Consider the following 105,202-nt stretch of genomic DNA (forward strand, 5'->3'; position numbering starts at 1 on the left):
GCCCACGAACTCCTTCATGTTGGTGAAGCCCATGACCTTGTTGTAGAAGCCGACCCACTCGTTCATCCGGCCGAGCTCGACGTTGCCGACGCAGTGGTCGACGGCCTGGAAGGTGCGGCGGGAGGGCGGTTCGACGATCGGGTCGGCGCTCGTGTAGCCCGGGAGGTAGGGGCCGTCGTAGCCGGACCGGTCGACGAGGGTGTGGCGGGTGTCGCCGTAGGTGGCGATCGCGGCGAGGACGACCGTGCCGTGCTCGTCCTTCAGCTCGTAGGGCTCGGCGATCGAGCGCGCGCCGTGCTCGACGGCGTAGGCGTGGGCGGCGCGGGCGTCCGGGACCTCGATGGCGAGGTCGACGACGCCGTCGCCGTGCTCGGCCACGTGCCGTTCGAGGAAGTGACCCCAGGGGGTGGCGGCCTTGATGACGGAGGTCAGGACGAAGCGGGCGGAGCCGTTGGTGAGCACGTACGAGGCGGTCTCGCGGCTGCCCGTCTCCGGTCCGGAGTAGGCGACCAGCGTCATGCCGAAGGCGGTGGAGTAGAAGTGCGCCGCCTGCTTGGCGTTGCCCACGGCGAAGACGACCGCGTCCATTCCCTTGACCGGGAAGGGGTCGGCCTGCCGGGCGGTGTCGGGGGTGTGGTGCGTGGTCTGCGTCATAGCCGAAGGGTCGCGCCGGTCGGCAAGGTGCGCAATAGTTCGCTCCGTAGCTGGACAGGATGACCAGCCCTACGGCGGCCTCGGCGGACTTTGTGTACAGGATGACCATCTCGGAGGCGAACGGTATGGCGATCGACCATCTGGACGGGCGGATCATCGTGCTGCTGGCCCGTGAGCCGCGGCTGGGGGTGCTGGAGATGTCCCGGCGGCTGGGGGTGGCCCGCGGGACCGCGCAGGCACGGCTCGACCGGCTTCAGTCGAACGGAGTCATCCGGGGCTTCGGACCGCAGGTCGATCCGGCGGCGCTCGGCTACCCGGTCACCGCGTTCGCCACGCTGGAGATCCGGCAGGGCCAAGGGGCCGACGTGCGGGCGCACTTGGCGTCCGTGCCGGAGGTCCTGGAACTGCACACCACGACCGGCAGCGGGGACATGCTGTGCCGGCTGGTGGCGCGCTCCAACGCCGATCTCCAGCGGGTCATCGACCGGGTCGTCGGCTTTGATGGCATTGTCCGGGCCTCCACCGCGATCGTGATGGAGAACCCCGTCCCGCTGCGGATCATCCCGCTGGTGGAACAGGCCGCGGACGACCGGGAAGGGCCGGGCAGACCTGTGGGGTGAGCACCTTGAGCTTCTGGGAGTACCTGGACAGCCGGCACCGGCAGCTGCTCACCGACGCCTGGCAGCACGCGAGCGTCGTCTTCCAGTGCATGGTCGTCGCGACCCTGGCCGGGGTGGCGATCGGGGTCTTCACGTACCGCAGCGGCTGGGCGGGCGACCTGGCCACCACCTCCACCGCCACCGTCCTGACCGTCCCCTCGCTCGCGATGATCGGACTGCTGATCCCGGTGGCCGGGCTCGGCGTGCCGCCGACGGTGATCGCGCTGACGCTGTACGGGCTGCTGCCGATCGTGCGGAACTGCGTCGTCGGGCTGCGCAGCGTGGACCCCTCCCTGGTGGACGCGGCGAACGGCATCGGCATGTCCCGGCTGACGCGACTGGTCCGGGTGGAGCTGCCGCTGGCCTGGCCACCGATCCTGACGGGCATCCGGGTCTCCACACAGATGCTGATGGGCATCGCCGCGATCGCCGCGTACGCCTCCGGGCCAGGTCTCGGCAACGAGATCTTCCGCGGGATCGCCTCGCTGGGCAGCAGGAACGCCCTCAACCAGGTGCTGGCCGGCACGCTCGGGATCATCGTGCTGGCCCTGCTGTTCGACGCCGCGTACGTCGTCGTCGGACGCCTGACGATTCCCGGGGGGATCCGTGTCTGAGTCGCACGGCGCGTCGATCGAGCTGGAGAACCTCACCAAGCGGTATCCGGGCAACGCCGAGCCGTCCGTCGACGACGTCACCATGGAGATCAGGGCGGGCGAGACGGTCGTCCTCGTCGGGCCCTCGGGGTGCGGGAAGTCGACCACCCTGAAGATGATCAACCGGCTGATCGAGCCGAGCGGCGGGCGGATCCGCATCGGCGGCGAGGACGTCACCGGCATCGACCCGGTGAGGCTGCGCCGCAAGATCGGCTACGCGATCCAGTCGTCCGGTCTCTTCCCGCACATGACGGTCGCGCAGAACATCGCGCTCGTGCCCAGGATGACCGGCTGGCCGAAGGCGCGGATCCGGGACCGGGTGGCGGAGATGCTCGACCTGGTCGGGCTCGACCCCGGCGAGTTCCGTCACCGCTACCCGCGCCAGCTGTCCGGCGGCCAGCAGCAACGGGTCGGCGTGGCACGGGCGTTGGCGGCCGATCCGCCGGTGCTGCTGATGGACGAGCCGTTCGGGGCCGTCGACCCGGTCACCCGCGTCCACCTCCAGGACGAGCTGCTCCGGCTCCAGCGCGAGCTGCACAGGACGATCGTGTTCGTCACCCACGACTTCGACGAGGCGATCAAGCTCGGCGACCGGATCGCGGTGCTGCGCGAGTGCTCCCGCATCGCCCAGTTCGACACCCCGGAGACCATCCTCACCAGCCCGGCGGACGACTTCGTGTCCGGGTTCGTGGGGGCGGGGGCGGCTCTGAAGAGGCTCGACCTCAGCCGGGTGCGGGACGTGGAGATCGCCGGCTGTCCGACGGTGACCGTCGACGACCCGCTGCGGACGGTCGTGGACCGGCTGCGCTCCCGAGGGTCCCGCCCGGGCCGTCCGGCCACCGGAGGAGGCGCCGACGAGCTCCTGCTGCTGGACCGGAGCGGCCGGCCCTCCAGGTGGCTGCGCCGCGAGGACCTGACGCGGGCCAGGGGCTCCCTGACGCGGGCCGGCGTCCCGGTCGGCGGCACGGTGTCCCACGACGCCACCCTGCGCGACGCGCTGGAGGCGGTGCTCACGGACGCCGCCGGGCGGGCCGTGGTCACGGGCCGGCGGGGCGAGTACGCCGGGGTCGTCGACATGGCGACGCTGCTGGACTCCGTGCGCGGACTGCTGGAGGCCGACCGGCTGGAGGCGCTGGAGGCACTGGAGCCGCCGCACGAACCGGAGGAGGCCCGGACCGCGCCGACGCACGCGGAGCAGAAGGGCCCGGCCGGGCAGGCGACGGCGTGAGCGCGTCCGAACTCGACGGCCTGCCGGCAGATCCGCCGGGCGGTCTGTCGGGCGATCTGCCGAGTGATCTGTCAGGCGGTCCGCCGCACGCGCCGGCGTGGGAGACGGCACGGACCGCGACCGAGGGCTCGGCGGTCGGGAGCTCCGCGGTCGGGAGCTCCGCGGTCGAGAGCTCCGCGGTCGGGGGTTCCGCGGTCGGGGGTTCGGCTTCTCCTCGGCGGCGCCTCACCTGGCAGAGGCTGACCCTTCTGCCCGCCTTCCTGGTCGCGCTGCTGCTGGCGACCTGGCTGTGGTTCGAGCAGGCGGACCTGGACGCGATCACCCGGAACGCGCTCTCCGGCGGCCAGGTGTCCGAGGCGCTGTGGCAGCACATCCAGCTGACGGTGATCTCCACGTTCTTCGTGCTGATCATCGCGATCCCGCTGGGCGTCCTGCTCACGCGGCGCAGGTTCCGCGGGGCGACCCCGGTCGCGCTGGCCCTCGCCAACGCGGGGCAGGCGACCCCGGCGATCGGTCTGCTGGCGCTGCTGGTGATCTGGCTGGGCATCGGCCGCCGGGCGGCTCTGATCGGCATGGTCGCCTACGCCGTGCTGCCCGTGCTCTCCAACACGGTCGCGGGGCTGAAGGCCAACGATCCGACGCTGCTGGAGGCGGCCCGCGGGATCGGCATGTCCCCGTCCGGTGTGCTGTCCCGGGTGGAGCTGCCGCTGGCGGTGCCGCTCATCCTGGCCGGCGTCCGCACGGCGCTGGTGCTGAACGTCGGCACGGCGACCCTGGCGACCTTCGGCGGGGGCGGCGGCCTGGGCGTGCTGATCACGGCCGGCATCACCAACCAGCGCATGCCGGTGCTGGTGCTGGGCTCGGTCCTCACCGTCGCCCTGGCGCTGCTGGTCGACTGGCTGGCCTCGCTCGCCGAGGTGCTGCTACGGCCGCGAGGACTGGAGACGGAAGCATGAGACAGGCGCGGTTCCTCGCCGGGGCGCTGCTGCTGACGGCCGGCTGCGGCCTGACCAGCGGCTCCCCCATGGTGGACGACGTCTCGCCCGGCTCGATCGGCAGGGGCGAGCCGCTCGAGGGGGCCCGGCTGACGGTGACGTCCAAGTCGTTCACCGAGAACCTGATCCTCGGCGCGATGATCGGCATCGCCTTCCGGGCGGCCGGCGCGGACGTGCTGGACCGCACCGGCATCCAGGGCTCCATCGGCAGCCGTGAGGCGGTCCGCACGGGGGACGCCGACGCCATGTACGAGTACACGGGCACGGCCTGGATCACGTACCTGGGCAACAGCCGGCCCATCGCCGACCCGCGGCAGCAGTGGCAGGCGGTGCGCGACGCCGACGCGGGGAACGGGCTGACCTGGCTGTCTCCGTCCCGGCTCGACAACACCTACGCGCTGGCGACGAACCAGGCGAACTCCCGCAGACGCCGCACGAGAACGCTGTCGGAGGCGGCCGCGCTGTCCCGGTCCGACCCGGGCGCCGTGACACTGTGCGTGGAGGGCGAGTTCGCCAACCGGGCGGACGGACTGCCGGGCATGGCGAAGGCGTACGGGATGGACGTGCCGGCGTCCCGGGTCACCCAGATGGACACCGGGATCATCTACACCCAGGCGGCGAAGGGGAGTTGCTCCTACGGCGAGGTGTACACCACGGACGGCCGCATCACGTCGATGAACCTGGTGGTGATGGAGGACGACAAGGGCTTCTTCCCCCACTACAACGCCGCCCCCGTGGTCAACTCCGAGGCGCTGCGGAAGTGGCCGGCGATCGCGGGCCTGCTGGACCCGATCACGAAGAAGCTGGACAACACGGTGGCGCGGGAGCTGAACGCCGAGGTGGACGTCGACGGTCAGGACCCGCACCAGGTGGCACTGGAGTGGATGAAGGACCAGGGGTTCGTGACGTGACCGTCGGCGCCGTTCAGCAGCCGGGGACCGAGCCCTTGCCGTGCTCCAGCGCGACCAGCGCCTTGACCGCGCCCTGAAGCGTGGTGACGGGGACCAGCCGCAGCCCCGCGGGCAGCTCGGACTTCGCGTCGGCGCACTCGTCCTTCGGCACGAGGAACACGGTCGCGCCGTCCCGGCGGGCGGCCTGCGTCTTCAGCGCGACGCCGCCGACCGCGCCGACCTTGCCGTCCGCGTCGATCGTGCCGGTCCCGGCGATCGTGCGGCCGCCCGTGAGGTCGCCGCCGCTGCCGTCGCCGTCCAGCTTGTCGACGATGCCGAGCGAGAACAGCAGGCCGGCGCTGGGCCCGCCCACGTCGGACAGCTTCAGCGTGACCTTGACGCCGTCGCGGCCGAGGTCCAGGTACTTCAGCGCGGCCTCGGTCGCCGCGTCCTGGGACTGCCGCATCTGCTCGGTGTTGTGCTGCTCGATCTCCTTGGTGCTCTGCCCGCTGGGGTACACGGAGTCACGCGGCATGATCGCCTGGTCGGTGCGGAACCAGCCGTCGATCACGTCGGAGAGCCGGACGTCGGTGTCGGGGTTGGTCGCCTCGATCGTCGTCATCCGCAGCTGCCCGCTGGTGCGTCTGGTGGGCGCGCCGGAGATCGTGATCACCTGGCTCCCCTTGTTCTCACCGAGGACGTTCGCCGTCATACCCGGCTGCGCCACCGAGAACGGCAGCGGCGCGAAGGCGGCCGTGGCGAGCAGCGCCGCGACGGGCAGCGCGCAGACGGCGAGGGCCTGGGGGCGTGTGAGGCGTGAGAGCACGGAGTCAATCTAACGCGGCGGCGCCGCGCGCCCGTGGCCGCCCGCCGGTCAGCGCAGGGCCTCGGCCACTTCCCTGGCCGCGTCCACGACCCGGGGACCCACCCGCTCGGGCACCGCGTCGGCCAGCATCACCACGCCCACACTGCCCTCGACCCCGGTCACGCCCAGCAGCGGAGCGGCCGCCCCGCTCGCGCCGGCCTCCAGCTCCCCGTGCGTCAGCGTGTAGCCGGGCTCGTCCGCGGGACGCGCCGCCCGCTGCCGTGCGGCGAGGATCGCGCGGCCGGCCGCCCCCCGGTCCAGCGGATGCCGGAACCCGGCCCGGTAGGCCACGTGGTAGTCCGTCCAGGACGGTTCGACGACGGCGACGGCGAGCGCCTCCGACCCGTCCACCAGCGTCAGATGCGCGGTCGCCCCTATGTCCTCGGCCAGCGAGCGCAGCGCGGGCAGCGCGGCCTCCCGCACCAGCGGATGCACCTGACGGCCGAGCCGCAGCACACCGAGGCCGACCCGGGCCCGGCCGCCCAGGTCGCGTCGGACCAGGGCGTGCTGCTCCAGAGTGGCGAGCAACCGGTACACCACGGTCCGGTTGACGCCGAGTTTGTTGGAAAGCTCGGTGACGGTCAGCCCGTGGTCGGTATCGGCCAGCAGCTTGAGTACCTTCAGCCCTCGATCGAGCGTCTGGGAGGTCTCCGCGGTCACGACGCCCACTCCTTAAGTGGTGAGGTCGGCGGTCTCCGTCGCGGCGGATGCGTCACCGAGTCCCGTCAGTGACGCGCCACAGAGGCCGCCGATCGGCAGACGGGTCCGGCGTGTCCGGGTCCGGTCGCTTCACGGCTGCGCTCCGCGGCGGCGCTGCCACGGGGCGTGTGCGTAGCGGGACAGTAGCGAAGCAGGTTCGCTGAGCGGAAGGCTCCGTCCAGAATCCGGTCAGTGACCGGTGTGCCCTTCCCGTATTTATCCGGATACGTACGGTGCACGGCTCCCGGCGCGAGCCCTGCCCTGGGGGCGGACCGAGCCCGCTCCGGGAAGACCGCGGGAGGCTCCGGGAGATCCGGGAGACGCCGGGAAGCGGGGTCTCACCGCATCCGGGTCGCCCACTCCTGCACCTTGGCGATGCGCTGCCGCAGCTGTCCCGCCGTCGCCTCCGCGCTGGGCGGTCCGCCGCACACACGGCGCAGTTCGGTGTGGATCACACCGTGCGGCTTGCCGCTCTGGTGGACGTACGCGCCGACCATCGTGTTGAGCTGCTTGCGCAGCTCCATCATCTCCTTGTGAGAGACGACCGGTCGCCGCTCGGCGGGCAGTTCGAGCAGGTCAGCCTCACTGTCGGGCTTCTTCCTGCTGTGCGCGATCTGCTTGGCCTGACGCTTCTGCAGCAGCAGCTGCACCTGGTCGGGTTCGAGCAGCCCCGGAATGCCCAGGTAGTCCTGCTCCTCCGCGCTCCCCGGGTGGGCCTGCATGCCGAACTCGGCCCCGTTGTACATCACCCGGTCGAAGACGGCCTCGGACTCCAGCGCCTCGAACGCGAACTGCTCCTGCTCGCCGGTGTCCTCGTCCTGCTCCTTGTTCGCCTCGTCCATCTCCTTCTCGGACTCGGCGTACGGGTCCTCCTCGCCCTCCTTCTTCGGCTTGTCGAGGGCGTGGTCGCGCTCGACCTCCATCTCGTTGGCGAAGGTGAGCAGGTCGGGCACGGTGGGGAGGAAGACGGAGGCGGTCTCGCCGCGCCTGCGGGACCGCACGAAGCGGCCGACGGCCTGGGCGAAGAAGAGCGGGGTGGAGATGGTGGTGGCGTACACCCCGACCGCGAGGCGTGGCACGTCGACGCCCTCGGACACCATTCGCACCGCCACCATCCACCGGTCGGTGCCACCGCTGAACTCGTCGATGCGGCGGGACGCGCCGGTGTCGTCGGACAGGACGACGGTGGCCTTCGAGCCGGTGATCTCCCGGATGAGCTTGGCGTAGGCGCGGGCGGAGTCCTGGTCGGAGGCGATGACGAGCGCGCCGGCGTCCGGGATGGCCTTCCTGACCTCGGTGAGCCGCTGGTCGGCGGCGCGCAGCACGCTGGGCATCCACTCGCCGCGCGGGTCGAGGGCCGTGCGCCAGGCCTGGCTGATCGCGTCCTTCGTCATCGGCTCGCCGAGGCGGGCGGCGATCTCGTCCCCGGCCTTCGTCCGCCAGCGCATGTTGCCGCTGTAGGAGAGGAAGATGACGGGCCGCACGACATGGTCGGCGAGCGCGGACCCGTACCCGTACGTGTAGTCCGCGGCGGACCGCCGGATCCCGTCGTTGCCCTCCTCGTACGTCACGAAGGGGATGGGGTTGGTGTCGGAGCGGAACGGCGTGCCGGTGAGCGCGAGGCGGCGGGTCGCGGGTTCGAAGGCCTCGAGACAGGCCTCGCCCCAGGACTTCGAGTCTCCGGCGTGGTGGATCTCGTCGAGGATGACGAGGGTCTTGCGCTGCTCGCTCCGGTTGCGGTGCAGCATCGGCCGTACGCCGACGCCCGCATATGTCACGGCGACGCCGTGGTAGTCCTTGCTGAGCGGCCCGGCGCTGTACTCGGGGTCCAGCCGGATGCCTATCCGCGCGGCCGCCTCCGCCCACTGCTTCTTCAGGTGCTCGGTCGGCGCGACCACGGTCACCTGCTGCACGACGTGGTGGTGCAGCAGCCAGGAGGCGAGGGTCAGCGCGAAGGTCGTCTTGCCGGCGCCGGGGGTGGCGACGGCGAGGAAGTCGCGCGGCTGCTCCTGGAGGTACTTCTCCATCGCTCCCTGCTGCCAGGCGCGCAGCTTGCCGGCGGTGCCCCAGGGGGCGCGGCCGGGAAAGGCGGGCGACAGGTGGTGGGAGGAGGAGCTGGTGGCGGCGGTGATGGTCACGGTCTCCGGGTTCGGGGTCGAATCAAGAGGGTCCGCGCGAAGCGCGTCGGAAGGGCGCAAGCGGATGTTCGGGCGGACAGTCGGACGGGCGGGCAGTCGGACGGGGCGGACAGTCGGACGGGCGCGGAGGTGTTCGGGCCGGCGGCGTCCCGGTGGACGAACGGCTCGGCTGCGGATGACAACCGGGCCACCCTACCGGCGGCCCGGCGGTGCCGACGCGCGAACGACGCGCGGTCGCCCGTGGTTGGGATCCAGGTCACAACGCCCGCAGCGGCCGGGCGACCGCGGGGACCGCGGACTCCGCGTCCGGCGTCACGCCGATGACCAGGCCGTACGCCGCGCCCTGGGCGCAGTCGGCGAGGCCGACGGGGGCGGCGGGCGGCGAGCGGCGAGCGGCGAGCGGCGAGCGGCGAGCGGCGAGCGGCGAGAGAACCGTGGCCGCCGCCGCGGGCCGCGCGGCCGCTCGCCGCCGTCGACGAGGGGTGGTCAAGGCGACGACGAACGCCCCGGCCTGCGGCCGGTGCTTCAGGAGGTCGGTTCTCCGGGGCCGGTGCGTACGCGCGGGCTCGGGGTGGCCGCGGTCATACAGCGGTGGCGTGCCGCGGGTCCCGGGAGTGCAGGCGGGTGGTCACCCAGGCTCCGACGAGCGCCACCGCGGCCATCGGCAGGAAGACGGCCGCGAAGGCGGCCGGATGCGAGCCGCCGTCGGCCGCGGCCACGGCCGCCGGCGCGTGCGCGACGCTCCCGCCGCCGAGCGCGGCGAAGGCGGCGCCGCCCATGGCCAGCAGCAGCACGTTGGACAGTCCGTCCGAGATCTGCAGGGCGGCGGAGTTGGCGCCCGCCTCCCGCGGGGCCGACAGCTTCAGCAGCAGCACGCTGGTGGAGGAGATGACGAGCCCCATCCCGAAGCACCCGAAGCCCCAGGCGACGGCCACCGTCCAGGCGGGCACGGCGGGCAGCAGCACGCTGGGCGCGGCGGCGATGGCGGCGGCCGCCAGCACCATCCCCAGCGCCATCAGCCGCTCGCGATACGGCTCCGCCCAGGGCCGCGACTGCAGCCACGACCCCAACGCCCAGGTGCCGCCGCCGGCGGCGAGCGAGAACCCGGCCAGGGTCGGGCTCAGCCCCCGCTGCGTCACCAGCATCAGGGGCACGAAGGACTCGGCGGCGATGAAGGACCCGGCGGCCACGCCGCGCAGCAGCACGACGGAGGGCAGACCGCGGGCCGCCCGCCAGGTTCCGCGCGGCAGCAGCCCGCGCACGGCGGGCACGAGCAGCGCGAGCCCCGCGGCGGCGGGCACGGCGGAGACCGGCCGCAGATCCTGGGCGGCGTACTGCAGGAGCCCCGCACCGAGGGAGATGGCGAGGGCGAGCCGGATCCGCCGCCGGTCGAAGGGCGGCACGGCCGTCCCCTCCACGGGTCCGCCCGCCCGCCGGCGAATCTGGGGCAGTGCCAGCGCGAGCGGTCCGACGACGAGGACGGGTATCCCCAGGAACACCCAACGCCACCCCAGCTGCTCGGTCACCGCGCCGGCGGCCAGGGGCCCGACCACGGACGGCACGACCCAGCAGGCGGCGAACGCGGCCATGATCGCGGGCCGCAGCCGCTCCGGATAGGCCCGTCCGACGACGACGTACAGCGCGACGATCACCAGACCGCCGCCGAGTCCCTGCACGGCCCGGCCGAGGATGAACACCCACATGACCTGGGCGCTTCCCGACAGCAGCAGCCCCGCCGCGAAGGCCCCGATCCCGCCCCCCAGCGCCCCGAGCGGCCCCCGCCGGTCCGACAGCTGTCCGGCGAACACCATCCCGAACAGGCTCGTCGTGAAGTACGCGGAGAACGCGAACGCGTACACCGACACCCCGTCGAGGTCCCGCGCCGCGACCGGCATCGCGGTCCCGACGGCGGTCGCCTCGAAGGCGATGAGCAGCACCACGGAGACGATCCCGACGGTGAGGGCCCGGTGGGCCCGCCCGAGGACGGTCCCGTCTTCGTCGTGCCTCGCGGCGTGGGACAGGACTTCGTCTGCGACATCGGCGTCGCGGGGTTCGAGGGCGGCCATGGTCGCCAGCGTAAGGGGCAGGACCGACATCTGCCCCTGTCGGGGGACGGGTCCGCATACGGGACCTTGGTCCTACGACCACGTGCCCCCCGCCCGTTCCATGAACGGCGTATGGCAGTCCCGTTGCGGCCCCGGCGCAGCTCTTGAGCCCCTTCCCACCCGGCCCGTACGGTCGGCGTGCCAAGTTCGGACGGGGCGCTCTACGAGAACCCCTCCCGACCCGGCCGTGTGCCCGAGTGGCTCAGGGACTCGCCTGCAACGCGAGTTACGCGGGTTCGATTCCCGCCACGGCCTCCAGTCGCCCGGCCGGGCGGCACGCAAGGCAGCCCCCGGGGGGTCGTCCCTGCGTGCGTGCGCGGGCCGGGTGAGTGGTCGTCAGCCCGTTTAGCAGAGGCCGTCGGTCGTCGGCCGGAAGCCGGGTCACGGGACCGGCCACGGGACCGGACGGGCCCCTGTCGCGGTGACGGGCGTCCGGTGACGCGCGTGTCCCGTCGGTGGTGGGCGGTCCCGGCCGCCGGCCGGGCCGGTGCCGGGTCAGGAGTACAGCTCTGCGCCCGTCCCGTCGTCGAACACCCGGGGGCAGTCGGTCGGTTCGGCCGCGGCCAGGGTGCGGCACATCGAGTCGGCGAGCCGGCCGTAGGCCTCGGTCAGCGCGTGCACCGCTTCCAGGCCGCTCTCGCGGCGGATCAGCCAGAAGGTGAAGGCCAGGGTCGCGATGTCGGCGTTGAGCGGACGCAGGCCGCCGTCCGGTTCACTCCAGACCAACACCGCGCCCGTGGCGCCGTCCAGGACGAGGCCGGTGTCCGCCGACAGGCTGCCCAGCCGGATCAGCCGGTCGGCGCCGGCCGGGAACCACTGCCCGGTCAGGGCGCCGCCACGACCCTCCGCGCGGTACTCGGCGAGGGTCTGCAGGGGCATGTCCGTCTCCAGCGAGAACCGGACCGCCGACTCCGGCAGGCCCCGCTCGCGCAGGAAACGGCGGGTCGGGACGTGCGTGAGCGCCCGGGGGAAGTCGACGGCGTCGAAACGGACGACCTCGCCGGAGCCGAACTCCTCGTCCAGGAGACGGGCCGGGAGGTCCAGAGCGAGGCCGGACGCCGTGCAGGGGCCGGCCGCCAGAGCGAGCGGGCGGATCACCGCGGCCAGCTTCCGGAAGAGGCCGGACTCACCGGAACCGTCGCGCCCGCGGGATCCGTCGCTCGCGCCCTGCGCGCGCTCCGTGCCGGTCGCGCCCGCCTCGAACACCGCCAGCAGTCGCCGCGTCGCCTCGGCCACCGCCTTCGGGCCGAGCCGGCCGGCGTAGGAGGCGAACTGGCCGCGCAGGGCCGCCAGTTCGTCCACCGCCGTCGCGAAGCGGACCAGTTTCTCGAGGGAGGGCGCGAGCGGGCGGGCGTTCGTCAGGTCGGGGTGGTCGTGCAGGAAGTACGTCGTCGGGATCTCGCCCCTCGCCCCGTCGAGTCTCGCCCCGTCACCCCTGGCCCAGTCGGGCAGGACGGTCGAACGGCCCTCGGAGTGAACCGTGGTGTCGGCGACCGTGCGCAGGCCCTGGGCTCGAAGGCCCTGGACGCGCAGGCCCTGGGTGCGCAGACGGTCCGTGTGCGGCGCTCCGAACGTCAACCGGCCGCCGTCTCCCGGCAGTCCGGGCAGTCCGAGCGGCAGGCCAGGCAGGCCGGGCGGCAGGCCGGGCGGCAGGCCAGGCAGGCCGGGCGGCAGGCCTGGACCGGTCGGCCGGTGGTGCGTCGATCCATGCGTGGCGTACGGGTTCAGCTCGTCCTCGGTGAAGGTGATCGTCGGTCTGGTCGTCATGGCGGTGGTGGTCCTGGTCGTGCCCATCGGTCCCCCGTGCGGAAAGTTGCGTGCGCCGTCCCACTGCTCCGCAGCCTATGCGGACCCACTGACAACGGCTGTGACCAGCGACAGGCCGCCCCGGCCCGCCCGACACCGGTCCGCACTGACAGACGTCCGAGCAGGCCCCTGAGTTCCCCAGGTTCGTTCACGGCCCGTTCGCCGCTGGGTGAACGCACCACGGGGCGGAGTCCCGGGCCAAGTCCCGGGCGGGCTCTCAGGCGGGCGCTCGGCGGAGTCTCGACCGGGGAACCGGGGCTCTCGGCCGGGCTCTCGGCCGGGCTCTCAGGTGAAGTAGACGCCGCCCAGCACCACGGCCACCGCCGCCACCACGAACAGCAGGATCCAGGCCAGCAGCTTGCCCACGCCCGGCGGGGGCTCGTAGCGCTGTCCGGGGTCCGGCTCCGGCTCGCTCATCGGTCCGTCACCACCGCCGCCTGGGGCCTTATGGGCAGCCGGTTCACCGGGCGGCCCGTCGCGGCGCGCACGGCGGAGGCGATCGCCGCGGGCGAGGTGACCACCGGGACCGCGCTGGCCGCCTTCGCCCCGAACGGCGCGACCACGTCCCGCTCCTCGACCAGCTTCACGATCTGGATGTCGGGGGCGTCCAGGGCCGTGGGCAGCGCGTAGCCGGTGAGGTCGGGGTGGCGGATCAGGCCGCGCGGGGTGCGCAGGTTCTCCGTGAGCGCGATGCCCACGCCCTGAGTCACGCCCGCCTCGATGCGCGCGGTGAGCTGTGCCGGGTTCAGGATCCGGCCGACGTCCTGGGCGACCGCCAGTTCGACGACCCGCACCGAGCCCAGCTCGATGTCGACGTCGACGACCGCGCGGATCGCGCAGAAGGCGAGACCGACGAAGGCGTCGCCCTGGCCGGCCGCGTCCAGGGGCTCGGTGGGGTGCGGGCGGCACTGCGCCGTCGCCCACAGCTCCTTGCCCCGCATCTCCTCCGTGACGGTCGTCGACAGGACGCCGTCGTAGGAGGTGATCTTGCCGTCGGTGATCTGCAGCAGTTCCGTCGACATGCCGAACTTGTGCGCCAGGGGCTGGAGCAGCTGGGTGCGGACCATCTTCGCCGCGCGTTCCACCGCGCCGCCGGAGACCCAGGTGTGGCGGCCCCGGCAGCCGGGGCCCGCAGGCGGCTGGTCGGTGTCCACGGGCGCGACGTGCACCTCGTCGACGCCGAGCGTCTCCTGGACGATCTGGCGGGCCAGCGTCGTGAAGCCCTGACCGGTCTCCACCGCCGCGCACAGGACCGTGGCGACGCCGTCCTGCACCTTCACGGTCGCCGTGGAGACCTCGTCCGCGCCCTCCGCGCCCAGCATGTGCACCATGCCGAGGCCGTAGCCGACGCCCCGGCGGACCGCGCCCGGTTCGCCCGCGCCCTCGGGGCCGCCGGGCAGCAGCCAGTCCTCCTCGGGCATGTCCTTGGGGAGCGCCGGGAGGGGGAACTCCTGGACGGCCTGGAGGAGTTCGGCGACGGGGGCCGGGCAGGTCACCGTCTGCCCGGTCGGCAGGACGTCACCGGTCGCCAGGACGTTGCGCAGCCGCAGCTCCGCCGGGTCGACGCCGAGCCTCTTGGCCAGCTTGTCCATCTGCGCCTCGTAGGCGGCGCAGACCTGCATCGCGCCCTCGCCGCGCACATGGCCCGACGGCGGGTTGTTCGTGCGCACCGCCCAGCCCTCGATGAAGGCGTTCGGGACGACGTAGGGGCCGCAGGCGAAGGAGACGGCGGCGGCCAGGGCCTCGGCGGAGGTGTCGGCGTAGGCGCCCGCGTCGAGCAGGATCTGCGCCTCGACCTTCACCAGCCGCCCCTCGGCGTCGGCGTGGTGGCGGTAGCGCAGCAGGGTGGGGTGCCGGTGGGCGTGGCCGAGGAAGGACTCCTCGCGCGTGGCGGTGAGTTTCACCGGGCAGCCGGTCTTCAGCGCGAGCAGGCCGAGGGAGAGCTGGAAGCCCTGGTCCTCGCGGTCGGCGGTGGCGCCGGGCACGCCGGTGACCACGATCTTCACCCGTTCGGGGTCGAGGCCGTAGCAGGCGGCGGCCGTGTCCCGGTCGGTGTGCGGGTCGGTGGAGGCCAGGTAGAGCTCCACGCCGCCGTCGGGACGGGGCACGGCGAGGCCGGCCTCGGCGCCGATCGGGGCGGGGTCGGCGCGGCCGATGCGGTACTGGCCCTCGACGACGACCTCGCCGATCGCGGACGGGTCGCCGTGGTGCAGCGGGATGTGCCGGATCAGGTTGCCGTCGGGGTGCAGGGCCTCGGCCTCGAAGGCCAGCTCGGGGTCGATGACCGGGTCGAGCACCTCGTACTCGACGATGACGGCCGCGGCGGCCATCCGCGCGGTGTCCGGGTGGTCGGCGGCGACGGCGGCGATGGGCTCGCCGTGGTGGCGCACGACGTCGGAGGCGAACACCGGCCGGTCGGCCGTGCCGCGGCCGTGCAGGGCGCGGCCGGGGACGTCCTCGTGGGTGACGACGGCGCGTACGCCGGGCATCTCCCGCGCGTGGGACGTGTCGACGGACAGGATGCGCGCGTGCGGGTGCGGGGAGCGCAGCACGGCCGCCCACAGCAGGCCCTCGGCCCACAGGTCGGCCGCGTACGGGAAGGTGCCCTCGGTCTTCGCGCGCGCGTCGGCGGGCTGCAGGGAGGCGCCGATGCCGTGCGGGAGCGGCTCGGGGGGCGGAGCGGCCTCCACGGGGCTCGTAGCGATGACTGCTTCGTTGCTCACGCCTGGCCTCCGTCCTGACCCTGTCCGTACGCCGGGTCGTGCGGGTGGGGCTGCGCCGGGTTCTCGAAGGCCGACACATGGACGCCGCCCCCGCCCGGGCCCGCCTGATGGGGGATACGGGCCTCGTCGCCGTCCGTCTCGGCGTCCGCGGCGGCGTGCGCCTCGCGTTCGGCCACGACGTCCTGGACGGCCCGCAGGACGCCCTGGTATCCCGAGCAGCGGCACAGGTTGCCGCACAGCGCCTGCCGGGCTTCCAGTTCGGTGGGCGCCGGGTTGCCCTCCAGCAGGTCGTGGACGGTCATCGCCATGCCGGGCACGCAGAAGCCGCACTGCACGGCCCCGCAGCGGGCGAGCGCCCGCTGCACGTCGGAGGGCTGTCCGTCGACGGCGAGGCCCTCGACGGTGCGGATCTCGCTGCCGGCGGTGGTGACGGCCGGGACGAGGCAGGAGGCGACGAGCCGGCCGTCCACCTGGACGTTGCAGGCCCCGCACTCGCCCTGCGAGCAGCCGTCCTTGGCGCCGGCGAGGCCGAGGCGCTCGCGCAGGACGTAGAGCAGGGACTCGCCGATCCAGGCGTCGGCGACGGGCCGGTCGGAGCCGTTGACGCGCAGCACGTAGGCGGCGAGGGGGTGTTCCTCGTGGAAGGGCGGCGGGGCGTCGTCGGGGGCCTCGGCATCGTCGGCGTCCGCCGGGGTCCGGTGCGGGTCCGGCTCGGCGGCCGCGTCGGGCTCCGGGGCGGACCCGGGGGCGTCCGGGCCGTCGGCGGCGGCCGGGGCGTCCTCGGGGGTGTCCGACGGGGCGGCGGCGTCCGGGTGCGCGGCGGCGGGCTCCGGGGCCGGCTCGGCGGGGCCGTGGAGGGCCCGCCGGGCATGGTCGGGGCCCTCGGCGGGCTCGGTGCTCTCCTCGGTCCCGGCGGGCTGTCGAGCGGCCTCCGCGGGGCCGTCCGGGGCCACCGTGTACGCGTCGGGGGAGATCTCCGGCGCGTATGTCCCGGAAGCGTGCGGCCCGGGGTGCTCCGGGTGCTCGGGGGCGGCGCGGCGGCGGTCGTGTTCCGCTGCGCCGGGGTCGTGCGGCGGCGCGTGCCCGGCGCTGCCGTGCGGGGGCGTGTGCTCCGGGGTGTGGCCGAACGGGGGCTGGTCCGCGACCGGCCGGCCGGTCTGGTCGGTGTGCGGCCCCCAGGGCCCCTCCGCCGGGTCGGGCGCGCCCGTCGCCCAGGGTGCGGCGGCGCCGCCGGGCAGGGTGGCGGGGGGCGTGCCGCCGCCCCACTGCTCGACCAGGGACGACGTGGTGAACTCGCCGGATTCGTCGGGCAGGTCGCCGCCGGCGACGGGGATCGACCACTGGCCGGTCACGTCGTGGCCGGTCACGTCGTGGCCGGGGGCGTGTGCGGACGGCGGTGCGCCGGGGGGCGCCGAGGCGTCGTCGAAAGCCCACTGGCCGGTCGCGCCGGGGTGGTACGTGAACCGGTCGTCGCCGACCGTCTGCGGGGTGCCCTGCGGGGCGGGCCAGTCATTGGCGCCGGCCGGGGCGGCCCAGGTCGCGGAGGCGTCCTCCGGGGGCGCGACCGCTATCTGCGGCGGCACGTACCCGTGGCCCGGCGCGGCGAGCGGGCTGTCCCCGCGCGCGGCGAGGAAGGCGTCGATGCCGCCCTCGGGGAGTTTGACGAAGGCGGTCGCGCCGTCGTCGTAGTCCCCCTGGGGCAGCGGGTCCCAGCGGCTGCCGCCCTGCGGCGCGCCCTGGTCCTGCCCGTTGTCCTGTCCGTGTCCGGGTCCGTGCTGGTCGTCGGTCACGACAGCGCCCTCCCCAGTGCTCGTCGGGCCAGCGCGGCGACGGTGCGCCGCAAGTGCAGTACGGCGGGCGGAAGTTCGGGGACGGACCCGTCCACGCCCGGCGTCGCGTCGGGGATGCAGGCCGCGGCCACGTACTCCCCGAAGGCGGTCAGGGCCTCCGGGACGACGGCGCGGCCGTTGTCCCAGTCGATCAGCCGGGCGACCCACTGCTCGGCCTCCAGCGGCCGCAGCGGCATCGGCGCTATGGCGCCGACGGCGCACCTGACGCCGCGCCGGGCGGGGTCGAGGACCAGCGCCACGGAGGCCACCGCACGGCCCGGACCGGTGCGTCCGGTGGCCTTGAGGAAGACCTGCGGGGCGTGCAGCAGCGGCACGCGCACGAACCCGATGAGTTCGCCGCCGCGCAGCATGTCCATGCCGGCCAGCAGGTGCGACACCGGGATGTCCCGGCGGGCTCCGCCCGGGCCCGCGATGACGAGGGTCGCTTCCAGCGCGGCCAGCACCGGCAGCGCGTCGCCCGTGGGGGCGGCCGAGGCGATGTTGCCGCCCAGGGTGCCCGCGTTGCGGATCTGCGGCGGTCCCGCGGCGCGCGCCGCGGCGGCGAGCGCCGGGATGAGGGCGGCGAAGTCGGGGCGGCCCATGCGCGCGTGGGTCAGTCCGGCGCCGAGCAGGGCGTGGCCGTCCTGGTACTGCCAGCCGCGGATCTCGCTGATCCGGCCGAGACCGACCAGACCGGTGGGCCTGAGCTGCCCGGAGTTGACGGCTGCCATCAGGTCGGTGCCGCCCGCCACGGGCACGGCGGCGGGCATGGCGGCCAGCGCGGCCACGGCCTCGTCCAGGGTCGTGGGCAGCGTGACGGCCTGCGCCGCCTGCGGTGCGTGCGTGCTCAAAACCTGCTGCCCCTTCCCGCTGCCCCACCTGGTCCCACCTGTGTTGCCGTACGGTACGTGCTGACAGGGCGGACGTGGCAACTCTGGCACATCTTCGCCCCACCGGTACGCGGGGGTCGGCCAGGAGCCATTCGCCCACGTCACCCGGGAGATGGTCCGCTTTCGCACGTCGTTACCGGTATGCGCGAACTGCCACTCTTCGGGGATCCCGCCGGGTTTGTCCTCCGCGCACGCTCGGGGCTGACGGCATCACCGGTTCGGGGGCGGACCCTCGATCGGACGCCCGAGGACGCCGGGCCGCCGCTGCCACGGCCGGGGCCCGGACGGCGGACGGTAGCCGACGCCCAGGGCGTCGAGCCGCCCGTAGTGGGCCTGCATCCGCCGCTCGAAGCCGGCGAAGTCCCGCTCGGCCGGCGCGGGCAGGGCGCTCCAGGCGACCTCGGCGAAGGCGGCGAGGCGGGGGAACGCCTGGTAGTCCACGCGCGCCTGGTCCTCCGTCGTCTCGGTCCACAGGTTGGCCTGGGCGCCGAGCACGTGCCGCGCCTCCTCGGGCGTCAGTTCCGGCGGAACGGGCTCGAACCGGTAGACGTCCTCCAGGGTGCGGACGTAGCCGATCGGCACGGGCTCGTCCGGGCCGTCGTGCTGCCTGTGGTCGAGATACACCTGCTGCTCGGGGCACATGACGACGTCGTGCCCGGCCCGCGCGGCGGCGATCCCGCCGGCGTATCCCCGCCAGGACGACACCGCCGCACCCGGCGCCAGGCCGCCCTCCAGGATCTCGTCCCAGCCGATGAGCCGGCGCCCGCGCGCGGAGAGCCATGTGTCGAAGTGGCCGAGGAACCAGGACTGCAGCCCGTCCTCGCCGTCGAGCCCGAGTTCCCTGATGCGCGCCTGCGCGGCCGGCGAGGCCCGCCACTCGTCCTTGAGGCATTCGTCGCCCCCCACATGGACGAACTCCGACGGAAACAGCTCCAGGACCTCCTCGAACACCCCCTCGTAGAAGCGCAGGGTGCTCTCGGCGGGGGCGAGCACATGAGGACTGATCCCCCAGGTGTCCCACACGGCGGGGGCGGCGCCCGCCTTCCCGGAGGCGGGGACGACGTCGGTGTTGCCGAGTTCCGGATATGCGGCGATGGCGGCCTGCGAGTGGCCGGGCACGTCGATTTCCGGGACGACGGCGATATGCCGCTCGGCGGCGTACGCGACGATCTCCCGGATGTCGTCCTGGGTGTAGAAGCCGCCGTGCGGCTTCTCGTCCCACAAGGGCGACGCACGATGGCCGAATTTCGTGCGCGCCCGCCAGGACCCGGTCCCGGTCAGCCGGGGATGTCTTCTGATCTCCAGACGCCAGCCCTGATCGTCGGTCAGATGGAAGTGGAAGACGTTGAGTTTGTGCGCGGCCATCAGGTCCAGCCAGCGCAGGACGCCTTCCTTGGGCATGAAGTGCCGGGCCACGTCGAGCAGGAGACCGCGCCAGCCGAAGCGGGGGGCGTCCTCGACGGTGACCTCCGGCAGTTCCCACTGCCGGCCGGGTCGCAGCGGAGCCCGGCGGAAGGCGTCGGGGCCGAGCAGTTGCCGCACCGTCTGCGCTCCCCAGAAGACGCCGGCCGCGCTGCCGCCCGCGATCACCTGGTCGTCACCGCCGAGGTGCAGCCGGTAGCCCTCCGGGGGCAGCGCGGGGTCGACGGCCAGCAGGATGCGCCCCCCGCCGTCGCCGTGCCCGGCGAGGGAGAGGCCGGTCGCCGCGCCGACCGTCGCCCGCAGCCAGCGCGCGACGCCCTCGGTGCCGGGCCCCGCCTCCAGCCGGGTCCGCTCGTCAAGACGGCCCCGGCCGCGGTGGCCGCGGACGAGGCGCCGGGGCGCCGGAACGAGATCCGTCATCAGTCCCTGACCGCTCCGTCCGGTGCGCGGACCGGACTCTTCGCTGTGCGCGTACGAGGAAACCAGAACCGGAATGGCCGTGACCGTGCGGCCCGTCTCCGCGGAAAGCGCGTACGCCTCGTTCCACGGCCCTCCGCAGGGCTCCGGAAGGGTCCCCGCGGGCATCCCGAACCGCTTTCCGAGCCCTTTTCGGCGCGCATGCCGAAAGGGCGGCGAGAAGGCGCCGCAAGCCCCCTGGAACAGGATCGGCGCGGCGGCCCGGAAGGGGGGCGGGAGGGCGAACCGGAATGCGTCGCCGCGGGCGCCGGGGAAATCACGGGCGACGACCCGCGCGGCGCACCACACGCGACGACGGGCACGCCGAGGCCCCCCGGACGCGCCGGAGCGCGCCCCGAGGGCCTCGGGGAAGTGAGCGGGCTACTTCTTGTCGCCGCCCTTGCCCTTGTCGTCGCCGCCGCCCGCCATGGACTCGAAGATCTCCTTGCACATGGGGCACACGGGGTACTTCTTCGGGTCGCGGCCGGGCACCCAGACCTTGCCGCACAGCGCCACGACGGGCGTCCCGTCGAGGGCGCTCGCCATGATCTTGTCCTTCTGGACGTAGTGGGCGAAGCGCTCGTGGTCCCCGTCGCCGTGCGACACCTGCGGCGTCGGCTCCACGAGGGTCCCCGTCCCCGTGCCTCGCTGGGGCTGGGTCTCAGGCTCAAGAGTGCTCATGGCGCCAAGCGTACTGAAGCCGGGCGGGGATGCTCACGCGCATCAGTTGAGCGAGGCGTCGTCCGGATAGGTGGCCACCATCGCCAGTTCACTGCGCTGCCGGCGCAGCACCTCGCGCCAGAGCCTCTCGGGCGCCGGCGAGGAGACGTCGCCGGGCTCGGACTCCACGACGTACCACGCGCCCTCGACCAGCTCGTCCTCCAGCTGGCCGGGGCCCCAGCCGGCGTATCCGGCGAAGATCCGCAGGGAGCCGAGGGCCGAGGCGAGGAGTTCCGGCGGGGCCTCCAGGTCGACCAGGCCGATCGCGCCGTGCACCCGGCGCCAGCCGAGCGGGGCCCCGTCCCCGGCCGCGCCGCCGGGGATGACGGCGACCCCGAGGGCCGAGTCCAGGGACACCGGGCCGCCCTGGAAGACGACGCCCGGCTCGCCGGCCAGGTCCGCCCAGGCCTCCAGGATGTCGCTCACCCCCACCGGGGTGGGCCGGTTGAGGACGACGCCGAGGGAGCCCTCCTCGTCGTGGTCGAGAAGGAGCACCACCGCGCGGTCGAAGTTCGGGTCCGCCAGGGCGGGCGTCGCCACGAGCAGCCGTCCTGTGAGCGAGGACACCTCGGTCATGCCAGACATGATCCCGCATCTTCCCTGAAGTGGGGAACGGGTGCGGGGCACGGAGGTGAGGGCAGGTCGGGCGCGTGGGTGCGGTGCGGGCGCACGGGGCCGAGACGGGCAGCCGACGATGACCGTGCGTGTCCGCGGGGAAACGGTTCGTGTTGTGACACAGCCATGACGCCGCTGGGCGGTCCTCGGGCTTACGGCGGAGGGGGCGACGGCGATTACTCTGTCTGCTCTGGCCCTGCCCCGACCCCCCAACGGCCCCTGCCCAATCCACCATCCATGGAACGCGAGACACATGACCGTCAACGGCTCTGACGACGTACTGGTTGTCCACGGCGGAACCCCGCTCGAGGGCGAGATCCGAGTCCGCGGTGCGAAGAACCTCGTACCCAAGGCCATGGTCGCCGCCCTGCTGGGCAGTGAGCCGAGCCGGCTGCGCAACGTGCCGGACATCCGTGACGTGCGCGTCGTACGCGGCCTGCTGCAACTGCACGGGGTGACGGTCCGTCCGGGCGAGGAGCCGGGTGAGCTGGTGCTCGACCCGACCTACGTCGAGAGCGCCAACGTCGCCGACATCGACGCCCACGCGGGTTCCAGCCGGATTCCGATCCTGTTCTGCGGCCCGCTCCTGCACCGCCTCGGCCACGCGTTCATCCCGGGCCTCGGCGGCTGCGACATCGGCGGCCGGCCGATCGACTTCCACTTCGACGTGCTGCGGCAGTTCGGCGCGAAGATCGAGAAGCGGGAGGACGGCCAGTACCTGGAGGCCCCGCAGCGGCTGCGCGGCACGAAGATCGTGCTGCCGTACCCGTCGGTCGGCGCGACCGAGCAGGTGCTGCTGACGGCCGTCCTGGCGGAGGGCGTCACCGAGCTCGCGAACGCGGCCGTGGAGCCGGAGATCGAGGACCTCATCTGCGTGCTGCAGAAGATGGGCGCCATCATCGCGATGGACACCGACCGCACGATCCGCGTCACCGGCGTCGACAAGCTCGGCGGCTACAACCACGCGGCCCTGTCGGACCGTCTGGAGGCCGCCTCCTGGGCGTCCGCGGCGCTGGCGACCGAGGGCGACATATACGTCCGCGGCGCCCAGCAGCGCTCGATGATGACGTTCCTGAACACCTACCGCAAGGTGGGCGGCGCCTTCGAGATCGACGACGAGGGCATCCGCTTCTGGCACCCCGGCGGCAACCTGAAGTCCATCGCGCTGGAGACGGACGTCCACCCCGGTTTCCAGACCGACTGGCAGCAGCCGCTGGTCGTGGCCCTGACGCAGGCCACGGGCCTGTCGATCGTCCACGAGACGGTCTACGAGTCCCGGCTGGGCTTCACCTCCGCGCTCAACCAGATGGGCGCCCACATCCAGCTCTACCGCGAGTGCCTCGGCGGCTCGAACTGCCGCTTCGGGCAGCGCAACTTCCTGCACTCCGCGGTCGTGTCGGGTCCCACGAAGCTCCAGGGCGCCGACCTGGTCATCCCCGACCTGCGCGGCGGTTTCTCGTACCTGATCGCCGCCCTCGCGGCCCAGGGCACCTCGCGCGTCCACGGCATCGACCTCATCAACCGCGGCTACGAGAACTTCATGGACAAACTCGTGGAGCTGGGCGCGAAGGTCGAGCTCCCCGGCAAGGCACTCGGCTAGGAGCCGGCCGCACGCACCACGATGGGGCGGTACCCGGGATCCGGGTACCGCCCCATCAGCGTTCTCAGCGGAGGCGCTTACTTGCCCTTGGCGGCTTCCTTGAGCTTGCTGCCCGCGGAGACCTTCACGCTGTAGCCGGCCGGGATCTGGATCGGGTCGCCGGTCTGCGGGTTGCGCGCGGTGCGAGCGGCACGGTGGGTGCGCTCGAAGGTCAGGAAGCCGGGGATGGTGACCTTCTCGTCGCCCTTGGAGACGATGTCGCCGACGACCTCGGCGAACGCGGCCAGCACTGCGTCGGCGTCCTTGCGGGTCACCTCGGCGCGGTCGGCCAGCGCGGCCACCAGCTCACTGCGGTTCATGTTGTTACTCCCGTGTTCTTCTTGCCGTTGAGGCGTGCCACGCGGCGGAGCCGCATGTGGGGCACAGCGAAGTCGTTGTGCTCGCGCCCAGAGACGCATCCTGCCCCTACCTGCGGCGGGAAAGCCAATCCGGCACCCGCACGGAGGCGTGAGACAACCCATGTGTGTCACACGAAGGCGCGCCAGGCCGCAACCCTAGAGGGCCGCTCACGGCGCGAGGTTCCGCGACGCGCCGTCGCGGGGGCCGCCGTGGCGATCCTCACAGCCGCCGTGGCCCCCACGGGCCGTGCCGCAGAGCCTACGAGGCGGACGCGCCCGCCGCCTTCGCGGCCTCCCGCACCGCACCCGCCACCGCGCCCGCGACCTTGTCGTTGAAGACGCTCGGGATGATGTAGTTCGCGTTGAGCTCGTCGTCGCTCACGACCTCGGCCAGGGCCTTCGCGGCCGCGAGCATCATGTCGGTGTTGACCGTCCGGGACTGCGCGTCCAGCAGGCCGCGGAAGACGCCCGGGAAGACCAGCACGTTGTTGATCTGGTTGGGGAAGTCGGAGCGGCCGGTGGCCACGACCGCGGCCGTCCGACGGGCGACCGCCGGGTCCACCTCCGGGTCCGGATTCGCGAGCGCGAACACGATCGCGCCTTCGGCCATGGCGGCCACGTCGTCGCCGTCGAGGACGTTCGGGGCGGAGACGCCGATGAAGACGTCCGCGCCGCGCACCGCCTGCTTCAGGGTGCCGGTGAGGCCCTCGGGGTTGGTGTTGTCGGCGATCCAGCGCAGCGCCGAGTCGGGGGCCGCGTCGACGAGGTCCTCGCGGTCGGCGTGCACCACGCCGTGGATGTCGGCGACGACCGCGTTCTTCACCCCGGCCGCCAGCAGCAGCCTGAGGATGGCCGTGCCGGCCGCACCCGCGCCCGACATGACGACCCGCACGTCGCCGACGCCCTTGCTCACGACACGCAGGGCGTTCGTCAGGGAGGCGAGGACGACGATCGCGGTGCCGTGCTGGTCGTCGTGGAAGACGGGGATGTCGAGGGCCTCGCGCAGCCGGGCCTCGATCTCGAAGCACCGGGGGGCGGAGATGTCCTCCAGGTTGATGCCCGCGAAGCCGGGGGCGATGGCCTTGACGATCTCGACGATCGCGTCGGTGTCCTGGGTGTCCAGGCACAGCGGCCAGGCGTCGATGCCGGCGAACCGCTTGAAGAGGGCCGCCTTGCCCTCCATGACGGGCAGCGCGGCCTTCGGGCCGATGTTGCCGAGGCCCAGCACGGCCGAGCCGTCCGTCACGACCGCAACGGAGTTGCGCTTGATCGTGAGGCGGCGGGCGTCCTCGGGGTTCTCGGCGATCGCCATGCAGACGCGGGCCACGCCCGGCGTGTAGATCATCGAGAGGTCGTCACGGTTGCGGATGGGGTGCTTGGACTGCATCTCGATCTTGCCGCCGAGGTGCATCAGGAACGTACGGTCGGAGACCTTGCCGAGGGTGACGCCCTCGATGAGGCGGAGCTGCTCGACGATCTCGTCGGCGTGCGCGGTGGAGGTCGCCGCGATGGTGACGTCGATGCGCAGCTTCTCGTGGCCGGAGGCGGTGACGTCGAGGCCGGTCACCGAGCCTCCGTGGGACTCGACGGCCCCGGTGAGCTGGGAGACCGCGGTTCCGCTCGCGGGCACCTCCAGCCGGACCGTCATCGAGTAGGAGACGCTGGGCGCCGTTGCCATGGCCGACTTCCTCTGCACTGCTGGATCGCGGGTTTGCCGTCCGATCGTCGCACCTACCGACGAGTACGTGAAAGCCGCACCTTATTGCGATCGTTTTGTTCTCGGAGACGCACAGGGGAGACGCACGGGGAAGAGGCCCACGACACCAGGTGACGTGGGCCTCTCCGACGTTCATGACACCGACCCGCCATGCTCGCCTCGCGGCAAGTGGTCGCTCGTAGCGACGAAGGTTGGGCCCGGGGGCTTGGATCGGGCCGGTGTCACGTCCAGGCTAACAAACGGATGGCCGAAGACCATTCCCGTCCGCGGACTTCACAGAAACCGTTCGGAATTCTTCGGTCCCCGAGCCTCAGTCCCTGAGGAGGTCGGGCACGCCGTTCGCGTCCGGCTCGTCCCGGTCCCCCGACACCACCGAGAGCTGCTGGGTGGCCCGGGTCAGCGCCACGTACAGCACCCGCAGGCCCGCCGGCGACTCGTCCGCGATCTCCGCCGGCGAGACGACGACCGTGGCGTCGTACTCCAGGCCCTTGGCCTCCAGGCTGCCCAGGGCCACCACGCGGTCGCCGAGGCCGGCCAGCCAGCGCCCGGCCTCCTCGCGGCGGTTCATCGCGACGACGACGCCGACGGTGCCGTCCACGCGGTCCAGGAGGCGTTCGGCCTCCGCGCGCACCGTCGAGGCCAGGGAGCCGCGGACGGCTGTGAAGCGGGGCACGACACCCGTCGACCTGACCGCCGACGGGGACTCGGCGCCGGGCATGGCCAGGGCCAGCACCCTGGCGGCCAGCTCGGCGATCTCGGCCGGGTTGCGGTAGTTCACCGTCAGCCGGAAGCGGCGGCGGGGGCGGCTGCCGAGGGCCTCGTCGCGGGCCTCGGCAGCCTCGTCGGGGTCGGACCAGGAGGACTGGGCCGGGTCCCCGACGACCGTCCAGGTGGCGTGCCGGCCGCGGCGGCCCACCATGCGCCACTGCATCGGGGTGAGGTCCTGCGCCTCGTCGACGATGACGTGGGCGTACTCGGTGCGCTCCTGGGCGAGCCGCTCGGCCCGCTCGCGCTGGGTCTCCTCGCGCACCGGCATCAGCTCCTCCAGGCCGGTGAGGTGGTCCAGCGGGTCGAGCTCGCGTCTCCTGCGCGGGCGGGCCGGGACGCCGAGGACCGCCTGGAGTTCGTCGAGCATGGCGATGTCGTGCACGGAGAGCCCGTCCCGTCTGAGGGAACGGGCGACCTTGCGGACCTCGCCGGGGTTGAGGATGCGACGGGCCCAGCGGCCGAGCCTGCGCTCGTCGGCCATGGCCTCCAGAACGGCCTGCGGGGTCAGCTCGGGCCACCAGGCGTCGAGGAAGGCGATGAACGCGTCCTCGGTGCTCACGTCCTCGTCGAAGGACGAGCGCAGTTCGGCGGCGAGCTCGGGGTCGCTGTGCCGGCCCGCCGCTCCGGAGCGCTCCCACAGGGCGTCCAGGAGAAGCTTGCGGGCGCGGGGACGCAGCAGGTTCACCGGGGCGGTGCCGCTGAGGGCGCTCTGCCGGACGCGGTCGAGGTCGGCGGCCTCCAGCTCCAGACGGCGGCCGAAGGCGACGACGCGCAGGCGGGTCGGCGTCCCGGTGGACGCGGGGGTCTCACCGGCCTCGTCGTCGGGGTCGCCGAAGGCCAGTTGGGCGGGGGCCCGGCCGCCGCTCTCCAGCGCTCCGCGCGCGGCCTTGCGCAGCACCTTCAACATCCGGTACGACCCCTTGGCCCGGGCCACCGCCGGGGAGTCGTACAGGGTGGCCTCGGCGCCGTCGACGAGGGAGCCGATGGCGCGGACGGCGACCTGGCCCTCCTCGCCCAGGGAGGGCAGCACGCCCTCGGTGTAGGCGACGAGCAGGGGGGTGGGCGAGACGATCAGGATGCCGCCCGCGTACCGGCGCCGGTCCTGGTAGAGCAGGTAGGCGGCCCGGTGCAGCGCGACGGCGGTCTTGCCGGTGCCCGGACCGCCCTCGACGTACGTCACGGAGGCGGCGGGGGCGCGGATGACCAGGTCCTGCTCGGCCTGGATGGAGGCGACGATGTCGCGCATGGTGTGGCCGCGGGCCTGGCCGAGGGCTGCCATGAGGGCGCCGTCGCCGATGACCGGCAGCTGCTCGCCGTCGAGGAAGGCCCTGAGCTCGGGCCGCATCAGGTCGTCCTCGACGCCGAGGACGCGCCGCCCCTTGGAGCGGATCACGCGACGCCGTACGACGCGCCCCGGGTCGACCGGCGTGGACCGGTAGAAGGGGGCGGCCGCGGGCGCCCGCCAGTCGATGACCAGCGGCGCGTACTCGGAGTCGAGGACGCCGATACGGCCGATGTGGAGGGTCTCGGCGATGTCGGCGGTGTCGTCGGGCCGCACGGCGCCCTCCGCGGGCTCCACGGCGGTGTACGCGCCGTCCGGGCCCTTCTTGCCGTCCTTGCCGAGGAGCAGGTCGATCCGTCCGAAGAGGAAGTCCTCGAACTCGTTGTTCAGCCGGTTGAGGTGGACTCCGGCGCGGAACACCTGCGCGTCCCGCTCGGCGAGGGCGCCGGGCGTGCCGACCTGGCCGCGCTGGGCCGCGTCGTTCATGAGGAACTCGGCCTCGTGGATCTTCTCCTCGAGGCGTCGGTACACCCGGTCGAGGTGTTCCTGTTCGACGTTGATCTCTCGGTCCCGCACCGAATCCGGCGCGTTTTCCTCAACCGATCCGACCGCGGTCTCCTGCTGTGCCTGAACGGCCACCGGGCCCCCTTCTGACGTGCTGGGCAGCCGTCAACCGTACGCGAAGGGGGCCCGCGAAGCCATGCGCGGCTACGCGTCGATCTGGACGAGCTTCTTGCCTTCGAAGGTCATGACCTCGAAGTGGTCGATCTCGTTGGTCTTGAAGGCGGCGCCGCCCATGACGTAGAGCGGGTTCTTCGCCTGCTCGGTCTTGGCGCCCGGGAGGCCGTAGCCCCACTCCGGCACCGACCAGGAGGAGACGGTCTCGCGCTCGCCGTTCTTGCCGACGGCGATGAGCGAGCACTTCTCCGGGCCCGACACGTTCTTCAGCTCGACGCCGATCTCGGTGCCCCAGGCCTTCTCGCCCATGGCCACGGTCGCCGAGACCTTGGAGGCGGCGTCGGTCGCCGTGACCCGGCTGCTGAGCGTGTCGAAGGTCGCCTTGGCGGAGTTCGCGGACTTGGGGGCGCTCGCCTCGGTGCCCTTCGTGCCGCTGTCGCCGCCGGTCGCGGCCAGCACGGTGAGCGGACCGCCGATGATCAGCGCGGCCGCGGCCGCCACCAGGAAGAAGGAGCGGCGGCGCTTCTGCGCGCGGCGCTCGGACACCTCGTCGACCAGCCGTTCCACGAGACGCGGGCTGGGGCGGGCGGACAGGGAGTCGCCGATCGCGGGTGTGCCGGTGCCCGGCAGGTCCGCGAGGGCGGCCAGCATCGGTTCCATCCCGGCGAGCTCGTCGAGCTGCTGGGCGCACCACTCGCAGCCGGCGAGATGCATCTCGAAAGCGGTTGCCTCGGCGTCGTCGAGGATGCCGAGGGCGTAGGCGCCGACGGTCTCGTGTTCGCTCGGGCTCGGAGATCCCACTGACCCCTGCATGGGACCAGACATACCCGAACCACCTGCTCCGAATCCCCCGTAACTGCTCATCACGCCGTCACCCCCCGCTCTTCCAGAGCCAGCTTCATCGACCGCAGGGCGTAGAACACCCGTGAGCGCACGGTGCCGCTGGGTATGCCCAGTGTCTCGGCCGCCTCGTTGACGGTGCGCCCCTTGAAGTACGTCTCGACGAGCACCTCCCGGTGGGCCGGGGTCAGGTCGTCGAGCGCGTCGGACAGCGTCATCAGCCACAGCGCCTTGTCGATCTCGTCCTCCGCAGGAATGACCTCCAGCGGCGACGGGTCGACCTCCTGCGGCCGGGCCTGCCGGCTGCGGTGGCCGTCGATGACGATGCGACGTGCGACCGTCACCAGCCAGGGGCGTACAGATCCGGTCGCCCGGTTGAGCTGGCCGGCGTTCTTCCAGGCACGGATGAGCGTCTCCTGCACGACGTCCTCGGCACGCTGCCGATCTCCGGCAACCAGGCGCAGGACATACGCAAGCAGGGGTCCGGCATGCTCCCGATACAGAGCACGCATCAGCTCCTCGTCAGGTTCCGAGGGCTGGGACATGCGATGTCGGGCCCTCGATCCACGTTCATTGGCCACGGCCGCATCCTTGCGCACGCCCACCTCCGGTGTCCGGGGGATCCCCCAGTCGGTCGCTCGACGACGGGTACGCAAGCGGGGTGTTGCGCGTTCAAAACGAGGGGACACTTTTCTTCCGGGTGTCATGACGAGGGGGACATGGGGGCACATTCTCCCCTCTTTTTCTTTACATTTCCGCCACAGGGGCAGGGTCGGGCCGACTGCCCGTCGGCCGACGCGGGTAAACGACGTGTAATCGAAATCACGTCGGCAGTTGCGCGCCCGCACCGAACGAAAGCCGCATAACCGGCAGGAGGTTGTCCGTCGGCGCACCGTCAACTGCGGGCGAGCGCCGCCCGTCGGCGGTGCCGCGCCACCCGCTCCCGGTTCCCGCAGACCTCGCTGGAGCACCAGCGCCGGCGCCGCCCCCGGGACATGTCGACGTAGACGAGGGGGCAGTTGTCCCCCGCGCACTGCCGGAGCCCCGCCCGGGCCACCGGATCGGTGAGCAGCTCCACCGTGTCCCGGGCCACCGCGGCCAGCAGCGCGGCGCACTCCGGCGGCCGGTCCAAGGCCCGCACGAGCGAACCGTCTTCGCCGCGCACGGCACGCGGGGTGGGGGGCGCGGCCCGGGCGGCGTCGTTCACCCGGTCCAGGGCGCCGTCGGGGTATCCGGCGCCCGGATACGGCGGGGAACCGCCCTGGGCGAGGCAGCCGTGCACCAACTGACCGACGCTGCGACGCAGTTCGCGGAACGCCGTCGGCCAGGCGGCGTCGGCCAGGGTGAGCGGGGTGTCCGGCGGGACGAGGCCGCAGCCGTGGATCCACGCGCACAACGGCCCCACGGAGCCGAGCCGTTCGCAGGGGTGCGCGGTCGCGAGCAGATCGAGACAGATCCGTCCGGCATCGAACCGCAGCTCGTCCATGCGCGCGTCACCGCCAGCCGAGGAGCACCCCTGAGGAATCCGTTCCTCCCACAGTGCCCGGCCGCGGCCGGGACCGGAACCCCTCCGGCTCCCCTCCGGCTCTCCGACGCGGGCCGGGGCCGGCCGGGGCGGGCCCGGGTCCGTGTCCCGGCCGGATCCGCGAGAGCTCCCGGGTCCGGCCGCACCCCGCACCTCGCACCCCGCACCCCGCACCGGGCACCGGGCACCGGGCACCGGGCAACCCGGCTACGCGTCCGCGTACTTGGCGTCCGACGCCGGGTCCAGTGCCAGACGGTAGCCCCGCTTCACCACCGTCTGGATCAGCTTCGGCGTGCCGAGAGCCGTCCGCAGGCGGGCCATCGCCGTCTCGACGGCGTGCTCGTCGCGTCCCGAACCCGGCAGCGCCCGCAGCAGGTCCGACCGCGGCACCACCCAGCCCGGCCGACGGGACAGCGCCCGCAGCAACGACATCCCCGCCGGCGGCACCGGGCGCAGGCACCCGTCCACCAGCACCGCGTGCCCCCGGATCTCCATCCGGTGCCCGGCGACCGGCAGGGTCCGGGCCCGGCCCGGCAGTTCCTGGCAGAGCAGCTGCACGAGGGGCCCGAGCCGGAACCGCTCCGGCTGGACGGTGTCCACGCCCCGCGCCTGCAACGGCAGCGCGGTGACCGGGCCGACGCAGGCCGGCAGCACGTCGTGGTGCAGGGCGCGGAGCAGCTCGGGCAGCAGTCCGCGCTCCTCCGCGCGCGAGAACAGGGAGGCCGCCGCGGGCGCGCTGGTGAAGGTGATCGCGTCCAGTCCGCGCGCGACGGCCGCGTCCAGGAGCCGGTCGAGCGGCCCGATGTCCTCCGGCGGCATCCACCGGTAGACGGGCACCCCCACGACCTCCGCGCCCGCGGCCCGCAGCGACTCCACGAACCCGGGCAGCGGCTCGCCGTGCAGCTGCACGGCGACCCGGCGGCCCTCGACGCCCTCCTCCAGGAGCCGGTCGAGGACCTCGGCCATGGACTCGCTGGACGGCGACCACTGCTCCGTCAGCCCCGCGGCCCGCACCGCGCCCTTGACCTTGGGCCCGCGGGCCAGCAGCTCGACGCCGCCGAGCCGGGCGAGCAGCTGCTCGCCGAGCCCCCAGCCGTCGGCCGCCTCGACCCAGCCGCGGAAACCGATGGCCGTGGTGGCGACCACGACGTCCGGCGCCCGGTCGATGAGGTCCTTGGTGGCGGCGAGCAGTTCGCCGTCGTCGGCGAGCGGCACGATCCGCAGGGCGGGCGCGTGCAGTACCGCCGCACCCCGGCGCTGGAGCAACGCGCCGAGCTCCTCGGCACGGCGCGCGGCCGTGACGCCCACGGTGAAGCCCGCGAGGGGCCCGTGTCCGTCGGCGCCCTGGGGGCCGGTGGCCGGTTGCTGCTGTTCCTCGTACATAGCTCTCGTCCCGCTAGATTCGCGTCCCGCCTACATGCCGACGAGCCTGTCAACGGCGCGTGACAGGCTCGGTTCGGCTTCATGTCGCCAGTGTTACGTCACACCTCGGCATAGCTGAGCTGCGGCTTCGCCTCGGACACCGAGCTGGACGCGGTCACCCTGCCCGCCGTACGACGAAGGTATACGGCCCAGGTGACGGCGAAGCAGATGGCGTAGTAGGCGAGGAAGGCGACGAACGCCCCGGTGCCGGAGCCGTAGGAGAGGAAGGACTGCCGGAAGGCCAGGTTGATGCCGACTCCGCCCAGCGCTCCCGCCGCGCCGATGAGGCCCATCGAGGCGCCGGAGAGGCGACGGGCGTAGAGCACGGCGTCCTCGCCCGTGAGCCCCTCGGCGAGAGCCTTGGTCTGGAAGATGGCCGGGATCATCTTGAACGTCGACCCGTTGCCGATCCCGGTGAGCGAGAACAGCACGACGAAGGCGGTGACGAACAGCGGGAGCGACTTCTGCATGCCGGCGACGACCAGGACCGTGGTGGCGGCGCCCATGGCGACGTAGTTCCAGAGGGTGATCTTCGCGCCGCCGTACTTGTCGGCGAGCCGGCCGCCCACGGGCCGGATCAGGGAACCGAGCAGCGGCCCGATGAAGGTGAGGTACGTCGCCTGCAGCGGCGTACGCCCGAACTGGTTCGTCAGCACCTGCCCGAACGCGAAGCTGTAGCCGATGAAGGAGCCGAAGGTGCCGATGTACAGGAAGGACATGATCCAGGTGTGCGCGTCCTTCGCGGCGTCGACGGCGGCGCCGGTGTCGTTCTTCACGGACGCGATGTTGTCCATGAACAGGGCGGCGAGGACCGCGGCGACGGCGACGAGCGGGATGTAGATCCCGAGCAGCACGCGCGGCCCGCCACTGGCCCCGATGACGGCGAGGGCGATCAGCTGGATCGCCGCCACGCCGACGTTCCCGCCTCCGGCGTTGAGGCCGAGCGCCCACCCCTTCTTGCGGAGCGGGAAGAAGGCGTTGATGTTGGTCATCGAGGAGGCGAAGTTGCCGCCGCCGATGCCGGCCAGCAGGCCGGTCCACAGGAAGGTGGAGAAGGACGTCCCCGGCTCCATGACCGCGAAGGCCGCGATCGTGGGGATCAGCAGCAGACCGGCCGAGATGATCGTCCAGTTCCGCCCGCCGAAGATCGCGACGGCGAAGGTGTACGGCACCCGGACGACCGCGCCGACCAGCGTCACCATGGACGTCAGCAGGAACTTGTCGGCCGGGGTGAGGCCGTACTCCGGGCCCATGAAGAGCACCAGCACCGACCACATGGTCCAGACCGAGAACCCGATGTGCTCGGAGAGGACGGAGAACAGGAGGTTACGGCGGGCGATCTTCTCGCCCTTCTCGTTCCAGAAGGCCTCGTTCTCCGGGTCCCACTCCTCGATCCAGCGGCTCCCCTTCTTCGCGGGGGACGGCGGTGCGGGGGCTGTACTCGGGGCTGTCATGACGCCTCCACGTGCTCCGGGCTCGGGTGATTCGGGGGGATGAGCGGTGATGAGTCCCGAAGGTAGGGAGGAAGCGTTTCGGTGCTGTGGCTGTGGGTGACCGGAAAGGAACGTTGCTCTCACCTTGCGCGCGGGCCCGGTGAGAGGTCGGCCCGGCCCGGTGCGACGGGCTGCCGACTCCCACGGCGCAGACGCGACGGAGGCGCCCCCGCCCGGCCGTCGAGCCGTGGACGGGGGCGCCTCCGCGGGAGCCCGGGGCGCCGTTCTCAGTGGCAGACGAACTCCTTGTTGGCGGTGCTCGCGCTCAACGTGCAGGTCTGCCCGCGGACCGCACCCGCCGGGTCGTGGGCGGTGAGGTCCCAGGACGTGCCGTTGGCGTTCAGGACCCCGTACCCGTAGACCCCGCCCTGAGTGATCGAGTGGTTCACGGGCTGCGGTGGCGTCCCGACCGGTCTGCCGATGACGTTGGCGTCGTTCGGTCCCTGGTCCAGGGGGTCTCCGCCGGAGAAGCCCACGGTCACCTGCGGTGGCCGCGTGGTGTTGAAGTCGATCATCTGGTAGAGGTGCGCGTGGCCCGACAGCACGACGCGGATGTTGTCCGCGAGCCGCCCCAGGGTCGTCGCGGCGACGGCCTTGTCGAGGACGGGGGTGTACGTCGTCGTCGGCGGGCCGGCCGAGCGCACCATCCACAGCGGCTTGTGGGTGAAGAGGAAGTAGTCGCGGCCGGGCTGCTGCCCCGCCATCTGGTTCACGGCGTTGAACTGCCGCGTGTAGATCGCCTGCTGTGCGAGGCTTCCGCTGTCGTCGGGGTCGGCGAACGCGGAGTCCACGGCGACGAGGCGCAGGCTGCCCGCCCGGATCTCCACGGGGTCGGGGTAGTCGGAGCACGATCCGTCGGACCGGAGTTCGTCGGCGAGGTAGCGGAACCACGCGGCCCCCGCGCCGCCCGTCGCGGGAGGCGTGCGGCAGTCCTCGTGGTTGCCTCGCGTCAACGCGACCGGGGCCACGGCCAGCAGGCTTTCCGCCGGCCTGAAGAAGTCGGCGACGACACAGGCCCAGCTGAACCTGTCCTGCGAGGTCGTGCAGCCCGGGTTCGCCGCCGCGTCCGAGGCCTTGGCCGGGTCGTCACGGTAGAGGTAGTCGCCGACGTGGATCACGAGATCCGGACGCGTCACCGTGGCGGCGCTGCTCGCGATCTGCGGGAACGGCCAGCCGGTCTGGTGGTTGGCGCAGTCCTGGTTCGGTCCCGCCGTCGTGACGCGGCAGCCCGTGTCGCCGATGACGCCGACCGTGCCCGGGCGGGTGCCCGCGGTCCAGTTCGGCAGGGGAAGGCGACGGTTCGCGGGGTGCACCACGGCCGCGGCGACCGTCGAGTTCGCGAGCACCGCGTTGCGGGCCTCGAGAGGCACGACCAACTCGCACACGGTGGTGGGGAACTGGGGAGGCGCGGGACGGCTCAGAAGCCGCATCCGGTAGGCGGTCCTGACGGTGCCCAAGGTGTACCGCACGGAGGGGCACGTGCCGCTGGTGTCGGTGGTCACGTAACGGATCTGGGTACCCCGGCTGGTCAGCTGGGTCCACGCCCATGCCTCACCGTCGGGCGCCCCGGCCCCGGGCGGCGGGGTCGGCCCCGGCGGTTCGCCGTAGGACGGGTGCCCCGGCGGAGAAGTCGGCCCCGGCGGCTGCCCCGGCGGGTAGGTCGGCCCCGGCGGCGAAGCCGGCCCCGGCGGCCTTCGCTCTCCGTCGCCGGGCAGGGGCCCCGCCAGTGCCGTGCCCACCGAGAGTGCCGCCGCCAGCACTCCCGTCGTGGCAAGAACCATCGTCCGCCGTATCACGCGCATCCTCCTCCGTCCGGAAAACCCTGGCTCCCGGCCGTCCGGTCGACGGCCGTACCGGGACATGGTCACCAGGGCCCCCGGTGGACGCACCCCGGGCGCGGCGAACGGCGTACGGCGGCGTACAGCCGCGCGCTCGGGGCGCCTGCGGGGCCGAAAGCGGCGCTCAGGCGCGGTGTGTTCCGGCGCCCGCCCGGCCGTCCGGCCACAGGCGGGGCCTGCGGCGGGCCGCCAGGTCCTCGACCCAGCCGAAGCAGACCACGCAGACCGCGGTGAGCAGCCAGACGGCCGGAAGCTGCGGCCACGGACTCTGCAGGATCCAGGAAGCGTCCGCTTCCAGCCACGGGACACCCCACAGCCGGTCCCACAGACCCTCCACGGCCGTGATGCACACGTTGTGCCACAGATAGATCGTGACGGCACGGGAGTTGAGCAGGGTGATCAGCCGGTCGAAGCGGCGCAGCCCGGACGGCCACTCGCTCCAGGACGGGCTGATGTGCAGGAGCAGCAGCACCGCGGCGAAGGACCACAGCGACTGGCCGAACGGCATGTCGTCGAGGTCATGGCCCTCCCGCAGATCGTGGCTCAGCGCGTACCAGAGGCCGGCGGCGGCGATCGCCGGAGCCAGGGACGGGACGACGTAGCGGGGCAGCCTGCGCAGGACGCCCTCCTGGCGTGCCATGCCCAGCAGCCAGCATGCGCCGAACGTGCCGAAGTCGCTGAGGTTGGACTCCAGTCGCCAGCCGGGCACCGACAGCGCGCCGAACTCCAGGGCCGCGCACAGCGCGATCGGCGCGAGGATCGTCGGCCAGGGCAGCCGGCGCAGGGCGCGCAGCAGCAGCGGGGAGAGCAGCACGAACCAGAGGTAGGCACGGATGTACCAGAGGGGAACGCCCAGGTCGGAGGACCAGCCGTCGGCGATCAGCCCCTGGATGCCGGACATGCCCTCGGCGTACGGAGGGTCGCTCACCGGCAGGATCCAGAAGGTGAGGTGGAACCACCACCAGCCCGGGTGTCCCTCGGCGTCCGGACGCCAGCCCCCCGCCAGCATGCCCGTCACCCCGACCGCTCCCAGCAGCCACAGCGGCGGCAGCAGTCGGCGCAGCCGGCCGCGCGCGACGTCCAGCGCGGGCCGTCTGCCCAGCGAGCGGGCCATGAGGTCGCCCGCGAGCGCGAACATCACGCCCATGGAGGGGAAGACGATGGGCAGCCAGGCCCAGCCCATCAGGTGGTAGAGGACGACGCGGAAGAGGGCGACGGCGCGCAGGAGATCGAAGTACCGGTCGCGTCCTGCGCCCTTCTTCTTCCCGTCCGCCTCCCCCGCTCCGTGCTCGCGCGGGTCCGGGACGGTGTTCGGCGTCCGCGGTCCGGGCAGCTCGGGCAGCTCGGCCGTGGTCTCGGTCGGGTGGGTGCTCACAGGGCCGTTCCTCCGTCCAGGCTCGCGGCCGGCGCGCCGGGCGGGGCGGCGACCTGTCCCTTGCGGCGCAGTTTCTGCCAGCGCAGCCGGCCGCCGGTGAGGGCGGTGATCCAGGACTGGAGCAGGACGATGTACATCAGCTGGCGGTACAGCATCTGCTGGAGCGGGAGGGAGATCAGCGGGGCGAGGCGCTCCTTGTCCAGCGCGAAGGCGTAGGCCGCGCAGCCCGCCTGGACGAGGAGGACGCCGAACCAGGCGGCGACGGTCTCGCCGGTCGGCCCGAAGAGCAGGCCGTAGACCAGGAAGAGGTCGATGAGCGGGGCGAGCAGCGGGGCGACGACCATGAAGAGGGAGACGAGGGGGAGGCCTACGCGGCCGAAGCGGCCCGAGGCGCCCCCCTCGACCAGGGCGCGGCGGTGCTTCCAGATGGCCTGCATGGTGCCGTAGCACCAGCGGTAGCGCTGCGACCACAGCTGCTGGACGGATTCGGGGGCCTCGGTCCAGGCCCGCGCCTTCTCCGCGTACACGACGTGCCAGCCGTCGCGGTGGATCGCCATGGTGATGTCGGTGTCCTCGGCGAGGGTGTCGTCGCTCATGCCGCCGACCCGGTCGAGCGCGCTGCGGCGGAACGCCCCGACGGCGCCCGGGATGGTGGGCATGCAGCGCAGGACGTCGTACATACGGCGGTCGAGGTTGAAGCCCATCACGTACTCGATGTGCTGCCAGGCGCCGATGAGGGTGTCCTTGTTGCCGACCTTGGCGTTGCCGGCGACCGCGCCGACCTTGGGGTCGGCGAACGGCTGGACGAGCTCGCGCACGGTGGACGGCTCGAAGACGGTGTCGCCGTCCATCATGACGATGAGGTCGTGCCGGGCGTTGGCGATGCCCCGGTTGAGGGCGGCGGGCTTGCCCGCGTTGAGCTGGCGGACGACGCGGACGCCGGGCAGGCGCAGGTCCTCGACGATGCGGGCCGTGCCGTCGCTGGAGCCGTCGTCGATGACGAGGATCTCGATCGGGTGCTCGCTCCTCATCAGCGAACGCACCGTGTTCTCGATGCACTTGGCCTCGTTGTAGGCCGGGACGAGCACGGACGCCGGTTCGGTGACGGGCGCGTCCGGCCCCCAGACGAACCCCTTGCGCCGGGTCCGGCGGGTGTGGATCGCGGAGAGCAGCAGCATCAGCCCGAAGCGGGCGAAGACGAGGACACCGATGACGGCGAGGCCGACGACCAGGACGCCGGTGATGTCGTCGGAGGCCGCGACCAGGAAGACCCAGGCCTTGCCCTTCCACAGGTCGAGCCCGGTGACCGGGGTGTGCGCGCTGGGGGCGTGCAGGGCCTCGGTGAGGTTCTCGAACCGGTAGCCCTTCTGCTGGAGTTCGGGCAGGTAGGCGTCGAGAGCCTGGACGGTCTGGTGACGGTCGCCGCCGGAGTCGTGCATGAGGACGATGGCGCCCTTGCCGTCCTGCGGGGTGGCGTTGCGGATGATCTGGCGCACGCCCGGCCGCTGCCAGTCCTCGCTGTCGGCGGTGGTGAAGACGGTCAGGTAGCCGCGGGTGCCGACGTACTCGGTGACCGGCCAGGACGCGTCGTCGAGGGCGTCCGCGGTGGAGGAGTAGGGGGGCCGGAAGAGGGAGGTCCGGATGCCCGCCGCGCCCGCCAGGGCCAGCTGGTTCTGGGTGAGCTCCCAGTCGATGCGCTTCTTCGACTGGTAGGAGAGGTCGGGGTGGTTGAAGGTGTGCAGGCCGATCTCGTGACCCTCGTCCACCATCCGCCGGACCAGTTCGGGGTAGCGGGAGGCCATGGTGCCGGTGATGAAGAAGACGGCGTGGACGTGGTGCTTCTTCAGGACGTCGAGAACCTCGGGGGTCCATCTCGGGTCGGGGCCGTCGTCGAAGGTGAGCACGATCCGGTGGTCCGGCACCTCCAGACCGGTCTGCCGTCCGCCGCGGGTGTCGACGACCGGGCCGCCTTCGAGGATCTTCTGCGGCACCTTGTCGGAGGCGGCCTCGGGGTGGATGCGGTAGTCGGCGAGGATCTCGCTGTGCACGTAGCCGCGCAGCATCAGCATCGCCATCATCGCGAGGAGCACGAGCGGCGGCAGCAGACGGCGCAGCCGCAGGGGCTTCAGCCGTCGGCGTCCCGCGGACGGCCCGGCCCCCCGGGGAGCGCCTTCGGCGGCGCGCCCCGCGGCCCTGCCGCGGCCCTGCCGCGAGCCGGACCGCCGGGCGGCCCGCCGACCGACGGGAGGCTCGCCCCCCGACGAGCCTCCCGAGGCGCCTTCCGGCAGGCCTTCCGACGGGCCTTCCGGCGGCGAGGAGGTGGGCGCGGCCTGGCCGCCGGTCGCTTGCGCGGACTGCCCGACGGGGGATCGTCGGGCCGAACGCCGGCTGGTACGTGGTGCCATGAGAGGTGGTTCTCCGGGGACGAGAGGACGGTCGGACGGGCCGCACCAGGGACTGTGCGGCGAGATCGGGCGGCGCGGCGCGAAAGGCGAGGGACGGTGCGCCGGACCCGGGACCGGGGCGGTGCGCCGGACCGGGGCCCCGGCAGGCGTCGGGGGCGCAGGCCGGACCGGACGCTCCGGCGGCCGCGCCGGGCGGGCTGAGGTCCCGGTGCGTGGACCGGGCAACGGGAGCCGGACACAGGAACCGGCCGACACCGACCGGAGCACGGTCGGACGGCTGGACCCCGATCACGGGGGACGGGCAAGGAGGCAGGCCGCCGGTCTCGGGCGGCACGGCCGCGATCGAACCGCCGGTTCAGGCGGCCCGGCGGGCTCGGCGTGCGGGCCGGAGGTCCGGGTCCGGGTACGCCGGGCGGCCGCCCGTCCCGGACACCGGTGCGGTGTCCGGGCGAGGCGGTCCGCCCGGCGGTCCGGCACTCGGGGCCGTTCCGTCCCGGCGGAGCCGTCTCAGGCTGCCGGGCCGGAGCCCGCCGGGGCCGGTTCCGGCGGGCCGCCCGCGACGGTGGTGGAGGCGCCTCCGGCCGGGGACGGCGAGGAGACCGCCGACGGTGACGCGGCCGGTGAGGAAGCGGGCGGCGGCACGGACTGCGCAGGCGCGATCACCGGGGTGCTGGGGCCGGGCGCCGGGGAGGCCGAGGCCGTCGGGCCGGCGCTGGGGCGGGCGGACCCGCTCGCCGCCGGCCGCGTCGCGGCGGACGCCCCGGCCGAGGGAGCCGCGCTGCCCGAGACGCCCGGCGCGGCACCCGCGCCCGGCCTGCCCGACGCCGCGCCCGGTGCGGCGGCGGTGGCCCCGGTGCCGGCGGGCAGGCCGGACCCGGGCCGTCCGGGCCGCGGGCTGCCGGAGTCGTCGGGCGCCGGCGTGCTGTCGACCTTCCCGGCGGCCGGTTTCTCGTCGCCCTGGCCCGGGACGGGGAGCGGCAGCCAGGGTGCGCCGGCGTTGCCCGACAGGAGGGCGGCCACGATGACCACGGCGTAGGCCCCGCATGCGACGCCCACGAGGATGCCGATGCGGCGGAACGTGCGGCTGCGCCGGCCCGATTCGTCGACGAACACCGGGACGTCGGACGCGCCGTCCTGACCGCCGGCGCGTCCCTGCCCGAGAGGATCGAGCTGGACCGTCACCTCGCCCGCGTCGCGGCTCTCGCCGTCCGTGTCGCCAGGAGCCTCTCCCCAGGGATCCCGGAGATCGCTCGACCGTTCGTTTTCGGAAAGGCTGTTCGAGGTTTCCGCGGGCGACAGCAGGCCGTTCTCTCGCGGCACGTCCGTCAGGGACCGGTATCTTCCGCTCTCTCGGGACGGAGACCTCGAAGGTTGCCCTCCGGCCCCGGGAAAGCCCTGGGATGCCGCCCCCACGGCTGGCACGTCCAGAGCCGACGGCACCGCCTCGGGCCACTTCGGTTGGGCGTCTTCTCGCCAATTCTTCACTTGCGCACTTCCCCCCACGGAACCTGTTTCTGGGTGCGCTACGGCCCCGAGCACAGCCGATGAAACCAGGCCCCCACCCGGCTATCACGCCCCATTTACCCCATTGCGCTCAGGTCGAAGAATCTAGCGCAGACACGGACCCTCCGTTCGCGATGTGTCATTTATGGTCAGAAGTCATGTTCATGTTCATGTCTGAAAATAGACCCTCCGCCGGCCACCGAGACCGCGACCTGGACGCTCACCCCCCGCCACCGAGGGGTCGCAGCGCGTCACGCACCGAAGGGACCAGCCCCTTTCGCGGCACGGGCGACACGGGCGGACAAAGAGGCCGGATCGAGCAGGCCGGGGGATGCCGTCCCAGGCATGGCCGGAAAAACCTCTGTCAAGAGAGGCAGAATGCCTGTAATGCCCCGAATCGAGGAGCGGCCGCCCCCGAGATCCTCCCGCCGACCGCCGCCAGCGCGCCTGAAGGACCGGCGCCCCTCGGGAGAGAGGAGAGGGGCGCCCGCGCGCGCCGGCGGCGCCCGCCAACGGCGCGCGGCGCCCGGGCCCAAACACAGAAAGACCCCGCCCCCTGAGAGGGCGAGGTCTTCATGTCACATGGGATGAGTGGAGATGGCGGGAATCGAACCCGCGTCCAACGGTGCAGAATCAGGGCTTCTCCGTGTGCAGTTCGCTGTGATTTTCTCGGCCCCGGTGATCACGCGAACAAGTCGCCGACGGGCCCAGTCACTGTTTGATTTCCCATCGAACCCCGTGACCGGGCTCGATGGTTTAGTCCCCTAGATTATGCCAGGATCCGGATCGGGAACACTTCCGGGCTGACACCCATTTTGGGTCCTACACTCACTGCTTATTAGGCAGCGAGGGCGTAGGACTGGGAATCGCTCTTGATATTGGCGATTATTTTTTGCGACATATGGTTTACGAGATCATTGCCGCTTCCTCGACACGCTTCCCCTGCTTCGACAGCCGCTGTCGAAACCGATCATCCCCATGTTGTTTTTTCAATCCCTCCGAAGAGGGCCCGTGCCCACTGCGGGGCACAGAAGCCATGGTACGTGACCGACGCCCGTCGATGCCACCGCATTCACGGCGGCCTTGTTCCCGGCGGCGGCGCCCGCCCCCGCTACGCGTGCCGCTGCCTGCGCTTGGCCGCCGCGATCACCCGGTCCGTCTCCCGGCGGTCCTGCTTCTCGCGCAGGGTCTGCCGCTTGTCGTACTCCTTCTTGCCGCGGGCCAGCGCGATCTCGGCCTTGGCCCGGCCGTCCTTGAAGTAGATGGCGAGGGGCACGATCGTGTGCCCCGTCTCCTCCGACTTCACCGCCAGCTTGTCGATCTCCTCGCGGTGCAGCAGCAGCTTGCGCTTGCGGCGCGCCGAGTGGTTGGTCCAGCTGCCCTGGCTGTACTCGGGGATGTGCGCGGCGTGCAGCCACGCCTCGTCCCCCTCGATCTGGACGAAGCCGTCGGTCAGCGAGGCGCGGCCCTGGCGCAGCGACTTCACCTCGGTGCCGGTGAGGACGAGGCCCGCCTCGTAGACGTCGATGATCGCGTAGTCGTGCCGGGCCTTCTTGTTCTGCGCGACGATCTTGCGCTTGCCGTCCTTGGCCTTGCCGGTCGACGCCGCGCCGCCCTGCTTCGGCTGGGATTCCTTCGGTACGTACATTCCCTTGCTCATAGTCCCGCCATTTTCGCATCCGGAGGCGGCCTGAGGGAAAGCCGATTACGCGGCGGCCCGCCGACCGCTCAGGACGCGCCGCCCAGTCCGCTCAGCACGGTCTCCGCCCGCTTCAGCGCCCCGTCGTCGGCCTCCAGATCGGGCGTGATGCCCCGGCCGTCGACGGCATGGCCGGAAGGGGTGCGGTAGTGCCCCACGGTGAGCTCGGCGACCGAGCCGTCGGGCAGCCGGCGCGGCATCTGCACCGAGCCCTTGCCGAAGGTGCGCGAGCCCACCACGACCGCGCGGCCCCGGTCCTGCAGCGCGCCGGTGAGCAGCTCGGCCGCGCTCATCGTGCCGCCGTCCACGAGCGCGACCAGCGGACGGACGGTGTCGCCGCCGGCCTCGGCGTGCAGGACGCGCTGGCCGCCGTCGACGTCGTAGGTGGCGACGAGGCCGCCGTCGAGGAAGGCCGACGCGGCGGCGACGGCCTCGGTGACCAGTCCGCCGGAGTTGCCGCGCAGGTCCAGCACGATCCCGGCGCCGGGCGGGGCGTGCTCGACGGCGCCGCGGACGCTGTCGCCGACGCCCCTGGTGAACGCGGCGACGGTGATGACGGTGACGCCGCCGGAGAGCCGGCGGACGGTGACGGAGTCCCTGGACAGCAGCGCCCGGCGCAGGGTCTCGCTCCACGCGCGCGTGCCGCGCTCCAGGCCGAGCCGGACGGCGGTGCCGGCGGGCGCGTCCTTCATGTCGCCCCGCAGCAGGGAGACGACATCGGTGACCGGGAGGCCGTCCACGGACCGCCCGTCGACGCTGCGCAGCCGGTCGCCCGCCCGGACGCCGGCTGTGGCGGCGGGTGACCCGGACTGCACCTTGGTCACCTCGATCCGGCCGTCCCGCTCGCGCCGCGCCTCCAGGCCGACGCCGGTGTACCGGCCGTCGAGGGAGTCCTCGAACTCCTCGTACTCGCCCTCGGAGTAGACCGCCGCCCAGCGGTCGCCGCTGCGGCTGACGGCGCGCTCTGCGGCCTCCATCGGGGACTTGCCGTCCGCGGCGGCCTCCTCGGCGGCCCGCGTCACGTCCTCGGCCCGCCCGGCGGCGGCGGACGGAGCCGGGCCCGAGGAGTCCGCGTGCCCCTCGCTCCACTGCTGCGGCAGCGATCCGGTGGCCGCCCCGGCCACGAGCACGCTCGCGAACACCAATGTCAGGGCGGCCCCGCGGCCGAAACGGCGGGGCTGACAGAACAGGTCACGGCCTGACATGGCGGTGAGTCTAGGGGAACGCGAAGGGCCGCACGGTCGGTTGACCGTACGGCCCGCGGGGCGTGCGTCACACTCTGAGGCGCGTGCGTCACACCTTGAGGTACTTGCGCAGCGCGAAGAACGCGGCCAGTGCGGGCATCAGCAGGCTGGTCGCGAGGATGAGCGGAAGCTTGGTCAACACAGCGTCCCAGCCGATGAAGTTGATCAGGTTCAGCTTCTCGGACAGGGCCAGACCGTGGTCGATGATGAAGTACCGGGCGATCACCAGGAATCCGCAGGCGACCGTGCCGCCGATCAGCCCGGCGACCGCGGCCTCGGCGATGAACGGCGCCTGGATGTAGAACCCGGAGGCGCCGACGAGCCGCATGATGCCGGTCTCGCGCCGACGGCTGAACGCCGAGACGCGCACGGTGTTGACGATCAGCATCAGGGCCACCACGAGCATCAGCGCCATGACCGCCCGCGCCGCCCAGTTCATGCCGTTGAGGAGCCCGAAGAGGTTGTCGAGGATGCCCTTCTGGTCCTGCACCGACTGCACGCCGTCGCGGCCGTCGAAGGCGGTCGCGATGACCTGGTACTTCTCCGGGTCCTTCAGCTTGATGCGGTACGACTCCTGCATCTGGTCCGGCGTGAGGGAACTGGCCAGCGGGGAGTCGCCGAACTGCTCCTTGTAGTGCTTGTACGCGTCGTCCTGCGACTCGTACGTCACCTTCTCGACGACGCCCATCTTGTCGAGGTCGGACTTGATCTGCTTCTTCTGGTCCGCGGTGACCGCGCCCTTGGCGCAGTTGGCGTCCGACTCCGCGTCGCTCTTGTTGCAGAGGAAGACCGAGACGTTGACCTTGTCGTACCAGTAGCCCTTCATGGTGCTGACCTGATCGCTCATCAGGAGCGACCCGCCGAAGAGCGCCAGGGACAGGGCGACGGAGACGATGACGGCGAAGGTCATCGTCAGGTTGCGGCGGAGACCGACGCCGATCTCCGACAGTACGAACTGGGCGCGCATGGCGTGTTGTTCAGGCCTTTCCGGGGACGTCCGCGAGGGCGGGCGCGATGGCGGGGGCGGTCAGTGCTGGTAGCCGTAGACGCCGCGCGCCTGGTCACGGACGAGGCGGCCCTGCTCCAGCTCGATGACGCGCTTGCGCATCTGGTCCACGATGTTCTGGTCGTGCGTGGCCATCAGCACGGTCGTGCCCGTCCGGTTGATCCGGTCGAGCAGTTTCATGATGCCGACGGAGGTCTGCGGGTCGAGGTTGCCGGTGGGCTCGTCCGCGATCAGCAGTTTGGGCCTGTTCACGAAGGCGCGCGCGATGGCCACGCGCTGCTGCTCGCCGCCGGACAGCTCCCCCGGCCTCCGGTCCTCCTTGCCGCCGAGCCCGACGAGGTCGAGCACCTGCGGCACGGACTTGCGGATCTCGCCCTTGGACTTGCCGATGACCTCCTGCGCGAAGGCGACGTTCTCCGCCACCGTCTTGTTCGGCAGCAGCCGGAAGTCCTGGAAGACCGTCCCCAGCTGGCGGCGCATCTGCGGCACCTTCCAGTTGGAGAGGCGGGCGAGGTCCTTGCCCAGCACGTGCACCTGACCGTGACTGGTGCGCTCCTCACGCAGGACCAGCCGCAGGAAGGTCGACTTTCCTGAGCCGGAGGACCCGACGAGGAAGACGAACTCGCCCTTCTCCACTTCGAGGGAGACATCCCTCAGTGCGGGGCGGGTCTGCTTGGGGTAGACCTTGGAGACGTTGTCGAATCGGATCACGGATGCACCACGGGTCGCCGGGGGTAGATGAGCGTGACCATACGCGAACCGGGGAGGGCGGCGCAGGCGTCGGGAGAGGTTGGATGGGGCTTGTGCGTTTTTGTACGGGACTTTGTGTGCCCCCGGGTCTTCGGGTGAGCCGCGCGACCCCCGGAGGAACCTGGCACAGTGGAGGGGGAACGTTCCCGCTTCCCGGAGCGTTGTGTCCATGGAACCGGTGCAAGGAGGGCGAGGCGCATGACGTACGACCGGCTGGTGTGCGCTAACTGCGCTGCGCCCGTGAGCGAGGGCCGGTGCCCCGTGTGCCGCGCGAACCGCGAGCGGCTGCAGCAACAGGAGAGCTTCCTCGCGAATCTGAACCCCATGGCGCTGATCGCGCTGCTGGCGGTGCTGGTGGCGGCGGTGGCGCTGCTCGCCCACCAGACCGCCTAGCCCCGCACGGCACCGCGAAGGGCCCGGAGCCGGTGGCTCCGGGCCCTTCGCGTGTACGTCACGTACGGGTGCGGCTACCCGGTGTCAGGCAGCGGCCCCGCCGCGGCCGGCCGCGAGACGCGGCAGCACACGGAAGCCGATGCCGCCGGCGATCATGGTGGCGGCGCCGACGATCATGAACGTGGTCTGGCCGGCGCCGGTCTCGGCGAGCTCCTTGCCGCCGCCCTGCGCGGTGTTGTCGGCGGCCACGGCCGAGGTGTCGGTCAGCGCGGAGCTGCCGACCTCCTGGGTCGAGGTGCCGTCGGCGTCGGGGCCGGAGCCGCCGGTGGAGCCCGAGCCGCCGGTGGAGCCGCCCGTGGAGCCGCTGCCGGAGCCGCCGGCGGTCGAACCGCCACCCGTGGTGGAGCCGCCCCCGGTGGTGCCGGTGCCGCCGGTGGCCGTGGACGAACCGCCCGTCGTGGAACCGCCGGTGGTCGTGGACGAACCACCCGTCGTGGTGGTGGAGCCACCGGTGCCGGTGGAGCCGCCCGTGGTGGTGGAGCCGCCCGTGGTGGTCGAGCCACCGGTCGTGGTGGTGGAACCGCCCGTCGTGGTGGTGGAACCGCCGGTCGTGGTGGAGCCGCCCTCGGTGGTCGAACCGCCGGTCGTGGTGGTCGAACCGCCGGTCGTGGTGGAGCCGCCCTCGGTGGTCGAACCGCCGGTCGTGGTGGTCGAACCGCCGGTCGTGGTGGAGCCGCCCTCGGTGGTCGAACCGCTCGCGGACGAGCCCTCCGACGTGCCGCCGACGGTGCAGATCCCGACCGGGCAGGGCTCCTTGCCCGTCTGGGGAGTGACCTCGCCCCCGCCGGACGTCGACACAAGGCCGCTGAGGCCACCCTCGTCGCCGGTGGCCGAGGCGACCCCGGCCACCGTCAGCGAGGCGCCCGCGGCGATCACGGCACCGGCGGCTATGCGCGCGACCCGGATCCGTGTCTTCTTCGTCATATGGTTGCTACCCCCAGTAGCTGAATCGTCGATGAGGCCGCGCTCGGGGCTGTGATCGACGGAGGTGGCTGAGACGCAGCCGAAGCACCCCGGTTCACATGCGCCCCGAAGACACGCATGCCACGCTGCACCATCCCCATTTTTCAAAGCAGCGTCAAGGTCGTTGCGCACGCAATGTCCAAGTCGGGGCGCTTTGCGCGATGTCGGTGCTGTGAATGTGACCTAAAAAGGCAACCGCCCCTGCCTGAGGGGCGGTTGCCTTGTCGACAAACCTACTTCTCCTGCTGCTTGCGCCAGCGAATTCCGGCTTCCAGGAACCCGTCGATCTCACCGTTGAACACGGCCTCGGGGTTGCCGACCTCGTACTCGGTGCGCAGGTCCTTGACCATCTGGTACGGGTGCAGGACGTACGAACGCATCTGGTTGCCCCAGGAGTTGCCGCCGTCGCCCTTGAGGGCGTTCATCTTCGCCTGCTCCTCCTGCCGGCGCCGCTCGAGCAGCTTGGCCTGGAGGACGTTCATCGCGGTCGCCTTGTTCTGGATCTGCGACCGCTCGTTCTGACAGGAGACGACGATGCCGGTGGGGAGGTGGGTCAGCCGCACCGCGGAGTCGGTGGTGTTGACGCCCTGGCCGCCGGGACCGGACGAGCGGTAGACGTCCACGCGCAGCTCGGACTCGTCGATCTCGATGTGGTCGGTCTGCTCGACCACGGGGAGGATCTCGACGCCCGCGAAGGAGGTCTGGCGGCGGCCCTGGTTGTCGAAGGGCGAGATCCGCACGAGCCGGTGCGTGCCCTGCTCGACGGAGAGCGTGCCGTAGGCGTACGGGATCTGCACGGCGAAGGTCGTCGACTTGATGCCGGCCTCTTCGGCGTACGACGTCTCGTAGACCTCCGTCTTGTAGCCCTTCTGCTCCGCCCACCGCAGGTACATGCGCTGCAGCTTCTCGGCGAAGTCGGCCGCGTCGACGCCGCCGGCCTCGGCGCGGATGTTGACGAGCGCCTCACGGGCGTCGTACTCCCCGCTGAGCAGCGTGCGCACTTCCATCTCGTCGAGCGCCTTCTTGACGGAGGTGAGCTCGGACTCGGCCTCCGCGAGGGTGTCCGGGTCGTCCTCCTCCTGGGCCATCTCGAACAGCACGGAGAGATCGTCGATCCGTCCGCGCAGCGTGTCGGCCTTCCTGACCTCGGCCTGGAGGTGGGACAGCTTGCTGGTGATCTTCTGCGCCTCGTCCGGGTTGTCCCACAGGGACGGCGCGGCCGCCTGCTCCTCGAGCACGGCGATGTCTGCCCTCAGCTTGTCGAGGTCCAGAACGGCCTCGATCGACTCCATGGTCGAGGAGAGGGACTTGAGCTCTTCGGATACATCGACGACTGCCACGCCTCCCAGCGTAACGGTTCCGCCAACCGGGGAGTGCCGAGCACCGCCCGCGGGCCCGGCCGGGCCAGGGTCACGGGCGCGCGACGGCCGCGGGCAGGGGCCCGGTCACGGCCGCGGTCGGGGGCCGGTCAGGGACCCGCCCCGGACGCTGTGGCGGTCGCGATCGACGGCCCGGCACGCGGGCCGTCACGGCGTCGTCGGCGCCGAGTTGTTCGTGTCGTCGGGGGGCGCGCCCGCGTCGTCTCCGGAGGTGGCCGCCCAGGTGCCGATCCCCGCCGCGGCCACCAGCGCCGCCGCGGCCACGCCGAGCGTGATCCGGCGCCGCCGTGTGGCGGAACGGTTCCGTGCCGACCCCGGACGCGGCGCGCCCGCGGCCCGGGGCACCCGGGCCGTGCCGTGCGCCCCGCCGGCCAGCTCGTCCGGCGCCGGCACCCTCATCGACGTGTGGGTGTCCCGGTTGGAGTCCGGCTTGGCGTTCGGCACCAGCGGGACGGATCCACGCCGCACGCGGCCCGTGACCGTCTCGGTGGCCGGCGCGGAGGGAACGGCCTCGGCGGGCTCGCCCTCGTCCGGCTCGGTGCCCGGCTCGTCGACGTCCAGCGGGGGCATCCCGGCCAGCGTCGGCAGCTGCTCCCGCAGCCGCGCCGCCAGCTCGGAGGCCCGCAGCCGGGAGGCGGGTGCCTTGGCCAGGCACTGCACGATGAGCTGCCACAGCTCGTCCGGGATGCCGGGCAGGGGGGCGACGGACTCCGTGACATGGCGGCGCAGCACCGCGCCCGGGTGGCCGCCGCCGAACGGGGTGAAGCCCGCGAGCAGCTCGTACAGGACGGTCGCCAGGGCGTAGATGTCCACGGAGGCGCGCGGCGGCAGTCCCTCCACGATCTCGGGCGCCAGGTAGTCCGGCGTGCCGATGATCTTCGTGGCGCGGGTCCGTCTGGGGGTGTCGATCAGTTTCGCGACGCCGAAGTCGGTCAGCAGCGCGCGGTGCGAGCCGCCCGGGCCGAGCGGTCCCTGCATGTCGAGCAGGATGTTCTCGGGCTTCACGTCGCGGTGCACGATCCCGGCCGCGTGCGCGGCGGCCAGCCCCTCGGCGACGTCCGCGACGATCGCCACGGCGGCCTCGGGCGCCATGCGCCGGTCCCGTTCGAGGCGGGTGCGCAGGTCCGTGCCCCGGACCAGGTCCATGACCAGCGCCAGGTCGTTGCCGTCGACGACCAGATCCCGCACGGACACCACATGGGGGTGGTCCAGGCCGAGCAGCGCCGTGCGCTCCTGCACGAAGCGGCCCACGAGCTCCTCGTCGGAGGCGAGGTCCTCGCGCAGCAGCTTGACGGCGACGGGCCCCTCCGGACCCTCGCCCAGCCACACCGTGCCGGCGCTGCCCCGTCCCAGGATCTGGTGGGCGGTGTACCGGCTGCCGATCTTCCGTGCCAAGGCTGCTCCTACAGACGCGTGTTGCCCATCAAAGTACGCGTCCCGGGAGCCAACCTTCACCGCGGAGACGGAAATCACCCGCCAGATGTCGACAAATGCACAAACTCGCGATCAGGGCCGGAGTCGTCCGGTCAGTTTCCGGCGCCCCCGGAGCCGCCCGATCCTCCGCCGGCGGAGTCGGCCAGATCACCGATCCAGCCGGTGACGTCGCCGACCCAGCCGCTGATCAGCTGCCAGTAGCTCTTGCCCGTGCCGATCCAGTCCTGCAGCGGGCTCAGCTCCCAGATCAGCCAGCCGGCCACGAACAGGATGACGACCGTGAACAGGCAGCCCTTGAGACAGCCCAGCCCGGGGATCCGCATCGGGTTGGCGCTGCGCTGCCGGGGCTCGCGCGGCTGCCGGGGCTCCGGCGCGGGCCGCTGCCGCGGCTGCGGCTGGGGCGGCGGCGCGTACCGCTGCGGCTGAGGCTGAGGCTGAGGCTGAGGCTGCTGAGGTGCGTACTGCTGCTGGTGCTGCTGCGGCTGCTGCTGCCCGGGGTACCCGTATCCGGGCTGCTGCTGCGGCCGCTGCTGCTGTTGCCGGTAGGGCTGCTGAGGCTGTTGCGGCTGCTGCTGAGGGCGGGAGACCTGCCGCTGGGGGCGGCGGCGCAGCGGGTCGTCGCCGGGGTCGAGGTACTGCTGGACCTGGGTCGGCTCGTTGCGGTCGCGGGCGGCCCGCATCTGGTTCTGCCAGGGGTGCGGCTGCTCGGGCTGCTGTCCCGGTCCGCCCGGCCCGCCCGTCTGGTGCGGCGGCACCGGCGGCAGGACGGCGGTCGCGTCGGCGGCGCCCTGCGGACCGCCCGCCTGCGGCAGGACGGCGGTGGGGTCGGCGGCGCCCGCCGGGCCGCCCGTGTGCGGCAGGACGCTGGTCGCGGCGTTCGGGTCGTAGGCGCCGCCCGGCACGGTGGCGGGCGCCGGGTCGGGGGCGAGCAGATGGCCGACGCCGTCGGCCGCCGCGATCTGCAGGGAGTTGGCGTGCACACCGATGCCCTCGGCGACGATCCGCAGGCCGCGCGCGAGGCTCTCGGCGCTCGGCCGGTGGTCGGGGTTCTTGCTCAGACAGCGCTCGATGACCGTCCACAGCGGGTCGGGGACCGTGGAGGGACGGCGCGGCTCGGCACTCAGGTGCTGGTGCAGGACCTCCAGGGCGGAGCCGCCGGAGAACGGCGGACGGCCCGTGACCAGCTCGTACAGCAGGATCCCGGCGCCGTAGACGTCCACGGCCGACGTCTGCGGGCGGCCTTCGGCGGACTCCGGGGCGACGTACGCGGGCGTGCCGACGAACTCGCTGGTCCGGGTCAGGCCCGGGGAGTCGGCGAGGCGGGCGATGCCGAAGTCGGTGAGCAGCGGGTGCATCTGGCCGCCGTCCTGCCTCAGCAGGACGTTGGCGGGCTTCAGGTCGCGGTGCACGACGCCGTCGGCGTGGCTGGCGGCGAGCGCGTCGGCGATCTGGGCGGTGAGCAGGGCCGCGGCGACCGGCGTGAAGGGGCCGTTCTCGCGCAGGTAACGATGCAGGTCGGGGCCCTCGACGAGGTCCATGACCAGAGCCAGCAGGTCGCCCTCGACGACCAGGTCGCGGACCCGGACGATGTTGGGGTGGGTGAGGCGCAGCAGGACGGAGCGCTCGCGCAGGAAGCGCATCACGACGTCGGGGTCGTTCGCGAGCTCCTCCTTGAGGACCTTGATCGCGACGGTCTCTCCGGGCTGCCCCGCCACGGCCGCCTCGGCGCCCGCGGTCTCGCGCTGGCGGGCTCGCCAGACGGTGCCCGTGGCGCCGCGTCCGAGCGGCTCCTCGAGCAGGTACTTGCTGCCTACCGGCCGCACGTCATGCGCTCCCTGCTGCTTGCTCGCCAGACTCGCGGCTCTTCGGTCCCGCTCGTCTGTCCCGCCAGTGTTCCGACCCACTGTAGTGCCGCGATGCGGACACGGGGCGTTCGTCGGTGTCGTCGTCGTTGCGGGGAAAGACGCATCACCCGGTCTTCCTGGTTGCCGGAGCCGGACGTGACCGATCTCAACTGATCGTCGGTGACGCATCCGGCAGGCACTTTTGCGGGCAGAGCCGACCAATCAAGATCACTTGTCCTCGGGTGAGGGGCGCGTTGTCAGTGACAGGTGCGAGGATGCCTGCAGTACTGGACGCTGTGCTCGTGTGGGGTGGGGGGAAGCCCGCGCCCTTGCAGAAGGGACCGCTGACGGCGATGCAGATCCGGCTGACCGTCGTAGACCCGACGGGCGCGCCCGCCGATTCCCGGCCCCGCGCCGCGAGCTGCGACGTGCTGGTCACGGCGCCCGCCGGCACGGCCCTGGCGGCGGTGTCGTCCGCGCTGGCCGCGGCGGTCTGCGGGGAGGGCGCCGCGACGTCCTCGTCCGCGGCGGCGGTCGTGCTCTACGCGGGCGTGGAGCGGCTCGACGCCCAGCGCTGCACCCTGGGCGAGCCCCCGCTGACAGACGGCGCGGTGCTGTCCCTGGGCGCGCCCGCCGACCCCGAGCCGCATCCCGAGGTCGACGACGCCCCGGCCCGTCTGCACGTGGTGGCCGGGCCGGACGCGGGCGGGGTCCATCTCCTGCACGGCGGCCAGGTCCGCGTGGGCCGGTCGGCCGACGCCGACGTACCCCTCGACGACCCGGACGTCTCGCGTCTGCACTGCGCGGTGACGCTCTCGCCCGAGGGCCGGGTCACGGTGGCCGACCTCGGTTCCACCAACGGCACCACGCTGGACGGCGCGCGGGTGCAGAACCGTCCCGTCCGTCTCCCGCCGGGCGCCCTCCTGCGCGTGGGCGAGTCGGCCCTGCGTCTGGCCCCGCCCGGCGGGCCGGGCCCCCGGGTGGCGACCACGCCGGACGGCGAGGGCCATGTGCGCGTGCCCTGCGGAGGGACGGCGGAGCCCACGGCGGACGCGGCACACGCGCGTGTGAACGGCGCCGGCGCACCGGACGGCGGCACGGGCACGGACGGCACGGACACGGACCGCGCGCGGGGAGCCGGCGGCCGTTCCGGCTCCGACGGGCCGGCGGGTCCGACCGCTCACGCCTACGGCACGGTCGACTGGAGCGGCGCGTCGACGGCCCGGGGCGGGTCCCCGGAAGCGCGTAGGCACGGCTCGGGGGACACGCCCCCCGCACCGCCCGTGGTCCCGGGGCAGGGCGCGGCGCCGCGCATCGAGAACGGCCGCGGCGGCGAGGCGCGCACGACCGACCCGGCTCGCCCGGCCGCGTCGCGAGCGGCCTCCCCGGGTGAGCCCTCCGCGGCGGGCGACGCCTCACCGGCGACCCACGGGGGCCGCACGGGAGCGGGCTCCCCCGCGACCGGCCACGGGGACGTCCGCGGCCCGCGCGGCCCGCACGACGACACCGCCGCCCACGACCGCCCCTCCCCCGCCACGGGCCCCCACGCCGGCCGGACCGAGGACGGCGGCCGTGGCGACCACGCCGGTGGCGATGTCGGCCGTGTCAGCCATGTGGGCGAGCACGACGGTCTCAACGAGCACGGCTTCGATGACGATCTCCGCGGTTCCGGCCGCCGCAAGGGCACCCCTCTGCGCGGCACCGACGTGCCCCCGGGCGTGCGCAGGCGTGGCGGCGGTCTCTCCGCGTGGGCGCGGCGGCTGGCGGGCGGCCGCGGCGGCGCGGCGGACCCGGCGGGCCCCGGAGCCGACGAGGAGCCGGCGGCCGGAGCGGCGGCGCGGCCGCAGGCCGCCCCGACGGCCGCGCCGGAGACGTGGCCGGACCCGTCGGCGCTGCTGCTGACGGCGCTGGGCCCCGGCCCCCGGCTGTGGGAGCGCGCCCCCGGGCATCCGGAGGCGCTCGCGGTGCGGCTCGGCACGGCCGACCGGGCCGCGCCGGACGGCTCGGGTCTGCTGCCCGCCGTCCCGGTGACGGCCGGTCTGCGCGAGGTCGGTGCGCTCGGGCTGGCCGGGCCTCGCCCGCGGCTGTCCGGGCTGGCGCGCGCGGTGCTGGCCCAGCTCGCCGCGCTGCACTCCCCCGAGACCCTGGAAGTCGTCCTGATCAGCACGGACCGTGGGCGGTCCGAGCAGGAGCGCACCGCCGAGTGGTCCTGGCTCGGCTGGCTGCCCCATCTGCGGCCGGGCCACGGACAGGACTGCCGTCTCCTCCTCGCCTACGACCGCGACCAGGCCACGGCCCGCGCGGACGAACTGCTGCGCCGGCTGGAGGACCACCTGTCCGACGGCACGGCGGGCGGCGCGGAGGCGCCCCCGCTGAGCGGCGCCGCCCGCCGTCCCTCCTGGGCGGTGGCGGACGACTCGGCCGGCGGCGGCTTCCCCGGCCCGTACACGGTTCTCGTGGTGGACGGCGACCCGGGCGGCGCGGATCTGCGCGAGGCGGTGGCGCGGCTCGCGGTGGCCGGTCCGCGCGCCGGCATCCATGTCGTCTGCCTGGCGGAGACGGCTGCCGCCTCCCCCTCCTCACCGGTGACCGAGACCTACGAGGCGGCCTGCGCGGCGGCGCCCACGTTCCGCGCGTGCGGGGCGGTCGCCCTGCTCAGCGGGGACGTGGCGACGGCGCTGCGGCTGCTGCGGGTCGCGCCGGCCGGAGCGCGGACGGAGCGGCCCGGCCCGGTGGGGCCCGGCACGGTCGGCGCGGTGGACGCGGTCTCCCTCGCGTGGGCCGAACGTTTCGCGCGGGCCCTCGCACCGCTGCGCCCGGACGGCGCGGGCGGCGGCGGCGCCGAGCGGCATCCGCGGGTGTCGGCGCCGTTGCCCCCGGCCGCCCGTCTGCTCGACGAACTGGGGCTCGCCCGCGCCACGCCCGCCTCCCTGATGGCCCGGTGGGCGGACGCGGCCGACGACGCCGACGCGCTCGGCGGCCGGGCGCGGGCCGTGCTGGGCGCCGGTCCGCGCGGCCCGGTGGGCGTGGACCTGGCCGCCGAGGGCCCCCACCTGCTGATAGAGGGCCCGCCCGGCAGCGGGCGCACGGAACTGCTGCGGGCGGTCGTCGCGTCGCTGGCCGCCGCCGAGCGGCCCGACCGGCTGAGCGTCATCCTGCTGGACGGGCGCGACACCGTCGGCAAGGGCGGCGGCGAGCCCGGCGACGGACTGCGGGTCTGCACGGACCTGCCGCATGTCACCGCTCATCTCACCGCCAACGACCCGGTCCGCATGAGGGAGTTCGCCCAGTCGCTGAGCGCCGAGCTGAAGCGGCGGGCCGAGTTGCTGGGGCGCTCCGACTTCGCGGAGTGGCACACGCACCGCGCGGTCTCCGGCCGCATCGTCCCCCAGCGCACCCCGAAGCCGCAGCGCGCCACGAGCGCGTCGAGCACGTCGGGCCCTGCTGCGGGTCAGGGGGGCGGCGCCGCCGACCTCGACGCCCCGCCCAGCTCCACCCTGCGGCTGCGTCCGGGGGCGGCAGCCCGTCAGCAGGCCGAGGCGGCACCGCCGTTGCCCCGGCTGGTCGTGGTGGTCGACGATCTGGACGCGCTGGTCTCCCCCGCTCTGGGCTCGCCGGGCCGGCCCGCCGCCGGCTCGGTGATGCGCGCGCTCGAGGCGGTGGCCCGCGAGGGCGAGCGGCTCGGCGTGCACCTGGTGACGGCGACCGGCCCCGGGGGCCGTACGGCGGAGTCGGAGCCGGTCCGCCGCTCCACGGTCCGGATCACCCTCGACGCTCCGGCTTCCGGGCCGGACGAATCGGCGCCGGGCCGCGGTCGGCTCAAGGGCGCCGACGGCCGGCTCACCGCGTTCCAGGGCGGCCGCGTCACGGGCCGCATACCCCGCACGGCGACCCAACGCCCCACGGTGGTCCCCCTGGAGTGGGCCCGTATGGGCGACCCGCCGACCCGCCGACCGGTACGGGAACTGGGCAACGGGCCCACGGACCTGGCGCTGCTGGCCAGCGCCCTGGAGAGAGCGGCACGGCACCCCAGCCCGTCCGGCGTCCACTGAGCACGGCACGCCACGGCACTGATCACGACGCGGTCACGATCACCCGCTTGACGGGGTGGGCGCTCTTGCCGACCCCAGGCGCCCGGCGTAGACCAGTGCCACGGGACAGCGCTCAACGTTCGACGAGGAACGAAGAACGGGGCAGTGATGCGCAGCACTTGCGACACCATCCGCACACGCAGGACCGTGAAAGCGGCCGCCACGCTCCTGGCGGGAGCCCTCGCGCTCTCGCTCACCGCCTGCGGCAGCGACGACGACAAGAGCAACGGCACCGGCAGCGGCACCGGGACCAAGGAATCCGGCAGCACCCTCGCCCTCCCCAAGCTGAACGGCACCACGCTCGAAGTGGCCGCCGTGTGGACCGGCACGGAACAGGCGAACTTCAAGAAGGTCCTCGCCGAGTTCGAGAAGCGCACCGGCGCGAAGATCACCTTCGTGCCCGCGCAGGACCCGATCATCAACTTCCTGGGCTCGAAGATCGCGGGCGGCTCACCGCCGGACGTGGCCATGCTGCCGCAGCCAGGCGCCATCAAGCAGGCCGCCGACAAGGGCTGGGCCAAGCCGCTGGGGGCCGAGGCCCAGGCGCAGCTCGCCAAGAACTACTCCCAGGGCTGGCAGGACATCGGCAAGGTGGGCGGCAAGCAGTACGGCGTCTACTACAAGGCCGCCAACAAGTCGCTGATCTGGTACAACGCCAAGGTCTTCGAGAACGCGGGCGCGTCCGAGCCCAAGTCGTGGAAGGACCTGCTGGCCACCGCGCAGACGGTGTACGACTCCGGCGTCACGCCCTTCTCGGTCGGCGGCGCCGACGGCTGGACGCTCACCGACTGGTTCGAGAACGTCTACCTCTCCCAGGCGGGCCCGGAGAAGTACGACCAGCTCGCCCAGCACAAGATCAAGTGGACGGACCCCTCCGTCAAGGAGGCGCTGACCACCCTGGCCCAGGTCTGGGGCAAGAAGGACTGGATCGCGGGCGGCGCGAACGGCGCGCTGCAGACCGAGTTCCCCGCCTCGGTGACGCAGACGTTCACCGGCGGCGAGCAGCCGAAGGCGGCCATGGTCTACGAGGGCGACTTCGTGCAGGTCAACATCGCCGACACCAAGTCGAAGGTGGGCACGGACGCCAAGGTGTTCCCGTTCCCCGCGGTCGGCGGCACCGCGCCGGTGGTCTCGGGCGGCGACGCGGCGGTCATCCTGAAGGACTCCAAGGGGGCCCAGGCGCTGGCGACCTTCCTGGCCTCGCCGGACGCGGCTCGGATCCAGGCCGAGCTCGGCGGCTACCTCTCGCCGAACAAGAACGTCGACGTCTCCGCGTACCCGAACGACGTCCAGCGCACGATCGCCAAGGCGCTGATCGCGGCGGGCGACGACTTCCGCTTCGACATGTCCGACCAGGCCCCGCAGGCCTTCGGCGGCACGCCCGGCAAGGGCGAGTGGAAGGACCTGCAGGACTTCCTGAAGAACCCGTCGGACGTGGCCGGCATCCAGGCGAAACTGGAGTCGGACGCGGCGGCCGCGTACGGGAACTGACCCGGCGATGGCGACGCCCAAGGCGGTCGAGGCCCCCAAGGCGGTGGGGGCCCCCGGGGCGCCCACCGCTCCTCACTCGCGCAAGAGCGTGACCGGCACGCGCAAGGCCGTGGCAGCGCTGTTCCTGCTGCCCGCCCTGGTGCTGCTCGGCGCGCTCGTGGTCTACCCGATCGGGTACTCGCTCGTCCGCAGTCTCTACGACCAGACCGGCGACGGATTCGCCGGTGTCGACAACTACAAGGCCCTGTTCACGGACGACGGCATCCGCACCGCCCTGAAGAACAACGTGATCTGGGTGGTGTTCGCGCCGACGGTGGCGACCGCACTCGGTCTGGTCTTCGCGGTGCTCACCGAACGGGTGCGCTGGGGAACCGCGTTCAAGCTGGTCGTCTTCATGCCGATGGCGATCTCGATGCTCGCCGCCGGCATCATCTTCCGGCTGGTCTACGACCAGGATCCGGACAAGGGCGTCGCCAACGCGGTCTGGGTGGGCGTGCACGACACGTTCGCCGAGGCGTCCGCGTTCCCCAAGGCGCACCCGGGCCGGGACTCTCCGCTCCGGGCCGACGGCGGCGGCGGCTTCCTCACCGAGGAGCCCGTCCGGGCCGGCGTCCCGGTCTCCCTGCCCCTGGTCGGCGTCGCCCCCGACCAGATGCCCGGCGGCGCGGAGAAGGCGGTGAAGGCACGGCCCGAGCAGGGGGCGGTCACCGGCACCGCCTGGCAGGACTTCACCCGCGGCAAGGGCGTCGGCACCCTCGGCGTGCCCGACCCGACCGAACTGGGTTACGCCGGGATGAGGATCGAGGCGGTGAAGGACGGCAAGGTGGTGGCGTCGACGAAGGCGGCCGGCGACGGCACCTTCACGCTCCCCGCCGAGGCGGACGGGGCACGACTGCGGCTGCCCGCAGCCAACTTCAAGGAGGCGTACAACGGCCTGGACTGGCTCGGCCCGTCACTGGTCACCCCGGCGATCATCGGCTCCTACATCTGGATGTGGGCGGGCTTCGCGATGGTGCTGATCGCGGCCGGCCTGGCCGGCGTGCCCCGGGAGCTGCTGGAAGCGGCGCGCGTCGACGGCGCCACCGAGTGGCAGGTGTTCCGCCGGGTCACCGTCCCGCTCCTCGCGCCGGTCCTCGCGGTGGTCACCGTCACGTTGATGATCAACGTGCTGAAGGTGTTCGACCTGGTGTTCATCATCGCCCCGGGCTCCTCGCAGGACGACGCGAACGTGCTCGCCCTGGAGCTGTACCGCAAGGGCTTCTCCGAGGACCAGCCGGGCATCGCCAGCGCCATCGCGGTGTTCCTGCTGCTCCTGGTGATCCCGGTGATGTGGTTCAACGTACGCAGGCTGAGACGGGAGGTGCGGCGGTGACCGGGCGACTCGAACGGGTCATGGACAAGCTCAACGGCGGGGTGGTCCGCGCTTTCCTGATCGTCGTCGGCCTGTTCTGGCTGGTGCCGACCGTCGGGCTGCTCGTCTCCTCCCTCCGCGCTCCCGAGGACATGAGCGCGAGCGGCTGGTGGGAGGTGTTCTCCAAGCCCTCCCAACTCACCTTGGACAGCTACCAGAAGCTCCTGGAGAACGGCGACATCACCGGCTCCCTGGTCAACACCGTGCTGATCACCGTGCCGGCGACGGTGCTGGTCGTCGTCATCGGCTCGCTCGCGGGCTACGCGTTCGCGTGGATGGAGTTCCCTGGGCGGGACTGGTGGTTCCTGGGCGTCGTCGGGCTGCTGGTGGTGCCCGTGCAGGTGGCGCTCATCCCGATCGCCGAACTGTTCGGCAAGATCGGCCTGTTCGGGAACATCCTGGGCGTCGTCCTCTTCCACGTCGGGTTCGGACTGCCCTTCGCGGTGTTCCTGCTGCGCAACTTCTTCGCGGAGATCCCCCGCGAGCTGCTGGAGGCGGCGCGCCTGGACGGAGCCGGTGAACTGCGGCTGTTCGCCCGGGTCGTGATGCCGCTGGGCGGTCCGGCCATCGCGTCCCTGGGCATCTTCCAGTTCCTGTGGGTGTGGAACGACATGCTGGTCGCGCTGGTGTTCACCAACGCCGACAGCCAGCCGATCACGGTCGCCCTGCAGACGCAGGTGAGGCAGTTCGGCAACAACATCGACGTGCTGGCGCCCGGCGCGTTCATCTCGATGGTGATCCCGCTGGCCGTGTTCTTCGCGTTCCAGCGGCAGTTCGTGTCCGGCGTGATGGCGGGCGCGGTCAAGTAGCGGAGAACGGGCGGGAGAACAGGGGCGGGCCGTGTCACCGGCCCGCCCCTGTCCGTTCACCCGCGATCCCCCGTATGCCGCGGAAACCGTAACCAATTCACTCCATCGGCCGTTTCCGGGCAAGGCCCTGTCTACCGCCCGCGCCGACCCATGGATGTCCCTTGCCCAGGTTCAGTGTCATCGTCCCCGCGTACAAGGTTCAGGCGTACCTGCACGAGTGCCTCGAATCGGTGCTGTCCCAGTCGTACGCCGACCTCGAACTGATCGCCGTCGACGACAGGTCGCCGGACGCCTGCGGCGAGATCATCGACGAGTTCGCGGCCCGGGACACGCGGGTGCGGGCCGTGCACCTGCCGGAGAACGTCGGTCTGGGGCGGGCCCGCAACGCCGGTCTGGACCGGGCCACCGGCGACTACCTGCTGTTCCTCGACTCCGACGACACCCTCACCCCGGACGCGCTGCGCGCGATCGCCGACCGGCTGGAGGAGACGGGCGAGCCGGACGTCCTGGTCTACGACTACGCGAGCATCTACTGGACGGGGGAGGCCGTCCGCAACAGGTTCGCGGAGCAGCTCAGCGAGGAGGGCCCGGCGCCCTTCCGGCTCCAGGACCGTCCGGGACTGCTCAGGGTGCTGATGGTGGCCTGGAACAAGGCCTACCGGCGGGAGTTCGTGGAGCGGACGGGCCTGCGGTTCCCGCCCGGCCTCTACGAGGACACGCCGTGGACGTACCCGGCGCTGATGGCGGCCCGCACGCTCGCCACGCTGGACCGGGTCTGCGTCCACTACCGCCAGCGCCGCCGGGGCAGCATCCTGTCCACCACGAGCCGGGGACACTTCGACGTCTTCGAGCAGTACGACCGGGTCTTCGCGTTCGTCGAGCAGCGGCCCGAACTGGCCCGCTGGCGGCCGGTGTTGTTCCGCCGCATGGTCGACCACCTGTCGACGGTGTTCACCAAGCGCGACCGGCTCCCGCGCGGCTCGCGCGCCGAGTTCCTGCGCAAGGCCCGGGGCCACTACCGCCGTTACCGCACCCCGGGCGCGTCCGTCCCGTTGCGTTCCCGGCTGCGTCACACCCTGGTCCACTTCGGCGTGCACCGCACCTACCGGGCGCTGGAGGCGTCCATGACCCTGCGCAGACGCGCCCACAAGTCGGTCTCCAAACTCGCCCGCGCCCTGCGGGCGGCCCTGTTGCAGGCCCACTACCGCATCCAGCTGCGGCTGCCGTTGCGTGCCGACCGCGCCGTGTTCGCCGCGTACTGGGGCCGTGGGCACGGCTGCAACCCGGGCGCGCTGGAGGCCGCGTTCCGCGCCCTCGTGCCGCAGGTGCGCACGGCGTGGATCGCCCGCCCCGAGCACCAGGACGCAGTCCCGCCGGGCCCGCGCCGGGTGCGCCCGGGCACGGCCGCCTACTGGACGGCGCTGGCCCGCTCCAAGTACCTGGTGAACAACGTCAACTTCGACCGCCGGCTGGTCAAGCGCCCCGGGCAGGTCTTCGTGCAGACCCAGCACGGCACCCCCCTCAAACACATGGGCCTCGACCTCCAGGAGCGTCCCGCGGCCGCCCGCGGCACGGACTTCGAGGAACTGCTGCGGGGCGTCGACAAGTGGGACTACGTCCTGTCCGCCAACCGCCACACCACCCTCACCTGGGAGCGCGTCTACCCCGGCGGCTACGAGACCCTCGAGTACGGCTACCCCCGCAACGACGTCTTCCAGCGGGCGACGGCGGAGGACGTGGCCGGGCTGCGCGAGTCCCTCGGCATCCCCCGCGACGCGATCGCCGTCCTGTACGCGCCCACCCACCGCGACTACCGCCGCGCCCAGCGCTGCCCTCTCGACCTGGAGCGCGTGCTGCGCCGGCTGGGTCCGCGCTTCGTGATCCTGGCCCGTGCCCACTACTGGCAGGACCCGCTCGTCGACCGCCCGGTGCCGGGAGTCGTCGACGTCAGCGGCCACCCGAGCGTGGAGGACCTGTGCCTGGCCTCGGACGCCCTGGTCACCGACTACTCGTCCCTGATGTTCGACTACGCCAACCTGGACCGCCCGATCGTGGTGCACGCCGACGACTGGGAGGCCTACGACGCGGCCCGCGGCACCTACTTCGACGTGCGGGCCTTCCCGCCGGGCGCGGTCGCGCACAGTGAGGACGAGCTGATCGACCTCTTCGTCACCGGCCACTGGCGCGGCCCCCGCCCGGCCCGGCTGCGCGCCGCGTTCCGCGAGCGGTTCTGCCCGCACGACGACGGCCGGGCCGCCGAGCGCGTCGTCCGGCGGGTGGTGCTGGGTGAGCTGGAGCCGCTCCCGGTGACGCCGCCGGCCGAACGCCGGCCCGCGCCGTCGGCAGCGGCGACGGCAGCGGAGGCGGAAGCGGCGACTGCAGCGTCCGTGCCGGCGCCGCTGCCGGGGACGTCCGGGACCCCGGGGGCGTCGCCGGTCGAGCCGGCTGCCGCGTCCGCCGTCGAGCAAGGGGCGTCGCCCGGTCGCCCGCCGCTCTCCGTCGTGCCGCGCCCCGCCGGCCCCCGCTCCGTCGTCGACCGCCGCTGACCCGCCGTTCGGCCCGGGTGAGTCCGCATGCCCCCGGTTCGTCGCGGCCCGCTCCGGCCCGGCCGTCCACCCGGCGCCCGGCCGGACGCCCCGGCCGGCGCCGCCCGGACTGGCCTCCGGGCACCGCGCCGAGAAGACACAGAGAAGACACAGAGACAGAAAGAGCAGCATGCCCCGCTTCAGCATCATCGTCCCGTCCTACGGGGACGGGGGTCCCCCCGGCCGTGTGGACACGAGAGTGGGGGAGGGCCGGCTGTCCCTGGCGCTGGACTCCGTCCTCGCCCAGTCCTACGGCGACTTCGAGGTCGTCCCGGTCTCCGACGCGCCCGACTCGGTGGCCGCCGCCGTCGCGGCCCGCTACGCGCGGCGGGACTCCCGGGTGAGGCCCGTGCGGGCCCGGCCGTCACAGGGCCCGGCCGGGGCGCGCAACGCCGGGACGCGGGCGGCGTCGGGGGCGTACCTGCTGTTCCTCGACGGTGACGACACCCTCGCCCCGGGTGCTCTGGCGGCACTGGACGCCCGCCTCGCCGAGACCGGCGACGTGGACGTCCTGTACGCCGAGCACGAGCGCGTCCCCTGGTGGGAGGGCGAGGCCGCCAACCCGGCGGCGCCGCTCCTCGCGAGGGCGCCGAAGGACGCCTTCTCCCCCGTCGAGGCCCCGCACGTGACCGGGGTGCAGCTGCCGGTGTGGGGCACGCTCTACCGCCGCTCGTTCCTCGCCGAGCACGAACTCGTCTTTCCCGAGGGGAACTTCACCGATGTCGGCTTCGGCGGCCTGGTCAGCGTGCACGCCGGGCGGATCGCGGTGCTGCGGTCGGTCGTCGTACGGCATCTGCTGCGGCGGCAGGGCGACCCGCTGAACCTGCCGGGCGCGCACCACATGGAGCTGCTGGAGCGGGTCGAGCTGGTGCTGTCGCGGGCGGCCGAGGCCGGGCTGTCCGAGGACCGGTCGGGCCCGCTGTTCGAGCAGCTCTTCGCGGCGGTCCTGAAGGCCGCCGCGCACCCCGCCCGGCTGGCCGGGCGGCACCGGGCCTTCTTCCGGCGCGCCGGCAAGCTGTACCGGCGTCACCGCCCGGCCGGATTCCGCCGCCCCGCCGGCAGCCTGGGCGTGCAGCACCGGCTGCTCGCGGCCGGCGCGTACACGGCGTTCCGGGCACTGCGCGACGCCAACCGGACGGCGACGGCGGCCGCCCGGCGCGTGCCCCGCGCCCGGTCGCTGCGCACCCGTCTGTACTACCGGAGCCAGCTGATCCGCCGCATCGACCCCGGCCTGGCCGTGTACTGCGCCTACTGGGGCCGCGGCTACGCCTGCAACCCGGCCGCGATCCATGCCAAGGCCGCCGAACTCGCCCCGCACATCCGCTCGGTGTTCCTCGTCGAGGCCGGCCAGGAGCACACCCTGCCGGAGGGCGTCGAGCACGCCGTCATCGGCAGCCGCCGCTACTGGCAGGTGCTGGCCCGTGCCAAGTACCTCGTCAACAACGCCAACTTCGAGGGTGCGGTCGTCAAACGCCGCGGCAGCGTGCACCTGTCGACGCAGCACGGCACTCCGCTGAAGAAGATGGGCCTCGAGCAGGCCGACCATCCGGTGGTCGCCGCCGCCACCGGAAGCTTCGACCGGCTGCTCGCCCGGATCGACCGCTGGGACTACAACCTCAGCTCGAACCGGCTGTCCACCGAGGTGTGGGAGCGGTCCTTCCCGTCGTCCTACGAGATGCTCGAGTACGGCTATCCGCGCAACGACGTCTACTACACCGCGTCGGCGGACGACGTGCGCCGTGTGCGCCGGAGCCTCGGCGTGCCCGAGGGCCGTACCGCGCTCCTGTACGCCCCCACCCACCGCGACCACGACACCGGATCCGCCACCCGGCTCGACCTCGGGGCGCTCTGCGACGCGCTCGGCGACGACTTCGTCGTCCTGCTGCGCGCCCACTACTTCCACGACGACGACCGTGCCCGCCCGCGCGACGGGCGGATCATCGACGTCACCGGGCACCGCTCGTCGGAGGACGTCTGTCTCGCCGCGGACGCGCTGATCACGGACTACTCGTCGATCGTCTTCGACTACGCCAACCTCGACCGGCCCGTCGTCGTGTACGCCGACGACTGGGACGTGTACCGCGAGACGCGCGGGGTGACCTTCGACTTCCCGGGCTCTCCGCCCGGCCCGGTCGCCCGCACACCCGAGGAGCTGGCCGACGTCTTCCGCTCCGGCCGCTGGGCGGGTCCCGAGGCGGACGCGCTGCGCGCCCGGTTCCGCGCCCGGTTCTGCGAGTTCGACGACGGCCGCGCCGCCGAGCGCGTCGTGCGCCGGGTGCTGCTCGGGGAGCCCGCCGAGCGCATCGAGCCTGCCGTTCCGCTCCCCCGGCGTACGCCCGCGCCCGCCGCCGTGCCGACCTCTTCGAGGAGCTGACCTTCGTGCCCCGCTTCAGTGTCATCGTCCCCGTCTTCAAGGTGCAGGGTTTCCTGCGCGCGTGCCTCGACTCCGTGCTCGGCCAGTCGTTCCACGACATCGAGGTGATCGCCGTGGACGACTGCTCGCCCGACGGCTGCGGAGCGATCCTCGACGCGTACGCGGCGCGCGACCCGCGGCTGAAGGCCGTCCATCTGCCGGAGAACGTCGGTCTGGGCCGCGCCCGCAACGCGGGTCTGCCGCACGCCACCGGCGACTACGTCCTGTTCCTCGACAGCGACGACCGCTACACGCCCGGACTGCTGCGGGCGGTCGCCGACCGGCTCGACGCGACCCGCGACCCCGACATCCTGGTCTTCGACCACGTCCGCACCCACTGGTGGGGCCGGGCGGGCCGCAGCGACGCGGCGGACCTCCTCGAACAGGCCGGCGCCGACGCCTTCGCCGTCCGGGAGCGCCCGGAGTACCTGCGGCTGTTCCTGGTCGCGTGGAACAAGGCCTACCGGCGCGACTTCTTCGTCGGGAACGGCTTCCAGTACCGGCCGGGGCTGTACGAGGACGCGCCCGTCACCTACCGGGCGATGGTCACGGCGGAGCGGATCGCCTGTCTGGACCGGGTGGGCGTCGAGTACCGGCAGCGACGGCAGGGCGCGATCACCCGCACCCCCGGGCGCAGGCACTTCGACATCTTCGAGCAGTACGAGGGCCTGTTCGCCTTCCTCACCGAGCGGCCCGGCCTCGACTGGGCGCGGCCGCTGCTGTTCGAGCGGGCGCTGGACCACATGCTGTTCACGGTGGCCCGCCCGGAACGGGTGCTGCGCGGCGACCGCAAGGAGTTTTACCGCCGTATCCGGGCCTTCTACCGCAGGCATGTGCCGCCGGGCTTCGTGCCGCCGCCCGACAGCCGCCGCGCCGAGATCCGGCTGCTGGCGCTCGCCCCCTACCACCGGGTTCACCTCTGTCTGGGCCTGTGGCGGCGCGGCGGCGACGCCGTGGGACGCAAGGCGGCCCGGCTGCGCGAGCTGCTCGCCCGGCAGGTCAAGCGGTGCTGGTACCGGCTCCAGCTGCGGCGGCGCCTCGACCCGGCGCTCGCCGTGTACTCCGCCGGGCACAGCCGCGCCGTGACCGGCGACCCGCTGGCGATCCACGCCCGGGCCGCCGAACTCGCCCCGCAGGTGCGGGGCGTGTGGGTCGTCCAGCCCGACGCGGTGGACCAGGCGCCCCCGGGGACGGACTTCGTGACGACGGGCTCCTGGCGCTACTACCGGGTGATGGCCCGTGCCACGTACTGGTTCAACGACTGCAACTGGGCCGGCGACCTGGTGAAACGCCCGGGTTCGGTGCACGTGCAGACGCACCGGGGCACGCCGTTGAAGTACATGGCGCTGGACCTCCTCGACCGTCCGGGCGCCCGGCACGGCACGAACGTCCGCGGCATCCTCCGGCGCGGCGACCGCTGGGACGTCAGCCTGGTCGCCAACCGGCACTCCGAGGAGGTCTGGCAGCGGGCCTACCCCTGTCACTTCGCGTCGCTGCGCAGCGGGAGCCCCCGCAACGACGTCCTGGTGCGGGGCGGGGCCGGGCGCGGCGCCGGGCTGCGGGCGCGGCTGGGCATCGGGCCGTCCGAGACGGTCGTGCTGTACACGCCGACGCCGCGCGACTACCGCAGGGGCCGTCACGTCTGGCGGGTCGACCTGGAGGCGCTGGCCGCCGCGCTCGCCCCCGGGCACCGGCTCCTGGTGCGTCTGCACCCCAGCCTGGCAGGCCATCCCGACCGGGCGCTGGTGCTGCGCGACCTGCACCGGCGGGGCGCGCTGACGGACGTCACCGACGAGCGGCACGTCGAGGACGTACTGCTCGCCGCGGACGCCCTGGTCACCGACTACTCGGCGCTGATGTTCGACTACGCCCTCCTGGACCGCCCGATCGTGGTGCACGCCGACGACTGGGCCGCCTACCGTGCGACCCGGGGCGCCTACTTCGACGTCACCGCCGAGCCGCCGGGGCCGGTGACGCGCTCGGACGAGGAACTGGCGGAGGCGTTCACCTCCGGCGCCTGGCGGGACGCCGGGTCGGCCCGGCTGCGGGCGGCGTTCCGGGAGCGGTTCTGCGAGTACGACGACGGGCGGGCCGCGGAACGCGTCGTCCGGCGCATCCTGCTGGGCGAGGCGGCCGGCGCCACGAGCGACGGCGGCAACGACGGCGGCGGCGGCGACACGGTGGTCAGGATCCCGAGGGCCCTCGACCGTTCCGCGCGGCTGCCGGAGTACAGCTGACCGCCGGTCAGCGGGAGGCCGGCGCGGGGATGCGCCGGTCCGCGCGCGGGGGCCGGGCCAGGTCCCGCCCTCGCGCGGCGCTCCGGCGCACATGACTGTCGATCAGCAGCGGGATCCCGCACACGGGCAGCAGCATCGCCATCACCATCAGCCGGGGGCCCATGGACATCTCGGGATGTCCGGCCTGGTTCGCCAGGCCCGCGAGGGCGACGCCGACGAGCAGGCAGGCGAAGGGCCGGTGGTGGCGGAAGGCGCCCCACGCGCCGCAGGCGAGCAGCAGGAGCACCAGGGGCTGCGCGAGCGCGTCGCGCAGCCATTCGCGCCAGAAGGCGAGGCTCAGACGCCAGAACTCGGGTCCGGGATCGTCCACGAGGCTCCTGGTGTAGTGGACGGAGAGCAGTTCCTGGAGGCTGGCCCGCGTGCTCGGCAGCCCGAAGGCGAGGACGACGAGCTGGATGGCGACCGCGAGCGCCGCCGTCGTCAGGAGGATCACCCGTTCCGGACGCACCGGGCGGTCCCCCCGCAGCCGGCGCGCGCACAGGAGCACCGCGGTCATGACGGCGATCCCGGCGACGGCGAGCAGGGTCTGCGCGTATTTGACGACCGCGGCGCCGGCGAACGCCAGGACGGCGAGCGTCGTCCCCGACACGACCCGCCCCTGGAGCACGCGCGCGCATCCGAGGACGGCGGCGAGGAGCAGGCACAGCAGCAGTCCCTCGCACAGGGGAAGCATGGCCTCCTTCCCCGTCGGCAGCGCGAAGTAGAGCACCTGGCCGGTCAGGGCGAGCGGCACGGAGACGCCGAGCGTCCGCAGGACGAGCACGACGAGGCCGCCGGCCGCGACGGTCGCCACGAGCGCGGCGAGCCACAGTCCGGCGACCGGCCCGAAGCCGCGGACGAAGGGCACGGTGTACAGGGGGTATCCGGGCCTGGTGGCGAAGATCTCGGACATCCGCGGGTCGCTGAACAGCGCCATGTACCCCCTGACGTCGGTGCGCCCGGCGTTGCGCGCGACGCGCTCCCCCATCGTCCGTCTGCACTCCCGCTCGGCGGTCCGGCCGGCGTCGTGCTCGCGGTAGCGGGCGAGGTCCGCGCTGTCCCGCTGCGCCGACCTGACCCGCACGCTGTCGCAGAAGTAGTCCAGCGCCCGCCGGGAGGCCTCCTCCCGGCCGAATCCCTGCAGCATGTAGCTGTGCGCCAGGTACTGACGGGTGTCCATGGCCGCACGGCCCTGCATCTGGGCCGACTGCGCGCCGGCGAAGAGCAGGGCGAACACGGTGAACCAGAAGAGGAGTACGCGTCGGTCGTGCGGCGGGGACGGCGGTCGACGGAGCCGGTCAGTTCTCCACATGGTCGACTGGCCTATCATGCGTTTCAGTACGCTATCGACCGGTATGCACCGCGTCGTGGTCACGGCCGTCGGGATCCACCGTGCGGCCCAGCGGCCGAGAGACAAGGCCCCGGGAGGGGGAATGCGCCCCACTGGCCCCACTGTCCGCTTCCTCGGGCATCCGACGTCGTACCGGCTCCTCGTCGCCCTGCTCTGGCTCGCGATGTCGCTCGCGTACTGGCGCGAGCCGCCGAGCCGTGGGGCCGTGGCCGGGCCGGTCGGCCTGCTGGTGCTGCTGACCGGGACGGGCCGCTTCACCCGCATGCTGACGGACCGCCCCTGGGCGCCGGCACTCGGCCTGCTCGCCGTCGCATGGCTGTGGGGCGGCCACCTCGCGGGGACGTGGGCGGCCGGGCCGGCGGGCGGCGGACCGGCGGGCGGCGGCCTCGCTCCGCCCTCGGCGATCGCCGTCGGACTGGCGTTCTGGGCCTGGGCGGCGACGGGCTCGCGCGCGGGAGCGGTGCGCTGTCGCGTCCGCTACGTCGGTCCCGGCGGCCTCAGGAGCCCCTGGGGGTACGCCTGGCTCGGCGCGCCGTACGCGCTGATCGCCCTGGTGGACCCGGTCACGTTCGCCGTGGCGGCGGTCGGGGCGGTGGCGCTGGTCGCGGGGTGGGAGCGCGAGGGGCGGGCGGTGGCGGGCCGGTGGGCGCTGGCGGCCGTGGCGCCGGCGACGGTCCTGTGCCTGCGGCGGTCCGCGGGCGTCCTGGCCCCGGCCGGGGAACCCGGCACGGACCTGCTGCGCGAGCCGCTGCGGCAGGGGGCGTCCGGACCTGTGTGGCTGGTGCTGATCGGACTGCCCGCACTGCTGCTGGCGGCCTGGCGGTCGAAACGGACGCTGGGGCAGCGATGACCCGCCCCCGGAGCGCGCCCATCACCGGCGGCCGCCGGGCGGCGGCCACGGGGGCCGGGAAGCACGAAGCCGGGGGGAGCCGGCCGGCTCCCCCCGGCTCCCCCGGCTCCCCCGGCTCCCCCGGCTCCCGCCTGACGACTACTCGATGACGAGCTCGACCGGGATGTTGCCGCGGGTGGCGTTGGAGTAGGGGCAGACCTGGTGGGCCTGCTCGACGAGCTTGCGGCCGGTCGCCTCGTCCACGGTCTCGGGCAGCTCGACGCGCAGGGTCACCTTCAGCGCGAAGCCCTCACCCTTCTGGCCTATGCCGACCTCGGCGGTCACCGCGGCGTCGCTGACGTCCACCTTGGCCTGACGGCCGACGAGGCCCAGGGCGCTGCCGAAACAGGCGGCGTAACCGGCGGCGAACAGCTGCTCGGGGTTGGTGCCCTGCCCGTTGCCGCCCAGCTCCGCGGGCATGGCCAGCGCCAGGTCGATCTTGCCGTCGGAGGAGACGGCGCGGCCCTCACGGCCGTGCGTGGCGGTGGCGACAGCGGTGTAGAGCGCGTCCATGGAAAACCATCCCTCTCAGGTCGTTGCGGCGGCCCGGTCAGGCCGCCTCACGAGAGAAAGTAGAGCACACAATTAAATTGGGCACAACCAAATAGCGTGTCAGGGTTACCCTGGAGACATGACCGCCCCACCGCCGCCCGTCGGCCAGGAGAACGCCACGAACGTCACGAACGTCACGAACGTCACGAACGCGACGGACACTGCGAGCGCCACGAACGTGACGGACGCCGTGGACGCCACGGAGAACTGGCTTCGCCTGGACCGCCAGATCTGCTTCTCGCTGCACGCCGCCTCGCGCGCCTTCAACGGCGTCTACCGCGTGATCCTCAAGGACCTCGGGCTGACCTACCCGCAGTACCTGGTCATGCTGGTCCTGTGGGAGCAGGGCCCGCTGCCCGTGAAGCGGCTGGGCGAGCACCTGCGCCTGGACTCCGGCACGCTCTCGCCGCTGCTCAAGCGGCTGGAGGCGGCCGGTCTGGTGCGCCGCGAGCGCAGCGCCCGCGACGAGCGCTCGGTCGAGGTCGGACTCACCGGGGCGGGCGCGGACCTGCGCGAGCGGGCCCTGGAGGTGCCCCGCCGTATCGTCACCGCCACCGGCTTCGACCTGGCCGAGATCGGCTCCCTGCGCGAGCGACTGGACGAACTCACCGCGGCGCTGGACGCGGCGACCGCGCAGGAGGCGCCGGGGAGGCCGTAGCCGGGCGGCGGACGTAGAGGCGGAGGGTCACCCCGTCGCGTTCGCCCTCCCAGCGCGAGACGAACCGTTCCTCCACGGCGATCAGCTTGAGGCGCTCGGTGGGCTCGCCGGGAAACCACCGCGAGCGCAGCGCGTACGGCTCGGCGAGGACCCAGAGCCGGTTCACCGGAGCGAGCCTGCGCTGCAGCTCCCGGGGACCGACCTCACGTCCGTACAGCGTGCCCGACTCGGGACCGGGCGCCGCCAGCGCCAGATCACGTGCCCCCCGGAACCCCTTCGGATACGCGAGCGCCGTCCGCCGCCCGAGGGACGGCAGGAACAGCACCGGGTCACCGGGGCGGACTTCACGGGTGGCCAGGGCGGAGACGGCGGCCAGGTCGTCCGGCCGGTGGGCGAGGGTGCGGTACTCGCGGTGCAGCGGGAGCAGGTGCAGGAAAACCAGGGCGACGGCCAGCGCGCCCGCCGCGGTGACCGCCCACGAGCGCGGACGGCGGCCCGCGAGTCCGGCCAGCCGGTCGGCCCCGGCCGCCATCAGCAGCGGCGCTCCCGCCAGGGCGTAGAGCACATAGCGGTCGTGATAGAGCGGCTTGACCTGCGAGAGCAGCATCAGGAAGGACGGCGGCACGATCATCAGCGGCGCCGCGAAGGCCGCCGTGCGCCCCGCCGTCAGCCCCACCGCCATCAGGATCAGACAGCCCCAGAACACCGCGCCCTGCGGGCCGGCGGCGAAGCCGCGCTGCAGCCTCTCTACGCTCTCCCAGTCGGGCACGGGCAGCCAGTCCACCTGCTGGGACTGTCCGCGCGAGACCACTGCCAGCGGCAGCAGGACGACGACCGCCGCCCCGGCCGCCCGCGCCCAGGCTCCCCACACCCGCCGGGGCGCGCGCAGCAGCGCGAGCGTGAGCGCGTGCGCGCACAGCACGAACACCGCCAGCTCGTGCAGCAGACATGTCACGGCGACGACGGCCCCGTAGACCCACCACGCGCGCCGCGAAGACTCCTGCGGCTTCGACGGCGCCCACGGCCCCCGCGGATCCCGCGGCCGCACGCCTGGCAGCCCCCGCAGCCCCCACAGCCCCCACAGCCCCCACGGCCGCGACGGCTCCGCGGGCCCCGACGGCTCCGGCCGTGCCGCCGGCCCGGTGTGCGTATGCGTGTGGGCGTGCGCGTGCGCGTCCAGCGCCCTCGCCAGCAGCAGCGTCGCGCCCGCCGCGCCCGCCGCGACCAGCGCGTAGGAGCGGCCCTCCTGCGCGTAGTGACCGGCCAGCGGGGTCACCGCGTACAGCAGGCCCGCCCACAGGCCGACCCGGGGACGGGCCAGCCGCACCCCGAGGGCCGCGACCATGGCCGCGGTGGCGGCGGCCCCGCAGACCGAGGGCAGACGCAGGACGACCTCCCCCGGACGGACGGCGAGGACGGCGTGCATGAAGAGGTAGTAGAGGCCGTGCACCGCGTCCACCCCGTGCAGCAGCCGCCAGATCTGCGGCACCGTGCGCCGTGCGACCTGGAAGGTGACGGCCTCGTCACGCCATATGCCGCCGCGGTCGAGGCCCCACAGCCCGACGGCGGACATGACGGCCGCGGGGACGGCGACGGCCAGGACTCCGGTACGGACTGTCTTCTGCGAGCGTCCACACACCACGACGGCGATTCTGCTGTGCACAACCACCCATCACGGCGATTGACGGTGCATTAGGTATGTAATGGAGCAAAAAAGACATTCATCATGCTTACCATCCGCGTTGATGGACACGTCGATGGACCACACGAAGCACCGTCGCCTCCTCGCCCTCACCCTCTCCTGGGCGGCCACCCGCGCCCTGATGGTGTGGCTGCTCGTCCACAGCGCCTCGCCGCTGCTGGGCGGGGGACGGGTGGCCCGCGAGGTGTGGGGCCTGTACCACCACTGGTACGGCGTCCTCGTCCACGGCGGCCTTCCGGCGCACGACCCGCTGTGGCAGTACCCGCCGGGCGCCGGCCCGGTGCTGCTGGCGCCCGTGCTGCTGCCGGGCCTGACGTACTTCCAGGCCTTCGTCGCCCTCACCCTCGTCGCCGACGCCGTGACCGTCCTGGCGCTGGCCCGCGCGGGCGCCCGCCCCGGCCACTCCCTGCTCGGGGCCGCCCTGTGGACGGGCGGACTGCCGCTGCTGCTGCACATCCCCCTGGTGCGTTACGACGTGCAGGTCACGGCCCTCGCCGTCCTCTCTCTGGTGACGCTGTCACGCTCCCCGCGCGCGGGCGGGGCGTTCGCGGCCCTCGGAGCGCTGGTCAAGGTGTGGCCGGCGCTGGTGCTGCTGGGGACGCCGAGAGGGCGGGAGAGCGGGTCGGCATGGCGGTCGGCGGCGGTGACGGGAGCCGCCGCGCTGGCGCTCCTCGCCCTGGCGTTCCGCGACCCCCTCGCCTTCCTGCTCCAGCAGGGCGCGCGGGGCGTGCAGATCGAGTCCCTGGGCGGCACGGCACTCTCGCTCGCCTCGCACGCCGGCTGGACGGGCACGGCCCGCTACCGCTACGGCGCGATGGAGTTCGTCGGCCCGTACGTCTCCTCCGTCGCCCACGTCTCGCTGGCGCTCACCGCCGCGGCCTTCGGCCTGCTGGTCCTGTGGCGGATCCGGGCCCGCCGACGGACCCGGGCCACCCCGTACGACGCCGCCCTCAGCGCCGTCCTGCTGTTCACCGTCACCAGCAGGGTGATCAGCCCGCAGTACATGATCTGGCTGCTCGGCCTGGCCGCCGTCTGCCTGGCCTCACAGCACACCACCCAGCGCCCGGTGGCCGTGCTGCTGCTGGCGGCGACCGCGGTCAGCACGGTGATCTACCCCATGCACTACTGGGAGGTCATCAGCTGCTCCTGGACCGGCACGACGCTGATGGTCGTGCGCAACGGCCTGCTGGCCTGGGCCGCCGGGCTGTCCTACCTGCGACTGTGGCGCTCCGGAACGGCGCCGGCCGAGGCCGGTGCGCGGAGTTGTCCACAGGCCCGGCACGAGGGGCGGACACCTGCTTCACTGTGAGGCGCCCGGCCACTCGCCCTCTCCGCGCACAGCGTCGCCCCGGCCGCCGTCACTCGCTCCCCTGCCGTCCCCACGCCGCCACAGAGCCCACGAGCCGCGGGTCCGGACCCCAGACCCCGGACCCCAGGCCATGGACCCCCAGGCCATGGACCCCCAGGCCATGGGCCATGACTCATGGGCACCGAGCCGTCTACAGCGCCTTGATCGCCTCGGCGGTCGCCCGGGCCAACGAGCCCAGATATCCCTTGGGCAGCTTCGGGCTGCGGATCACCACCGAACGCCAGTAGAGCGGACCGGAGATCAGGTCGAGCGCCAGCTCCTCGTTCAGTCCCGCCCGGATCTCCCCGCGCCGCCCGGCAGCGGCCACGATCTTCAGGGCGACCTCCTCCTGCCCCTCCTTCAGCGCCTTCTGCAACGCGTCGGCGATCTCGGGATTGCGGGCCGCCTCGGCCTGGAGGTCGGGGATGATCTGCGAGGCCACCGGGTGGCGCAGCGCCCGCGAGGTCACCTCGTACAGCATGCGCAGATCACCCTCCAGGCTGCCCGTCTCCGGGGCCGGCAGGCCCTGCACGGCGATCACCGAGACGATGTCGAGGACCAGGTGCAGCTTGGAGCGCCAGCGCCGGTACACCGCGGTCTTGCCCACACCGGCGCGGCGGGCGATGCCCTCGATGGACATCCGCGCATAGCCGACGGTCGCGAGCTCCTCGAACACGGCGGCCCGGATGGCTTCCGTCACATCCTCTCGGAGCACGGCCGCGCCCGCGGGAGCCCTGCGGCGCGGGCGCACCTGGGGTCCGTCGGTGTTCGTCGCGTCAGTCGTCATGCGAACCAGCATAGGGCGTTACGACGAAACGGTTGCGTCCCGACGTCAACTCGGCCTACTCTCACGTTGCGACGATACGGGTCCGTCCTGACGTGAGAAAACGTGAAGAGATGCGTGAGAAAATGTCGGGCGCCAACGGAACCACCGCCCCCACCCCCCTCCCCCGAGTGAAAGCAGCGGATGTGAGTCAGGTCCTCCACACACCGCCCAAGACACCGGCCCACGGCCACGGCGACCTCGCGGCCCTGGCCGAGCGCCACGGCCTCACGGTCAGCGGCGCCCGTCCCCCTCTGCCGGAGTACCTCCGCCAGCTCTGGGCGCGCCGCCACTTCATCACCGCGTTCGCCACGGCCAAGCTCACCGCCCAGTACAGCCAGGCGAAGCTGGGCCAGGTCTGGCAGGTGATGACCCCCCTGCTGAACGCGGCGGTGTACTACTTCATCTTCGGTGTCCTGCTGGAGACCAAGAAGGGCGTGGCGGACTTCATCCCGTTCCTGGTCACGGGCGTGTTCGTGTTCACGTTCACGCAGAGCTCGATCATGGCGGGCACCCGGGCGATCTCGGGCAGCATCGGACTGGTGCGGGCCCTGCACTTCCCGCGGGCCACGCTGCCGATCTCGTTCTGCCTGCAGCAGCTTCAGCAGCTGCTGTTCTCGATGGCCGCCCTGGTTCTCATCCTGCTCGCCGTGGGCGTGCCGCCGGCCCCCTCCTGGCTCCTGGCCATCCCGGTCATGGTCCTTCAGTTCATCTTCAACGCCGGCATGGCGATGATCATGGCCAGGCTGGGCGCGCACACCCCCGACATCTCGCAGCTGATGCCGTTCATCCTGCGCACCTGGATGTACGTCTCGGGCGTGATGTGGAGCATCGACAACCTGATCAGCAAGCACCACGGCATGCCGAGCTGGCTCGGCGCCCTGCTGCGGGCCAACCCGGCCGCCGTGTACATCGACCTGATGCGCTTCGCGCTGATCGACACCTTCCACGGCAGCCAGCTCCCGCCGCACGTGTGGCTGGTCGCGACCGGCTGGGCGCTGCTCGTCGGCGTCGGAGGCTTCATCTACTTCTGGAAGGCAGAGGAGACGTACGGCCGTGGCTGACAACGCGAACACCTCCGACACCGCAACGCGCACCGCGCTCACCGAGCCCGTCGACGAGCGCATCCCCACCGTCATCGCGGACAGCGTCGACATCGTCTACCGCATCAACGGCACCGGCGCCGGCCGCGGCTCCGCCACCGCCGCCCTCAACCGCATCCTGCGCCCCAAGCAGGCCGAGAAGGCCTCCGGCACACGTATCGTGCACGCCGTCAAGAAGGTCTCCTTCGTCGCCTACAAGGGTGAAGCGGTCGGCCTGATCGGCACCAACGGCTCCGGCAAGTCGACCCTGCTCAAGGGCATCGCGGGCCTCCAGCCGGTGGAGAACGGCAAGATCTACACCGACGGCCAGCCCTCCCTCCTCGGCGTCAACGCGGCCCTGATGGGCGACCTGACCGGCGAGCGCAACGTCTACCTCGGCGGCCTGGCCATGGGCATGACGCGCGAGCAGATCAAGGAGCGCTACCAGGAGATCGTCGACTTCTCCGGCATCAACGAGAAGGGCGACTTCATCTCCCTGCCCATGCGCACCTACTCCTCCGGCATGGGGTCCCGGCTGCGCTTCTCCATCGCCGCCGCCAAGGACCACGACGTGCTCCTCATCGACGAGGCGCTCTCCACCGGCGACGCCCGCTTCCAGGCACGTTCGGCGGAGCGCATCCAGGAGATGCGCGAACACGCCGGCACCGTCTTCCTGGTCAGCCACAGCAACGCCGCGATCCGCACCACCTGCGAGCGCGTCCTGTGGCTGGAGCGCGGCGAACTGCGCATGGACGGCCCCACCGAAGAGGTCCTCGAGGCGTACGAGGAGTTCACCTCGGGCAAGGCCAAGAAGTAGCAGCCGCCCCGGCAGGCACTGCCGGCGCACGAGAAGGGCGCTCCCCCGAGTCATCGGGGGAGCGCCCTTCTCGTGCGCCGTCCTGCGCGTCCGTACCCGTCACCACCTACCGGTAAGGGTGGGGGTACGGGCACGGACGCGCCGTTCCGCCTACGAGTGCGTCCGCAGCAGGGTGCGCATGGTCCGCATGGCGACCGACAGGTTGGCCAGGTCGAACGTCTCCGACGTCTGGATCTCCTCCAGCGTGCTGCGCGCCCGGCCCAGGATCGCCGCGTTCCTCTCCTCCCACGCCTTGAAGCGCTGCTCGGGCGTCGAGGTGCCGTTGCCGGCCGCCAGCACGTCGGCCGTCAGCGCCGCGTGCGCCGCGTACAGGTCCTCGCGAATGGACGCGCGGGCCATGGACTGCCAGCGGTCGGCGCGCGGCAGCTCGATGATGCGGTCCATCAGCTGGGTGATGCGCAGCCGGTCGGCGAGGTCGTAGTAGACCTCGGCGACGTCCAGCGGGTCCTTGCCCGTGCGGTCGGCCACCGAGACGATGTCCAGCGCCGGGAACGCCGAGGAGAACCCCGCCACCCGGGTGGCCAGCTCGTCCGGGACGCCCGCGGCGGTCAGCTCGTCGTAGATGCGCTGCCACCACTCCAGGTCCGCGCCCCGCATCAGCTTCGTCAGCTGCGACCACACCAGCTCGACGCGCTCGGCGAAGAACTCGACCGTCTCCGCCAGTTGCAGCGGCTGCGGCCGGTTGTTCAGCAGCCACCGGGTCCCGCGCTCGACGAGCCGCCGCGAATGCAGCCGGATCCGGGTCTGCACCTCGGCCTCGACCTGGTTGTCGAGGGCCTCCACCGCGTCCCACACCGGAGCCGCGCGGAAGATCGCCCGGGCCGCGGTCTGCGCCCGCACGATCTCCTCCAGCGAGGCTCCCGTCTCCTCGCGCAGCCGGTGCAGATACGTCGTGCCGCCCGTGTTCACCGTGTCGTTGACCAGGACGGTCGTGGTGATCTCACGGCGCAGCGGGTGGCTGTCGATGGCGTCGGGGAACCGCTCGCGCAGCGCCGTCGGGAAGTACGTGTGCAGCAGACCGCGCAGATAGTCGTCGTCGGGCAGCGAGGTGTGCAGCAGCTCGTCCGACACCGTGATCTTCGTGTACGCCAGCAGGACGGCCGTCTCCGGGCTGGTCAGGCCCTGGCCGGCGCCCAGACGCTCACGGATCTGCCGGTCGGTGGGCAGGAACTCCAGGGCGCGGTCCAGGTGCCCCTCCCGGACCAGGTGGCGCATGAAGCGCTGCTGGGCGTGGAGCATGTCCTTGGACTGCGCGAGGGCGTTGGCGATCGCCGTGTTCTGCGCATAGTTGTTGCGCAGGACGAGCGCGCCGACCTCGTCGGTCATCTCCGCGAGCAGCTTGTTGCGCTGCTTGACGGTCATGTCGCCCTCGGTCACCAGGCCGTTGAGGAGGATCTTGATGTTCACCTCGTGGTCGGAGGTGTCCACTCCCGCGCTGTTGTCGATGGCGTCGGTGTTGATCCCGCCGCCGAGCCGGGCGAACTCGATCCGGCCGAGCTGGGTCAGGCCCAGGTTGCCGCCCTCGCCGACGACCTTGACGCGCAGATCGGCGCCGTCCACCCGGATCGGGTCGTTGGCCTTGTCGCCGACGTCCGCGTTCGACTCCGTGGAGGACTTCACGTACGTGCCGATGCCGCCGTTCCACAGCAGGTCCACCGGCGCCCGCAGGATCGCCTTCATCAGGTCGGCCGGGGTCAGCTTGGCGACGCTCCCCTCGATGCCGAGGGCCGCCCGGATGTGCGCGTTGACGGGGATGGCCTTGGCCGAGCGGGGGAAGATCCCGCCGCCGGGCGACAGCAGCGCGGTGTCGTAGTCGGCCCAGCTCGAGCGGGGCAGCTCGAACAGCCGGCGGCGCTCGGCGTAGGAGGTCGCCGCGTCGGGCTCGGGGTCGATGAAGATGTGCCGGTGGTCGAACGCGGCGACCAGCCGGATGTGCTCGCTGAGCAGCATGCCGTTGCCGAACACGTCACCGGACATGTCGCCGATGCCGACGACCGTGAAGTCCTCGGCCTGCGTGTTCACGCCCAGCTCCTGGAAGTGCCGCTTCACGGACTCCCAGGCGCCGCGGGCGGTGATCCCCATGCCCTTGTGGTCGTAGCCGGCCGAACCGCCGGAGGCGAAGGCGTCCCCGAGCCAGAAGTCGTAGGACTGGGCGACCTCGTTGGCGATGTCGGAGAACGTCGCGGTGCCCTTGTCGGCGGCGACCACCAGGTAGGTGTCGTCCTCGTCGTGCCGCACGACGTCGGCCGGCGGCACCACCTCCCCGCCGACCATGTTGTCGGTGATGTCGAGCAGCGCCGAGATGAACGTCCGGTAGCTGGAGATGCCCTCGGCGAGCCAGGCGTCGCGGTCCACCGCCGGGTCGGGCAGCTGCTTGGCGACGAAGCCGCCCTTGGCGCCGACCGGCACGATGACGGTGTTCTTCACCATCTGCGCCTTGACCAGGCCGAGGACCTCGGTACGGAAGTCCTCACGCCGGTCGGACCAGCGCAGACCGCCGCGCGCGACCTTCCCGAACCGCAGGTGCACGCCCTCCACCTGCGGCGAGTACACCCAGATCTCGAACGCGGGCCTGGGCGCCGGCAGGTCGGGGATGGCCTGCGGGTCGAACTTCATCGACACGTAGGCGTGCGGCTCGCCGTCCACGCGCTTCTGGAAGAAGTTCGTGCGCAGGGTCGCCTTGATGACCGTCAGGAACGAGCGCAGGATCCGGTCCTCGTCGAGCGAGGCCACCTGGTCGAGCGCGGCTTCGAGCTCTTCCAGCAGGGCGTCGACGATCTCGAGGCCCGCGCGCTGCCGGTCGGGCGACATCCGCGCCTCGAACAACGACACGAGCAGCCGTGTGGTGTGGACGTTCGTGCGGAGGGTGTCCTCCATGTAGTCCTGGCTGAAGGTGGACCCGGCCTGCCGCAGGTACTTGGCGTACGCGCGCAGCACCGTCGCCTGCCGCCAGTCCAGTCCGGCGCCCAGCACCAGCGCGTTGAACCCGTCGTTCTCCGCCTTGCCGGTCCAGGTCGCGGAGAACGCCTCCTGGAACCGCTCGCGCCCGTCGTCGCCGAGGAAGTCGCCGCCGGGGCCGGCCAGCGCCTTGGGGATGCGCAGACCGAAGTCGTAGATCCAGGCGTGGGTACGGTCCGCGCAGCGCAGTTCGTAGGGCCGCTCGTCGATCACCTCGACGCCGAGCCGGTTCAGCACCGGCAGCACCGCCGACAGGGAGATGGCCTCGCCCCTGCGGTAGATCTTGAAGCGGCGCTCGTCGGGGGCGGCGCCCACCGGCTCGTAGAGGCTGAGCGAGAAGTTCTGCTCCTCGTTGAGCCGCTCCACGTGCACCAGGTCGGAGACCGCGGCACGCGGGGTGTGGTCGGCCTTGTAGCCCTCGGGGAAGGCGTTGTTGTAGCGCCGCGACAGCTCCGCGGCCCGCTCCTCACCCAGTTCGGCGTTGAGCGCCTCGGAGAACGCGTCCGCCCAGGACCGTGCCGCCTCCACCAGCCGGGCCTCGATGCGCTCCTTGTCGGTCTCGGACAGCTCCGGCAGCTCGGTGCCCTGCGGGACGCGGACCACGAAGTGCAGCCGCGACAGGATCGACTCGGTGTTCCAGGCGGTGAAGTCGACGCTCGTCCCGCCGAGCTCCTCCTTGAGGATGTCGATGATCCGCAGCCGCACGCCCGTGGTGTAGCGGTCGCGGGGCAGGTAGACGAGCGCGGAGTAGTAGCGCCCGTACTCGTCCTGCCGCAGGTAGAGCCGCAGCCGCCGCCGCTCCTGCAGATACAGCACGCTGGTGACGATGGAGCGCAGTTCGTCCACCGGCGTCTGGAAGAGCTCGTCGCGCGGGTAGGTCTCCATGATCTGGAGCAGGTCGCGCCCGTCGTGGCTGTCGGGCGAGAACCCTGCGCCCTTCAGCACGTCCTGGACCTTGCGGCGCACCACCGGCACCCGCGACACGGACTCGGTGTAGGCGGCGGAGGAGAAGAGCCCCAGGAACCGGCGCTCGCCGACGACGTTCCCGTCGGCGTCGAACTTCTTGACACCCACGTAGTCGAGGTAGGAGGGCCGGTGCACGGTGGCCCGGCTGTTCGCCTTGGTCAGCACCAGCAGCTTGTGCTCACGCGCCTTGGCGCGGGCGTCGGCCGGAAGCCGCTCGAAGGACGGACTGACGGGGTGGGCGTCGACGTCGGCGTGATGCGGGTCGGAACGCAGGATGCCGAGCCCGGTCCCCGGAACGGCGGCGAGGGAGTCGTCCCCGCGCAGCTGGTACTCCCGGTAGCCGAGGAAGGTGAAGTGGTCGGCGGCCAGCCAGCGCAGCAGCTCGCGGGCCTCGTCGACGTCCGGCCGCTCCAGATCGCCGGGAACGGGCTCCTCCACGAGCCCGTCGGCGACGCGCAGCGCCGTGTCGCGCATCTTCTCCCAGTCCTCGACGGCCTCCCGGACGTCGGACAGGACGCGCAGCAGGTCGGCGGTGATCTGCTTCAGGTCGGCCCGGTCGGTCTCCCGGTCGATCTCGACGTGGATCCAGGACTCGACGTGCCCGTCGTGCGGCAGGTCCACGGCCGCGGGCGGCACGCTGAGCACCTCGATCAGCTTGCCCGCCACATCACGCCGCACGACGACCTGCGGATGGATGACGACGTGGATGCCCCGGCCCTGCCGGGTCAGCTCGTTGGTGACCGAGTCGACGAGGAACGGCATGTCGTCGGTGACCACCTCGACGACGGAGTGGGTGCACGTCCACCCGTTCTCCTCGACGGTGGGCGTGTGGACCCGCACGTTGGCGGTGCCCTGCGGGCGGCTCTCGGCCAGCCGGTAGTGCGACAGCGCGGCCCCGAAGACGTCGACCGGGTCGCGGCCGCTCAGGTCCTCCGGCGCGGTGTGCAGGTAGTAGCGATGGAGGAACGCGAGCAGGGCGGCGTGGTCCGGGGTCCCCGGGGTGCCCTCGCCCGTCGTCCCAGTCGGTAGGTGCCCCCCGACCGGGCTGTTCTCAGCGACCCGCGCCGCCCTCTCGAGCAGCTCGGCCTTGGCTTCGTCCAGCTTGGTCTGCATTGTCCTCTGACTCCTGTCGCGCGCCGTTGCGTGACGTAGAAGGAAGTGCGGGCTCTTCCCCTGCGACTCGACGCCACGGCCCGGGATCTCCGGACTGCTCCGACGCTATGCCGCAAGGTGAGACGAGCGGGGGGTCATCAGCCATTTTCGGCACCACTCCGGGGTGTGACGCTGGTCTCCGCGCCGCCTGTGTCCGGGGTGTGCACGCCGCCCCGGGGTCTCTTGCGACCCCGTCCCGCCCGCGCCGATCAGCGACCGCCGCCCGGTGGCGGAGACGGTCCGCACACACCGGGCGCAGGGCAGGGGCGACATTGCCCCCGCGAGATATCGCGCTGATCACGCCACCAGGCTATCGCTCCTCACCGGGCCGCCGTCATGAGCCGTATGTGTACAAAAGGAGGGGCGGAACTTTGACGTTCTGCACAGCTCGCGGAGCCGCCCGTACGGCTAAGGGAACACCGGGGGGCGACCGGGAAACGACTCACCGACGCCACAGGCGACGGCTCAGGCAGACAGAACGGCTGAGGCAGAGGGCAGGGCGCAAGCAGACGCGACGGCTCAGGCGGACGCGAGGGCGCAAGCAGACGCGACGGCTCAGACTGGCATAACGGCTCACGGGACGAGGGTGATCCGCGAGCCGGCCGCATCCCTCCCGCCTACCTGAGCCGGGCCTGGCCGTGCCGGGCCTCCCCGAGTGCCTTCCCGAGCCGGCCGGGCGAACTCGCTCGGCGTGCTTACGCGGCCGCCGCCAGACGCCCCGCGAGTTCCACGGCCTCGCCCAGCGTGTCCACCACGGGTACCCCGACGCCCTCGAGGCTGGCCCGGCTGTGCGATCCGCCGGTGTACAGCACGGCCCGCGCGCCGACGTGCAGCGCGGCCACCGCGTCGTCGGCGGCGTCCCCGATCACCACCGTGCGCGCCGGCTCGACCCCGGTCAGCTCCCGCAGGTGCCGCACCATGTGCTCGGCCTTGCTGCCCCCGGAGGGCCCTGTCCGCCCGTCCACCCGGACGAAGTGCGGCTCGATCCCGAACCCGCGCACCAAGGGGACGAGTTCATCGTGCACGTACATGCTCAGCAAGGACTGGCTGTGCCCCGCGGACCGCCATCCCGCGAGCAGCTCCACCGCGCCCTCGGTCAGCCCGCACCGCACCCGGTGCTCGGCGTAGTACCGGTGGAAGACCCCGTCCATGACCTCCCACTCGGCGTCGGTGGGCAGCCTTCCCAGCAGTCGCTCGTAGAACTTCGGCACCGGCACGCAGTACAGCGCCCGGTACTGCTCCAGCGTGATCGGCGCCAGTCCCAGCTCGACGAATGCCGCGTTCGTGGCCCCGACGATCGCGTCGTTGTCGTGGAACAGCGTTCCGTTCCAGTCCCAGACGATGTGCGCCGCTTCGTGCTTCCCCATGCCTGCAAACGTACCCGCCGCCACCGACAGTCAAGTGCCCGAGCACGAAGCGAGCGGCTCACCCGGACGAAGATCCGGATGCGGAAGCAGAACCTGAGGCCGAGACGGAGACGGGGGGAGACAGAGGGGGAGACAGAGGGGAGAGACAGAGCAGCTGCGCAGACCGCGCGCTCAGCCGCCCGCCGTACTCTCAGCCGCCCGAGCCCACCAGGTTCGGGATCTCCTGCGGGGCGAACCACAGCAGTTCGTGGTCCTCGGCCCCGTCCACGACGAACTGCGCGTCGTCGTCCCCGCCGTCCGCCGTCGCGAGCGCCCCCGCCGCCGCGGTGACGTCCGCCTCCGCGTCCCCGGCGTCGACGTGTACGGCGGCCGCCTCGGCCAGCCGCACGGCGCCCGTCACCCGCACCTCGCCCAGGGCCGCGGGATCGAGTCCCCGGTCGGGGTCGACGGCGGCCGCGCGGTCGGGCACGTCCAGGGCGACCACGACCCGCCGCCGAGGAACCCCGGGGTCCGCCGCCAGCAGCCGCAGGGAGGCGAGCGCGGCCCGGCTGAGCGCCGCGTACTCCAGCTCCTCGATGTCGTCGGAGAGGTACCACTCGCGCAGGGCGGGCGTGACGGCGTACGCGACGAGCGGCTCGGCCCCCAGCTGACCCGTCCTGTGCGCCTCGGCGAGACCGGGGAGGGTCATGGGGACGTAGACGCGCATGGCTGGCCGCTCATTTCGTGGTCGGTGGCTCGGCTCGGACCCGGTGCTCCCGGGCGGACGGCGCACCGCCCCTCCGGGGCCTTCAGGATACGTGCGGGCGTCCCCTTTCGAGCGCCTGCCCACCCCCGGACGGACGTCAGCACGCCGCACCGTAACTCACCCGCACAACCCCCGTGAAACCGGGCTACGGACACCCCGGGCCACCCCTGATGAGTGAACTTCACGGGCCCTCGACACGGGCGCATCCTCCGCTTGCCCTCGCGGACCCGGACCCCGTACAAGATCCGCAACGGCAAGTTACCGCCCGGTAGACACCGGACTCACCGAACGGGGACCCCATGGACAAGATCATGACGAGGACGCAGCGCAACACCGGCGCCCGCCCGCCCGGCGCCCGCCCCGGGGGCGTCCGTCCGCCAGGCCGTCGTGACACCCGACGCCCCGTCGGCGCACCCCCGCGCACCCCCGGCGGCGGTTTCCCTCGCACGGCTCCCGCGGGCGGCCGGCCGCCCGGTCCGCCCGGTTCCGGCCCCTCCACCCGCCCCGCCGACGGCCGCCCCGCGACCGCCCAGGCCCCCGGCCGGCCGCTCTCCCAGCCCCGCCCCACCGACCTCTTCGCCGACCGCCTCCTCGCCGTCCTGAGCGGCCGGCGGCCCGTCCACTTCATGCTGCGGCACACCCTCGGCGCCGCCTACGACGACCTGGCGCACCTCGCCGAACGCGGCCCCCTGCGCACCGCCCGCGGCGTACAGCCCGTCGTCCGCGACATCGGCTACTACGTCCCACGGCCCGGAGCCATCGAGGCCTTCGCCCGGATCGGCGCCGGCGACCGTCTGCGCGCCATGGCCTTCCGCCTGGAACTCGGCAGGGACCGCCGCTGGCGCTGCACCGCGGTCGAACTGGACGGCCACCGCCGGCCCCCCGCCCAGGACGACTGAGCGCCCCGGACGACACCCGGCACGACCGAGCGGGCCCGCACACCGAACCGAGCGGGCCCGCACAACGAAGGGACCCGCACAACGAAGAGCCGGGCCACCCCCAGGTGACCCGGCTCCTCCCGGCCCTTCGAGCCGCTGCGCGACGCCTCACCCGCCACCCGGCGACGACGCCGGGGGCGAGCGCTCCACGGCTACTTCTTGCGACGCCGCCCGGCCTTCGCCTGCTTGCGGCGCTCCGCGCGCGTGAGACCGTCGGCCTCGGAACGCACCGGCTCCTCGTCGTCCTCGAAGTCGCCCTCGATCGTGCCGCCCTCGCCGTCCACCGTCGGCGCCGAGAAGTGCAGCTGACGACGCTGCGGAGCGTCCAGCCCCTTCGCACGGATCTCCGGACGCGAGCCCGCCTGCGCCGGCACCACGTCCTGCTTGTCCATGTCGACCGGCTGGGCGTCCTCGACCAGGACCTCCTCGACCTGCTGCTCGACCTGGACCTCCAGGTTGAACAGGTAGCCGACGGACTCCTCCTTGATGCCGTCCATCATCGCGGAGAACATGTCGAAGCCCTCGCGCTGGTACTCGACCAGCGGGTCCTTCTGCGCCATCGCGCGCAGGCCGATGCCCTCCTGGAGATAGTCCATCTCGTAGAGGTGCTCACGCCACTTGCGGTCCAGCACCGACAGCACGACCCGGCGCTCCAGCTCACGCATGATCTCGGAACCGAGCTGCGACTCCCGCGACTCGTACTGCTCGCGGATGTCGTCCTTGATGGACTCGGAGATGAACTCGGCCGTCAGCCCCGCCCGGTCGCCGGCCGCCTCCTCCAGCTCGTCCACGGTGACCTTCACCGGGTAGAGCTGCTTGAAAGCACCCCACAGCCGGTCCAGGTCCCAGTCCTCGGGGAAGCCCTCGGCGGTCTCCGCGCCGACGTACGCGTCGATCGTGTCGTCCATGAAGTGGTGGATCTGCTCCTGCAGGTCCTCACCCTCCAGGACGCGACGACGCTCGCCGTAGATGACCTCACGCTGCCGATTGAGCACCTCGTCGTACTTCAGGACGTTCTTACGCGTCTCGAAGTTCTGCTGCTCCACCTGGGACTGCGCGGACGCGATCGCGCGCGTGACCATCTTGTTCTCGATCGGCACGTCGTCCGGCACGTTCGCCATCGACATCACGCGCTCGACCATCTGCGCCTTGAACAACCGCATCAGGTCGTCACCCAGCGACAGGTAGAACCGGGACTCGCCCGGGTCGCCCTGACGGCCGGAACGACCGCGCAGCTGGTTGTCGATACGACGGGACTCGTGCCGCTCGGTGCCGAGGACGTAGAGGCCACCGAGCTCCTTGACCTCCTCGAACTCGGCCTTGACCGCCTGCTCGGCCTTCTCCAGGGCGGCGGGCAGGGCGTGCGCCCACTCCTCGATGTGCTCCTCGGGGTCCAGACCCCGCTGGCGCAGCTCCGCCTCGGCGAGGTCGTCCGGGTTGCCGCCCAGCTTGATGTCCGTACCACGGCCGGCCATGTTGGTGGCGACCGTCACAGCGCCCTTGCGGCCCGCCTGAGCGACGATCGACGCCTCACGCTCATGGTGCTTGGCGTTCAGCACCTCGTGCTGGATGCCCCGCTTGGACAGCTGCTGCGACAGGTACTCCGACTTCTCGACCGACGTCGTGCCGACGAGGATCGGCTGGCCCTTCTCGTGCTTCTCCGCGATGTCGTCGACGACCGCCTCGAACTTCGCGACCTCGGTGCGGTAGATCAGGTCCGACTGGTCCTTGCGGACCATCGGCCGGTTCGTCGGGATCGGCACCACGCCGAGCTTGTAGATCTGGTGGAACTCCGCGGCCTCGGTCATGGCCGTACCGGTCATGCCGCAGAGGCCGGGCTGCTCCTTGCCGTCGTGGTTGTGGCGCTTGTAGAGACGGAAGAAGTTCTGCAGGGTGATCGTGGCGAGCGTCTGGTTCTCGTCCTTGATGTCCACCCCCTCCTTCGCCTCGATCGCCTGGTGCATGCCCTCGTTGTAGCGGCGGCCGGCGAGGATACGGCCGGTGTGCTCGTCGACGATCATGACTTCGCCGTCCATGACGACGTAGTCCTTGTCCTTCTTGAAGAGCTCCTTCGCCTTGATGGCGTTGTTCAGGTAGCCCACCAGAGGGGTGTTCACCGACTCGTAGAGGTTGTCGATGCCCAGCCAGTCCTCGACCTTGCTGACACCGGCCTCGTGAATGGCGACCGTGCGCTTCTTCTCGTCGACCTCGTAGTCGCCGGTCTCCTCGATGCCCTTGAGCGGGTTGCCGGCCTCGCCCTTCTTCAGACGCGTCACCAGCTTGGCGAAGTCGCCGTACCACTTCGTGGCCTGGTCGGCCGGACCGGAGATGATCAACGGCGTACGCGCCTCGTCGACCAGGATGGAGTCCACCTCGTCGACGATGGCGAAGTTGTGGCCGCGCTGCACCAGCTCGTCCTGCGCCCACGCCATGTTGTCGCGCAGATAGTCGAAGCCGAACTCGTTGTTGGTGCCGTACGTGATGTCGCACGCGTACTGCTCACGCCGCTGGGCCGGCGTCATGTTGGCCAGGATGCAGCCGACTTCCAGCCCCAGGAACTTGTGAACGCGGCCCATCATCTCGGAGTCGCGCTCGGCCAGGTAGTCGTTGACCGTGATCAGGTGAACGCCCTTGCCGGACAGCGCGTTCAGATACGCGGGCAACGTGCCGACGAGCGTCTTGCCCTCACCGGTCTTCATCTCGGCCACATAGCCGAGGTGCAGCGCCGCGCCACCCATGATCTGCACGTCGTAGTGACGCTGACCGAGGACGCGCTTGGCGGCCTCGCGCACGGTGGCGAACGCCTCGGGCAGCAGGTCGTCCAGGGTCTCGCCATCGGCGTACCGCTGCTTGTATTCCTCGGTGAGGGCCCGCAGCTCGGCGTCGGAGAGGTCGACGAAGTCCTCTTCGATGGAGTTGACCTGGTCCGCGATGCGGTGCAGCTTGCGCAGGATCTTGCCTTCGCCTGCACGCATGATCTTCGAGAGGACGGACACGGGGGTTGGTCTCCTTGCCGGTCGGGCCTGGGACGGTCGGTTTCCTTTGACTTACTGAGCAACGGCCATCGTATGCGAGGACCCCACCGCGCCGGGAGGCCTGCCGGGACGAGGACCGCACACTGCTGGCACCTGCTCCAAAAATCTCCTTCACACAGGACAACGGCCGGACGCCGCCGATGGTGCCGCCCCCGCCGGACGAATTGCGCGAATTGTGATCACACGCTCACACACCGCGAAACATTGGCGTCCGGGGACGGCCGCCGAGCACAATCGGCCGATGGAGCCCGAGCCACTCACCCTCACCAGCGCCCGCCTCGTCCTGCGCCCCCTCGACCAGCGGGACACCGACGCCGTGTACACCGCCGCCCAGGACCCCGACGTCCAGCGCTGGACCACGATCCCCTCCCCCTACCTGCACGAGCACGCCCGCAACTTCGTCGAGGTGCTCGCCCCCGAGGGCTGGGCCACCGGCTCCATGTTCACCTTCGGCGTCTTCCTCCCCGACGGACCCCTCACCGGCGTCCTCAGCCTCACGATGCGCGCCCTGGGCACGGCCGAGGTCGGCTTCTGGGCCGTCAAGGAACACCGCGGCCACGGCTACACCACCGAGGCCGCCCTCACCGCCTCCCGCTGGGCGTTCACCGGCCTCGGCGTCGACCGCGTCGAATGGCGGGCCGAGGTCGGCAACCACGCCTCCCGCACCGTCGCGGAGAAGGCCGGCTTCACCCTGGAAGGCACCCTGCGCTCCGCCGTCGACAACAAGGGCGTACGACGCGACTGCTGGCTGGCCGCCCTGCTCCCCTCGGACCTCGGACTGCCCTCCACCACCCCGTATCTCCCCGCGCCCCCGGCCGCAGCCCCGCCCGCGAACTGACGCCCCGGGCCCGCCCCGCACTGTCAGACCCACCCCCTATCGTGCGAGCCATGACGACCCCGCGCCCCGCCACCGAGCTCTCCGCAGACGAAGCCCGCCGCATCGCCCTACGGGCACAAGGCTTTCTCGGCACGCCGGACCGCAAGGCCGGCGTCCGCGGCGTCCTCCGCCACCTCGGCGCGGTCCAGCTCGACACCATCTCGGTCCTGGCCCGTTCCCACGAGCTGATCCCCTACGCCCGCCTGGGGGCCGTCGGCCGCAAGACCGTCGAGGACGCCTACTGGCAGGACACGCACGCCTTCGAGTACTGGTCCCACGCCGCCTGCATCCTCCCCATCGAGGAATGGCCCCACTTCGCCTTCCGCCGCCGCGCCTACCGCAACCGCCCGCACTGGAACCACGCACTCCCGGACGGCACGTACGACCAGGTCGTCAAGCAGCTCCGCACCGAAGGCCCCCTCACCGCCACCGACTTGGGCGGAGCGAAGAAGACCAGCGAATGGTGGGACTGGTCCGGCACCAAGGTCGCCGTGGAACGCGCACTGATGTACGGCGAGGTGGTCTGCGTCGAACGCCGCGGCTGGAAGCGCGTCTACGACCTCGCCGAACGCGCCGTCCCCGCCGGCCTGCTGCACGACGAGCTGGACGACTCCGAGTGCCTGCGCCGCCTCGTCCGCCTGGCCGGCCGGTCCCTCGGCGTGGGCACGCGCGCGGACATCGCCGACTACCACCGGCTCAAGGGCGAACAGGTCGACGCGGTGATCGCCGACTCCGGCCTGGTCCCGGTAGCCGTCGAAGGCTGGAACAAGCCCGCCTGGGCCGACCCGGCGGCCCTGGACACACCCCCGCGTGGCCGTCACCGCACCACGCTCCTGTCCCCCTTCGACTCCCTGGTCTGGGAGCGCGCACGCACCGAGCGGATCTTCGGTTTCACCCACCGCCTGGAGGCCTACGTCCCCAAACCCAAGCGGGTGTACGGCTACTTCGCGATGCCCGTCCTGGCCGGCGGCCGGCTCGTCGGCCGTGTGGACCCGGCGCGCGAGGGACGCACCCTGGTCGCCAGGCAGGTCACCCTGGACGGCCCCAAGGCGATCCCGGCGGTGGCACAGGCCCTGCTCGAAGCGGCGACCTGGGTGGACTGCACGGACGTACGCGTGGAACGCGTGGACGCCCCGGAGCTGCGCGAGCCCCTCAGCCGGGAACTCGCCCGCGCACTCGCCTGACCGCGCACTCGCCTGACCGACCTGACCGGCTCCACCACGACCTGGACGGCTCCGGGACCACCTGGCCGGCCACCCGGCCGTCGCGTCCGTCGGCCCCTCCGTCCGGCACCGGCCGCGCGGACCGCGCAAACCGTGCGGCCCCTCGGGCCAGGGTCAGCGGATCTCGAGGATCTTCTCCCGCATCGCGTACACCACGGCCTCCATCCTGGAGTGCAGCTGCAGCTTCTCCAGGATGTTGCGGACATGGTTCTTCACCGTGTTCTCGGAGATGAACAACTCCTTGGCGATGTCACGGTTGTTCATCCCCGTCGCCACCAGCTTGAGCACCTCCAGCTCCCGGTCCGTCAGCCGCGGCGCGGGGACGAGTCTGCGCTCGTCGGTCCGCTGGATCATCGACTTGAACTCGGTGAGCAGCTTCGACGCCATGGAGGGGCTGATCTGCGACTGTCCGTCGGCGACCGCGCGGATCGCGGTGGCGACCTCGTCCGTGGAGATCTCCTTCAGAAGATAACCGGTCGCGCCCGCCTTGATCGCCTCGTAGAGGTCGGCCTCCTCATCGCTGATCGTCAGCATGATGATCTTCGCGCTGGGGGCCACCTCCTTGATGGAGGTGCAGGCTTCGATCCCGCCGCGCTTGGGCATCCGGACGTCCATCAGGACGATGTCGGGAAGCAGGTCGGCCGCCTTGTCCACGGCCTCGGCGCCGTCACCCGCCTCACCGACGACCTGGATGTCCTCCTCGGCCGCGAGCACGATCTCCAGTCCCCGGCGGAACAGAGCGTGGTCGTCCACGACAAGGACTCTGATCGGCTCCTTGCGTGAAGTGCCCCCGTCCGGGCCCATGCCGACGACGCCGTCGTCGGCATCGTCGTCCCGCATCGGTCCGAAGCTGTCCGCCATCGTTCCTCCCCCTGAAGGCTGTGGCCGTGGTCCTGAGCCATCGCCAACCCAAGGCAACGACCCACCGGTTGAGCCGCCCTGCCATGATTCCATGCCCGGACGACAACGCGGCGACAGAGCGAGGCCCAGGGGGTCGCGCACAGGTGCCCCTGGGGGCGCACACGCGCTCCAGGGGCACACCGCTCAGCTGTCACGGGCAGGGTCAGCCGCTGTCACCGGCAGGGTCAGCCGCCCAGCGTTCCGCCCGCTTCGGGTGAGTGCGCCTGAGCCACCATCGGGTCGGTGTCGAGGTAGATCACGCCGTAGTCGTAGGCGTGGCGCCGGTAGACGACACTGGGCTGCTTCGTCTCGGAGTCGACGAACAGGTAGAAGTCGTGTCCGACCAGTTCCATCTCGTAGAGGGCCTGGTCGAGCGTCATCGGAGCGGCCACGTGGGTCTTCTCGCGCACCACGAGGGGGCCGTCGCCCTGCACCTCGAGGGAGCCGATCTTCTTCGTCGGCACGCTGTTCGACTCGCCGGCGGACACGGGCTGCCCGTCGCCGTTGAGCGTCGCCACGCCCGGGACGTGGTCGGGGACCTCAGCCGCGGACAGCCTGCGGGAACCGCGACGCGTGTATCGCTTGTCGTGCTGCTTGCGCAGCTGGGCGTCCAGCTTCTCCGCCGCCAGGTCGAGTGCCGCGTACGCGTCGCTGGCCGACGCCTCCGCCCGGATCACAGGGCCGCGGGAGCGGAGCGTGATCTCCACTCGGTCGCACCGGTCGGCTTGTCGAGGGTTGGGCTCCTTGGACACCTCGACGTCGAGGCTGATCACCTTGCCGTCGAGCTTCTGGATCTTCTCCAGGTTCAGCTTCTCGGCCACGTGCTTGCGGAACCGCTCGGGCACCTCGGTCTTGCGGCCCTTGACGACGATGTCCACGCAGAACTCCGTTCCCGGATCACTCCGCCTCACAGGCGGAGCGTCTCCCTTTTGCACCAGGATCCGGTGAGTACCGGAACCTCCGACTTGGTGACTTCCACCTCCTCCTCCCCCATGGGCGAGATCTACACCCCAGGTGCTGCAGAGATTACGAAAACCCGCAGCACGGCATTCGGATTTGAGAGGTCTGGCCTGCGGCTTTCCCTCACAACCGAACATATCTCGCCCGGACGGATGTCGTCACCCTCTACTGCGGCGTACCTCCGTTCAGGTGAATTGACTCTCTCATTACCTGCAACGACGCACGTTCTCCATCAGTTCCGGTTTATTTCGAATGAGTCCGGCGATGCCGCGACCACGGCAGCGCACAGCACGTCACCCGGACGGCCCGGACCCGACACGCCCGGCGGGGGGCCAGACGGGGCGCCGCCCCGGCCTCCCTCCTTCGCTCCGGACGGCTTCACCTTTCTGCCTTCCCGAGTCGCACCCCCGTACACGGCCCCGACGCCACCACCACACATCCCGCCCTCCGCCTCCCCGCCCTGCTCCCCGATGTCCGCCTCCCCGGCGTACCTCACGCCCCCCGTACCCGCGCCGCCGCCGTCCATCCGCCCCGCCCTCGCCCCCGCTCTTCTCCCCGCCCCTGTCTGCGCCCCTCTCCCCGCTCCCGTCTCCGCCCTCGTCCCCGCTTCTGTCGCCGCCCGCACCGCGCGAGCCGCCTCCGCCAGCGAAGCACCCGTCGTGACCAGGTCGTCCACGAGGACCACCGCAGCACCGCACAGCACCCGCACGCCCCCCGGCACGACGGTCAGCGCGCCCACCAGATTGTCCAGCCGCTCCCGGGAGCCCAGCCCCGCCTGGTCGGCCACCGGGCGTCGCTGCCGGAGCACCGCGGCCACCCGCACCGGCACCCCGGCCCGCCGCAACTCCCCGGCCGCAGCCAGCGCGATACGCCGCGCCGGATCATGACCACGGGCCCGGACGGCGGCACGGGCGGAGGGGACGGGGACGAGGAGGACACCGCGGGGGTACCGGGGGCCCACCCCCTCCCCCTCCCCCAACCCCTCCGCCCCCGCCTCCCGCAGCCCCGCCCGCACTGCTCCCGCCAGCGCCGCTCCCAGAGGGCGCGTGAGCGCCAGCGCGCCGCGTTCCTTGTGGGCCAGCAGCACTGCCCGTACCTCGTCCGCGTAGTGGGCCGCCGCGTGCACGGCGGGCAGCCCGGGCGGCTCGAGCAGGGGCCGCACCCGGAACGGCGCGGCGCCGCCCAGTGCCGTACGGCACTGCGGGCAGAGCACCGTCCGTGCGCTTCCGCAGCCTCCGCATTCGGCGGGCAGCACCAGGCCGGCCAGCTCCTGCCACCACCTGCGAACGCCTTCCACGTGGATCACTGTGCCAGTGCCGGAGGGGGCTCACCAGCCCTGTGGAAAACGCCCTGTGGAAAACGCCGGGGGCGGTCTGTCGACAACCTGAACGCAGACATGGGCAAGGGATCAAGGAGTGAACGCCGACATCTGCAGAGGACCAAGAAGTGATCGCAGGCGTGGGCAGGGACCGGGAAGGCGGTCGCAGCCGATCGGACGGACGATCGAGTCAGGCGGAAATCGCAAAGGAGGCAAGGACTTCCCCCTTCACGGAAGCGGACTGCGGACTGCGGACTGCGGACTACGGACGCGGACCACCGACTGCGCACGACGGCAAGGCCCGCCCGGGGCCAGCCCCACTCACGCCCTCCGTACCAGGGACCGGGAACCAGGAACCGGAAACCGCGCGCCCGCCCCGCCGCGGACGAGCAACCACGTCCCCCGGCCCCGGGAAACCCCGACCGCCCGGGAAAGAGTTCACCCCGGGTAGAAAGCGACCGACGCGGTCTCCTTCAGCGTGCGCCATCCGCTCCCGCCGGGCAGCCACAGCAGCCCGTCCTTGGAGGTCGCGAACAGCGGGATGTCGCCGTCCTCGGACGCGGCGATGCTCCTGACCTCCGTGAGACCCGGAAGCGTTCCCGCCTCGGGGAACGAGCCGTCGCACTGCACGTACTGGACCTGTTCCACGCCGCCGGCCTCCCGGCCGACCACCACGAGCCGACTGTCCCCGGCCCACGACATGGCCGTGACCTTCTCCAACTCCGGTGTCGCGGAACGTAGTTCCTGGACCGACATGGCCGGTTGCGTCCCGTCGCCCACGCCTCGTTCGATCCGCCCGATGAGGAGGGACTGCTTGCCGCCCTTGTCCACGACGAGCGCGATGCGCACCCCGTCCGCCGCCACGCGCACGGCGTTGATCCGGCCGTCCAGGCCCGGGGTGAGCACCTTCAGTGGTTCACCGCCGCCCTTCTCCAGCAGGAGCAGCCGCGGGGCGGCGGGATCGCGGTCGGCGACCCACAGGTTGCCGTGGGCGTCCCAGCTGGGAGTGGTGAGCCGGTCGGTCTCCGTCTTGCCCTTGCTCTCCAGGACGGGGGTGCCGAGGGAGTTGCCGGACAGGGTTGAGGCGACGTAGAGCGTCCTGCCGTCGAGGGCGACTCCGGCCGCGCTGTGCTCGTCGTGGGCCACGGCCACCGAGCGCAGCGCCTTGGCGCCCTCGCCGAACGCTCCGGGCACGGGTTCGGCCTTGGTGTCGCCGCTGCCGCTGGCCATCCGTACGAGGCGGTGCTGGCCGTCGATGAAGTAGAGGTAGCCGGGGCTGCTCTGCGAGCCGCGGGCGGCGACGGCGGCGGCTCGTTCCTCGTTGACGGAGCACAGCTGGGTTCCGCCCGCGCGCAGCGCGATCTCGTCGACGGTGGGGGTCAGGCTCTGCAGGGAGAACAGCAGCTGGGCCGCCATCTCTTCGCACTTGTCCTGTCCGATGTGGGCCGCCTTGTCGTTGAGCGGCACGGTGACCTTGTTCTGGTCGTCGGGCGTCAGCGCGTCCACGCCCTTGGGGAGGGCGGTGCCGGTGGGGAAGCTGGATCTGACGACGGGGCGGAGCCAGCTGGTGGGTCCGGTGAGCACGGAGCGCACCATCTGCGTCATGGGGTCGACCCGCTCGCGTACGTAGACGGGGTCGGCGACGGCCATGGGCTGTCCGGAGGCGTCCGCCCGGGTGTTGGAGGCGAAGTAGTACTTGTTGACGGCGACGTAGTTGCGCTGGAAGTCGGACTTGCCCATGACGACGCCTGCGGGGAGCACGTCGATGCGCCACTGGCCGGTCTTCTTGTCGCGGGTGAGGTGGACCGGCTGGCCGTAGCCGCCCGAGGCGGGCGCGTACGACTGCTGGGCGTCCACGGTGGCGACCCTGGTGCCGGTGAGGACGAACGAGAAGTCGTCGCCGCCCTCCCTGCTCCCGGCGGGGTCGGCCTCGGTGGCCGGTCCGTCCGCGAGGACCGTGGTGGACCGTTCGGGCTCCCACGCGCGGGCCGCCCGGTCGGTCAGGTACTGCCGGGCGGTGGAGTAGCCGGGGTCGTCGCTGGTGAGCGCCTCCAGGAAGCCCTGGACGATCTCGGCGGGCGGTGCGTCGTCCCTGGGTGGCATCGCGAACACCCGTACCTGGGTGTCCTGGCGGGGGGTGGACTCGACGTTGCGCAGGTCCCCGCTGTCCGGCATCGAGGCGCATCCCGCCAGCAGGACGACACCGCAGACGGCGTACGCCATCGTGCGCCGCGGCGTGCGGCCGGCCCAGGTGCCCCCCTCGCGCTGTTCAGCGCCCACGACGTGCCTCCTGTTGCTCGTCCGCGCCCTCGGCACCGGCATGGGACAGGTCCGGGTTCCCCCTGGACGCCGTGTGTGCGGCGTCGTCCACGGGGCCCAGGTTGCCTGCGGCGCCCGCGGTGTCCGCCCGGTCCGGGCCGCGGCTGTCCGCCGTGGTCCGGGGGGCAGGTTCGTCGTCGTGTTGCCGTGCGCCGCCCGCGCCCCCGCCCGGCACGGGCCGGGACACCACGCGCGCGCCGTTGCCGGGCAGCGCCGTCGGGTCGGCGGTGGGGGACGTCGTGGCGGTGCGGGGCGTGAGCGATGTCCGGGCGGCCGACGCCTGTTCCGTAGCGGGCTGCGCGGGAACCGTCGCGCTCTTCTGGCCGCCGCCGCGCGGCACACCCGCGTCGTCGAGCTCTCCCCGGTTGCGGCGGGAATCCTTGGGTTCCAGCGGTATCGGCGAGCCGCGCAGCGGTTCGTCGGCGGTCCGGGGCAGGGTCAGCCGGAACTGCGAGCCGCCGCCGGGCTCGCCCCAGGCCTGCAGCCATCCGCCGTGCAGTCGGGCGTCCTCCAGGGCGATGGACAGCCCGAGGCCGGTGCCGCCCGTGGTACGCGCGCGTGCCGGGTCGGCGCGCCAGAAGCGGCTGAAGACGCGGGTGGCCTCGCCGGGCTTGAGCCCGACGCCGTAGTCCCGCACGGCGATCGCGACGGCTCCGCCGGCGGCGGCGAGTTTGACGATGACGTCCTTGCCCTCTCCGTGTTCGACGGCGTTGACGACCAGGTTGCGCAGCACGCGCTCCACGCGCCGGGCGTCGGCCTCGGCGACGACGGGCTGCTGGTCGCCGAGGACGCGGACGGTGGTCCCCTTGCGTTCGGCGAGCGGCGCGGCCCCGCTGACGACGCGCCGTACGACCTCCCTGAGGTCGATCGGCTCGGCCTCCAGGGCTGCGGCGCCGGCGTCGAAGCGGCTGATCTCCAGCAGGTCGGCGAGGAGCGTCTCGAAGCGGTCGAGCTGGTCGGCGAGCAGTTCCGCGGACCGCGCGGTGACGGGGTCGAAGTCGACGCGGGCGTCGTGGATGACGTCGGCGGCCATGCGGACGGTGGTCAGGGGGGTGCGCAGTTCGTGCGAGACGTCGGACACGAACCTGCGCTGCATGCGTGACAGGTCCTCCAGTTGCTGGATCTTCAGCTGGAGGTTCTGGGCCATCTTGTTGAAGGCCTCGCCGAGGCGGGCGATGTCGTCCTCGCCGGTGACCTTCATCCGTTCCTGCAGGCGTCCGGCGGAGAGCCGCTCGGCGATCCCGGCGGCCATCCGCACGGGCGTGACGACCTGCCGCACGACGAGCCAGGCGATGGCTCCGAGGAGGACGACGACGAAGAGACCGGCGGTCGCGAGGGTGCCCTTGACCAGGCTGAGCGACTTCTCCTCCTGCGTGAGCGGGAAGAGGTAGTAGAGCTCGTAGGCCTCGCCCTTGGGGTCGTTGACCTGCTTGCCGATGACGACGGCGGGCTGCGATTCCTTGTCACTGAGATACATGATGCGGGAGTAGCTCTGCACCGCGCCGGTGCCGCTGTCGACGCGCTCGCGCAGGTTCTCGGGGATGCTCTTGTTGGGGTCGACGAAGCCGGAGGCCCGCGGCCCGCGGCCGCCGCCGCTGTCGTTGACGGGGGGCAGGGTGACCACGTCGAAGGCGCCCTGTCCGCCGCTGGACAGCGACAGCACGAGTTCGCTCATCCATTCGGTGACGTTCGGCGAGCCGCGGCCGCCGGCCGGGGCGGCGCCGTCGGCGCCGGAGCCGGAGCCGACGGCTTCGTCGGCCTTCTGCTTGGCGACGGCGAAACCGCCGGTGGCCTGGCTCTGGGATGCCCTGACCTTGGCGTCCAGCAGGCCGTTGCGGACCTGCCCGATGACCACGAAGCCCAGCAGCAGGACGACGCCGAGCGACATCAGCAGGGTCGTGGCGACGACCTTGAGCTGGATGTTGCGCCGCCACAGCCGCATGACGGGCAGCAGCGGCCGGCGCACCCAGCGCAGCAGCAGCCTCAGGACGGGGCTGTTGCGCACCCCGCCCCGCAGGAACCCGTGCTCGAGCAGGCGGGCGGAGCGTGATCCCGGCATGTCACGGCCGACAGGCCGCTCCGGGCGGGCCCCGGACCGTCCGGGAGCCGAAGCGGCGCTGTCCCCGGTCATGTCAGCTGGGCCCTGCCTTGTATCCGACGCCACGGACGGTCACCACGATCTCCGGTCGCTCCGGGTCTTTCTCGACCTTGGAGCGCAGTCGCTGCACGTGCACGTTGACCAGGCGGGTGTCGGCGGCGTGCCGGTAGCCCCACACCTGCTCCAGGAGCACCTCGCGGGTGAACACCTGCCAGGGCTTGCGTGCGAGCGCGACCAGCAGGTCGAACTCCAGCGGGGTCAGCGCGATCGACTGTCCGTCCCGCTTCACGGAGTGACCCGCCACGTCGATGACGAGGTCGCCTATGGCGAGCTGTTCGGGCGCCGGCTCCTCCGACCTCCGCAGCCGGGCCCGGATGCGGGCGACCAGCTCCTTCGGTTTGAACGGCTTCACGATGTAATCGTCGGCGCCGGACTCCAGCCCGACGACCACGTCGACGGTGTCGCTCTTGGCCGTGAGCATCACGATCGGCACTCCGGACTCCGCCCTGATCAGGCGGCACACCTCGATGCCGTCCCGTCCGGGCAGCATCAGGTCCAGCAGCACCAGATCGGGCTTCGCCTCACGGAAAGCAGCCAGCGCCTTGTCGCCGTCAGCTACGAAAGACGGCTCAAAACCTTCACCACGCAGCACGATGCCGAGCATCTCGGCCAGTGCGGTGTCGTCGTCGACGACAAGGACTCGTCCCTTCATAAACGACATCATCCCATTCTCATAACGGTGAAGGAGGCGCAGGTGAGAAGGCTCACCGGCCTGTGACCATAGTCGTACCGGGCCGTCACTGTCTGCCCCGGGCCGCCCGACCTCGTCGTCCGGGGCGGATGCCGGCGGCGATCCCGGGGGAAATGCCGGTGCGCGGGCGGTCGGCCGATGGTGGGATGCGCGGCATGAGCGACCCTCTGCGCGACCGCGTTCACGCGTACTACGCCACCGTTCCTCTTCGGTTCGCCGAGGCCGAGGACTTCGGTCCGCTGCGTCTGTTCGTGCGGAAGGAGCCGGGTGCCCCGTACTACGGCGGTCCCGGCCACGCCCAGCCCACCGCGGAGGGCGCGGCCCGCGTCGGCGCCGCCGACATCGCCCGGGTGCGTGCCCGGCAGCGCGAGCTCGGAGTGCCGCAGGCCTTCGAGTGGCCGGCCGAGTCGGCGCCGACGTTGCGCGCCCGTTTGGAGGCCGCCGGCATGGCGGTGCTGCGACGCCCGCTGATGGCCCTGCCGCCCGGCCACCCGCTGCCCGCGCGGCCCCTGCCGGACGGCGTGACACTGCGTGCGCTCACCGCGGACGATCCGGCGCTGCCGGCCGCCTTGGCGCTGCCCCGGCCGGCCTTCGGGTGATGCCGTGCCCGTCTCGGCCCCGGCGGAGCGGGAGCGGCTGTCGGCACTGGCTGAGGAGCTGTCCGCGGACGGCACCGTGGCCGCCGTACGCCGCGCCCTGCGCGCCGGGCACAAGACGCTCGTCGCCGCTCTCGCCCCGGACGGCATCCCGCTGGCCACCGGCCACTACCACCCGGCGGCCGGCGCCACGGAGATCGGCGGCGTCGGCACCCTGGCCTCGGCCCGCCGCCAGGGGCTGGGCGCCGCCGTGACGACGGCCCTGGCCGCCCACGCCCGCGCGCACGGCGTGAACACGGTCTTCCTCGCCTACGCGCAGGAGACCGTCGCCCGCCTCTACGCCGGGCTGGGCTTCCGGCCCGCCGGCACGACCCTCCTGATCGCCGGCCAGCCCGCACGATCCTGGAAGGTCCGGCCCGCTGGGCGCCTCTGACGGGCGTCGGCCGGCCGACGCCCGTCAGGACCGCTGCCCGCCCTGACCGGCCCCGGCGCACATCTCGGCGAGCGCTTCCGCCGTCACGGGCGAGATCGTCCCCTCCTCCGTGACGATGGCCGTCACCAGCTCGGGCGGCGTCACGTCGAACGCCGGGTTGTAAGCCTGGGTGCCCAGCGGCGCCACCGGGACGCCCCCGCCCGCTCCCGTCACCGGCGCCTGGGGCGCGCTGACCTCCGTCACCTCGTACCCGGGCCGCTGCTCGACCTCGATCGACGCCCCGTCCGGCGTCTGCGCGTCCACCGTCGTCAAGGGCGCGACCACGATGAAGGGCACGTGGTGGTAGCGCGCGAGGACCGCGAGGGGATAGGTGCCCACCTTGTTCGCCACCGACCCGTCGGCCGCGATGCGATCCGCCCCCACCAGCACGGCGTCCACCTCTCCCGCCGCGAACAGCGACCCCGCCGCATTGTCCGTCAGCAGTGTGTATCCCATGCCGTTGCGCGCCGCTTCGTACGCCGTCAGGCGCGCTCCCTGCAGCAGTGGACGGGTCTCGTCCACCCACAGCCGTCGGAGCCGTCCGGCCCGGTGTGCCGCCAGCGCCACCGCGAAGGCGGTGCCCTCCCCGCCCGACACCAGCGCTCCGGTGTTGCAGTGTGTGAGGACGCGGTGCCCGCCGCCCGGCAGCAGTTCGTCGAGCAGCGCCAAGCCGTGCCCGGCCATCCGGGCACTCGCCTCGGCGTCCTCCCGGTGGAGTTGCCGTGCGGCCGCCAGCGCGGCGCGCGCGCCCTGCGCGGGATCGCCGCCTTCGGCGACCGCCGCCCGGTAGGCGGCCCGTGCCCGTCGCACGCCCACGGACAGGTTCACCGCGGTCGGCCGGGCCCCGGCCAGCGCGTCGGCGGCGTCGTCCACGTCGAAGCCGCGCACGGCGGCGAGCGCGACGCCGTACGCCCCCGCGATGCCGAGCAGCGGCGCACCGCGCACCGCCAACGACCGGATCGCCTCCACCAGCGCGGACGCGTCGGTGCACACCAGCTCGACTTCCTCGGCCGGCAGTCTCGTCTGGTCGAGAAGAACCACCACGGGACCTTCGGGCGGCTCCTCCCATCGGATCGCGGGAATCTCGCTCGGCCGCTTGTCCTCGCCGGATTGCGCGTACTGATCAGCCATGCGATCAGTCTGCCCCCGATCCGGCGGACAATTGAAGGTGTGCAGCCCATACCGCGGCCGGTCCACCGATCGGCCCACCATGGCACGATGGCTCCCAACCTGCCGCCGCGACCGCGGACGGGCACCGTGAAGGAGCGACGATGAAAGACACTCCGGGCTGGGCCTCGCCCGGATCCGCCCCCTCCGACGGACAGGAGCCCGGCACGTCCCGCCCCGCCGGACCCGCCGACCGCCCCGACGGCGACAGGCCCGCGGACCAGCCGGACGCCGGTCCGCAGGACCCCGGCACGAAGTGGTCGAAGGAACAGCCGCCCCCCGGCCGGTGGTCCGCCCCGGCAGGCCCCCGGAGCCCCGGCGGGACCCCGCCGTCCGCACCGCCTCCGCCTCCCGGCGCGGGCTGGGGCGGCCCCCCGCCCGCCGGCCCGGTCGGGCCGGGCCCACAGGGCGGCTACGGCGGGCGCCCCGGTTACGGCCCTCCCCCCGGCTGGGGAGGAAGCTGGGGCGGGCCCCCGCCGGCGGCCAAGCCCGGCGTGATCCCGCTGCGCCCCCTCGGCGTGGGCGAGATCCTCGACGGCGCCGTCGCCACCATGCGCACCTACTGGCGCACGGTCCTGGGCATCTCGCTGACCGTCGCGGTCATCACCGAGGTCGCCGTCGTCCTGCTGCAGCGACTGGTCCTGAACGGCTCCACCGACACCACCGCCCTGGGCGACCCGAGCGCCACGGCCGACGAGCAGCTCAACGCCATGGGCGACGCCATGCGCGCCTCCGGGCCCCTCCTCCTCATCACCCTCCTGGGCACCATCACCGCGACCGCTCTGCTGACCGCCGTCACCAGCCGGGCGGTCCTCGGCAGACCGGTCACCCTCAAGGAGGCCGGGCGCGACGCCGGCCCTCAGGTGCCCAGGCTCTTCGGGCTGATCTTCGTGCTGGTGCTCATCGCCGCAGCGGCAGCCGCCGCCTGCCTGCTGCCGGGCATCCTGGTGGGCGCCGTCGGCGACGGCGACGCGGGAACCCCGCTGCTGGCCTTCGGCATCCTCGCCTCGTTCGTCCTCGTGCTGTGGCTGCTGGTCCGCTTCTCCCTCGCCTCGCCCGCGCTCATGCTGGAGAAGCAGGGCATCAAGAAGGCGCTCGGCCGCTCCGTGAAGCTCACCCGCGGCTCCTGGTGGCGCGTCTTCGGCATCCAGTTGCTCGCTCTGCTCATCTCGAACATCGTCTCGATGATCGTCGTCGTGCCGTTCGCCCTCGTCGGCGCCGCACTGAGCGACGGCGGCGTCAGCGGCATGGTCCAGCCCGGCGCCGAGTACGGCTGGACGTACCTGATCGTCAGCGGCATCGGCTCGGTCCTCGGCTCCATGATCACCTTCCCCATCGCGGCCGGCGTCATCGTGCTCCTCTACATCGACCAGCGCATCCGCCGAGAGGCCCTCGACCTCGATCTGGCCCGCGCCGCAGGCCTCCAGGGATACGGCTCCCCCGCCCCCGGCGCCACCACGGGGAGCTGATGCGGTGAGCCTGACGGGGGGAGCACTCACCGCGCCGCGCCCGGGCATCCTGCCCCCGCACACACCGCAGGGCACGGCCGACGGCGTCGCGGCAGCCCTGTCCCGCGCCTCCGACAGAGCTCTGACCGCCCTGATGCGCCCGGGCGACAGCGCGGCGGCCGCGTCGGCCCGCTCGGGCGACCGGCCTCCGGTCACCGTGCCCCGCGACCCCGCCCGGGAAGCGGCCCACCGCGAACTGTCCAAGGACCTGTACCACCAGAACGGCCCCGGCCTCCTCCAGCGCGTCCTGGACGCCTTCTGGAACTGGATCGGCGACCTGTTCGACAGCGCGTCGGCGGCCGCTCCCGGCGGCACGCTCGGCCTGCTGGTCGTCGTCCTCACCGTCGCGGCCGTCGTGGCCGCCCTGTGGTGGCGCCTCGGCACGCCCAGCCGCAGCCCGTCCTCCGCCGCCGCCCTGTTCGGCGACCGGCCCCGCAGCGCCGCCCAACACCGCACGGCAGCCGAGGCGCACGCCGCCCAGGGCCACTGGAGCCAAGCCCTGCAGGAACGCATGCGCGCCGTCGTCCGCGCCCTGGAGGAACGGGCCCTTCTCGACACCCGCCCCGGCCGCACGGCCGACGAGGCGGCAGTCGAGGCCGGCCATGCCCTGCCCGCCCACACCGCCCGACTGCGCACCGCCGCCCGCGACTTCGACGACGTCACATACGGCGGCCGCCGGGCGACCGAACAGACGTACCGGCGCATGGCCGAACTCGACCTCGACGTGGAACGCGCCACGCCCCGGCCGGCGGCGAGCACCCCCCACGCCGCGGCCCGCCCCGCCCCCCGGGGAACCGCCGGATGAGGCCCGCGGCCACGCCCCCGACCACCTCCGCGTCCTCCACCGGGCGCCTGCTGTGGACCCGCGCGCGCGGACTCACCCTCGCCTTCGTCCTCCTCCTCGCGGGCGCTGTCACACTCGCCGTGCTCCGGTCCGACGCCCGCCACGGCGCCCTCGACCCACGGTCCGCCGACCCCTCCGGCAGCCGCGCCATCGCCGAACTCCTCGCCGACCACGGGGTGTCCACCCGCGTGGTCACCTCCCTGGCCGAGGCCCGCACCGCAGCCCGCCCCGACACCACTCTCCTGGTCGCCACCCCCGACCTTCTGACGCAACCTCAGCAAAACGAACTGCGCTCGTCGACCGCCGACTCCGGCGGCCGCACTCTCCTCGTCGCCCCCGGCAGCCCCTCCGTGAACGCCCTCGCCCCCGGCGTGAGCGCCGACCCGGCCGACAGCCGCCGCTCCGCGCTCTCCCCCGACTGCGCCCTCCCCGCCGCACGCAGGGCCGGCACCGCGGAAACCGGCGGCGTCCGCTACACCACCAACCACCCCGGCGCCGACGAGTGCTACCCCAGCGAACACCTCGCCACCCTGCTCCGCATCCCGGACACCTCCGGCGACGGCGACACCATCGTCCTCGGCGCGCCCGACATCCTCTACAACGAGCGTCTCGACGAGCAGGGCAACGCCTCGCTCGCCCTCCAGCTCCTCGGCTCCCGCGCCCATCTGGTCTGGTACCTCCCCTCGCTCTCCGACACCTCCGCCACCACACAGGACGGCGAGAAAGACTTCCTCGACCTGCTCCCGTCCGGCTGGCTCTGGGGCACACTGCAGCTCTTCCTCGCGGCACTCCTCGCCGCCCTCTGGCGGGCACGCCGACTCGGCCCGCTCGTGCCCGAAAATCTTCCCGTGGCGATCCGCGCCTCCGAAACCGTCGAAGGCCGCGCCCGCCTCTACCGCAAGGCGGCCGCCCGCGACCGCGCGGCCGCCGCTCTTCGCTCCACTGCCCGCACCCGCCTCGCCCCTCTCCTGGGCGTCCCCGCACCCCAGGCGCACTCGCCCGAGGCACTCCTGCCCGCCCTGTCCGCCCACCTCCACGGCGACGGACAGTCCCAGCACTCGCTCCTCTTCGGCCCGCCACCCGGCGACGACACGGCCCTGACCGCACTCGCCGACCAACTCGACGCCCTCGAAAGAGAGGTACGCCGTCCATGATGGACCCGACCACTGACAACGCCGGGCACACCGGGGACCCGGGCCGTGCCCGCGCCTCCCTGGAAGCCCTGCGCGCCGAGATCTCCAAGGCCGTGGTCGGCCAGGACCCCGCCGTGACGGGCCTCGTCGTCGCCCTCCTGTGCCGCGGACACGTGCTCCTCGAAGGAGTCCCCGGAGTGGCCAAGACACTGCTCGTCCGCGCCCTCTCCTCCGCACTCGAACTCGACACCAAACGCGTCCAGTTCACCCCCGACCTCATGCCGAGCGACATCACCGGCTCGCTCGTCTACGACGCCCGCACCGCCGAGTTCTCCTTCCAGCCCGGCCCGGTCTTCACCAACCTCCTGCTCGCCGACGAGATCAACCGCACCCCTCCCAAGACCCAGTCGTCCCTCCTCGAAGCCATGGAGGAGCGCCAGGTCACCGTGGACGGCACTCCCCGCCCCCTCCCCGACCCGTTCCTGGTCGCCGCGACCCAGAACCCGGTCGAGTACGAGGGCACCTACCCCCTCCCCGAAGCCCAGCTGGACCGCTTCCTCCTGAAGCTCACCATCCCGCTTCCCTCCCGCCAGGAGGAGATCGACGTCCTCACCCGCCACGCCGGGGGCTTCAACCCGCGTGACCTGCACGCCGCCGGCGTACGCCCCGTCGCAAGCGCCCCCGACCTCGAAGCCGCCCGCGCGGAAGTCGCCAAAACCACGATCTCCCCCGAGATCACGGCCTACGTCGTCGACATCTGCCGCGCCACACGCGAATCGCCGTCGCTCACCCTGGGCGTGTCCCCGCGCGGCGCGACCGCGCTCCTCGCCACCGCGCGCGCCTGGGCATGGCTCACCGGCCGCGACTACGTGATCCCCGACGACGTCAAAGCCCTCGCCCTTCCCACCCTCCGCCACCGGGTCCAGCTCCGCCCGGAGGCCGAGATGGAAGGGGTGACCGCCGACTCGGTCGTCAACGCCGTCCTCACCTACGTCCCTGTCCCCCGCTGATGGCTCTCACCGGACGCACCGCGCTCCTCGCGGCCCTCGGCTCACTCCCCGTCGGCATCTGGGACCCGAGCTGGACGGGCATTCTCGCCGTCAACGCACCCCTGGCCTTGGCCTGCGCGTGCGACTTCGCCCTGGCAGCCCCGGTCCGCCGACTCGGCCTGACCCGCTCCGGCGACACCACCGCCCGCCTCGGCGACCCGGCGGACGTCACCCTCACCCTCACCAACCCCTCCCGCCGCGCCCTGCGCGCCCAGCTCCGCGATGCCTGGCCGCCGAGCAGCTGGCAACCGGGAACGGAATCCGCGGCTTCCCGCCACCGCGTGACCGTCCCACCCGGCGAACGCCGCCGCGTCACCACCCGTCTCCGCCCCACCCGCCGAGGCGACCACCGCTCCGACCGCATCACGATCCGCTCCTACGGCCCCCTCGGCCTCTTCTCCCGGCAAGGCGCTCACAGAGCCCCCTGGACGGTGCGCGTCCTCCCGCCTTTCACCAGCCGCAAGCACCTGCCGTCGAGACTGGCGCGCCTGCGCGAACTCGACGGACGCACCAGCGTCCTGACCCGCGGCGAAGGCACGGAGTTCGACAGCCTGCGCGAGTACGTTCCCGGCGACGACACCCGCTCCATCGACTGGCGGGCCACAGCACGCCACTCCACGGTCGCCGTCCGCACCTGGCGTCCTGAACGCGACCGGCACATCCTTCTGGTCCTCGACACCGGCCGCACCTCCGCAGGGCGAGTCGACGACGCCCCCCGCCTCGACGCCGCGCTGGACGCGACCCTCCTCCTCGCCGCCCTGGCATCCCGCGCCGGCGACCGGGTCGACCTCCTCGCCTACGACCGCCGCGTGCGCGCCCTGGTCCAGGGCCGCACCGCACGCGACGTCCTCCCGTCCCTGGTCAACGCCATGGCGACCCTCGAACCCGAGCTGGTCGAAACGAACGCCCGCGGGCTCACCGCAGCAGCCCTCCGCACGGCCGCTCGCCGCTCCCTCATCGTCCTGATGACGACACTCGACGCCACCCCTGTCGAAGAAGGCCTCCTTCCCGTCCTCCCTCAGCTCACCCGGCGCCACACGGTGCTCGTGGCCTCGGTCGCCGACCCGCACGTCGCCCGCATGGCCGGCTCCCGCGGCAACGCCGACGCGGTCTACGATGCGGCGGCCGCCGCCCAGGCCCAGGCCGAGCGCCATCGCGTCGCCGAACAACTCCGTCGGCACGGCGTCACCGTGGTCGACGCGACACCGGACGACCTCGCCCCCGCGCTGGCCGACGCATACCTCGCCCTGAAAGCAGCAGGACGCCTGTAAAACGAAACAGGCTCTCCTGCAGGAGAGCCCGAAAAGACGACCACGACATTGTCCCGGGAAAACAGAAAACCCCCGCACCGGAGGTGCGGGGGTTTCCCATAAAATTTGTTCGGCGGTGTCCTACTCTCCCACAGGGTCCCCCCTGCAGTACCATCGGCGCTGTAAGGCTTAGCTTCCGGGTTCGGAATGTAACCGGGCGTTTCCCTCACGCTATGACCACCGAAACACTATGAA

At 72.6% G+C, this 105,202-nt stretch carries 76 protein-coding genes, 1 tRNA gene, 1 rRNA gene, 1 other RNA gene and 1 pseudogene (1 of these 80 cut by a window edge); 30 read left to right on the plus strand and 50 right to left on the minus strand.

Going from position 1 to position 105,202, the window contains the following annotated elements; all coding sequences use genetic code 11:
• A protein-coding gene (hppD, locus tag IE239_RS01545) for a 4-hydroxyphenylpyruvate dioxygenase (protein WP_190147352.1) crosses the window boundary here: on the minus strand, positions 1-654 show its 5' portion. Its footprint begins 492 nt before the window's first position; the window shows 654 of its 1,146 coding nt (coding positions 1-654); it begins with the start codon at positions 652-654; its stop codon lies beyond the left edge, outside the window.
• 125 nt (positions 655-779) lie between these two features.
• Between hppD and IE239_RS01550 the strand changes: the two genes are divergently transcribed.
• Genes IE239_RS01550 through IE239_RS01570 form a run of 5 tightly spaced genes read left to right on the plus strand, consistent with a single transcriptional unit; the run spans position 780 to position 5,100 of the window.
• Positions 780-1,274, plus strand: coding sequence for an Lrp/AsnC family transcriptional regulator (locus IE239_RS01550; RefSeq protein WP_190147443.1), 495 nt, complete (start codon positions 780-782; stop codon positions 1,272-1,274).
• Positions 1,275-1,279: 5 nt separating this feature from the next.
• A complete protein-coding gene (locus IE239_RS01555; RefSeq protein WP_190147444.1) occupies positions 1,280-1,927 on the plus strand; it encodes an ABC transporter permease in 648 nt (215 codons plus the stop codon).
• Positions 1,920-3,194: an ABC transporter ATP-binding protein gene (locus tag IE239_RS01560; RefSeq protein ID WP_190147353.1), complete on the plus strand. Its 1,275-nt coding sequence runs from the start codon at positions 1,920-1,922 to the stop codon at positions 3,192-3,194. Before IE239_RS01555 ends, IE239_RS01560 begins: the two co-directional genes overlap by 8 nt.
• Positions 3,191-4,150 (plus strand): ABC transporter permease, encoded by a 960-nt coding sequence (locus IE239_RS01565; RefSeq protein WP_229877667.1) that lies wholly within the window; start codon positions 3,191-3,193, stop codon positions 4,148-4,150. Before IE239_RS01560 ends, IE239_RS01565 begins: the two co-directional genes overlap by 4 nt.
• A complete protein-coding gene (locus tag IE239_RS01570; protein ID WP_190147354.1) occupies positions 4,147-5,100 on the plus strand; it encodes a glycine betaine ABC transporter substrate-binding protein in 954 nt (317 codons plus the stop codon). The genes IE239_RS01565 and IE239_RS01570 overlap by 4 nt, the downstream gene beginning before the upstream one ends.
• Before the next feature lie 13 nt (positions 5,101-5,113).
• On the opposite strand, the gene IE239_RS01575 is transcribed toward IE239_RS01570, so the two are convergent.
• The 5 genes from IE239_RS01575 to IE239_RS01595 form a co-directional block, all read right to left on the minus strand.
• Positions 5,114-5,905 (minus strand): S16 family serine protease, encoded by a 792-nt coding sequence (locus tag IE239_RS01575; protein WP_190147355.1) that lies wholly within the window; start codon positions 5,903-5,905, stop codon positions 5,114-5,116.
• Positions 5,906-5,953: 48 nt separating this feature from the next.
• On the minus strand, positions 5,954-6,604 hold the full coding sequence (locus IE239_RS01580; RefSeq protein WP_190147356.1) for an IclR family transcriptional regulator: 651 nt from the start codon (positions 6,602-6,604) through the stop codon (positions 5,954-5,956).
• Between the two features lie 377 nt (positions 6,605-6,981).
• Positions 6,982-8,781, minus strand: a complete 1,800-nt coding sequence (locus IE239_RS01585; protein ID WP_190147357.1) for a DEAD/DEAH box helicase — start codon at positions 8,779-8,781, stop codon at positions 6,982-6,984.
• A 256-nt stretch (positions 8,782-9,037) separates the two neighbouring features.
• Positions 9,038-9,271, minus strand: a complete 234-nt coding sequence (locus IE239_RS01590) for a hypothetical protein (protein WP_190147358.1) — start codon at positions 9,269-9,271, stop codon at positions 9,038-9,040.
• A 91-nt stretch (positions 9,272-9,362) separates the two neighbouring features.
• Positions 9,363-10,847 carry an MFS transporter gene (locus IE239_RS01595; protein WP_190147359.1) on the minus strand — a complete coding sequence of 495 codons (1,485 nt, stop codon included), beginning with the start codon at positions 10,845-10,847 and terminating at the stop codon, positions 9,363-9,365.
• 222 nt (positions 10,848-11,069) lie between these two features.
• Between IE239_RS01595 and IE239_RS01600 the strand changes: the two genes are divergently transcribed.
• Positions 11,070-11,144 (plus strand) — tRNA-Cys (locus IE239_RS01600).
• A 237-nt stretch (positions 11,145-11,381) separates the two neighbouring features.
• On the opposite strand, the gene IE239_RS01605 is transcribed toward IE239_RS01600, so the two are convergent.
• The 8 genes from IE239_RS01605 to IE239_RS01635 all read right to left on the minus strand — a co-directional run bounded on the left by IE239_RS01605 (position 11,382) and on the right by IE239_RS01635 (position 21,308).
• Positions 11,382-12,653: an SUKH-4 family immunity protein gene (locus IE239_RS01605; protein ID WP_229877668.1), complete on the minus strand. Its 1,272-nt coding sequence runs from the start codon at positions 12,651-12,653 to the stop codon at positions 11,382-11,384.
• Positions 12,654-12,977: 324 nt separating this feature from the next.
• Positions 12,978-13,109, minus strand: coding sequence for a hypothetical protein (locus IE239_RS42890; RefSeq protein ID WP_268254483.1), 132 nt, complete (start codon positions 13,107-13,109; stop codon positions 12,978-12,980).
• Positions 13,106-15,415 (minus strand): xanthine dehydrogenase family protein molybdopterin-binding subunit, encoded by a 2,310-nt coding sequence (locus IE239_RS01610; RefSeq protein WP_190147361.1) that lies wholly within the window; start codon positions 15,413-15,415, stop codon positions 13,106-13,108. The genes IE239_RS42890 and IE239_RS01610 overlap by 4 nt, the downstream gene beginning before the upstream one ends.
• A complete protein-coding gene (locus IE239_RS01615) occupies positions 15,412-17,205 on the minus strand; it encodes a 2Fe-2S iron-sulfur cluster-binding protein (RefSeq protein WP_190147362.1) in 1,794 nt (597 codons plus the stop codon). Before IE239_RS01615 ends, IE239_RS01610 begins: the two co-directional genes overlap by 4 nt.
• Positions 17,202-18,095 carry an FAD binding domain-containing protein gene (locus IE239_RS01620; protein WP_190147363.1) on the minus strand — a complete coding sequence of 298 codons (894 nt, stop codon included), beginning with the start codon at positions 18,093-18,095 and terminating at the stop codon, positions 17,202-17,204. Before IE239_RS01620 ends, IE239_RS01615 begins: the two co-directional genes overlap by 4 nt.
• Positions 18,096-18,344: 249 nt before the next feature.
• Positions 18,345-19,976 (minus strand): beta-N-acetylhexosaminidase, encoded by a 1,632-nt coding sequence (locus IE239_RS01625; protein ID WP_190147364.1) that lies wholly within the window; start codon positions 19,974-19,976, stop codon positions 18,345-18,347.
• Positions 19,977-20,393: 417 nt separating this feature from the next.
• Entirely contained in the window at positions 20,394-20,693 is a 300-nt protein-coding gene (locus IE239_RS01630; RefSeq protein ID WP_069773379.1) for a DUF3039 domain-containing protein, read from the minus strand.
• 42 nt (positions 20,694-20,735) lie between these two features.
• Positions 20,736-21,308, minus strand: coding sequence for a YqgE/AlgH family protein (locus IE239_RS01635; RefSeq protein ID WP_190147365.1), 573 nt, complete (start codon positions 21,306-21,308; stop codon positions 20,736-20,738).
• A gap of 292 nt (positions 21,309-21,600) precedes the next feature.
• On the opposite strand from IE239_RS01635, the gene murA reads away from it, so the two are divergent.
• The gene (gene murA / locus IE239_RS01640) at positions 21,601-22,947 is read left to right on the plus strand and encodes a UDP-N-acetylglucosamine 1-carboxyvinyltransferase (protein WP_190147366.1); all 1,347 of its coding nucleotides are present in this window, start codon (positions 21,601-21,603) and stop codon (positions 22,945-22,947) included.
• Positions 22,948-23,024: 77 nt separating this feature from the next.
• Here the strand turns inward: murA and IE239_RS01645 are convergent, their stop codons facing one another.
• From IE239_RS01645 to IE239_RS01695, 11 genes are all read right to left on the minus strand, one after another.
• Positions 23,025-23,306 carry an HU family DNA-binding protein gene (locus IE239_RS01645; RefSeq protein WP_004000874.1) on the minus strand — a complete coding sequence of 94 codons (282 nt, stop codon included), beginning with the start codon at positions 23,304-23,306 and terminating at the stop codon, positions 23,025-23,027.
• Between the two features lie 298 nt (positions 23,307-23,604).
• On the minus strand, positions 23,605-25,023 hold the full coding sequence (locus tag IE239_RS01650) for an NAD-dependent malic enzyme (RefSeq protein WP_190147367.1): 1,419 nt from the start codon (positions 25,021-25,023) through the stop codon (positions 23,605-23,607).
• 349 nt (positions 25,024-25,372) lie between these two features.
• Positions 25,373-27,751 (minus strand): HelD family protein, encoded by a 2,379-nt coding sequence (locus tag IE239_RS01655; protein WP_190147368.1) that lies wholly within the window; start codon positions 27,749-27,751, stop codon positions 25,373-25,375.
• Between the two features lie 69 nt (positions 27,752-27,820).
• A complete protein-coding gene (locus IE239_RS01660) occupies positions 27,821-28,603 on the minus strand; it encodes an anti-sigma factor family protein (protein WP_190147369.1) in 783 nt (260 codons plus the stop codon).
• Between the two features lie 50 nt (positions 28,604-28,653).
• Positions 28,654-29,175 carry a sigma-70 family RNA polymerase sigma factor gene (locus IE239_RS01665; RefSeq protein WP_010039908.1) on the minus strand — a complete coding sequence of 174 codons (522 nt, stop codon included), beginning with the start codon at positions 29,173-29,175 and terminating at the stop codon, positions 28,654-28,656.
• Positions 29,176-29,525: 350 nt separating this feature from the next.
• Positions 29,526-30,116 carry a CGNR zinc finger domain-containing protein gene (locus IE239_RS01670; RefSeq protein WP_190147370.1) on the minus strand — a complete coding sequence of 197 codons (591 nt, stop codon included), beginning with the start codon at positions 30,114-30,116 and terminating at the stop codon, positions 29,526-29,528.
• A gap of 246 nt (positions 30,117-30,362) precedes the next feature.
• On the minus strand, positions 30,363-31,538 hold the full coding sequence (locus IE239_RS01675; RefSeq protein WP_190147371.1) for a uroporphyrinogen-III synthase: 1,176 nt from the start codon (positions 31,536-31,538) through the stop codon (positions 30,363-30,365).
• Between the two features lie 98 nt (positions 31,539-31,636).
• Positions 31,637-33,031: a NarK family nitrate/nitrite MFS transporter gene (locus IE239_RS01680; protein WP_190147372.1), complete on the minus strand. Its 1,395-nt coding sequence runs from the start codon at positions 33,029-33,031 to the stop codon at positions 31,637-31,639.
• Positions 33,032-33,297: 266 nt separating this feature from the next.
• Complete coding sequence (locus IE239_RS01685; protein WP_190147373.1) at positions 33,298-34,572, minus strand: metallophosphoesterase family protein; 1,275 nt, start codon at positions 34,570-34,572, stop codon at positions 33,298-33,300.
• Positions 34,573-35,032: 460 nt separating this feature from the next.
• Positions 35,033-36,283: an acyltransferase family protein gene (locus IE239_RS01690; protein WP_190147374.1), complete on the minus strand. Its 1,251-nt coding sequence runs from the start codon at positions 36,281-36,283 to the stop codon at positions 35,033-35,035.
• Positions 36,280-38,397 carry a bifunctional polysaccharide deacetylase/glycosyltransferase family 2 protein gene (locus tag IE239_RS01695; RefSeq protein ID WP_190147446.1) on the minus strand — a complete coding sequence of 706 codons (2,118 nt, stop codon included), beginning with the start codon at positions 38,395-38,397 and terminating at the stop codon, positions 36,280-36,282. Before IE239_RS01695 ends, IE239_RS01690 begins: the two co-directional genes overlap by 4 nt.
• 853 nt (positions 38,398-39,250) lie before the next feature.
• Here IE239_RS01695 and IE239_RS01700 point away from each other — a divergent pair.
• Positions 39,251-39,724 carry a hypothetical protein gene (locus IE239_RS01700; RefSeq protein WP_190147375.1) on the plus strand — a complete coding sequence of 158 codons (474 nt, stop codon included), beginning with the start codon at positions 39,251-39,253 and terminating at the stop codon, positions 39,722-39,724.
• 1,056 nt (positions 39,725-40,780) lie between these two features.
• On the opposite strand, the gene ssrA is transcribed toward IE239_RS01700, so the two are convergent.
• From ssrA to ftsE, 5 genes are all read right to left on the minus strand, one after another.
• Positions 40,781-41,169, minus strand: a transfer-messenger RNA (tmRNA) gene (ssrA, locus tag IE239_RS01705).
• Between the two features lie 133 nt (positions 41,170-41,302).
• Complete coding sequence (gene smpB, locus IE239_RS01710; RefSeq protein ID WP_190147376.1) at positions 41,303-41,851, minus strand: SsrA-binding protein SmpB; 549 nt, start codon at positions 41,849-41,851, stop codon at positions 41,303-41,305.
• Between the two features lie 68 nt (positions 41,852-41,919).
• On the minus strand, positions 41,920-43,095 hold the full coding sequence (locus tag IE239_RS01715) for a S41 family peptidase (protein ID WP_190147377.1): 1,176 nt from the start codon (positions 43,093-43,095) through the stop codon (positions 41,920-41,922).
• Between the two features lie 88 nt (positions 43,096-43,183).
• The gene (ftsX, locus tag IE239_RS01720; RefSeq protein WP_190147378.1) at positions 43,184-44,101 is read right to left on the minus strand and encodes a permease-like cell division protein FtsX; all 918 of its coding nucleotides are present in this window, start codon (positions 44,099-44,101) and stop codon (positions 43,184-43,186) included.
• A 60-nt stretch (positions 44,102-44,161) separates the two neighbouring features.
• Positions 44,162-44,851 (minus strand): cell division ATP-binding protein FtsE, encoded by a 690-nt coding sequence (gene ftsE, locus IE239_RS01725; RefSeq protein ID WP_069774015.1) that lies wholly within the window; start codon positions 44,849-44,851, stop codon positions 44,162-44,164.
• Positions 44,852-45,088: 237 nt separating this feature from the next.
• Between ftsE and IE239_RS01730 the strand changes: the two genes are divergently transcribed.
• Positions 45,089-45,283 carry a hypothetical protein gene (locus tag IE239_RS01730; RefSeq protein WP_190147379.1) on the plus strand — a complete coding sequence of 65 codons (195 nt, stop codon included), beginning with the start codon at positions 45,089-45,091 and terminating at the stop codon, positions 45,281-45,283.
• Between the two features lie 84 nt (positions 45,284-45,367).
• On the opposite strand, the gene IE239_RS01735 is transcribed toward IE239_RS01730, so the two are convergent.
• The 4 genes from IE239_RS01735 to IE239_RS01750 form a co-directional block, all read right to left on the minus strand.
• Positions 45,368-46,267, minus strand: a complete 900-nt coding sequence (locus IE239_RS01735) for a hypothetical protein (RefSeq protein WP_190147380.1) — start codon at positions 46,265-46,267, stop codon at positions 45,368-45,370.
• Positions 46,268-46,539: 272 nt separating this feature from the next.
• The gene (prfB, locus tag IE239_RS01740) at positions 46,540-47,646 is read right to left on the minus strand and encodes a peptide chain release factor 2 (RefSeq protein WP_190147381.1); all 1,107 of its coding nucleotides are present in this window, start codon (positions 47,644-47,646) and stop codon (positions 46,540-46,542) included.
• 186 nt (positions 47,647-47,832) lie between these two features.
• A complete protein-coding gene (locus tag IE239_RS01745) occupies positions 47,833-49,080 on the minus strand; it encodes a serine/threonine-protein kinase (RefSeq protein ID WP_190147382.1) in 1,248 nt (415 codons plus the stop codon).
• A gap of 131 nt (positions 49,081-49,211) precedes the next feature.
• Positions 49,212-50,942: a serine/threonine-protein kinase gene (locus IE239_RS01750; RefSeq protein ID WP_190147383.1), complete on the minus strand. Its 1,731-nt coding sequence runs from the start codon at positions 50,940-50,942 to the stop codon at positions 49,212-49,214.
• Between the two features lie 374 nt (positions 50,943-51,316).
• Here IE239_RS01750 and IE239_RS01755 point away from each other — a divergent pair, with 374 nt between their 5' ends.
• The 7 genes from IE239_RS01755 (at position 51,317) to IE239_RS01785 (ending at position 66,000) form a co-directional block, all read left to right on the plus strand.
• On the plus strand, positions 51,317-55,015 hold the full coding sequence (locus IE239_RS01755) for an FHA domain-containing protein (protein WP_190147447.1): 3,699 nt from the start codon (positions 51,317-51,319) through the stop codon (positions 55,013-55,015).
• 147 nt (positions 55,016-55,162) lie between these two features.
• Entirely contained in the window at positions 55,163-56,545 is a 1,383-nt protein-coding gene (locus IE239_RS01760; protein WP_190147448.1) for an ABC transporter substrate-binding protein, read from the plus strand.
• Between the two features lie 88 nt (positions 56,546-56,633).
• Positions 56,634-57,917 carry a carbohydrate ABC transporter permease gene (locus IE239_RS01765; RefSeq protein WP_308435374.1) on the plus strand — a complete coding sequence of 428 codons (1,284 nt, stop codon included), beginning with the start codon at positions 56,634-56,636 and terminating at the stop codon, positions 57,915-57,917.
• Positions 57,918-57,937: 20 nt separating this feature from the next.
• Positions 57,938-58,765: a carbohydrate ABC transporter permease gene (locus IE239_RS01770; protein WP_190147449.1), complete on the plus strand. Its 828-nt coding sequence runs from the start codon at positions 57,938-57,940 to the stop codon at positions 58,763-58,765.
• 161 nt (positions 58,766-58,926) lie between these two features.
• Entirely contained in the window at positions 58,927-61,311 is a 2,385-nt protein-coding gene (locus IE239_RS01775; protein WP_190147385.1) for a bifunctional glycosyltransferase/CDP-glycerol:glycerophosphate glycerophosphotransferase, read from the plus strand.
• Positions 61,312-61,480: 169 nt separating this feature from the next.
• Positions 61,481-63,724, plus strand: coding sequence for a bifunctional glycosyltransferase/CDP-glycerol:glycerophosphate glycerophosphotransferase (locus IE239_RS01780; RefSeq protein ID WP_190147386.1), 2,244 nt, complete (start codon positions 61,481-61,483; stop codon positions 63,722-63,724).
• Positions 63,725-63,729: 5 nt separating this feature from the next.
• Complete coding sequence (locus IE239_RS01785; RefSeq protein WP_190147387.1) at positions 63,730-66,000, plus strand: bifunctional glycosyltransferase/CDP-glycerol:glycerophosphate glycerophosphotransferase; 2,271 nt, start codon at positions 63,730-63,732, stop codon at positions 65,998-66,000.
• A 7-nt stretch (positions 66,001-66,007) separates the two neighbouring features.
• Here the strand turns inward: IE239_RS01785 and IE239_RS01790 are convergent, their stop codons facing one another.
• On the minus strand, positions 66,008-67,351 hold the full coding sequence (locus IE239_RS01790) for a hypothetical protein (protein WP_190147388.1): 1,344 nt from the start codon (positions 67,349-67,351) through the stop codon (positions 66,008-66,010).
• A 121-nt stretch (positions 67,352-67,472) separates the two neighbouring features.
• Here IE239_RS01790 and IE239_RS01795 point away from each other — a divergent pair, with 121 nt between their 5' ends.
• A complete protein-coding gene (locus IE239_RS01795; RefSeq protein ID WP_190147389.1) occupies positions 67,473-68,240 on the plus strand; it encodes a hypothetical protein in 768 nt (255 codons plus the stop codon).
• Positions 68,241-68,378: 138 nt separating this feature from the next.
• Here IE239_RS01795 and IE239_RS01800 read toward each other — a convergent pair whose 3' ends face one another.
• A complete protein-coding gene (locus tag IE239_RS01800) occupies positions 68,379-68,792 on the minus strand; it encodes an organic hydroperoxide resistance protein (RefSeq protein WP_190147390.1) in 414 nt (137 codons plus the stop codon).
• Positions 68,793-68,910: 118 nt separating this feature from the next.
• Here IE239_RS01800 and IE239_RS01805 point away from each other — a divergent pair, with 118 nt between their 5' ends.
• Positions 68,911-69,489 (plus strand): MarR family winged helix-turn-helix transcriptional regulator, encoded by a 579-nt coding sequence (locus IE239_RS01805; protein WP_190147391.1) that lies wholly within the window; start codon positions 68,911-68,913, stop codon positions 69,487-69,489.
• Here IE239_RS01805 and IE239_RS41710 read toward each other — a convergent pair.
• The gene (locus IE239_RS41710) at positions 69,437-71,062 is read right to left on the minus strand and encodes a glycosyltransferase family protein (RefSeq protein ID WP_229877694.1); all 1,626 of its coding nucleotides are present in this window, start codon (positions 71,060-71,062) and stop codon (positions 69,437-69,439) included. The genes IE239_RS01805 and IE239_RS41710 overlap by 53 nt on opposite strands.
• A 172-nt stretch (positions 71,063-71,234) precedes the next feature.
• Between IE239_RS41710 and IE239_RS01815 the strand changes: the two genes are divergently transcribed.
• The gene (locus tag IE239_RS01815) at positions 71,235-72,500 is read left to right on the plus strand and encodes a glycosyltransferase 87 family protein (protein ID WP_229877670.1); all 1,266 of its coding nucleotides are present in this window, start codon (positions 71,235-71,237) and stop codon (positions 72,498-72,500) included.
• Between the two features lie 190 nt (positions 72,501-72,690).
• Here the strand turns inward: IE239_RS01815 and IE239_RS01820 are convergent, their stop codons facing one another.
• Positions 72,691-73,338 (minus strand): TetR/AcrR family transcriptional regulator, encoded by a 648-nt coding sequence (locus IE239_RS01820; RefSeq protein ID WP_190147392.1) that lies wholly within the window; start codon positions 73,336-73,338, stop codon positions 72,691-72,693.
• A 170-nt stretch (positions 73,339-73,508) separates the two neighbouring features.
• On the opposite strand from IE239_RS01820, the gene IE239_RS01825 reads away from it, so the two are divergent.
• Complete coding sequence (locus IE239_RS01825; RefSeq protein WP_190147393.1) at positions 73,509-74,426, plus strand: ABC transporter permease; 918 nt, start codon at positions 73,509-73,511, stop codon at positions 74,424-74,426.
• Positions 74,419-75,261 (plus strand): ABC transporter ATP-binding protein, encoded by an 843-nt coding sequence (locus IE239_RS01830; RefSeq protein ID WP_373308036.1) that lies wholly within the window; start codon positions 74,419-74,421, stop codon positions 75,259-75,261. Before IE239_RS01825 ends, IE239_RS01830 begins: the two co-directional genes overlap by 8 nt.
• A gap of 150 nt (positions 75,262-75,411) precedes the next feature.
• Here the strand turns inward: IE239_RS01830 and IE239_RS01835 are convergent, their stop codons facing one another.
• From IE239_RS01835 to IE239_RS01845, 3 genes are all read right to left on the minus strand, one after another.
• Entirely contained in the window at positions 75,412-80,358 is a 4,947-nt protein-coding gene (locus tag IE239_RS01835; RefSeq protein ID WP_190147394.1) for an NAD-glutamate dehydrogenase, read from the minus strand.
• A 734-nt stretch (positions 80,359-81,092) separates the two neighbouring features.
• A complete protein-coding gene (locus IE239_RS01840; RefSeq protein WP_190147395.1) occupies positions 81,093-81,764 on the minus strand; it encodes an HAD family hydrolase in 672 nt (223 codons plus the stop codon).
• Positions 81,765-81,954: 190 nt separating this feature from the next.
• The gene (locus tag IE239_RS01845) at positions 81,955-82,470 is read right to left on the minus strand and encodes a DUF6912 family protein (RefSeq protein WP_190147396.1); all 516 of its coding nucleotides are present in this window, start codon (positions 82,468-82,470) and stop codon (positions 81,955-81,957) included.
• 338 nt (positions 82,471-82,808) lie between these two features.
• Between IE239_RS01845 and IE239_RS01850 the strand changes: the two genes are divergently transcribed.
• Positions 82,809-83,408, plus strand: a complete 600-nt coding sequence (locus tag IE239_RS01850) for an Rv3235 family protein (protein ID WP_190147397.1) — start codon at positions 82,809-82,811, stop codon at positions 83,406-83,408.
• A 191-nt stretch (positions 83,409-83,599) separates the two neighbouring features.
• On the opposite strand, the gene secA is transcribed toward IE239_RS01850, so the two are convergent.
• Positions 83,600-86,443 (minus strand): preprotein translocase subunit SecA, encoded by a 2,844-nt coding sequence (gene secA, locus IE239_RS01855; RefSeq protein ID WP_190147398.1) that lies wholly within the window; start codon positions 86,441-86,443, stop codon positions 83,600-83,602.
• Positions 86,444-86,723: 280 nt separating this feature from the next.
• On the opposite strand from secA, the gene IE239_RS01860 reads away from it, so the two are divergent.
• Positions 86,724-87,320, plus strand: coding sequence for a GNAT family N-acetyltransferase (locus IE239_RS01860; RefSeq protein ID WP_190147399.1), 597 nt, complete (start codon positions 86,724-86,726; stop codon positions 87,318-87,320).
• A 50-nt stretch (positions 87,321-87,370) separates the two neighbouring features.
• Positions 87,371-88,543 carry a winged helix-turn-helix domain-containing protein gene (locus IE239_RS01865; RefSeq protein ID WP_190147400.1) on the plus strand — a complete coding sequence of 391 codons (1,173 nt, stop codon included), beginning with the start codon at positions 87,371-87,373 and terminating at the stop codon, positions 88,541-88,543.
• Positions 88,544-88,696: 153 nt separating this feature from the next.
• Here IE239_RS01865 and IE239_RS01870 read toward each other — a convergent pair whose 3' ends face one another.
• The 6 genes from IE239_RS01870 to mtrA form a co-directional block, all read right to left on the minus strand.
• A complete protein-coding gene (locus IE239_RS01870) occupies positions 88,697-89,443 on the minus strand; it encodes a response regulator (RefSeq protein ID WP_020133042.1) in 747 nt (248 codons plus the stop codon).
• Between the two features lie 224 nt (positions 89,444-89,667).
• A complete protein-coding gene (hpf, locus tag IE239_RS01875) occupies positions 89,668-90,360 on the minus strand; it encodes a ribosome hibernation-promoting factor, HPF/YfiA family (RefSeq protein ID WP_190147401.1) in 693 nt (230 codons plus the stop codon).
• Positions 90,361-90,674: 314 nt separating this feature from the next.
• Complete coding sequence (locus IE239_RS01880; RefSeq protein WP_190147402.1) at positions 90,675-91,739, minus strand: ComF family protein; 1,065 nt, start codon at positions 91,737-91,739, stop codon at positions 90,675-90,677.
• A 459-nt stretch (positions 91,740-92,198) separates the two neighbouring features.
• On the minus strand, positions 92,199-94,040 hold the full coding sequence (locus IE239_RS01885; protein WP_190147403.1) for an LpqB family beta-propeller domain-containing protein: 1,842 nt from the start codon (positions 94,038-94,040) through the stop codon (positions 92,199-92,201).
• A complete protein-coding gene (mtrB, locus tag IE239_RS01890) occupies positions 94,030-96,210 on the minus strand; it encodes an MtrAB system histidine kinase MtrB (protein ID WP_190147404.1) in 2,181 nt (726 codons plus the stop codon). The genes IE239_RS01885 and mtrB overlap by 11 nt, the downstream gene beginning before the upstream one ends.
• 1 nt (position 96,211) lies before the next feature.
• Positions 96,212-96,901, minus strand: a complete 690-nt coding sequence (mtrA, locus tag IE239_RS01895; RefSeq protein WP_187283109.1) for a two-component system response regulator MtrA — start codon at positions 96,899-96,901, stop codon at positions 96,212-96,214.
• A gap of 173 nt (positions 96,902-97,074) precedes the next feature.
• Between mtrA and IE239_RS43225 the strand changes: the two are divergent.
• A pseudogene (locus IE239_RS43225) lies at positions 97,075-97,957 on the plus strand (GNAT family N-acetyltransferase).
• Between the two features lie 24 nt (positions 97,958-97,981).
• Here the strand turns inward: IE239_RS43225 and mtnA are convergent.
• Positions 97,982-99,127 (minus strand): S-methyl-5-thioribose-1-phosphate isomerase, encoded by a 1,146-nt coding sequence (gene mtnA, locus IE239_RS01905; RefSeq protein WP_190147405.1) that lies wholly within the window; start codon positions 99,125-99,127, stop codon positions 97,982-97,984.
• 140 nt (positions 99,128-99,267) lie between these two features.
• On the opposite strand from mtnA, the gene IE239_RS01910 reads away from it, so the two are divergent.
• From IE239_RS01910 to IE239_RS01930, 5 genes are read left to right on the plus strand one after another with little or no spacing between them, the layout of a single operon-like run.
• The gene (locus IE239_RS01910; RefSeq protein ID WP_190147406.1) at positions 99,268-100,632 is read left to right on the plus strand and encodes a DUF7847 domain-containing protein; all 1,365 of its coding nucleotides are present in this window, start codon (positions 99,268-99,270) and stop codon (positions 100,630-100,632) included.
• Between the two features lie 4 nt (positions 100,633-100,636).
• Positions 100,637-101,476 (plus strand): DUF4129 domain-containing protein, encoded by an 840-nt coding sequence (locus IE239_RS01915; protein ID WP_373308037.1) that lies wholly within the window; start codon positions 100,637-100,639, stop codon positions 101,474-101,476.
• Positions 101,473-102,669, plus strand: coding sequence for a DUF4350 domain-containing protein (locus tag IE239_RS01920; RefSeq protein WP_190147407.1), 1,197 nt, complete (start codon positions 101,473-101,475; stop codon positions 102,667-102,669). The genes IE239_RS01915 and IE239_RS01920 overlap by 4 nt, the downstream gene beginning before the upstream one ends.
• A complete protein-coding gene (locus tag IE239_RS01925) occupies positions 102,669-103,658 on the plus strand; it encodes an AAA family ATPase (protein WP_190147408.1) in 990 nt (329 codons plus the stop codon). The genes IE239_RS01920 and IE239_RS01925 overlap by 1 nt, the downstream gene beginning before the upstream one ends.
• The gene (locus IE239_RS01930) at positions 103,658-104,968 is read left to right on the plus strand and encodes a DUF58 domain-containing protein (protein ID WP_190147409.1); all 1,311 of its coding nucleotides are present in this window, start codon (positions 103,658-103,660) and stop codon (positions 104,966-104,968) included. The genes IE239_RS01925 and IE239_RS01930 overlap by 1 nt, the downstream gene beginning before the upstream one ends.
• A gap of 107 nt (positions 104,969-105,075) precedes the next feature.
• On the opposite strand, the gene rrf is transcribed toward IE239_RS01930, so the two are convergent.
• Positions 105,076-105,192 (minus strand): 5S ribosomal RNA (gene rrf / locus IE239_RS01935).
• Positions 105,193-105,202 lie beyond the last annotated feature (10 nt).

It is taken from the genome of Streptomyces humidus (assembly GCF_014649655.1).
GTDB lineage: Bacteria > Actinomycetota > Actinomycetes > Streptomycetales > Streptomycetaceae > Streptomyces > Streptomyces humidus.

Excerpts from the sequence above, each read along its gene's own strand:
- IE239_RS01605 (WP_229877668.1), bottom strand. The coding sequence starts at position 12,653 with ATGACGACCAGACCGACGATCACCTTCACCGAGGACGAGCTGAACCCG.
- IE239_RS01680 (WP_190147372.1), bottom strand. The coding sequence starts at position 33,031 with ATGACAGCCCCGAGTACAGCCCCCGCACCGCCGTCCCCCGCGAAGAAG.
- IE239_RS01630 (WP_069773379.1), bottom strand. The coding sequence starts at position 20,693 with ATGAGCACTCTTGAGCCTGAGACCCAGCCCCAGCGAGGCACGGGGACG.
- IE239_RS01805 (WP_190147391.1), top strand. The coding sequence starts at position 68,911 with ATGACCGCCCCACCGCCGCCCGTCGGCCAGGAGAACGCCACGAACGTC.
- IE239_RS01730 (WP_190147379.1), top strand. The coding sequence starts at position 45,089 with ATGACGTACGACCGGCTGGTGTGCGCTAACTGCGCTGCGCCCGTGAGC.
- IE239_RS01675 (WP_190147371.1), bottom strand. The coding sequence starts at position 31,538 with ATGTACGAGGAACAGCAGCAACCGGCCACCGGCCCCCAGGGCGCCGAC.
- IE239_RS01570 (WP_190147354.1), top strand. The coding sequence starts at position 4,147 with ATGAGACAGGCGCGGTTCCTCGCCGGGGCGCTGCTGCTGACGGCCGGC.
- IE239_RS01670 (WP_190147370.1), bottom strand. The coding sequence starts at position 30,116 with ATGGACGAGCTGCGGTTCGATGCCGGACGGATCTGTCTCGATCTGCTC.
- IE239_RS01835 (WP_190147394.1), bottom strand. The coding sequence starts at position 80,358 with ATGCAGACCAAGCTGGACGAAGCCAAGGCCGAGCTGCTCGAGAGGGCG.
- IE239_RS01930 (WP_190147409.1), top strand. The coding sequence starts at position 103,658 with ATGGCTCTCACCGGACGCACCGCGCTCCTCGCGGCCCTCGGCTCACTC.
- mtrA (WP_187283109.1), bottom strand. The coding sequence starts at position 96,901 with ATGATGTCGTTTATGAAGGGACGAGTCCTTGTCGTCGACGACGACACC.
- IE239_RS01865 (WP_190147400.1), top strand. The coding sequence starts at position 87,371 with ATGACGACCCCGCGCCCCGCCACCGAGCTCTCCGCAGACGAAGCCCGC.
- IE239_RS01860 (WP_190147399.1), top strand. The coding sequence starts at position 86,724 with ATGGAGCCCGAGCCACTCACCCTCACCAGCGCCCGCCTCGTCCTGCGC.
- murA (WP_190147366.1), top strand. The coding sequence starts at position 21,601 with ATGACCGTCAACGGCTCTGACGACGTACTGGTTGTCCACGGCGGAACC.
- IE239_RS01780 (WP_190147386.1), top strand. The coding sequence starts at position 61,481 with ATGCCCCGCTTCAGCATCATCGTCCCGTCCTACGGGGACGGGGGTCCC.
- IE239_RS01910 (WP_190147406.1), top strand. The coding sequence starts at position 99,268 with ATGAAAGACACTCCGGGCTGGGCCTCGCCCGGATCCGCCCCCTCCGAC.
- IE239_RS01625 (WP_190147364.1), bottom strand. The coding sequence starts at position 19,976 with ATGACGGATCTCGTTCCGGCGCCCCGGCGCCTCGTCCGCGGCCACCGC.
- IE239_RS41710 (WP_229877694.1), bottom strand. The coding sequence starts at position 71,062 with ATGTCCGCCGTCGGGCTGTGGGGCCTCGACCGCGGCGGCATATGGCGT.
- IE239_RS01760 (WP_190147448.1), top strand. The coding sequence starts at position 55,163 with ATGCGCAGCACTTGCGACACCATCCGCACACGCAGGACCGTGAAAGCG.
- IE239_RS01820 (WP_190147392.1), bottom strand. The coding sequence starts at position 73,338 with ATGCTGGTTCGCATGACGACTGACGCGACGAACACCGACGGACCCCAG.
- mtrB (WP_190147404.1), bottom strand. The coding sequence starts at position 96,210 with ATGACCGGGGACAGCGCCGCTTCGGCTCCCGGACGGTCCGGGGCCCGC.
- IE239_RS01845 (WP_190147396.1), bottom strand. The coding sequence starts at position 82,470 with ATGCGCGTCTACGTCCCCATGACCCTCCCCGGTCTCGCCGAGGCGCAC.
- mtnA (WP_190147405.1), bottom strand. The coding sequence starts at position 99,127 with ATGGCTGATCAGTACGCGCAATCCGGCGAGGACAAGCGGCCGAGCGAG.
- IE239_RS01660 (WP_190147369.1), bottom strand. The coding sequence starts at position 28,603 with ATGCAGGGGTCAGTGGGATCTCCGAGCCCGAGCGAACACGAGACCGTC.
- IE239_RS01920 (WP_190147407.1), top strand. The coding sequence starts at position 101,473 with ATGAGGCCCGCGGCCACGCCCCCGACCACCTCCGCGTCCTCCACCGGG.
- IE239_RS01790 (WP_190147388.1), bottom strand. The coding sequence starts at position 67,351 with ATGTGGAGAACTGACCGGCTCCGTCGACCGCCGTCCCCGCCGCACGAC.
- IE239_RS01850 (WP_190147397.1), top strand. The coding sequence starts at position 82,809 with ATGGACAAGATCATGACGAGGACGCAGCGCAACACCGGCGCCCGCCCG.
- IE239_RS01735 (WP_190147380.1), bottom strand. The coding sequence starts at position 46,267 with ATGACGAAGAAGACACGGATCCGGGTCGCGCGCATAGCCGCCGGTGCC.
- IE239_RS01645 (WP_004000874.1), bottom strand. The coding sequence starts at position 23,306 with ATGAACCGCAGTGAGCTGGTGGCCGCGCTGGCCGACCGCGCCGAGGTG.
- IE239_RS01800 (WP_190147390.1), bottom strand. The coding sequence starts at position 68,792 with ATGGACGCGCTCTACACCGCTGTCGCCACCGCCACGCACGGCCGTGAG.
- IE239_RS01550 (WP_190147443.1), top strand. The coding sequence starts at position 780 with ATGGCGATCGACCATCTGGACGGGCGGATCATCGTGCTGCTGGCCCGT.
- IE239_RS01795 (WP_190147389.1), top strand. The coding sequence starts at position 67,473 with ATGCGCCCCACTGGCCCCACTGTCCGCTTCCTCGGGCATCCGACGTCG.
- IE239_RS01840 (WP_190147395.1), bottom strand. The coding sequence starts at position 81,764 with ATGGGGAAGCACGAAGCGGCGCACATCGTCTGGGACTGGAACGGAACG.
- IE239_RS01665 (WP_010039908.1), bottom strand. The coding sequence starts at position 29,175 with ATGTCCCAGCCCTCGGAACCTGACGAGGAGCTGATGCGTGCTCTGTAT.
- IE239_RS01595 (WP_190147359.1), bottom strand. The coding sequence starts at position 10,847 with ATGGCCGCCCTCGAACCCCGCGACGCCGATGTCGCAGACGAAGTCCTG.
- smpB (WP_190147376.1), bottom strand. The coding sequence starts at position 41,851 with ATGAGCAAGGGAATGTACGTACCGAAGGAATCCCAGCCGAAGCAGGGC.
- IE239_RS01650 (WP_190147367.1), bottom strand. The coding sequence starts at position 25,023 with ATGGCAACGGCGCCCAGCGTCTCCTACTCGATGACGGTCCGGCTGGAG.
- IE239_RS01770 (WP_190147449.1), top strand. The coding sequence starts at position 57,938 with ATGGACAAGCTCAACGGCGGGGTGGTCCGCGCTTTCCTGATCGTCGTC.
- IE239_RS42890 (WP_268254483.1), bottom strand. The coding sequence starts at position 13,109 with ATGAGCGAGCCGGAGCCGGACCCCGGACAGCGCTACGAGCCCCCGCCG.
- ftsX (WP_190147378.1), bottom strand. The coding sequence starts at position 44,101 with ATGCGCGCCCAGTTCGTACTGTCGGAGATCGGCGTCGGTCTCCGCCGC.
- IE239_RS01925 (WP_190147408.1), top strand. The coding sequence starts at position 102,669 with ATGGACCCGACCACTGACAACGCCGGGCACACCGGGGACCCGGGCCGT.
- IE239_RS01755 (WP_190147447.1), top strand. The coding sequence starts at position 51,317 with ATGCAGATCCGGCTGACCGTCGTAGACCCGACGGGCGCGCCCGCCGAT.
- IE239_RS01635 (WP_190147365.1), bottom strand. The coding sequence starts at position 21,308 with ATGACCGAGGTGTCCTCGCTCACAGGACGGCTGCTCGTGGCGACGCCC.
- IE239_RS01870 (WP_020133042.1), bottom strand. The coding sequence starts at position 89,443 with ATGGCGGACAGCTTCGGACCGATGCGGGACGACGATGCCGACGACGGC.
- IE239_RS01815 (WP_229877670.1), top strand. The coding sequence starts at position 71,235 with ATGGACACGTCGATGGACCACACGAAGCACCGTCGCCTCCTCGCCCTC.
- IE239_RS01715 (WP_190147377.1), bottom strand. The coding sequence starts at position 43,095 with ATGTCAGGCCGTGACCTGTTCTGTCAGCCCCGCCGTTTCGGCCGCGGG.